Annotated in this window: 115 protein-coding genes and 3 tRNA genes; 18 read left to right on the top strand and 100 right to left on the bottom strand. The window is 40.3% G+C overall.

Annotated elements, in window-relative coordinates; genetic code table 11:
- Positions 1–51: 51 nt before the first annotated feature.
- Positions 52–1,362: a helix-turn-helix domain-containing protein gene (locus FFM68_RS09945; RefSeq protein WP_167483479.1), complete on the top strand. Its 1,311-nt coding sequence runs from the start codon at positions 52–54 to the stop codon at positions 1,360–1,362.
- Positions 1,363–1,625: 263 nt separating this feature from the next.
- On the opposite strand, the gene FFM68_RS09950 is transcribed toward FFM68_RS09945, so the two are convergent.
- Positions 1,626–1,697, bottom strand: a tRNA-Glu gene (locus FFM68_RS09950).
- Between the two features lie 234 nt (positions 1,698–1,931).
- Here FFM68_RS09950 and FFM68_RS09955 point away from each other — a divergent pair.
- From FFM68_RS09955 to FFM68_RS09970, 4 genes are all read left to right on the top strand, one after another.
- Complete coding sequence (locus FFM68_RS09955) at positions 1,932–2,561, top strand: helix-turn-helix transcriptional regulator (protein WP_137608730.1); 630 nt, start codon at positions 1,932–1,934, stop codon at positions 2,559–2,561.
- 12 nt (positions 2,562–2,573) lie between these two features.
- Positions 2,574–3,386: a pyruvate, water dikinase regulatory protein gene (locus FFM68_RS09960; protein ID WP_137619192.1), complete on the top strand. Its 813-nt coding sequence runs from the start codon at positions 2,574–2,576 to the stop codon at positions 3,384–3,386.
- Positions 3,387–3,460: 74 nt separating this feature from the next.
- Positions 3,461–5,413 (top strand): fructose-1,6-bisphosphatase, encoded by a 1,953-nt coding sequence (locus FFM68_RS09965; protein ID WP_137619193.1) that lies wholly within the window; start codon positions 3,461–3,463, stop codon positions 5,411–5,413.
- A gap of 49 nt (positions 5,414–5,462) precedes the next feature.
- The gene (locus FFM68_RS09970; protein ID WP_137619194.1) at positions 5,463–6,404 is read left to right on the top strand and encodes an AEC family transporter; all 942 of its coding nucleotides are present in this window, start codon (positions 5,463–5,465) and stop codon (positions 6,402–6,404) included.
- Positions 6,405–6,552: 148 nt separating this feature from the next.
- Here FFM68_RS09970 and glyS read toward each other — a convergent pair whose 3' ends face one another.
- The 20 genes from glyS to FFM68_RS10070 all read right to left on the bottom strand — a co-directional run bounded on the left by glyS (position 6,553) and on the right by FFM68_RS10070 (position 26,201).
- On the bottom strand, positions 6,553–8,631 hold the full coding sequence (gene glyS / locus FFM68_RS09975) for a glycine--tRNA ligase subunit beta (RefSeq protein ID WP_137619195.1): 2,079 nt from the start codon (positions 8,629–8,631) through the stop codon (positions 6,553–6,555).
- A 1-nt stretch (position 8,632) separates the two neighbouring features.
- Positions 8,633–9,520: a glycine--tRNA ligase subunit alpha gene (glyQ, locus tag FFM68_RS09980; protein ID WP_137619196.1), complete on the bottom strand. Its 888-nt coding sequence runs from the start codon at positions 9,518–9,520 to the stop codon at positions 8,633–8,635.
- A 352-nt stretch (positions 9,521–9,872) separates the two neighbouring features.
- Complete coding sequence (locus FFM68_RS09985; protein ID WP_137619197.1) at positions 9,873–10,700, bottom strand: histidinol-phosphatase; 828 nt, start codon at positions 10,698–10,700, stop codon at positions 9,873–9,875.
- Positions 10,701–10,792: 92 nt separating this feature from the next.
- Positions 10,793–11,425, bottom strand: coding sequence for a bifunctional phosphoribosyl-AMP cyclohydrolase/phosphoribosyl-ATP diphosphatase HisIE (gene hisIE, locus FFM68_RS09990; RefSeq protein WP_137619198.1), 633 nt, complete (start codon positions 11,423–11,425; stop codon positions 10,793–10,795).
- A 109-nt stretch (positions 11,426–11,534) separates the two neighbouring features.
- Complete coding sequence (hisF, locus tag FFM68_RS09995) at positions 11,535–12,293, bottom strand: imidazole glycerol phosphate synthase subunit HisF (protein ID WP_137619199.1); 759 nt, start codon at positions 12,291–12,293, stop codon at positions 11,535–11,537.
- 130 nt (positions 12,294–12,423) lie between these two features.
- Positions 12,424–13,143, bottom strand: coding sequence for a 1-(5-phosphoribosyl)-5-[(5-phosphoribosylamino)methylideneamino]imidazole-4-carboxamide isomerase (hisA, locus tag FFM68_RS10000; RefSeq protein ID WP_137619200.1), 720 nt, complete (start codon positions 13,141–13,143; stop codon positions 12,424–12,426).
- Entirely contained in the window at positions 13,140–13,766 is a 627-nt protein-coding gene (hisH, locus tag FFM68_RS10005) for an imidazole glycerol phosphate synthase subunit HisH (RefSeq protein ID WP_137619201.1), read from the bottom strand. The genes hisA and hisH overlap by 4 nt, the downstream gene beginning before the upstream one ends.
- A 132-nt stretch (positions 13,767–13,898) precedes the next feature.
- On the bottom strand, positions 13,899–14,492 hold the full coding sequence (gene hisB / locus FFM68_RS10010; protein ID WP_137619202.1) for an imidazoleglycerol-phosphate dehydratase HisB: 594 nt from the start codon (positions 14,490–14,492) through the stop codon (positions 13,899–13,901).
- Complete coding sequence (gene hisC, locus FFM68_RS10015; protein ID WP_137619203.1) at positions 14,489–15,547, bottom strand: histidinol-phosphate transaminase; 1,059 nt, start codon at positions 15,545–15,547, stop codon at positions 14,489–14,491. The genes hisB and hisC overlap by 4 nt, the downstream gene beginning before the upstream one ends.
- Positions 15,548–15,605: 58 nt before the next feature.
- Complete coding sequence (gene hisD, locus FFM68_RS10020; protein WP_137619204.1) at positions 15,606–16,928, bottom strand: histidinol dehydrogenase; 1,323 nt, start codon at positions 16,926–16,928, stop codon at positions 15,606–15,608.
- Positions 16,925–18,484 carry an ATP phosphoribosyltransferase gene (gene hisG / locus FFM68_RS10025; RefSeq protein ID WP_137619205.1) on the bottom strand — a complete coding sequence of 520 codons (1,560 nt, stop codon included), beginning with the start codon at positions 18,482–18,484 and terminating at the stop codon, positions 16,925–16,927. The genes hisD and hisG overlap by 4 nt, the downstream gene beginning before the upstream one ends.
- A 270-nt stretch (positions 18,485–18,754) precedes the next feature.
- Entirely contained in the window at positions 18,755–19,534 is a 780-nt protein-coding gene (gene recO / locus FFM68_RS10030; RefSeq protein WP_137619206.1) for a DNA repair protein RecO, read from the bottom strand.
- Between the two features lie 123 nt (positions 19,535–19,657).
- Positions 19,658–20,557, bottom strand: a complete 900-nt coding sequence (gene era, locus FFM68_RS10035; protein ID WP_137608714.1) for a GTPase Era — start codon at positions 20,555–20,557, stop codon at positions 19,658–19,660.
- Positions 20,558–20,611: 54 nt separating this feature from the next.
- A complete protein-coding gene (locus tag FFM68_RS10040; RefSeq protein ID WP_137619207.1) occupies positions 20,612–21,007 on the bottom strand; it encodes a diacylglycerol kinase family protein in 396 nt (131 codons plus the stop codon).
- The gene (ybeY, locus tag FFM68_RS10045; RefSeq protein WP_137619208.1) at positions 20,985–21,458 is read right to left on the bottom strand and encodes an rRNA maturation RNase YbeY; all 474 of its coding nucleotides are present in this window, start codon (positions 21,456–21,458) and stop codon (positions 20,985–20,987) included. Before ybeY ends, FFM68_RS10040 begins: the two co-directional genes overlap by 23 nt.
- On the bottom strand, positions 21,458–23,662 hold the full coding sequence (locus FFM68_RS10050; RefSeq protein WP_137619209.1) for an HD family phosphohydrolase: 2,205 nt from the start codon (positions 23,660–23,662) through the stop codon (positions 21,458–21,460). The genes ybeY and FFM68_RS10050 overlap by 1 nt, the downstream gene beginning before the upstream one ends.
- A gap of 15 nt (positions 23,663–23,677) precedes the next feature.
- Positions 23,678–24,598 (bottom strand): PhoH family protein, encoded by a 921-nt coding sequence (locus FFM68_RS10055; RefSeq protein ID WP_167483482.1) that lies wholly within the window; start codon positions 24,596–24,598, stop codon positions 23,678–23,680.
- A 384-nt stretch (positions 24,599–24,982) separates the two neighbouring features.
- Positions 24,983–25,429, bottom strand: coding sequence for a GatB/YqeY domain-containing protein (locus FFM68_RS10060; RefSeq protein ID WP_137619211.1), 447 nt, complete (start codon positions 25,427–25,429; stop codon positions 24,983–24,985).
- Between the two features lie 20 nt (positions 25,430–25,449).
- Positions 25,450–25,626 (bottom strand): 30S ribosomal protein S21, encoded by a 177-nt coding sequence (gene rpsU, locus FFM68_RS10065; RefSeq protein WP_002356740.1) that lies wholly within the window; start codon positions 25,624–25,626, stop codon positions 25,450–25,452.
- Positions 25,627–25,763: 137 nt separating this feature from the next.
- Positions 25,764–26,201 carry a Fur family transcriptional regulator gene (locus FFM68_RS10070; protein WP_137619212.1) on the bottom strand — a complete coding sequence of 146 codons (438 nt, stop codon included), beginning with the start codon at positions 26,199–26,201 and terminating at the stop codon, positions 25,764–25,766.
- 85 nt (positions 26,202–26,286) lie between these two features.
- Here FFM68_RS10070 and FFM68_RS10075 point away from each other — a divergent pair, with 85 nt between their 5' ends.
- The gene (locus FFM68_RS10075) at positions 26,287–27,141 is read left to right on the top strand and encodes a pyruvate, water dikinase regulatory protein (protein ID WP_137619213.1); all 855 of its coding nucleotides are present in this window, start codon (positions 26,287–26,289) and stop codon (positions 27,139–27,141) included.
- A gap of 2 nt (positions 27,142–27,143) precedes the next feature.
- On the opposite strand, the gene FFM68_RS10080 is transcribed toward FFM68_RS10075, so the two are convergent.
- The 9 genes from FFM68_RS10080 to FFM68_RS10120 form a co-directional block, all read right to left on the bottom strand.
- Complete coding sequence (locus FFM68_RS10080) at positions 27,144–28,073, bottom strand: homoserine O-succinyltransferase (RefSeq protein WP_137619214.1); 930 nt, start codon at positions 28,071–28,073, stop codon at positions 27,144–27,146.
- Positions 28,058–28,321, bottom strand: a complete 264-nt coding sequence (locus FFM68_RS10085) for a hypothetical protein (protein WP_137619215.1) — start codon at positions 28,319–28,321, stop codon at positions 28,058–28,060. The genes FFM68_RS10080 and FFM68_RS10085 overlap by 16 nt, the downstream gene beginning before the upstream one ends.
- 371 nt (positions 28,322–28,692) lie before the next feature.
- On the bottom strand, positions 28,693–29,556 hold the full coding sequence (gene thrB / locus FFM68_RS10090) for a homoserine kinase (RefSeq protein ID WP_137619216.1): 864 nt from the start codon (positions 29,554–29,556) through the stop codon (positions 28,693–28,695).
- On the bottom strand, positions 29,553–30,611 hold the full coding sequence (thrC, locus tag FFM68_RS10095; RefSeq protein WP_137619217.1) for a threonine synthase: 1,059 nt from the start codon (positions 30,609–30,611) through the stop codon (positions 29,553–29,555). Before thrC ends, thrB begins: the two co-directional genes overlap by 4 nt.
- A 2-nt stretch (positions 30,612–30,613) precedes the next feature.
- Positions 30,614–31,903: a homoserine dehydrogenase gene (locus FFM68_RS10100; RefSeq protein ID WP_137619218.1), complete on the bottom strand. Its 1,290-nt coding sequence runs from the start codon at positions 31,901–31,903 to the stop codon at positions 30,614–30,616.
- A 127-nt stretch (positions 31,904–32,030) separates the two neighbouring features.
- Complete coding sequence (locus tag FFM68_RS10105; RefSeq protein ID WP_137619219.1) at positions 32,031–32,318, bottom strand: ArsR/SmtB family transcription factor; 288 nt, start codon at positions 32,316–32,318, stop codon at positions 32,031–32,033.
- 14 nt (positions 32,319–32,332) lie between these two features.
- On the bottom strand, positions 32,333–34,057 hold the full coding sequence (locus tag FFM68_RS10110; RefSeq protein ID WP_137619220.1) for a phospho-sugar mutase: 1,725 nt from the start codon (positions 34,055–34,057) through the stop codon (positions 32,333–32,335).
- 226 nt (positions 34,058–34,283) lie between these two features.
- Positions 34,284–35,198 (bottom strand): thioredoxin-disulfide reductase, encoded by a 915-nt coding sequence (gene trxB / locus FFM68_RS10115; RefSeq protein ID WP_137619221.1) that lies wholly within the window; start codon positions 35,196–35,198, stop codon positions 34,284–34,286.
- Between the two features lie 242 nt (positions 35,199–35,440).
- Entirely contained in the window at positions 35,441–35,659 is a 219-nt protein-coding gene (locus tag FFM68_RS10120; protein ID WP_010740033.1) for a YneF family protein, read from the bottom strand.
- A 293-nt stretch (positions 35,660–35,952) separates the two neighbouring features.
- Here FFM68_RS10120 and proB point away from each other — a divergent pair, with 293 nt between their 5' ends.
- On the top strand, positions 35,953–36,762 hold the full coding sequence (gene proB / locus FFM68_RS10125) for a glutamate 5-kinase (protein WP_137619222.1): 810 nt from the start codon (positions 35,953–35,955) through the stop codon (positions 36,760–36,762).
- Positions 36,755–38,005: a glutamate-5-semialdehyde dehydrogenase gene (locus FFM68_RS10130; RefSeq protein WP_137619223.1), complete on the top strand. Its 1,251-nt coding sequence runs from the start codon at positions 36,755–36,757 to the stop codon at positions 38,003–38,005. The genes proB and FFM68_RS10130 overlap by 8 nt, the downstream gene beginning before the upstream one ends.
- A gap of 182 nt (positions 38,006–38,187) precedes the next feature.
- Here the strand turns inward: FFM68_RS10130 and FFM68_RS10135 are convergent, their stop codons facing one another.
- From FFM68_RS10135 to tyrS, 3 genes are all read right to left on the bottom strand, one after another.
- Entirely contained in the window at positions 38,188–39,078 is an 891-nt protein-coding gene (locus tag FFM68_RS10135; RefSeq protein ID WP_137619224.1) for a deoxyribonuclease IV, read from the bottom strand.
- Positions 39,079–39,095: 17 nt separating this feature from the next.
- Positions 39,096–40,001: an AEC family transporter gene (locus FFM68_RS10140; protein WP_137619225.1), complete on the bottom strand. Its 906-nt coding sequence runs from the start codon at positions 39,999–40,001 to the stop codon at positions 39,096–39,098.
- A gap of 93 nt (positions 40,002–40,094) precedes the next feature.
- The gene (tyrS, locus tag FFM68_RS10145; protein WP_137619226.1) at positions 40,095–41,357 is read right to left on the bottom strand and encodes a tyrosine--tRNA ligase; all 1,263 of its coding nucleotides are present in this window, start codon (positions 41,355–41,357) and stop codon (positions 40,095–40,097) included.
- Between the two features lie 338 nt (positions 41,358–41,695).
- On the opposite strand from tyrS, the gene FFM68_RS10150 reads away from it, so the two are divergent.
- The 4 genes from FFM68_RS10150 to FFM68_RS10165 all read left to right on the top strand — a co-directional run bounded on the left by FFM68_RS10150 (position 41,696) and on the right by FFM68_RS10165 (position 45,961).
- Positions 41,696–44,071, top strand: coding sequence for a transglycosylase domain-containing protein (locus FFM68_RS10150; RefSeq protein ID WP_137619227.1), 2,376 nt, complete (start codon positions 41,696–41,698; stop codon positions 44,069–44,071).
- A 296-nt stretch (positions 44,072–44,367) separates the two neighbouring features.
- Positions 44,368–44,589, top strand: a complete 222-nt coding sequence (locus FFM68_RS10155) for a DUF2829 domain-containing protein (protein WP_137619228.1) — start codon at positions 44,368–44,370, stop codon at positions 44,587–44,589.
- Positions 44,586–45,338, top strand: a complete 753-nt coding sequence (locus FFM68_RS10160; protein ID WP_137619288.1) for a 3-oxoacyl-ACP reductase — start codon at positions 44,586–44,588, stop codon at positions 45,336–45,338. The genes FFM68_RS10155 and FFM68_RS10160 overlap by 4 nt, the downstream gene beginning before the upstream one ends.
- Positions 45,339–45,457: 119 nt before the next feature.
- Positions 45,458–45,961, top strand: coding sequence for a QueT transporter family protein (locus FFM68_RS10165; RefSeq protein WP_137619229.1), 504 nt, complete (start codon positions 45,458–45,460; stop codon positions 45,959–45,961).
- 127 nt (positions 45,962–46,088) lie between these two features.
- Here FFM68_RS10165 and treC read toward each other — a convergent pair whose 3' ends face one another.
- Both treC and treP read right to left on the bottom strand, forming a co-directional pair.
- The gene (gene treC / locus FFM68_RS10170) at positions 46,089–47,711 is read right to left on the bottom strand and encodes an alpha,alpha-phosphotrehalase (RefSeq protein WP_137619230.1); all 1,623 of its coding nucleotides are present in this window, start codon (positions 47,709–47,711) and stop codon (positions 46,089–46,091) included.
- 15 nt (positions 47,712–47,726) lie between these two features.
- A complete protein-coding gene (gene treP, locus FFM68_RS10175; protein WP_137619231.1) occupies positions 47,727–49,667 on the bottom strand; it encodes a PTS system trehalose-specific EIIBC component in 1,941 nt (646 codons plus the stop codon).
- Between the two features lie 324 nt (positions 49,668–49,991).
- Between treP and treR the strand changes: the two genes are divergently transcribed.
- On the top strand, positions 49,992–50,714 hold the full coding sequence (gene treR / locus FFM68_RS10180; RefSeq protein WP_137619232.1) for a trehalose operon repressor: 723 nt from the start codon (positions 49,992–49,994) through the stop codon (positions 50,712–50,714).
- A gap of 140 nt (positions 50,715–50,854) precedes the next feature.
- On the opposite strand, the gene ccpA is transcribed toward treR, so the two are convergent.
- From ccpA to FFM68_RS10315, 27 genes are all read right to left on the bottom strand, one after another.
- Positions 50,855–51,859, bottom strand: coding sequence for a catabolite control protein A (gene ccpA / locus FFM68_RS10185; RefSeq protein WP_137619233.1), 1,005 nt, complete (start codon positions 51,857–51,859; stop codon positions 50,855–50,857).
- 224 nt (positions 51,860–52,083) lie between these two features.
- Complete coding sequence (locus tag FFM68_RS10190) at positions 52,084–52,650, bottom strand: YtxH domain-containing protein (protein ID WP_137619234.1); 567 nt, start codon at positions 52,648–52,650, stop codon at positions 52,084–52,086.
- A 2-nt stretch (positions 52,651–52,652) separates the two neighbouring features.
- Positions 52,653–53,090 (bottom strand): DUF948 domain-containing protein, encoded by a 438-nt coding sequence (locus FFM68_RS10195; RefSeq protein WP_137619235.1) that lies wholly within the window; start codon positions 53,088–53,090, stop codon positions 52,653–52,655.
- A 225-nt stretch (positions 53,091–53,315) separates the two neighbouring features.
- A complete protein-coding gene (gene galU, locus FFM68_RS10200; protein ID WP_137619236.1) occupies positions 53,316–54,209 on the bottom strand; it encodes a UTP--glucose-1-phosphate uridylyltransferase GalU in 894 nt (297 codons plus the stop codon).
- A gap of 19 nt (positions 54,210–54,228) precedes the next feature.
- Positions 54,229–55,248, bottom strand: a complete 1,020-nt coding sequence (locus tag FFM68_RS10205; RefSeq protein WP_137619237.1) for an NAD(P)H-dependent glycerol-3-phosphate dehydrogenase — start codon at positions 55,246–55,248, stop codon at positions 54,229–54,231.
- A 144-nt stretch (positions 55,249–55,392) separates the two neighbouring features.
- Complete coding sequence (gene lgt / locus FFM68_RS10210) at positions 55,393–56,223, bottom strand: prolipoprotein diacylglyceryl transferase (RefSeq protein WP_137619289.1); 831 nt, start codon at positions 56,221–56,223, stop codon at positions 55,393–55,395.
- Position 56,224: 1 nt separating this feature from the next.
- The gene (gene hprK, locus FFM68_RS10215; RefSeq protein ID WP_137619238.1) at positions 56,225–57,160 is read right to left on the bottom strand and encodes an HPr(Ser) kinase/phosphatase; all 936 of its coding nucleotides are present in this window, start codon (positions 57,158–57,160) and stop codon (positions 56,225–56,227) included.
- Between the two features lie 191 nt (positions 57,161–57,351).
- Positions 57,352–57,714, bottom strand: coding sequence for a phage holin family protein (locus FFM68_RS10220; protein ID WP_137619239.1), 363 nt, complete (start codon positions 57,712–57,714; stop codon positions 57,352–57,354).
- Positions 57,714–58,031, bottom strand: a complete 318-nt coding sequence (locus FFM68_RS10225; RefSeq protein ID WP_137619240.1) for a PspC domain-containing protein — start codon at positions 58,029–58,031, stop codon at positions 57,714–57,716. Before FFM68_RS10225 ends, FFM68_RS10220 begins: the two co-directional genes overlap by 1 nt.
- 25 nt (positions 58,032–58,056) lie before the next feature.
- A complete protein-coding gene (gene liaX / locus FFM68_RS10230) occupies positions 58,057–59,607 on the bottom strand; it encodes a daptomycin-sensing surface protein LiaX (protein ID WP_137619241.1) in 1,551 nt (516 codons plus the stop codon).
- Between the two features lie 273 nt (positions 59,608–59,880).
- Positions 59,881–60,558, bottom strand: coding sequence for a phosphate signaling complex protein PhoU (gene phoU / locus FFM68_RS10235; protein WP_137608677.1), 678 nt, complete (start codon positions 60,556–60,558; stop codon positions 59,881–59,883).
- A gap of 99 nt (positions 60,559–60,657) precedes the next feature.
- Positions 60,658–61,413: a phosphate ABC transporter ATP-binding protein PstB gene (pstB, locus tag FFM68_RS10240; protein WP_137619242.1), complete on the bottom strand. Its 756-nt coding sequence runs from the start codon at positions 61,411–61,413 to the stop codon at positions 60,658–60,660.
- Positions 61,414–61,583: 170 nt separating this feature from the next.
- Positions 61,584–62,384, bottom strand: a complete 801-nt coding sequence (pstB, locus tag FFM68_RS10245; protein ID WP_137619243.1) for a phosphate ABC transporter ATP-binding protein PstB — start codon at positions 62,382–62,384, stop codon at positions 61,584–61,586.
- 132 nt (positions 62,385–62,516) lie between these two features.
- Entirely contained in the window at positions 62,517–63,404 is an 888-nt protein-coding gene (gene pstA / locus FFM68_RS10250; protein ID WP_137619244.1) for a phosphate ABC transporter permease PstA, read from the bottom strand.
- On the bottom strand, positions 63,397–64,329 hold the full coding sequence (pstC, locus tag FFM68_RS10255) for a phosphate ABC transporter permease subunit PstC (RefSeq protein WP_137608671.1): 933 nt from the start codon (positions 64,327–64,329) through the stop codon (positions 63,397–63,399). The genes pstA and pstC overlap by 8 nt, the downstream gene beginning before the upstream one ends.
- Positions 64,330–64,665: 336 nt before the next feature.
- Positions 64,666–65,514 carry a phosphate ABC transporter substrate-binding protein PstS gene (locus FFM68_RS10260; protein WP_137619245.1) on the bottom strand — a complete coding sequence of 283 codons (849 nt, stop codon included), beginning with the start codon at positions 65,512–65,514 and terminating at the stop codon, positions 64,666–64,668.
- Between the two features lie 234 nt (positions 65,515–65,748).
- Entirely contained in the window at positions 65,749–67,197 is a 1,449-nt protein-coding gene (gene cls / locus FFM68_RS10265) for a cardiolipin synthase (RefSeq protein ID WP_137619246.1), read from the bottom strand.
- Between the two features lie 60 nt (positions 67,198–67,257).
- Entirely contained in the window at positions 67,258–67,692 is a 435-nt protein-coding gene (locus FFM68_RS10270) for a GNAT family N-acetyltransferase (protein WP_137619247.1), read from the bottom strand.
- A 38-nt stretch (positions 67,693–67,730) separates the two neighbouring features.
- Positions 67,731–68,051 carry a DMT family transporter gene (locus FFM68_RS10275; RefSeq protein WP_137619248.1) on the bottom strand — a complete coding sequence of 107 codons (321 nt, stop codon included), beginning with the start codon at positions 68,049–68,051 and terminating at the stop codon, positions 67,731–67,733.
- Between the two features lie 281 nt (positions 68,052–68,332).
- Entirely contained in the window at positions 68,333–69,217 is an 885-nt protein-coding gene (gene ftsX, locus FFM68_RS10280; RefSeq protein WP_137619290.1) for a permease-like cell division protein FtsX, read from the bottom strand.
- Positions 69,210–69,899 (bottom strand): cell division ATP-binding protein FtsE, encoded by a 690-nt coding sequence (gene ftsE / locus FFM68_RS10285; protein WP_137619249.1) that lies wholly within the window; start codon positions 69,897–69,899, stop codon positions 69,210–69,212. Before ftsE ends, ftsX begins: the two co-directional genes overlap by 8 nt.
- A gap of 98 nt (positions 69,900–69,997) precedes the next feature.
- A protein-coding gene (gene prfB, locus FFM68_RS10290; RefSeq protein ID WP_137619250.1) for a peptide chain release factor 2 occupies positions 69,998–71,108 on the bottom strand; the annotation gives its coding sequence in 2 pieces (ribosomal slippage) (positions 69,998–71,035 and positions 71,037–71,108; 1,110 coding nt in all).
- 186 nt (positions 71,109–71,294) lie between these two features.
- Positions 71,295–73,826: a preprotein translocase subunit SecA gene (secA, locus tag FFM68_RS10295; protein ID WP_137619251.1), complete on the bottom strand. Its 2,532-nt coding sequence runs from the start codon at positions 73,824–73,826 to the stop codon at positions 71,295–71,297.
- Positions 73,827–74,088: 262 nt separating this feature from the next.
- Positions 74,089–74,634: a ribosome hibernation-promoting factor, HPF/YfiA family gene (gene hpf / locus FFM68_RS10300; RefSeq protein ID WP_137608663.1), complete on the bottom strand. Its 546-nt coding sequence runs from the start codon at positions 74,632–74,634 to the stop codon at positions 74,089–74,091.
- A gap of 140 nt (positions 74,635–74,774) precedes the next feature.
- Positions 74,775–75,440: a ComF family protein gene (locus FFM68_RS10305; protein ID WP_137619252.1), complete on the bottom strand. Its 666-nt coding sequence runs from the start codon at positions 75,438–75,440 to the stop codon at positions 74,775–74,777.
- Positions 75,430–76,731, bottom strand: coding sequence for a DEAD/DEAH box helicase family protein (locus tag FFM68_RS10310; RefSeq protein WP_137619253.1), 1,302 nt, complete (start codon positions 76,729–76,731; stop codon positions 75,430–75,432). Before FFM68_RS10310 ends, FFM68_RS10305 begins: the two co-directional genes overlap by 11 nt.
- Before the next feature lie 198 nt (positions 76,732–76,929).
- Complete coding sequence (locus FFM68_RS10315; RefSeq protein ID WP_137619254.1) at positions 76,930–77,217, bottom strand: DUF7662 domain-containing protein; 288 nt, start codon at positions 77,215–77,217, stop codon at positions 76,930–76,932.
- A gap of 99 nt (positions 77,218–77,316) precedes the next feature.
- Here FFM68_RS10315 and FFM68_RS10320 point away from each other — a divergent pair, with 99 nt between their 5' ends.
- Positions 77,317–77,958, top strand: coding sequence for a YigZ family protein (locus tag FFM68_RS10320; RefSeq protein WP_137619255.1), 642 nt, complete (start codon positions 77,317–77,319; stop codon positions 77,956–77,958).
- 9 nt (positions 77,959–77,967) lie between these two features.
- Here FFM68_RS10320 and FFM68_RS10325 read toward each other — a convergent pair whose 3' ends face one another.
- Positions 77,968–78,672 carry a GntR family transcriptional regulator gene (locus FFM68_RS10325; protein ID WP_137619256.1) on the bottom strand — a complete coding sequence of 235 codons (705 nt, stop codon included), beginning with the start codon at positions 78,670–78,672 and terminating at the stop codon, positions 77,968–77,970.
- Between the two features lie 205 nt (positions 78,673–78,877).
- A complete protein-coding gene (locus tag FFM68_RS10330) occupies positions 78,878–83,119 on the bottom strand; it encodes a 2-hydroxyacyl-CoA dehydratase (RefSeq protein ID WP_137619257.1) in 4,242 nt (1,413 codons plus the stop codon).
- Positions 83,120–83,295: 176 nt separating this feature from the next.
- Between FFM68_RS10330 and FFM68_RS10335 the strand changes: the two genes are divergently transcribed.
- Positions 83,296–83,904 (top strand): TetR/AcrR family transcriptional regulator, encoded by a 609-nt coding sequence (locus FFM68_RS10335; protein WP_137608656.1) that lies wholly within the window; start codon positions 83,296–83,298, stop codon positions 83,902–83,904.
- A 95-nt stretch (positions 83,905–83,999) separates the two neighbouring features.
- Here the strand turns inward: FFM68_RS10335 and FFM68_RS13115 are convergent, their stop codons facing one another.
- From FFM68_RS13115 to FFM68_RS10490, 32 genes are all read right to left on the bottom strand, one after another.
- Positions 84,000–84,170: a hypothetical protein gene (locus FFM68_RS13115; RefSeq protein WP_167483480.1), complete on the bottom strand. Its 171-nt coding sequence runs from the start codon at positions 84,168–84,170 to the stop codon at positions 84,000–84,002.
- A gap of 213 nt (positions 84,171–84,383) precedes the next feature.
- Positions 84,384–84,455, bottom strand: a tRNA-Gln gene (locus FFM68_RS10340).
- A 1-nt stretch (position 84,456) separates the two neighbouring features.
- Positions 84,457–84,540: transfer RNA gene (locus FFM68_RS10345), tRNA-Tyr, on the bottom strand.
- An 82-nt stretch (positions 84,541–84,622) separates the two neighbouring features.
- Complete coding sequence (locus FFM68_RS10350) at positions 84,623–84,853, bottom strand: DUF2969 family protein (RefSeq protein WP_137619258.1); 231 nt, start codon at positions 84,851–84,853, stop codon at positions 84,623–84,625.
- Between the two features lie 76 nt (positions 84,854–84,929).
- Positions 84,930–85,574, bottom strand: coding sequence for a CBS and ACT domain-containing protein (locus tag FFM68_RS10355; protein ID WP_137619259.1), 645 nt, complete (start codon positions 85,572–85,574; stop codon positions 84,930–84,932).
- 3 nt (positions 85,575–85,577) lie between these two features.
- Complete coding sequence (locus tag FFM68_RS10360) at positions 85,578–86,279, bottom strand: ABC transporter ATP-binding protein (protein WP_137619260.1); 702 nt, start codon at positions 86,277–86,279, stop codon at positions 85,578–85,580.
- Positions 86,279–87,055, bottom strand: a complete 777-nt coding sequence (locus tag FFM68_RS10365) for an ABC transporter ATP-binding protein (protein ID WP_137619261.1) — start codon at positions 87,053–87,055, stop codon at positions 86,279–86,281. The genes FFM68_RS10360 and FFM68_RS10365 overlap by 1 nt, the downstream gene beginning before the upstream one ends.
- Positions 87,036–88,010 (bottom strand): branched-chain amino acid ABC transporter permease, encoded by a 975-nt coding sequence (locus FFM68_RS10370; RefSeq protein WP_137619262.1) that lies wholly within the window; start codon positions 88,008–88,010, stop codon positions 87,036–87,038. The genes FFM68_RS10365 and FFM68_RS10370 overlap by 20 nt, the downstream gene beginning before the upstream one ends.
- Positions 88,011–88,019: 9 nt before the next feature.
- Positions 88,020–88,898 (bottom strand): branched-chain amino acid ABC transporter permease, encoded by an 879-nt coding sequence (locus FFM68_RS10375; protein ID WP_137619263.1) that lies wholly within the window; start codon positions 88,896–88,898, stop codon positions 88,020–88,022.
- A 111-nt stretch (positions 88,899–89,009) separates the two neighbouring features.
- Entirely contained in the window at positions 89,010–90,173 is a 1,164-nt protein-coding gene (locus FFM68_RS10380; RefSeq protein ID WP_137619264.1) for an ABC transporter substrate-binding protein, read from the bottom strand.
- 282 nt (positions 90,174–90,455) lie between these two features.
- Positions 90,456–90,755, bottom strand: coding sequence for a membrane protein insertion efficiency factor YidD (gene yidD / locus FFM68_RS10385; protein ID WP_137619265.1), 300 nt, complete (start codon positions 90,753–90,755; stop codon positions 90,456–90,458).
- Between the two features lie 126 nt (positions 90,756–90,881).
- Positions 90,882–91,058, bottom strand: coding sequence for a DNA-directed RNA polymerase subunit beta (locus FFM68_RS10390; protein ID WP_137619266.1), 177 nt, complete (start codon positions 91,056–91,058; stop codon positions 90,882–90,884).
- Positions 91,059–91,069: 11 nt separating this feature from the next.
- Entirely contained in the window at positions 91,070–92,371 is a 1,302-nt protein-coding gene (gene murA / locus FFM68_RS10395; protein ID WP_137619267.1) for a UDP-N-acetylglucosamine 1-carboxyvinyltransferase, read from the bottom strand.
- 44 nt (positions 92,372–92,415) lie between these two features.
- A complete protein-coding gene (locus tag FFM68_RS10400) occupies positions 92,416–92,649 on the bottom strand; it encodes a DUF1146 family protein (RefSeq protein ID WP_137619268.1) in 234 nt (77 codons plus the stop codon).
- 323 nt (positions 92,650–92,972) lie between these two features.
- The gene (locus FFM68_RS10405; protein WP_137619269.1) at positions 92,973–93,407 is read right to left on the bottom strand and encodes a F0F1 ATP synthase subunit epsilon; all 435 of its coding nucleotides are present in this window, start codon (positions 93,405–93,407) and stop codon (positions 92,973–92,975) included.
- A gap of 13 nt (positions 93,408–93,420) precedes the next feature.
- Positions 93,421–94,821: a F0F1 ATP synthase subunit beta gene (gene atpD, locus FFM68_RS10410; protein ID WP_137619270.1), complete on the bottom strand. Its 1,401-nt coding sequence runs from the start codon at positions 94,819–94,821 to the stop codon at positions 93,421–93,423.
- A 22-nt stretch (positions 94,822–94,843) separates the two neighbouring features.
- Complete coding sequence (locus FFM68_RS10415) at positions 94,844–95,749, bottom strand: F0F1 ATP synthase subunit gamma (protein WP_137608642.1); 906 nt, start codon at positions 95,747–95,749, stop codon at positions 94,844–94,846.
- Positions 95,750–95,764: 15 nt separating this feature from the next.
- Entirely contained in the window at positions 95,765–97,291 is a 1,527-nt protein-coding gene (atpA, locus tag FFM68_RS10420) for a F0F1 ATP synthase subunit alpha (RefSeq protein ID WP_137619271.1), read from the bottom strand.
- A gap of 19 nt (positions 97,292–97,310) precedes the next feature.
- Positions 97,311–97,856, bottom strand: coding sequence for an ATP synthase F1 subunit delta (atpH, locus tag FFM68_RS10425; protein ID WP_137619272.1), 546 nt, complete (start codon positions 97,854–97,856; stop codon positions 97,311–97,313).
- A complete protein-coding gene (gene atpF, locus FFM68_RS10430; RefSeq protein ID WP_137619273.1) occupies positions 97,846–98,367 on the bottom strand; it encodes a F0F1 ATP synthase subunit B in 522 nt (173 codons plus the stop codon). The genes atpH and atpF overlap by 11 nt, the downstream gene beginning before the upstream one ends.
- Positions 98,368–98,457: 90 nt before the next feature.
- Positions 98,458–98,673 carry an ATP synthase F0 subunit C gene (gene atpE / locus FFM68_RS10435; protein ID WP_010746753.1) on the bottom strand — a complete coding sequence of 72 codons (216 nt, stop codon included), beginning with the start codon at positions 98,671–98,673 and terminating at the stop codon, positions 98,458–98,460.
- A 32-nt stretch (positions 98,674–98,705) separates the two neighbouring features.
- Positions 98,706–99,419 (bottom strand): F0F1 ATP synthase subunit A, encoded by a 714-nt coding sequence (gene atpB, locus FFM68_RS10440; protein ID WP_137619274.1) that lies wholly within the window; start codon positions 99,417–99,419, stop codon positions 98,706–98,708.
- A gap of 288 nt (positions 99,420–99,707) precedes the next feature.
- Positions 99,708–100,172 carry an SsrA-binding protein SmpB gene (gene smpB / locus FFM68_RS10445; protein ID WP_137604035.1) on the bottom strand — a complete coding sequence of 155 codons (465 nt, stop codon included), beginning with the start codon at positions 100,170–100,172 and terminating at the stop codon, positions 99,708–99,710.
- 1 nt (position 100,173) lies between these two features.
- Positions 100,174–102,546: a ribonuclease R gene (gene rnr / locus FFM68_RS10450; RefSeq protein WP_137619275.1), complete on the bottom strand. Its 2,373-nt coding sequence runs from the start codon at positions 102,544–102,546 to the stop codon at positions 100,174–100,176.
- Positions 102,527–103,291 (bottom strand): alpha/beta hydrolase, encoded by a 765-nt coding sequence (locus tag FFM68_RS10455; protein WP_137619276.1) that lies wholly within the window; start codon positions 103,289–103,291, stop codon positions 102,527–102,529. Before FFM68_RS10455 ends, rnr begins: the two co-directional genes overlap by 20 nt.
- A gap of 185 nt (positions 103,292–103,476) precedes the next feature.
- A complete protein-coding gene (secG, locus tag FFM68_RS10460; protein ID WP_137604038.1) occupies positions 103,477–103,713 on the bottom strand; it encodes a preprotein translocase subunit SecG in 237 nt (78 codons plus the stop codon).
- An 80-nt stretch (positions 103,714–103,793) separates the two neighbouring features.
- A complete protein-coding gene (locus tag FFM68_RS10465) occupies positions 103,794–104,069 on the bottom strand; it encodes a GNAT family N-acetyltransferase (protein WP_137608635.1) in 276 nt (91 codons plus the stop codon).
- A 24-nt stretch (positions 104,070–104,093) separates the two neighbouring features.
- Positions 104,094–104,360, bottom strand: coding sequence for a (4Fe-4S)-binding protein (locus FFM68_RS10470; RefSeq protein WP_137619277.1), 267 nt, complete (start codon positions 104,358–104,360; stop codon positions 104,094–104,096).
- A gap of 62 nt (positions 104,361–104,422) precedes the next feature.
- Positions 104,423–104,761 carry a hypothetical protein gene (locus tag FFM68_RS10475; protein ID WP_137619278.1) on the bottom strand — a complete coding sequence of 113 codons (339 nt, stop codon included), beginning with the start codon at positions 104,759–104,761 and terminating at the stop codon, positions 104,423–104,425.
- Positions 104,748–105,251, bottom strand: coding sequence for a gamma carbonic anhydrase family protein (locus FFM68_RS10480; protein ID WP_137619279.1), 504 nt, complete (start codon positions 105,249–105,251; stop codon positions 104,748–104,750). The genes FFM68_RS10475 and FFM68_RS10480 overlap by 14 nt, the downstream gene beginning before the upstream one ends.
- Positions 105,252–105,634: 383 nt before the next feature.
- Entirely contained in the window at positions 105,635–107,395 is a 1,761-nt protein-coding gene (locus tag FFM68_RS10485) for an ABC transporter ATP-binding protein (RefSeq protein ID WP_137619280.1), read from the bottom strand.
- Positions 107,392–109,122 (bottom strand): ABC transporter ATP-binding protein, encoded by a 1,731-nt coding sequence (locus FFM68_RS10490; protein ID WP_137619281.1) that lies wholly within the window; start codon positions 109,120–109,122, stop codon positions 107,392–107,394. The genes FFM68_RS10485 and FFM68_RS10490 overlap by 4 nt, the downstream gene beginning before the upstream one ends.
- A gap of 357 nt (positions 109,123–109,479) precedes the next feature.
- Here FFM68_RS10490 and FFM68_RS10495 point away from each other — a divergent pair, with 357 nt between their 5' ends.
- The 3 genes from FFM68_RS10495 to FFM68_RS10505 all read left to right on the top strand — a co-directional run bounded on the left by FFM68_RS10495 (position 109,480) and on the right by FFM68_RS10505 (position 112,082).
- Positions 109,480–109,692, top strand: coding sequence for a DNA-directed RNA polymerase subunit epsilon (locus FFM68_RS10495; RefSeq protein ID WP_137604045.1), 213 nt, complete (start codon positions 109,480–109,482; stop codon positions 109,690–109,692).
- A 1-nt stretch (position 109,693) separates the two neighbouring features.
- On the top strand, positions 109,694–111,370 hold the full coding sequence (gene rnjA, locus FFM68_RS10500) for a ribonuclease J1 (RefSeq protein ID WP_137619282.1): 1,677 nt from the start codon (positions 109,694–109,696) through the stop codon (positions 111,368–111,370).
- Positions 111,371–111,578: 208 nt separating this feature from the next.
- The gene (locus FFM68_RS10505; protein WP_137619283.1) at positions 111,579–112,082 is read left to right on the top strand and encodes a TetR/AcrR family transcriptional regulator; all 504 of its coding nucleotides are present in this window, start codon (positions 111,579–111,581) and stop codon (positions 112,080–112,082) included.
- Between the two features lie 155 nt (positions 112,083–112,237).
- Here FFM68_RS10505 and FFM68_RS10510 read toward each other — a convergent pair whose 3' ends face one another.
- From FFM68_RS10510 to FFM68_RS10525, 4 genes are all read right to left on the bottom strand, one after another.
- On the bottom strand, positions 112,238–112,438 hold the full coding sequence (locus FFM68_RS10510) for a cold-shock protein (protein WP_137608626.1): 201 nt from the start codon (positions 112,436–112,438) through the stop codon (positions 112,238–112,240).
- A 151-nt stretch (positions 112,439–112,589) separates the two neighbouring features.
- Entirely contained in the window at positions 112,590–113,279 is a 690-nt protein-coding gene (radC, locus tag FFM68_RS10515) for a RadC family protein (RefSeq protein ID WP_137619284.1), read from the bottom strand.
- 50 nt (positions 113,280–113,329) lie between these two features.
- Positions 113,330–113,989: an HAD family hydrolase gene (locus tag FFM68_RS10520; protein WP_137619285.1), complete on the bottom strand. Its 660-nt coding sequence runs from the start codon at positions 113,987–113,989 to the stop codon at positions 113,330–113,332.
- Positions 113,976–115,304, bottom strand: a complete 1,329-nt coding sequence (locus tag FFM68_RS10525; RefSeq protein ID WP_174784515.1) for a bifunctional folylpolyglutamate synthase/dihydrofolate synthase — start codon at positions 115,302–115,304, stop codon at positions 113,976–113,978. Before FFM68_RS10525 ends, FFM68_RS10520 begins: the two co-directional genes overlap by 14 nt.
- Between the last annotated feature and the right edge of the window lie 39 nt (positions 115,305–115,343).

The raw sequence follows: 115,343 nt of genomic DNA on the forward strand, positions 1-115,343 counted from the left end.
TCCTTGTTAAATTCATTTTAACTTGAATTCAACAAGGGGTGCTTTTTTATTTTGTCTCAGGTTATTGGGTCAGTTCCGTTCCCTTATGATCAATATTTTGCTTTTTTAGTCTATCAAGGCGTGCCTCATCAATGCTTGCTTTATCTATTGGAACATCCGCAAAAAGATTTAAAGACATTTTGTCAATCTCATTATGTCAGCATTGCTTCGTGTATGCGGCATCTCCAACCACTCGCAGAGTATGTTCAGCAATTTGGATTGACTTTCAATCGCAGCCAACTCTCCCTAAAAGGTGATGAGCGTTTGATTCGAATCACTTTATTCAATCTTATTTGGGCGATTTCAAAAGGAAGCGAACCGTTGTTCCAACATTTCCAATCAGGAGAATTAACAACTACGTTAGCTGCTTTGAGCCAAGAGATCCCCTTAGGACGGGACTACGTTGGGACAAAAGAAATTTATCTATTTGTTGAGATTACGTATCTACGCACAAAAGCTGGTTTCTATGTTGAAGACGACGAACGCTACGATGCCGTTTTTTCCAAAAAAAGTGCGATGCCGCTGGACGCACTGGAACATTTTTTTCCTGTTTCAAAAGAGCAACTGTATGCAGAATATCGTTTTTTACAATTTATGCATTACTACGCGCCTACCTATACTGGGGTCGATGATCCGCGTTTGCCGATGATCCAAAAATATCTCACTGAAAAAAATTCATTATCAACTATTTTGCTGAGTTTTGAAGCATTTTGGGAAAAAGCAATCATTCGCGGCGATACAGGTCTCTTGAAAAAAAATTCCGATATTCACGGGAATTTGCACAATGTATTAGTCTGTTACTATATTTTTCCCCAACGTATTCCGACATTGTTTAATCTTTTGGTCTATTTTCGTCAAAGTCCTTCTATTCATTACGACTATCTTCAGCAAAAAATCACGCGATTTTTTACACGATTTAGTAAGCGGCACGGATTTGAATGGTTGAAAGGTTGTCAAAATTGTTTGATCGATCTATTCACTTGGCTGACTTTGACCTACTTTGAATCTGCTGGTCAGCAGCAGCCTTTGATTGTCTCTCTAATCGTAGAATCTAACCAGCTGTTTCGCCAAGACATCACACAACGGCTGAAGGATCTTTCATTCATCAAATTAGTCCCATTTTCGATCCACGACATGGCAGACTATGATTTTCTGATTTGTTCTTCGGCATTACTGCTCCCAAAAGATAATTCTTTGCCCTATTTTGTTTTTAACTTATTCAGTAAAAACACTGATCACATTGCGTTGTATCGTACTTTACGAAAACATCACCAACAAAAAAATATTTCTTATCTTCTTCAGGTAGAAGAACTTGCTTTTTAATAAAAACCACTAATCTGATGAGTTTCTTCCTTGAGGTATAAAAATTGATAAAATTTGATCGTGCTTCTATATTGTACTGGCAAAAATCACTAGTGATTTTCTGTCAGTATTTTTTTTAATCTGAAAATAGCTGATTTTTTTATTATTGACTATCCCCCGGAAAATTTCTGCCCACGTTTCTGCCCACGCGGAGAAAAGATGGCAAAAAAATAGAGTTAATCGCCGGTCTAAAAAGACTGGCCTATCAACTCTGAATAACTTTATAACCTGTACGGGATTTGAACCCGTGCCTCCGCGCTGAGAACGCGGCGTCTTGACCCCTTGACTAACAGGTTGTCATTTATCAACAAAATGTATTATACTGCTAAATTCATTTTTTAGAAAGGATTTTCGCTTTATTTTTTTGAAGAATCAAATATGTGTTTATTTAATCATTCATGTTGTTTATATAGTTTTTACGTGTATAATAGAATGTGTATTCAAACGTTCGGCTTTTTTAAGCTATTCGTTTGGACTGTTACCGAAAAATTTAATTCCTTTTTCTAAGGAGTGCATTACTAGGAGGACCTATGAATCTATCACAAAGGCAAGAGAAAATCATTGAGGTCGTCAAACGCGATCAACCACTAAGCGGCGAAAAAATCGCTGATCACTTAGGAATCTCACATGCTACCTTACGAACCGACCTTTCCTTCTTGACTATGGCGGGTATTTTAGAAGCCAGCCCTAAAGTCGGTTACACTTACACCGGTGTGGGCATCGAGCAGTTTTTATTTGATAAAATCTTTTCTGTCAAAGTTGAAGAAATTATGCTGTCACCGTTACTGACACCACAAGATACTTCGATCCATGACGCGATTACTAATATGTTTATGTATGATGTTGGTTCGATTTATGTGACCGATAAAGATCAACATCTTGTTGGCTTATTATCACGTAAAGATTTATTGCGAGCTTCATTGAACAGCAATTTGCAAAGTACACCCGTAGCAGTCGTGATGACGCGCGCGCCGCATCTGCAAACTTGTACAAAAGATTATACGATCTTAGAAGCGGGTGCTGTCTTACTTGATTATCAAGTCGATTCACTACCGGTGGTCAGCGAAGAGGATCCAAAAAAAGTTATCGGAAAAATTACAAAATCTCGAATCTTCAATTACATTATGCAGCAAGCAAAACAAACGGAAACCAATCGATAGGAGTAAAAAATAATGAAAAAAAGTGTACCTCTATATATGATCTCTGATTCAGTCGGCGAAACGTCGCTTAAATTAGTCAATGCCGCAGCAGCACAATTTCCTACGGTGGATTTTGATTTGTCTTACCGCTTCCCTTTTACCAAAGATGAAGACGAATTAACAAGCATTTTAAGCGATGCCTTAAAAGACAGTGCGATCGTAGTGACTACTTTAGTCAGCGACAATCTTACTAAAATCATCGAAGACTTTGGTGAACGGACAGGATTGCAGTATATCAATTTGATGAGTCCATTTATGGAGATCGTCCATCAAAAAACTGGCGTTGCGCCATTGCAACAAGCCGGTGTGGTGCATAAATTAAATCAAGAATATTTTGATCGCGTAGCAGCGATTGAATTTGCCGTAAAATACGATGACGGCAAGGATGCTAAAGGATTTTTAGAAGCTGATCTTGTTTTACTGGGAATCTCACGGACTTCTAAAACACCTTTGAGTATGTATTTAGCAAACAAACGAATCAAAGTAGCGAACCTACCGCTAATCCCAGAAGTACCTCTACCTGAACAGATCAAAGCCGTACCAAAAGAAAAACTTGTCGGTCTGATGATTGAGCCAGAAGTTCAGAAAAAAATCCGCATGAGTCGTTTAAATTCTTTAGGTCTAGCTGAAAATTCTCGCTACTCAGATATCAATCGGATCAAAGAAGAAGCCGATTATGCATTAAGAATTTATGATGAACTAGGCGCGTTTACACTCGATGTTACTGACAAATCAATCGAAGAATCTGCGACACTGATTTGCGAATATTTGGATAACTCGTTATAAAGTGTCTAATTTTCAAAAATGATCAGCCTTTTCAATCTGCACGTGCTAAATCAATCTGAATAAGGAGTGCCTGTATGCTATCGACCCGTGAAAAGTATTATCAAATGTTGGAAAAAGAATTTAGTACCAAAGAAGCAATCATGACTGAGTTAGTCAACTTAGAAGCCATCATGCATCTGCCAAAAGGAACCGAACTTTACATCAGTGATATTCATGGGGAGTTCGCTGCCTTTGATCACATCTTGCGCACTGGCGCCGGCAATATCAAAGAAAAAATCAGCTTGCTTTTTGGTGACCGCTTAACAGAACACGAGAAGGACAAATTGACGATTCTAGTTGCTTATCCACAACAAGCATTGTCAGACGAAGACTTCTATGCTTATCGTGATTGTTCATGGTATCGGAAAAAGATCCGACAATTATTGGAATTGCTGGCTTTTTGTTCAACAAAATATACACGTTCAAAAGTTCGGAAAGCGCTACCGAAACAATACACGTATATTATTGAAGAACTGATGTACACCGATACGAATTACACGGATAAAGCCGCTTACTTTGATCAGATCCTAGCCCACTTACTAGATTTGGAGCAAGGCAAACCATTTATCATCGCTTTGTGTCAAAGTATCCAGCGTTTGGTGCTTGATCATCTTCATGTGGTCGGCGATATTTTTGATCGTGGGCCCGCTGCTGATAAAATCATGGATACTTTGTGCCAGCACCCTTCTGTCGATGTCCAATGGGGCAACCACGATATTTTGTGGATGGGCGCTTATGCCGGATCCCGTGCTTGCTTGATGACCTTGTTGCGAATCGCTGCCCGTTATAATTATCTATATGAGATTGAACAGGCCTATGCATTGAATCTCCGGCCGTTATTCATGTACGCAGAAGAGCATTATCAAAAAAATCCAATTTTTACGCCAAAAGAAAAAAATAGCGGAGAAAGTTATTCAATCGAAAGTTTAGACAGTTTGGAAAAAGTCCACCAAGCGTTGTCAGTTATTCAGTTTAAATTAGAAGGTCAATTAATCAAACGACATCCTGAATTTCAAATGAATGATCGGCTGCTGCTGGAAAAAATCAACTTCGAGCAAGAAACGATTCGGTTAGCTGAAAAAGAGTACCCATTACAAGGCAGCTGCTTCCAAACGATCCAAAAAGATGTCCATGCGCTCACAGAGCAAGAGGAATATGTAGTAGATACATTACTGGCTTCTTTCCAGCAATCAACAAAAATGCAAGAACACATGCAGCTGTTGTTAGACAAAGGTTCAATGTATTTAGTTTATAACCAGCATCTTCTATTTCATGGCTGTCTGCCTTTAAAAGCTGATGGAAGTTTTCTGCCATTGACTGTTGCCGGCAAAGATTACAGCGGAAAAGATCTTTTGAACTTTTTTGAAGAACAGATCCGTTCTGGCTGTCAAAGTCAGAAAAAAGACAGTTCAGCCGCTGATTGGATCTGGTATTGTTGGACTGGAAAAGTTTCGCCTCAGTTTGGTAAAAGTGCTATGACTACTTTCGAACGCTACTTTATCGCTGATAAAAAGACGCATAAAGAAATCAAGAATCCGTACTATCAATTTCGCGATACCCATGAGACTTGTCAGATGATCTTAGAAGAATTTGCTTTATATTCTCCCCATTCTCGAATCATCAACGGCCACACGCCGGTGAAGGTCAAAGGCGGCGAATCGCCGATCAAAGGCGAAGGTATGTTGTTTGTAATCGATGGCGGACTTTCTAAAGCTTATCAAAAGACGACGGGTATTGCCGGTTACTCATTACTAAATAATTCTTACGGCTTCCAATTGGTCACTCATGATCCTTTTGAATCCGTTGAGGATCTATTAGCCAGACAAGTAGACGAAACTTCTTTGAAACGTGTGATCGATAAAGATTTGACCCGCGTCCTCATCAAAGATACGACTGTTGGTGACAGTCTCGAAGAACAAATCGAAAATTTAACAGGCTTACTGAATTATCAAGATAGAAATGAACATACGGGCGTCATCAGTGATTGATGACACCCGTTTTTTTCTGTATAGTAGACAGTAGACTTGGGGTGAAAAAATGATTTCTGCGTATATCAATATCCTTTTTATTTTTGTTTTAATGTTTATTGGCTATGTTTTGACCTATAAACAGTGGTTCACAAATCAAATCGGCGACGCCTTTTCAAAATTAGTTTTACAGATTGCCTTACCTTGCAATATGTTTTTGACGATCACTAAAAATTTTTCCCGCTCTGAATTTCTGCATCTTGTTGGCGGAATGGTGATCCCGCTTCTTTCGATGCTGCTGACTTTTGTGATCAGTTTTGTCTATCGACAGATTTTTCACATCTCACCGGCTCGTAAAGGGATTTTTTCTACAATGTTCACTTGTTCCAATACAATCTTTATCGGTTTGCCCATCAATTTGGCGATCTTTGGTGAACGGGCGGTTCCTTATGTCTTGCTGTATTACATCGTCAATACAACAATTTTTTGGACACTGGGAATTTATTTCATCGCTCGTGATAACCCGCAGATCGAACAAGCAACAGTCAATTTCCATTTGATTCCGATTTTAAAGAAAATTTTTTCGCCGGCACTTTTAGGTTTCTTGCTTGGTTTATGTATGGTTTTGATAAATCTGACCGTGCCAACTTCCATCGAAACTTTTTTAGCCTATCTCGCGAATTTGACAACTCCTTTGTCGATGTTTGTAATTGGAATCATTGTCTACAATGTCGGCATCAAAAATCTGAAACTAAACAAAGATATTCTCGGTGTGCTCATCGGGCGCTATCTGATCTCGCCTTTGATCGTATGGTCATTAGGACAATGGATCAGCGTGCCACCTCTGATGCTTTCTGTTTTTATCATTCAATCAGCTATGCCCGTCCAAAATTCTGTCCCAATCTTGGCTCGTTCTTATGAAGCCGATCAAAAATTCGCCGCGTCATCCTTAGGCTATTCTGTCTTACTTTATCTCGCCTACATCCCGCTATTATTAAAATTGATCCTATAATAAAAAACCTTTGAGTTTGCACTCAAAGGTTTTTTATTATGGCACTATTTTCGTAAGCCATTCCATTCATCGCTTTTTTAAATTTGAATCTGTTTTTTATTTCTTTATGTTGATTCAATAATTGTAAATCAGCGGTGATCGATTTTTCTTATTTCGTAATGATCTTATCGATACTTGCTAAAGCATTAGCCATTCGCGTGATGATTGCTAATTGATTCAAGCGATTGTCGCGAATTTTCTCGTCTTCGACCATGATCATCGTGTCGTTGAAATAACGTTCAATCACAGGACGTAAGTTCGTCAAAGTTTGGTAATTTTCGGCCATACTTTGATTTGCAAATTCATCTTCAGCTTCTTTTACTGCGGCATAAAGCTCTTTTTCGCTGTCATTTTCAAATAACTGAGGATCTACCTTGAAATCAATTGCGGACGGTTCCATCTTCTTCGTCAAATTAATGACCCGCGTCAAAGCTTCCATCGTCTCTTTAAAATGTTCATCCGATAAATGTTGATCAAAGATCTGAGCTGTTTTGAAAATTTGTACTAAATCATCTTGGCGTGACTCTACTACTGCATCGATGATATCGTGACGGACGTTATAGATTTGGAGACGTTGACGGATCCGACCTTTAAAGAACTCGATAAATTCTTTTTGGTCACGATTGAATTGGATGCCATAATCTAAGACATCGTCATTAATGGCATCAACGATCGCCCCTTGCATATCGGTGAACGGGAACGTCCAGCCTTGTGCTTCGACAATCCGAATGATCCCGTAAGTTTGACGACGCAATGCATAAGGGTCATTTGAACCGCTTGGGATCATGCCTGCCGCGAAGAAGCCTAATACACTGTCCAGTTTATCTGCAATCGCTAAAACCGCTCCAATCGCTGTTTTTGGCAATTCACCATCAGATGAAGTAGGTAAATAATGTTCACGGATCGCTGTAGCAACAGCCGGTGTCTCACCTTTTAATAAGGCATATTTTTCTCCCATGATTCCTTGTAATTCAGGAAATTCCCCGATCATATTCGTAACTAGATCAAATTTATAGATTTCTGACGCGCGTTTCGAAGTCGTTAAGTCTTCTTCACTCAAACCAACCCGTTGACCAATTACTTGACTAATCAAACCAACTCGCTGCATTTTTTCATACATACTGCCGATTTTTTCATGGAAAGTCACATTTTTTAATTTTTCGACGCAGTCTTCGATCGATAATTTTTTATCTTCTTCAAAGAAAAATTCGCCGTCTTCTAAACGAGCCGCTAACACTTTCTGGTTTCCTTTAGCGACATTGTCTAATTTCACACTGTTACCGTTGCGGACAGAAATAAAATGCGGCAATAACATTCCTGCTTGGTTGCGGACTTCAAAGTAACGTTGATGTTCTTTCATTGAAGTAACTAAAACTTCTTCTGGTATCGATAAGAAACGTTCTTCAAAATCACCGACAAAAGCGGTTGGGTATTCTACTAAGTTGGTTACTTCTTCTAACAACTCAGCATCAAGATCGATGACCCAGTTATTTTTTCCAGCGATTGCTTCGATTTGTTCCACGATCATTTGTTGGCGTTTATATGCGTCGGCAATTACGAATTGTTCTGCTAACTTGTCTTCATAGTCACTCGGATTTGCAAGCTCGATTTGATTGCCTAAGAAACGATGGCCTTCTGTCGTCCGTCCTGTTTGAACATCCAATAATTCAAAGGGGATGACTTCATCATCTAATAAAGCTATGATCCAATGAATCGGACGGATGTATTCAAACATCGTGTCGCCCCAATGCATCATAGTCGGAAAGGTCATACTTTTGACAACGTCTAATAGTCCAGTCAAGACTTCTTTGCTTTCTTTTCCGTGAATATATTTTGTAACATAGACATATTCGACACCGTTCAACTCACGAAATGTGATGGCATCCGTCGTCAATCCTTGGCCACGAACAAATCCTTCGGCCGCTTTACTCCAGTTGCCTTCAGCATCTAGTGCAATTTTTTTTGCAGGACCTTTGACTTCTTCTTGTACATCTTCTTGTCGATCAGGAATATTAGTTACCCGGATTGCTAACCGGCGCGGCGTTGAAAAGTTTTCGATCGATTCAAAGGTTAAACTGTTTTCTGCTAAAAATTTTGAGATTCTTTCTTCTAATTGTTTGATGCTTGGCCAAACCACGTGGGCTGGCATTTCTTCTAAACCAATTTCTAATAATAGATCTTTCGCCATCTTATTTGCCCTCCTGATTCAATAATGGGAAGCCTAATTTTTCACGTTCGGCCACGAAAATTTTAGCAACAGCACGCGCCATATTACGGATTCGTGCTAAGTAGCCGGCACGCTCTGTTACAGAGACTGCACCGCGAGCATCCAATAAATTGAACGTGTGGCTGCATTTTAAAATATAATCGTATGCAGGATGCACTAGATTTTCATCAATACAACGTTTGGCTTCTTTTTCAAATTTATCAAAGTTTTCTAAAAGCATTTCTTGATTGCTTTCTTCAAATGAATATTTTGAATGTTCATATTCAGGTTGTTTAAAGATTTCACCATATTTCACACCAGTGCTCCATTCCAAATCATACACACTATCGACTGATTGGATGTACGAAGCTAACCGTTCCAAGCCATAAGTCAATTCAGAAGTTACTGGACGGCATTGCAGACCACCAACTTGTTGGAAATAAGTAAACTGGGTGATTTCCATCCCATCCAACCAAACTTCCCAACCAACACCGGCACAACCCATTGAAGGATTTTCCCAGTTGTCTTCTACAAACCGAATGTCGTGTTCCAACGGATCAATTCCTAATAAGCGCAAGCTATCTAAATACAACTCTTGGATATTTTTTGGTGAAGGTTTCATCACCACTTGGAATTGATGGTGTTGATACAATCGGTTAGGATTTTCCCCATAACGTCCATCAGCGGGACGACGTGAAGGTTCCACGTAGGCTGCACGCCATGGCTCTGGACCGATTGCACGTAAAAAAGTATACGGGCTCATTGTCCCCGCTCCTTTTTCTGTATCGTAGGCTTGCATCAACATACAGCCATTGTCTGACCAAAATTTTTGCAACGTCAAAATCATTTCTTGTACCGTTAACTTGCTCATTTTATTTCCTCCTGTTTAATTACTGCTATTTATTTTTCTTTTAACTCGCAGAGCAGCTAGCTCATGACTCCACTGACCACACTAAAATAAGAAGTGGTATTCGCAAAAAAAGTCCCTATGCCGAGATTCGGCATAGGGACGTATCAACGCGGTTCCACCCTACTTCCAAGCAAAAGTGCTTGGCAGCTTTAACAAAATGTGCTCACAAACGCCAACAAAATTTGCTTTCCCGCTTGGCTTCCACTATCCCAAACTCGCTGTGCTCTTCCACAAATTTCTAAAATTGATCCTCGCACGTATTCAACTTGGTTCTATAATAGCGACACCGAACCCCTTTTGTCAAATCTTTCTCTTAATCAAAAGAAATCGGCTGAAAAATTCCATCTTTTAATTGCCTTGTTGCAGTAAAACCAATTGTTTTCAATAATTCGACTGTTTCAGAAAAATGACAAGTCAATGTCACCGTTTCATGACTGTCGCTCGTAATAATGATTGGGCATTCTCGCTGCTTCAATTGCTTCAGCAAAAAAGGATTAGGATATGGCGTCGTTCGCCAGTTGCGCGAAATGGCTCCTGTGTTGATCTCCACCATTCCGTCATACGTTTGGATGATATCGATCACATCATTTAATGCCTTCAAAGCGATTGCTTGATATTTTTCACTGTCTTCATCCAGCCAAGGCTGTTTTTCATTAAACTTCGTAATCAAATCAAAATGACCGACGATTTTCGAATGATTCTGATCGATATGCTTGACCACCGTATCATAATAATCTTGGACTAACTGCATACTATCTCCTTGATACCACTGATCCAAAGTCTGCATAAGACTTGCCGGACTTTCATCGACACTACGAAAAATTCCTTGCCGCGGCGGAAAATAATGAACGGAGCCTACAGTGTAATCATAGCCGTCCATTGGATCCGGGCTGTAATAATCCCATTCTAATCCTGAGACGATGTTCAATTGCCCTGCTAATTGCTGCTTTAATTCACGCAATGCGGCTTGATACGCTGCTTCATTTTGCACCCCCGGACAACTTGGATCAAAAGGCGCCGGCGAGTGACACGTAAATCCCAGATCCGTAAAACCTAAATCAATCGCTGCTTGCGCCATATCTGCTAAAGTGTCTTTTCCGTCACACCACGTGCTGTGGGTATGTGCATTTGAATAAAACATCGCTGATCCTCCTAGTTTAAATGAATCTTTTAATGACGTGCCTGGTATTTTTGGTGGCTAAATTTTCTACCAAACAACAATCACACTCGCGGCTACTGCATCCGTTCTTGTTTCACTTTTTTATCAACAACGTGGCGGTTTGCTAATTCTTGGCGCACTTCTGCCAAATCAATCTCTCTTTCGACCATCAATACAAGAATATGGTACACCAAATCAGAAATTTCAAAAACCGTTTCATCATGATCTTCTTTCATTGCGCCAATCACAACTTCCGTCGACTCTTCACCGACTTTTTTCAAGATTTTCTCAACGCCTTTTTCAAATAAATAACTAGTATAACTGCCTTCTTGCGGTGTTTCTTTCCGGTCTTTGACTAATTGATACAAAGTGTCGATCGTGCTAGCCGAATCTTTGCCAAACAAAACCTCATTGAAACAACTTTCTGCGCCAGTATGACAAGCCGGTCCATCCTTTTTTACTTTCGCCACTAATGCATCTTGATCACAGTCTACTTTCAGCGATACTAGATGTTGATAATTTCCACTAGTTTCGCCTTTGCGCCATAACTCTTTACGGCTGCGAGAATAAAAAGTCATCAATTGATCTTTCAATGTCAATTCATAACTTTCCTGATTCATGTAGGCCAATGTCAGCACTTCATTAGTTTCTGCATCTTGAACGATCACCGGAATCAATCCCTGATCATCAAATTTTAACTTTGCCATGTTTTTCACCCCTAGTTCAAATTAGCATCCGCCTTTTGCGAAAAATAAAAATAAATTTATTTCTAAAATTGACTGGCTTTAAGCTTCCTGTAAAAATCTTCTTAATAATCTAAACGATCCGAACGGGTATCTTTGCGGTTAGCAATTGTTTTTTTAGGTCTGGAATCTTCACTTCACCATAATGAAAAATCGAGGCCGCTAAGCCAGCTTCGATCTTCGGCAATTGAAACAAATCGATGAAATCTTCACCTTTACCAGCACCGCCAGAAGCTACGATGGGTAACGAGGTATTATTGCTGACAGCTTCCAGCAGTTCGAGATCAAACCCTCGTTTCACACCATCTGTATCCATACTGTTGATGACTAATTCACCCGCTCCCAGCTGCTCGCCTTGACGGATCCATTCCAACGCTTCCAGCCCTGTGTCCTCGCGTCCACCTTTTGCAAAAACATGCCATTGGTCACCGACACGACGAACATCTACTGATAAAACGACACACTGGCTACCGTAGCGTTTTGCACCCTCTTCGATTAACTGTGGCCGACGAAGCGCACCAGAGTTGATACTGACTTTATCCGCACCGCAATTCAAAACACGTTCAAAATCAGACAATGTATTGATCCCGCCACCGACGGTCAACGGGATGAACACTTCTGACGCCACACCTTTTAAAATATCCGTAAATAGTCCCCGCTCTTCTGCTGAAGCGGTGATGTCATAAAAGACTAGCTCATCTGCGCCTTGTTCATTGTAAAAACGCGCCAACGTCACCGGATCATTGACATCTTGCAATCCTGCAAAATTGATCCCTTTGACAACCCGGCCATCACGCACATCTAAACATGGAACGATTCGTTTTGCGATCATTGAGTGCCCTCCTCATATTATTTCTGTAAAAATACTTTTGCCTTTTTCGTAGATCTATTTGCTAAACAGTTCTGTTTCATTTCTACATTGCAAATTAGCTAACTCAGACAAATCTGGCATAGCCGAACGATTAATGCTCTTCTCTTCCTGCCGCTAAAACATCTTCTAGTTTTAACTTTTCGTTATACAACGACTTTCCGACAATCGCACCGGAAATCCCCAACTGTTTCAATCCTTCAATATCGTTCAAGGATGCTACCCCGCCAGAGGCCACGATTTCTGCCTCTAGTTGATTGAGTTTTTGATATAGCGGCAAGTTGATCCCTTCACCGGTCCCATCACGGGCAATCTCAGTAAAAATAATCGTTTCAGCTCCCCAAACAACTAATTGCTGACAAAAGTCAAACGCATCTGTCGCCGTTTTTTCCAACCAGCCTTCGACGGCGACTTTCCCATCTTTGGCATCTACGCCGATGGCAATTTTATTTCTATATTTTTTTAGCATTGCTTGTGTGAACGCAGGATTTTTTTGAGCAATCGTTCCGAGAATAACTCGATCTACACCAGCTGATAGACAATGTTTGATCGTTTCCTCATCACGAATCCCGCCACCGACTTCTACAAATAAATTTGTGTTTTCAACAATTTTTTGTGCAGTCTCAAAATAGTGCAGCTTCCCCGCTTTAGCACCATCTAGGTCAACGAGATGCAAATAATTTGCACCGGCTTGTTCAAATGCCTGGGCAAAGGCAACTGGGTCATCGCCAAAAACTTCTTTTTGCTGATAATCCCCTTGGTAGAGCCGAACGACCTTCTGGTCCAAGAGATCAATTGCTGGAAAAATTTTCATACGGGCACCTCCGTGAAAGCTTTTAAGATATTTAAACCGACCGTTCCACTTTTTTCTGGATGAAATTGTGTGCCGAAAACATTTTTGTTTTGAACGATGCCAGGGATTGAGATCCCATACTCACTGTCTGCAACTAAATGTTCTTGGCAATCTGTCGCATAATAGCTGTGGACGTAATAAACAAAATCATTTTCTCCCAATGATTTCACTAGCGGACTTTGGTGATTGTGTACGTTTAGCTTGTTCCAGCCAATCTGCGGAGCTTTTAGATCGATACTCGCTTGTTCAAACGCCCCACGCATGGAAACGATTCGTCCCGGAATCAGTCCCAATCCTGAGTGATCACCGAATTCTTCGCTTTTATCAAACAGTAGCTGCATCCCCAGACAAATTCCTAAAAAAGGTTTGCCTGACGCTGCTAACTCTTGGATGGGCTCAACTAGTGATAATTCATCAAGTTTTTTGCGTGCATCGCCGAACGCGCCGACTCCTGGCAAAATGATCCGCTCGGCGGCGGTTAATTCGGTTAGGGAACGCGTGATTTGGCATTTAACACCTAAAGATTCCAATGAACGCGCTAAACTAAACAAATTGCCAACACCGTAATCTATAATTGCTAGCATGAATTTCCTCCTTTAGAATCATTTCAACTACCTTGTGACAGAAGTACATAAATCAAAGCTGATTCATCAGTACAGTCAAAATTTTTCTACCATCGTGATTACTTATATTTAACCTAAGTTAAGCTTAGGACATCATTTAATCGTTCCTTTGGTGGATGGGATTTCATCAGGAGCTTGCTGATTGACCGCAATCGCCTCGCCTAACGCCCGACCGAACCCTTTAAAACACGCTTCAACGATATGATGACTATTTTTTCCAGCAATTTGATGCAAATGGATCGTCGCTCCTAATTCGCGCGCAAAAGCGATAAAAAATTCTTCGACTAGTTCAGTATCGAACTGCTGGCCGATTTTTTCACTAGGAATATCTAACTCGACGACCGCCATCCCACGGCCGCTGATGTCGACAGAAGTCATCACTAACGCTTCATCCATCGGCAACAACATACTGCCGTAACGTATGATCCCGCGGCGCTCTCCCAGACTTTCAGAAAAAGCCCGTCCAAGTGCGATGGCGATATCTTCTGTTGTATGATGCGCATCTACTTCAACGTCGCCATCACAAGTAAGCGCTAGATCAAAACGACCATGCCGAACGAACAATTCCAACATATGATCTAAAAAACCAATCTTTGTTTTGATCGTTTGCTGTCCAGTGCCGTCTATCGTCAATGCCAGCTGAATCTTTGTTTCAGATGTTTGGCGAATCACTTCCGCTTTTCTCATACTGTCACCTCTTCTATTATTGTTGTCAAAACGTTTATCAAACGTTCCATTTGTTCTTGTGTTCCAACCGTGATTCGTAAATACTCTTTTATACGTGGCTGGTCGAACCAGCGGACTAAAATGTTGTTTTCTCTTAAACTAGTGAACAGCTTTTCACCCGCCACTTTTGGGTGTTTCGCGAATAAAAAATTTCCTTGACTATCGGTCTGTTCAAACCCTAGTCTTGCCAACTCTTTTTTACTCCATTCTCTGACACGGATCGTTTCTTGAATTTTCTGATCTACGTAGGCTTGTTCTTGCAAAACAGCACCACCGGCTGCTTGGGACAAACTATTGACATTGTAAGGATTCAGACTGAAGCGCAAACGATTCAAGTCCGCAATCAACTCTGTATTTCCCACGCCGAAACCTAAGCGTGCACCAGCTAGTTGGCGTGACTTAGAAAACGTCCCGACTACGAACAAATTTTTATATTGATCAATTAAAGACACCATCGATTGACTACCAAAATCAGTATAGGCTTCATCCACCACAACCAAACGATCCGGATGGTGTGTTAAAAATTCGCAAATTTCTTCTTGTGCCAGATAAATTCCAGTCGGTGCGTTAGGGTTGGCAAAAATCACCGTTCCCTTCAATTCATCGTATTCACTTAGTTCCAATGAAAAATCTTTTTTCAACGGAACAATTTGTGTCTCTACTTGATAAAGATTGCTGTAGACTTGGTAAAAACCGTAAGTTACATCAGGAAAAGCAATCCCTTTTTCCGTAAATCCTTGAAAAAGATAGGAAAGCACTTCATCACTGCCATTCCCAAGAAATAGTTGTTCTTGCTTCACACCTAGGTAGTGAGCCAATGGTTTGGCAACAGTTTCGACAGCGATATCTGAATACCGATTCAATTTTTGCGCCGCTTCGCTGACTGCCTGTTGAACGCTTGGCGCGGGCGGATACGGATTCTCGTTGGTATTTAATTTGATATACACTTGTTCATCTACTTGCTCGCCTGGTGTATAGGGAGTTAACTCTTGATATTTCTGATTTAAAAAGGTCATTCTTTTCCTCCTAATTCAGCGGCATTCACAAATTTATTTTAAAAGAATCAAGTGCCTATCAGACAAATCTGTCCGCACTCTTTTTATCCTTTGCCGCAAAAGTGGAATCATTGTCTCTTCGGACTTTCATCGAACGTGCGTGACCGATCAACGCTTCAGTCTCCGAAAATAATTCGACTGCTGAGGCGGCTGCTTCCAGTGCCTCTGAGGTATAATAAAGGTAGCTGCTCTTTTTAACAAAATCGTCTACTGATAATGGTGAATAAAATCTCGCCGTTCCTTCAGTCGGTAAAGTATGATTGGGACCTGCAAAATAATCGCCCAAAACTTCAGGCGTATGGTGGCCTAAAAAAACACTTCCGGCATTTTCTATTTTTCCTAGCAGCGCAAATGGGTCAGCGACTGACAATTCAAGATGTTCCGGTGCAATTAGATTGGCTATATCTGTCGCTTCTGCCAAATCTTGGACCAAAATTATTTTCCCGTTGTTTTCAATTGCAGCGGCTGCGATTTCTTTTCGCGGTAATTCTGCCAATTGCTGTTCTAGTTCTAATTGAATTTTTTCAATCAATGCCTCTTCTGTCATTACGAGAATTGCTTGCGCTAATTTATCGTGTTCTGCTTGAGCCAAAAGATCCGCTGCGACCCAGCGTGGATTGGCGCTGTGATCCGCAATGATCAAAACATCACTCGGTCCGGCGATCATATCGATATCAACGGTTCCATAGACCATCCGTTTGGCCGTGGCTACATAAATATTTCCAGGACCTACGATTTTATCTACTTTCGGAATCGTTTCGGTTCCATAAGCAAGCGCTGCTACGCCTTGCGCACCACCGACTTTATAAATTTCATCTACTCCGGCAATTTGTGCCGCAGCTAAAATCGCAACTGGAACATTGCCTTCACTATCCGTAGGGGTCATCATGACGATTTTTTTGACTCCGGCGATTTTTGCCGGTAATACGTCCATCAACACGGTACTGGGATAGGCGGCCGTTCCGCCGGGAACATAAACCCCAACGCAAGACAACGACAAGATCCGCTGCCCCATTACAACCCCGTTTTGCTCAGTTGAAGCAAACCCTTGACGGACTTGTTTTTGATGAAACGCAAGAATATTGGCTTTTGCTTGTTCCATCACTTCTAGCAATTCGGCCGAGACTGTGAGTAAAGCCGTTTCGATTTCTGCTTTACTCACAGTCAATGAATCCAATGTGACGTTATCAATTTCTTCGATCAATTGATAAAGCGCTCGATCGCCTCCAGTTCGTACACGTTCAATGATTTTTTGGACGATTGCGGAGACATCCGCGGTTTCAGCGTATTTTCGCGCTAAAATATCATTTAATGGATCCCTTTGGGTGGAATAAACTCTCATAATTGCTCCCTCACCTTCTCAATCACTTTCTGGATTCTTTCCTGTTTAAACCGCCAAGTCGCGTTGTTGATGATCAAACGTGCAGAAGACGGTGCGATCTCTTCGATGACTTTCAGGTCATTTTCTTTTAACGTCGTTCCTGTTTCGACGATATCGACAATTACATCCGATAACCCTAACAGCGGGGCTAATTCGATCGAGCCATGCAGTTGGATCAATTCTACCGAACGCCCGCGGCCTTCATAATATGCTCTTGTGATTTGCGGATATTTAGTTGACACACGTAAAGGTCGTGAAAAATCTTCTTCAAAGTCATTGTGCGCCGCAACTGCTAAACGACAGCTGCCCATGTGAAGATCTAAAAATTCGATTACTTCAGCTTTGCTTTCTAACAAAACATCTTTGCCTGCTACACCGATATCAGCAGCACCATGCTCGACATAGATTGCGACATCGCTCGGCTTTACTAAAAAGAAACGCAACTTGTTTGTCTCATCGCAAAAGATCAATTTCCGATTCTCTGCAAAAACTCCTTTAGCCGCGACACCCGCTTGTGTAAACAACTCATAAACCGCATCCCCCATTCGACCTTTAGGTAAAGCGATATTTAGATATTCAGCACTCTTACTTGCCACTGGAATCTTTTGTCCGACATGATTCAACTTCATCCCAAAACCGATTGCTCCTTGATTTTTCCCTTGACGGCTCATTAATCGATCATATCGTCCGCCATATAAAATCGTCACGCGCGCCTCTTTTGTAAAACCTTGGAACAACAATCCACTATAATAATCCGCATCATTCATAATTGAAAAATCCAAACGCAAATGAACTTTTTCTGCTAAATTCTTTTCTTGCAACGCTTGGTATAATTGCTTCAGCTCCTCTAACCCCGCTTGTGCTTCGGGATAACTCGCCAATAATTTTTTTGCCCGTTGATATTTCGTTTCAAAATTTCCTGATAAACGAACTAATTTAGCCAAGTTTTCAGATTCTTCTTTTGCAAGTCCCGCTTTTGCAGTCAATGCGTCCATGCCATGAGAACTCTTATCTCGCAAACAATCTAATACTTTTTGCCGATCTTCTTCCGCAAAACGATCACAGATTCCATTTAAAATCCCCATGTGAGAAAGATCCAATGTCCCTTCGCCAACTTGAGCCAAACTTTCCCAAGCCAGTTCCAATACTTCCAGCTGATTTTCCCACGTGATCTCATCGATGATCTCCAGACCAATTTGATAAATTTTTTGATATTCTCCCGCTTGTCGATCATGACGGTACACATCTTCTACGTAATACACTTTCCGTGCTTTTCCGGCTGGTGTGTTCTTAGCGATTGATAACGTCACATCCGGTTTCAATGCCATTGTTCGCCCATCATTTCCAGTAAACGTAATAATCGATGAGTTTCTTAAAAAATTGTAGCTTTGTTGATAACTCCCATAATCTTCAAAGTTATTTAAGTGATAAGGATGGAAATGATGCTGAGTATACAACTTTCTTAGCTTTAATTCGATTTGTTCTTCAGGCCTCAATACTTCCCATAATTCTTCCATGCTCATCACTCCCAATTCTTATTAACATTCTTATTGTTGCTGATTTACTAGCAGCTTTAACTTACAACATAAAATGCTTTTCTCATTTTCATCGTTAAAAATTTATTTATTTCTAATAATATTAATGGTTTTATCATAAATTAGCAATGGAAATCTGTGAAACAACCCTCTCTTTAACAAATAAAAAATTATCTATGCCGTAGAATTCTTGAAATTTTCAAAGAAAAACAAGCAATAAAAAAATCTGCAGTACCATTCAGGTTCTGCAGATTAGTTTGTATCTTTTGGTTTTAATACATCTTGCCACTCGCTCATCTGATCAATGAATTTCTTGCTTTTTAACTGCAAGCCAATGTATTCCTCGTACAGTTGATCCAATGTTTGGCGGATCGCTTTTTTTGTCTCGGATTTTAAATTGATCGTATTGATATTTTCATATGTCACGCTGTTGAACAAGCGCAGAAAATAAATGGCTCGCGGATCAGCATGATAACGGCGCGGATCTAAGTCCCAATGCTCTTGGCAAAGAATCCCATTATATTTTGAAGAAAAGTCAAAAGCACCGGTCTTCTTGCCACACACGCCACAAGCCTGCCAGTTCAATGAAACACCAAATCGCTGCATGATTTGCACTTCAAAAATATTCATAATCGTCTCGCCGTCAGCCCCCTCGTTCATCCGCTGCAAAGCTTCCCGCGTAAATCCATACAATGCCGGATCGTAGACATGATCTTCAATTGCGGCATCAGTCAAACCTAAAATATATGAACCGTAAGCATTTAAAAAAATATCTTCTTGTAATTTCCGCAAAGGTTGGACCTCTTTGGCACTATTTAAGAAAGACAAGCCCTCGGTTTTCATATTTCCGATGAATATCGCTTCTGTGAAGGGCTGAATCGCTGTTTGCAAAGGATGGTTGGCACGATGGACCCCTTTTGCAAAAAACATCACTTTGCCGGCTGATTCGGTAAAAATTTTGACCAATTTGTCTTTTTCTTTATAATCACGGCTGAATAAAATGATCCCTTTTGTCTCACCAATCTGTGCCATAAACTCACCTCTCGCCATTAATTCTTGCTTTAATTAGTTTGTTCATTCTAAGCCAATTATAAAAAACGGTGCAAAGTAGAACGGGTGCACAAAAGCTTCACGAGAAGTTCGTGAAGCTCTTGTTTAATAATCGTCTTTTCGGTAACCGTAATCTTGCAGATACGTTTGTTTATCTCGCCAGTCTTTTTGGACTTTGACCCATAATTCTAAATAAACTCTGTCTGCTAAAAGCGTCTCGATATCTTTACGAGCTTGTGTCCCGATATTTTTCAACATTTTACCGCCCTTGCCGATAATGATGCCTTTTTGGCTCGTCCGTTCAACAATGATAGTCGCTTGGATATGAACTTTGTCATTTTCGTCACGCTTCATCGACTCAGTCACGACCGCTACAGAATGCGGCACTTCGTCTCTAGTCAAACTCAAAACCTTTTCCCGAATCAATTCAGAAACGATAAAGTATTCTGGATGATCGGTAATTTGATCATCGGGAAAATATTGCGGACCTTCATCCATTTGGTCAACCAATGTTTCAAGCAGATGCTCGACATTGTTTCCTTCAGTTGCCGAAATAGGAATGATCTCTTTGAAATCCATGATCGTACGATAGTCATCAATGATCGCCAAAAGCTCATCTGGATGGATCGTATCAATTTTATTGATCACTAAGTAAACAGGGACTTCTTGTTTGCTCAACCGCTCCAAAATGAAATCGTCACCGCGGCCGCGTTTTTGGTCTGCGCTGACCATGAAGATGATTCCGTCAACTTCTCTAAGTGCACTATAAGCCATCTCAACCATGTAATCGCCTAGACGATGTCTTGGCTTGTGGATACCTGGTGTATCGATAAAGATGATTTGTGCTTCTGGTATCGTATAAACACCTTGAATTTTATTTCTGGTCGTTTGTGCTTTATCGCTCATAATGGCGATTTTTTGCCCAACAATGCGATTCAACAATGTTGATTTACCGACGTTTGGTCGACCAACGATCGCTACAAATCCTGATTTATGTTCTGACATAGTCCATTCCTTCCTGATAGCAACTAACTGCTATTTTGAGTCTGCTGACTTTGACTAAAGAAAGAGCTCAATAATTTTTGGTAAAAAGATAATGACGCCGACAATCACGGCAAACGCCGAAGTGACTAAGACCGCTCCGGCAGCCATATCTTTGATTTTTTTTCCGATTGGATGAAAATGGTGATCCGTCACCATATCCACGACATTTTCAAATACAGTGTTGATGATTTCTACAATCCAAACTAGAAAGACCGCTAAAAAGATCCACAGCCATTCAAGTACAGAAACACCTAACAAGAACGCGACAAGAATCGCCATCAGACCAAAGACCACGTGCGCACGCATATTGCGTTCTTCTTGAAAAACGGTTTTGATTCCTTGGATCGAAAATTCTAAAGACGTGACGAAATGTTTATTTTTCCCCGTTTTATCTTTTAAGTCCATAGGCATCTAATATCTCTTTCTGTAGACCGAACATCTCTTTTTCATCCTCAGCTGTCATATGGTCATACCCATTGATATGCAAAAAACCATGGACAGCTAGAAACCCTAATTCACGATCAAAACTATGCCCATACTCTGCAGCTTGTTCCTGAGCACGCTCTGTAGAGATCATAATATCACCAAGATTGCGCGGCATCGGATCTTCTTCATCCATAATGATCGGAACTTCATCTTCCCCTTCTTCTTCTAAGGCAAAACTGATGACATCTGTTGGTGCATCTTTTCCACGATAATCGCGATTGATAACTTGAATCGCTGCATTATCCATAAATGTCACTGACATCTCCGTATCTTCCGGCAGTTTCAAATAATCCGCCGCAAATTGTAAGACACCATCGATCTCTTGGATCTTTTCATTCGAGACTTGCTCGGTTTCATCAATAAAGGTAATATCCATTACTCTTCCCCTTTTTTCTCTTGCTCTTCTTTCATTTTCTCTGCCTCTGATTGCATTCTTGGATACTTGATCCGAGAATGGAAGGTCGAGCTTAATCCGCTGATTAATGATTTCTCAACGATACGAATCTCTTTTAAGGTCAACCCAGAATCATCTAATTGACCATCATTGATCCGTTCTTCAATCAATTTATGGACAAAATCAGTGATCTTATCAATCGACGGATGATCCATTGCTCGAACTGCGGCTTCACAACTATCAGCGATATTCACAACTCCAGCTTCTCGCGTCTGCGGCTTAGGTCCTGGATAACGGAACTCTGCTTCTGTCGTTTCAGGATTGCGTTCTTTTGCTTTGAAGTAGAAAAATTTCATTAACGTCGTACCGTGATGTTGATAGCAAATATCGATGACCATTTGCGGCATCTTATATTCTTGCAAAATTTTGGCCCCTTCGATGACATGACCAAAAATAATTTGTTTGCTGTCTTCTGGCAGTAAGAAATTATGTGGATTTTCTGCACCTGTTGGCAGATTTTCAACAAAGAAATTCGCGTGACGGATCTTGCCGATATCATGATAATAACAGGCCACTCGGGTCAGCAACGAACGTCCGCCGATCTCTGCTACCGCATTTGCACTCAAATTTGCTACCATCATTGAGTGATGGTACGTTCCAGGAGCTTTTTCTAACAGTTCTTTTAACAGCGGATGATTGGGATTACTCAATTCATTCAATGTAATCACACTGCTGTCGGTCACTAAAATTTCAATGTACGGCTGCAATCCCATCCCCATAATAAAAGATAAGATGCTGGCAGCAAAGGCGCCTAATAGTAATCCCCAAGTTTGCGAATCAGTAAAAGACATGCCTTGATAAATACTCAAAATGATCGACCAAATCAATGGGAACGCCACGATCCAAAGCATCGCTTGTTTCAGCTGATCAGCTAATCGTTTTTGTTTCACCATGACTGCTAATGTACCTGAAAACAGATAGGTCATCAAAATCACTGGCAGCATATTCGTTCCAATCACATTGTAATAAATGAACAACGCGAAAACTGTTTGAAAAACAGCCGATAGCGCACCTGCTCGTCGATTGACAAAGACTGTCAAGATCAACGGCATAAACGCGGCTGGGAAGAACAGCGCCAAATTATTGGAGCTGCTGCCTTGAAAACTTTGAAGGGTCTTCATAATAACAACGCCGATCACCATCGTTGCGCTGTAAAATAAAATAAAACGCACACGCTGAAATTCGACTTCAAATTGTCGACTATAAAACCATAGCAATACTCCTTGCAAAATCGCTGCCAGAATCATTGCGATCAATGGAAAAACAGACGTACTTGAGCTGGTCAAGCCTAGCAGTTTCAACTTGTTGATCGAATTAGCGTCGATTTGACTGCCTTCTCGCACGATGACTTCTCCTTGATAAATCATCACTGGCTGAACTGAGTCGCTAGCTTGTTCTTTTAATTCATCCGTCCGTTTTTGATTCAAGGAGTCATTGATCACGATTCCCTCTTCTAATAAGTAACGAATGACTTGACTAGACGCATCTGACAAACCTAAACTTTGGATCTTATCGATGGCTTGCTGTTTGTATTCAGCAAGATCGCTTTGACGGATCCGTTTGGTCATTTGTTCGTCTAAAAGACTCAAACTTTCTGTTCCAACTTTAGTCAAATCAGCGGAACTCAGCTGGACGACTGCTTGATAAAATTCTTCCGGCAACTGTTGATAAAAAGTAACCGTGTCTTGGTCCAGACCTTCGAAATTCTTTTTGACTGCGGCTACTCGCTCATCTACTGTCGGCTGAGGAATCTTTTCACCTTCTTTAGCTTGCGAGACTTTGCTTTGATAATTTTTATCCAGTTCACTATTGGCCTTTTGGATCAAAGTAATCAATTGACTGATCCGATCATGCTGTGTATTAGCTAACTCCGCCTGATACGTATATTCAGGTGTGACTGCTTCGGCGGCAAGCTGACGTTTTTGATTTGTTTCGTCTTTATTTTCGATCGTCTTATTAGCACGAATGCTTTCTGTGGCAACTTGACCTTCTTGATAGTCTACACTTTTTTGAATCACACTAGTAAGCATCGTCAAAACTAAGATAAGCGAAAAGACGCCTAGAATGATTACTATAAATTTTGAACCTAACTTCTTCAGCAAGTTATTGATGGGTTGATTTAACATTCAATTCCCTCCTGACTACTTCTCTTGGCGTCGTAGGTTCTCTTGCTCGTACGCTTCGATAATTTCTGCAACGACGGGGTGTCTAACTACGTCCCCTGCTTCAAAGTTTACAAAGCGGATTTTTTTGATTCCTTTTAACGTTCGCTCAGCGTGAATCAATCCGCTGACTTGTCCTTTCGGCAAATCCACTTGAGAAGTATCGCCATTGACGATCATCTTAGAATTAAATCCAAGGCGCGTCAAAAACATCTTCATTTGCGAGATTGTCGTATTTTGAGCTTCATCCAAAATGACAAAAGCATCATCCAACGTCCGACCGCGCATATAAGCTAAAGGTGCAATCTCAATAACTCCACGTTCTAATAAACGATTTGTATGTTCCATCCCAAAAATTTGATGCAGTGCATCATACATTGGACGCAAATACGGATCGACTTTTTCCTTGAGATCTCCCGGCAAGAAACCTAAACTTTCGCCGGCTTCAACAGCTGGACGCGTCAAAATGATCCGCTGAACCTCGCCTTTTTTCAACGCGGCGATTGCCATGACGATCGCTAAATACGTTTTCCCAGTACCAGCAGGACCAACTCCGAAAACGACATCCGACTTGCGAATCGCTGCGATGTAGCGGCTCTGTCCGATATTTTTAGGCCGGATTGGTTTTCCATTGCGATCTTTTAGTAATTCTTCTTCATAGATCATGATAAATTCATCTAAGTGATTTTCACGTCCCAAACGCAAGGCCGTCATGATATCGGGCGTTGCGATCTTGATTCCGCGATCGATCAAAACTTGCAGCGTTCGGATAATATTCGCCACTAACTGCGTTTCTTCTTTTGGTCCGATGATTTGGATCATTTCACCACGAGTATTGATCGTAGTTTCAGTATTGTCTTCTAAAAATTTTATATGTTTATCATGGGTACCTAAAAGCATACTGATGTCATCTTTTCCATCAAGCTTTATTTCTAACGACTCAAAATCGTTGCTATTCAACAAGCGTTCATCCCTTCGTAAATCATTCCATCTTATAATACCACACTCTAAATAAAAGCAAAATTGTCTAAACTTTCATAAAAAGTTGGAAGAAACAGCAGGATACTGACGTGTTCTGTCTTTTCTAACGTTCTATCAATTGTAGATTTGTTTTTCTAACATCAAAGCACAGCGATTTTTGCTAGATCGATACGAGCTGCTTTTTGTATTCAGACTTTGCTTTCTAAGTTTTATAAATAAACTAGCCTGTAGCTCCATTTTTTTGCTAAACTATGTATTTCGCAAAAAAAGCCGAGAGAAAATTCTCTCGACTTTCATTACTACTTAATTGTTTAGAAGCTCTTTGACGATTGCATTGACTTGATTGCCATCGGCTTTGCCTTTGACTTTCGGCATCACTGCTCCCATTACTTTACCAAATTCTTTTGGCGAAGCGGCTCCTGTTTTTGTAATTGCTTCTGTAACGATTGCGCGGATCTCTTCTTCGGAAAGTTGAGCCGGCAAATATTTTTCAACAACTACGATTTCCTTTTTGACTTTATCAGCCAAATCGGCGCGATCAGCTTTTTCAAACTCAGTTAAAGAATCTCGACGTTGTTTCATCTCACGAGATAAGACAGTCAATTCTTCTTCCTCATTTAAATCCTGACCTTTTTTTATTTGCTCATTTTGAATCGAAGCTTTCAGCATCCGGATCACTTGCAAAGTCTCTTTGTCTTTTGCTCGCATCGCTTGCTTCATGTCTTCATTCAAGGTAGTAAGTAGTGACATCGAATCACTCCGTTCACAGACTAGAATTTCTTACGTTTTCTAGCTGCTTCTGATTTTTTCTTACGTTTCACACTTGGTTTTTCATAAAATTCACGTTTGCGAGATTCTTGTAGAGTCCCTGCTTTTGAAACGGAACGTTTGAAGCGACGAAGAGCATCGTCAAGAGATTCATTTTTACGAACCACTGTTTTTGACATATAAATTCCCTCCCTCCGGGCTTGAAATGTAACCGTTTTTGTTATTGAAAGATACTCTCAATAAACAAGACCGTCCATAAGTCATTATAGCTAATGGGCTATTTTGAGTCAAGGTCTGAAGAATTTTAATTATTAATTTATTCATTAATTTTTTGACACTTCGCACATCGCCCATATAACTCGAAGCGATGACCTTCAATCTCGCAATCATCCAGCTGTTCTTCAAAGAAATTCATTGGGCACATATGGATCTCCTTTGTCATTCCACAGACTGTACAAATAAAATGATGGTGATGCTCAAAATTTTCACTGCAGCTGAAACGAAATTTCATCTCTCCTTGCAATTCGGTATCTTCAATCAAACCGATTTCGCAAAATTCCCTTAAATTGCGATAGACGGTATCGTAACTTAATCCGGGAAATTGTCCATTCAAATAATCATAAACTTCGCGGGCAGCAACGTAACGATTGCATTTGATTAAATAATCCAACAGTGTCTCACGTTTTTTTGTATACTTAAAGCCGTTTTCTTTTACTTTTGCGATAGCTTTTTCTAATAACGTTGTCTGGGTCATCGTATTCCTCATTTCAAAGTGTAATGATTCCGAATAAACTGTATGGTATAATAAATTATCACTGATTGCAAGGGAGATTTTCTTTATGGATAGCGAAAAACAAAACGAAGTAGTCACTATTTTTATCATCTCCGATTCTGCAGGAGAAACTGCTTCAAAATTAGCTCAAGCTTCGATGGCGCAGTATCCAACTGTGGAATTTTGTCTCTTCCGGCGGACCTTTGTGCACACGGAAGAATTATTAATGAAAGCGTTGAATGACGCCAAAGCCGAAAACGGCATGATCATCTATACATTGATTGATCCTGATCTAGCTAAAATTGCTAAAGATTTTTCGGATAATGAGGATTTGTTTACAATGGATTTGTTAAATCCTGTTGTTAGTGAAATCGGAAAACGAGCCCAGCTTGAACCGACCGGCGAACGCGGAGCATTGCACCACTTGAACGAAAATTATTTCAAACGCATCAAGGCGATGGAATTTGCAGTCAAATATGACGATGGAAAAGATCCACGTGGTTTTTTAGAAGCCGACGTTGTCTTATTGGGTGTTTCCAGAACGTCCAAAACACCTTTGAGTCTGTACTTAGCCAACAAAAATTTAAAAGTTGCCAACTTGCCTTTGATCCCTCAAGCGCATATCCCGAAACAATTGTTTGAGATTGATCCCAAAAAAATCGTCGGTTTAACCAATGACCCTGAAGTTTTAATCGGTATTCGTAAAGAACGGATGCGTGCTTACGGTTTAAATCCCGAAACAGCATATTCAGATCGAGAAAAAATTCAAGCGGAACTAAAATTTGCCCATGAGCTCTATCATAAATTAGGTTGTGAGATCATCAACGTAGCAACTCTTTCTATTGAAGAAACAGCGGCGATGATCATGAGTGCGTTAGACTTAGAAGACCATAGTTATTACTTTATGGAAGAAGAAAGCTGAGATCAGATTGATCTCAGCTTTCTTTCTTTTTGCAACTGGCGAATTTCTTCTAAGCGATAAGGAGTAAACTGATACACATCGTTTAGCCAGTTGTGATAAAACAAATGTGCTTGTGCCCGCCAAGAATTATGGATATTCCCATCCTCATAATAATTTTGAGGCTTAGCAGTCGCTATTCCCCGCTCACGATCACGCAAATATTCTTTTTCTAAAGTATCGGTGCCGTATTCAAAATGCCCCATCAAAAAAATATCATGTTCATCTTCAGAAATCAAAATCGTTGATTGACCAGACTCATCTTTAGCAATTACTCGGATTTTTTTCTGACGGACTTGTTCTTCATCGATCCCCGTATAGCGTGATTGTGGCATCCAGAAACGATCATCGAAGCCTCTGAACAAGCGGAATTGATGTTTTATAGCTTGTTTATATATCCCAAAAAGTTTTTCTTTAAACGCAACTTTATCGACCCCAAAATGGTGATACAATCCGGCTTGCGCCCCCCAGCAAATGTGAACAACAGAAGTCACTGACGACTGGCTCCATTCCATGATCTCTACTAATTCCGGCCAGTAATCAACTTCTTCAAACGCCAGCTGTTCTACTGGCGCGCCAGTGATGATCAAACCGTCATAACACGTCTCTTTTACCTGAGAAAAATCCAAGTAGAATTCATCTAGATGAGTCTTACTCGTGTGTTTGTGTTCGTGGCTGGTAATTTTCAAAAAATTCACATCAATTTGTAAAGGACTTTGACTGATCAACCGCAGCAGATGAATCTCTGTATCAATTTTATTTGGCATCAAATTGAGAATCAATAACTTTAACGGACGAATATCTTGATGTTTTGCCCGAAAATCTGCAATCGCAAAAATATCCTCAGACTCTAAAACAGCTTTTGCCGGAAAATCAGCTGCTAAGCGAATCGGCATAAGGCATCCCCCTTTAGACTAATTGATAATAAAGACCTGAATCCTTCATCTTTAGCAAAACCACCGAACAAGAAAATTTTTGATTTGTTGCAACACTTCAGCTGTTGGCGATTGTTCACACCTTGCCAATTCGACTGACTTTTTGATGGCGTTGCAGATTTATGTTCAACAATTGTATTTGGTAATACGCTGATTTTTTCATTTCTTGGATAATTTCTAGAATCCAAACAGCTCGTTTCAATTTCCATTATTTTCCTCCTCATTTAGCTTATTAAGTCACAAATAAATACCGTTCCAACAATTTTTGAATTTTTTTATGTATCTCGATCAATTTATTAGATCAATCAACTGAATAATTTAACGTTTGCGCTCTAACTCAACAAAAAAACTCCCATCCTTTCAGCTATGAAAGGACGGGAGTTCCGTGGTACCACCTTAGTTTATCAGTCTCTTACAAGGCTGAACTTTCGTCGTATTGCTACGAACTGCTGTAACGGGCGTTCCCGTGTCGGATCGACAACTGCTCCGAGGCCATCTTCTAACAAACCGCTGCTGCTTCTTTTCAGTTTCCGAAGCTCTCTGTCAAGTCCGATTCGTTATACTCTTCTCTTCAATGCAATTAAAATATTTGTACGCCTTCTCTTTCGATTGAAAGAACATCGATCGATGCTTCAGGATCGAAGTCTTGCAAAACGGCTGCTAATTTTTCGGTCTTTTCTGGTGGTGTCAATACTAAAACAGTCGGTCCAGCACCACTTAAAAAGCTGCCGTAGCCGCCATAAGTTTTACAAAATGTCCGAATCTTTTTGAGATGCGGAACAAGGTGTTGGCGATGGCTTTCATGCAAGATATCACGTTCCATCATTTTTCCAGCTAACGGTAAATTACCATTTAAGATGGCCGCAATCATCACATTGCCGATTGAACTGGCTTTTACCGCATCGCGATAAGCCAGTTCTGTAGGTAAAACGGCGCGGCTTTCTGAAGTCAGCAACTCGTGATTTGGGATGAAAGCAATCACATCACAATCGGGAAACGTATGCTCCACAAAATTCACTTCATTGTTGTTGTAGCTTGCTACTACAAAATCGCCACAAATCGCTGGCGCTACATTGTCAGGATGACCTTCGACTTTTGTCGCATAGGCTACTTTTTGTTGCGGCGTCATCCCTAGATTTCCTAAGCGATTGGCTAATTCGATCCCCGCTACGACTACCGATGAACTGCTGCCTAAACCACGTGCAATCGGAATGTCTGAAATCATCGTAAGCTGATGCGGTTTCAAATTTGGCGCAAGATCTAAAGCCGTTTTGATCAACAAATTTCTTTCATCTGAAGGAATCTTGCTGCCTAATTGATGATTGATCTGCCAATTCCGAGTTTCCGGGCCTATCTCGATCGTCAGATATTGTGACAAAGCGATGCCGCACGAGTCAAAGCCAGGACCTAAATTGGCGCTGGTTGCCGGGACGCGGATTTTCATAAAGCTGCCACTCCTTCACGTAAGTGTTGGCGCATATCCTCCACGTCGCTCATCTTATTGATTTTGATATCTGTTTCTTTGATCGCCGTATCAGGATCTTTTAAGCCATTTCCGGTAAAGACCGTTACAACTGTTTCGCCTGGCTTAATCCGACCATTTTTCACATGTTGGATCACTCCTGCTAGTGATGCCGCTGAACCAGGTTCAACAAAAACACCTTCTTGAGCGGCGACTTTACGATACGCATTTAAAATTTCTGCATCTGTCACTGAATCGATATACCCGTTCGATTCATCCCGCGCTGCTTCGGCTAACTTCCAGCTGGCTGGATTCCCGATTCGAATAGCAGTCGCAACTGTTTCAGGTGCCTCGATGACTTGCCCCTTCACAATGGCAGCTGCGCCTTCTGCTTCAAAACCATGCATTCGTGGTAATTCTGTTCCTTTTTTCTCATGCCATTCTTTGAAACCTTTCCAATAAGCAGAAATATTTCCGGCATTTCCAACAGGGATCGCTAACACGTCTGGTGCTTTTCCTAATTGTTCGCAAACTTCAAAAGCAGCTGTCTTTTGACCTTCTAATCGATAAGGATTTACTGAATTGACTAATGCTACTGCTTCAGTCTCAGCAATGTCGCGAACAGCTTTCAATGCTTCATCAAAGTTTCCGGGAATCGAGATGATGTCTGCGCCATAAGCAATTGCTTGAGCCAGTTTACCTAATGCGATTTTCCCGTCAGGAATAACGACATAGGCTTTGATTCCTGCTCGTGTGGCATAGGCTGCCGCAGCCGCACTTGTATTTCCCGTTGAAGCACAGATGATCGCTTTTGCACCCTCTTCTACCGCTTTAGCGACCGCCATCACCATTCCGCGATCTTTGAATGAACCGGTCGGATTCAGTCCTTCATATTTTCCGTATAAAGTAATGCCTAACTCCTTTGATAGATTTTTCAAAGGAATCAGCGGTGTGTTTCCTTCAGCCAAAGCAATTTGAGGTGTCTTATCTGTGATTGGCAAATATTCTTTATATTGTTTTAATAAACCTTCGTACATCGTTATTCCCCCATAACTTTCATTAATGACAATAATTTATAACTCGTTTTTTCTTTGATTCCTTGTTGGATTGTTGCCAACTCCGTTTCAGATGTTTCATGGGTGATTAAAACTACCCGCGCACTTGTTCCATTGCCTTTTTCTTGAACAACTTGTTCAAAACCAGCCTTTGCCTGTGTCATGATCTCAGCTAGTTTTAAAAATTGACCCGGTTCATCCGGCATTTCTAATGATAAAAAGTATCTGCTGGTATTTTCACTTGGCGGCGTGATTTTGGTTGGCTGTGTATAGCCGGTGAACCGATGTCCGACTGTATTTTTTTTCATCTTATTGACAGTCGTCATCAGATCCGCCACGATACTTGTCGCTGTAGGTCGGGCTCCTGCACCTGGACCGTAATACATCGATTCACCGATCCCCGAACTTTTGATAAATACTGCATTCATCTCGTTATGGATCGAAGCAAGTGGATGATTTTTCGCCACAAGTACTGGACCAACTTCAACGGAGATCGTATCGCCTTTTTTGATCGTTGACCCAATCAATTTTACGGTGTATCCAAGCCGGTCAGCTATCGCAACATCTGCTGCCGCTAACCCGCGAATCCCTTTAATCTTGACTTGATCCATCGCTACTGTCATCCCAAAAGCAAATTTACTTAAAATGACCATTTTATACGCGGCATCGATACCATCCACATCATTGGTCGGATCACTTTCTGCAAAACCAAGCTCCTGAGCTTCCTTCAATGTTTCTTCATACGTTCGATGCTCTTGGACCATTTTAGTCAGCATATAGTTAGTCGTGCCGTTGACGATTCCTAAGACTTCTGTAATATCATCTGCTGCTAAACTATTGGCGATCGTCCGCAAAATTGGAATCCCACCTGCAACGCTTGCTTCGTAATATAGATTTCGCTGCTGGTCACGTGCTAGATCAACCAATTCGCTACCATACTGAGCCATCAAATCTTTGTTGGCAGTCACAACGTGTTTACCCGCTAAGAGTGCGTCTTTGATAAAAGTCTTAGCTGGTTCGATTCGTCCCATTACTTCTACGACGATCGAAATTTCTGGATCATCCAAAATCGCCTCTAACTCAGTAACTAATTCCAAATCATATTTTTGGGCTAACTGATTTTTATCTTCACCTGATCGAATCAAGGCTTTTGTTACAACCAAGGAGCCACCAATACTTTTTTGAATTTTTTCTTGGTGATCTGCTAGAATTTCTAAGACACCGGTACCTACCACGCCTAACCCTAATAGACCCACCTTGACTGCTTTTTCCATAATCCGCCTCCATTAAATTGCATTATTATTAAAATTAATTTCATTGTTTTCTAATAGTTAGCTACCAGTATAACAAAATTCTCATAAAAAAAAAGAGCTTTTCCAAAAAATTTGGAAAAGCTCTTTTTTATTGGTGTAAGACATGACGGAAGGTTTGTTCTAAAACATCTAAGACATGCTGATCATCCAAACTGTATAACATCGCCTTGCCATCACGGCGTGCTTTTACTAAGCGATTGTCGCGTAATAGTCGCAATTGATGAGAAACAGCGGATTGTTCCATCGCTAATGTGTCACTGATCGATGAAACATTGCGCTCGCCTTCTTTCAGAAACATTAAAATCTTTAACCGTGTCGGATCACTCAAAATTTTAAAAAATTGACTGACCGCTTGAAACTCTTCGTGTTCCTTCATTTTTTAGCCCTCATTTACTCGGCGATTTTACGGATTGCTTCTTCATAAGTCGCGATTTTTTCTGCGGCAGTATCGTGAGAATCACCTTTCACGCCAATATATAATTTGATTTTTGGTTCTGTCCCAGAAGGTCGGATCGCTAACCAAGTTTCATCAGCCAGTGTATATTTCAAGACATCCGAAGCAGGCATCTCAATCGCTTTTTCAGATCCATCTGCTGCGATCGCTTTAGCTGCTTTGAAATCTTCAGTCAGTGTAACTGCAACATCAGCGAATGCTTTTGGTGCTTCACTACGCAAGTTTTCCATAATCGTTTTGATTCGTTCAGCACCTTCTGCACCGCTTAATGTAACAGAGATCGTTTTTTCTGCATAATAGCCGTATTCCGCAAAAATATCTTGAAGACCGTCATACAACGTTTTGCCTTGTTTTTTATAATACGCCGCAACTTCTGCTAATAAAACTAGGGTTTGGATCGCATCTTTATCACGAACGAAAGATTTGATCAAATAGCCATAGCTTTCTTCAAAACCAAACATAAATGTTTGCGAATGATCGGTTTCATATTGTTGGATTTTTTCAGCAATAAATTTAAAGCCAGTCAATACGTCTACCATTTTCACATTGTAACTAGCTGCAATCGTTGTCGCTAATTCACTTGATACGATTGATTTTAAGACTACTGCATTTGCTGGCAAAGTCCCTGCTTGTTTATGCGCTTCTAAAATATAACGAATCAAAAGAGCACCGATTTGATTTCCTGTTAGAACTTGATAGCGTCCATCCGGCAAACGAACGGCCGCACCAAGACGATCGGCATCTGGATCTGTCGCGATCAATAAGTCTGCGTCTTCTTGTTCCCCAAGCTTAATCGCATATTCAAACGCAGAATGTTCTTCTGGATTTGGTGATTTTACAGTGGAGAAATTGGGATCGGCGATCGCTTGTTCAGGAACAAGCATAAATTTTTCAAAGCCAGCCTGTTTCAAGGCTTTTTCTCCAAGCATTTTGCCTGTTCCATGTAATGGTGTATAAACTAATTTTAATTCTTTGCCCATTTCATTGATCAATGCTTGATTGATTGTTACAGATTTGATTTCTTTCAAATACTCAGCATCGACCTCAGCTCCAATGATAGTAATCAATCCGCTGTGTTCAACTTCTTCATCTGACAACACTTCAACTTCTAACGGATTTTCCACATTGCGGACAAATTTCGTCAATGCATCTGCGTCTTCAGGCGGCATTTGCCCACCATCTTCACCATAAACTTTATAGCCGTTGTATTCCGCAGGGTTGTGCGATGCGGTGATCATGATTCCTGTAAAGGCATTTTCATAACGAACAGCAAAAGATAGTTCAGGCGTTGGCCGTAGACTTTCAAATACAAATGAAGGAATATCGTGTTTTGCCAATGTTTTGGCTGCTTCCATAGCAAATTCTGGCGACATATGACGGGAATCATAAGCAATCGCCACTCCGCGTCGTTTCGTTTCAGGATCTTGCGTATCCATAAAACGTGCTAAGCCTTCAGTTGCTTGGCGAACGGTGAAAATATTCATCCGATTGACGCCAGGTCCTAAGATTCCGCGCATTCCTGCGGTTCCAAATTCTAATGGTTTATAAAATGCATCTTTTTTCAGCTCAGGGTCTTTGCCTAAGTCTTGTAATTTTTTCCGCATGTTTTCATCTAATTTATCTGAATCGATCCATTGTTCATAAACTTGTTCCCAAGACATGAAACACACCTCTTTCAAATTTTTTTACCATCTAAGTATACCATTACTGTTATATCCAGCAAAGGGAACATCTATGTCGAACTAAAAAAACGCCGCAGCTCTGCAAAAAGAGCACACGACAATAGTGGATCGCTTCAAAAAATTTTGACTTATTTCCAAAGAAATGGCTAAAATACCGTTTAATCGAAAAAAAGATGCGACAAACCTCTTGTCGCACCTCTTAAAATCAATTTTGTTCTTCAATATATTTATAGACTTGTTGGCCTGCGATCCCGCCTTCGCCAACAGCTGTCGTGATTTGACGTAAATCTTTCTCACGAGCATCACCAATCGCAAAAACACCTGGAATCTTTGTTTTCATTTCAAAATCAGTTTCGATCCAGCCAGCAGCATTTGTGATCCCGCTATTTTTGAACGGTTCAGTCAATGGTTCCAAACCAACATAGATAAAGGCGCCATTCGCTGGTTCTAAGTGAACTTCTCCTGTTTTGACGTTGCGTATCTGTGCACCAGTCACGACCATTTCATTACCGACGATTTCGTCAACAACACTGTCCCAAATAAATGAAATTTTTTCATTTGCAAAGGCGCGGTCTTGAATGATTTTTTGTGCCCGCAATTCGTCACGACGATGAACGATTACAACTTCAGAAGCAAAACGAGTTAAATAAATCGCTTCTTCTACTGCTGAGTCGCCGCCGCCGACAACGATCAACCGTTTGTTGCGGAAAAAGGCGCCGTCACAAACTGCACAATAAGAAACGCCACGACCTGCAAAAGATTCTTCCCCTGGCACACCTAGTTTACGATGTACACAGCCTGTAGCAACGATGATTGTTTTCGCCTGATATTTTTTATCTTCTGTAATGACTTCTTTGTAATCGCCATGATCTTTAATGTCTTGAACGATTCCATAAGCATTTTCAGTGCCGAATTTTGTGACACCATCATACATCTTCATCGCAAGTTCCGGCCCCATGATGGACTCAAACCCTGGATAATTTTCAATTTCAGCGGTGTTGTTCATTTGTCCGCCTGGTGCCCCACGTTCAATCAAAAGAACTTTTAAATTTGAACGTGAAGCATATAAGGCTGCGGTCATCCCTGCTGGACCCGCACCAATAATTATTACATCATACATTTCAGTAATTCCCCCATTCGGCTTTACTTTACATCCAAGAATTTATTCTGTCGACAAATCTGCTTTGCAAGTTCTGTTTCCTATTTTAGTAAGTAAGATCTTATGCGAAATGACCACTACCATCAGTTTCCATGAACTAAAAAATGATTTCTCGAACCAAAGTTAGCTGCCAGTTGTGCGTTTTTCTCAAAATTTGTCAAAAAAGAAGGGCAACCATCCTGCGACGATTGTCCTTTCAAAAATTATTGTTGATTCTTCATTTGTTGCATCATTTGACGCACTTTTTTTTCTGAAGGTTTTTGCCCCATCGACATCATCATTTGACGTAACATATCCTCGTTAATCGGAGGATTCTTTTTGAAATAGTCTTGCATATATTTACGGGCTAAGAAGAAACCGCCAACAGCACCTAATAGTGCAGCAATTACTGCGATCAATACTACAATTCCAGTTGATACCATTTTCACCGCTCCTTTCCTGACACATTCTCATACATTTTACTAGAAGATCCAGCAAAAGAAAAGCCGTTTTCAAAATCTTAAAATCCAACTATGAAATTTTCATTCAATCTGATCGATTATTCAGCTATTTATTTTCTATTAAGAGAAGAAAAGAACGCTTTTTTACTGATAAAAACCAAATAAACCGCATATTTCTTCAACTTTTTATAAAAATACGGTGAAATAATAATTAAAATATGATAAACTTCGAAACAATACCTTTCTTCCTGGTGGCTAAGTGAAGAGGTGCAACTATGAGAAATTTTTTGAAATCTGTCAATCGGATCGTGGTGAAGATTGGGACAAGTTCCCTGATCCACCCAAACGGCAAGATCAATTTGGATGGTATTGATCAATTGGCCTTCGTTTTAACTGACCTCCGCAATCAAGGAAAAGAAATATTGTTAGTCTCTTCTGGTGCGATTGGTGTCGGAATGGCTAAACTGATGATTTCCCAACGTCCGTGTGAGATCCCGCTACAACAAGCGGTCGCGGCAGTCGGTCAAGCGGAACTGATGCAAATCTACAATCAACGCTTTTTAAGATATAGTCAACAAACAGCTCAAGTTTTATTGACACGAGATGTTGTTGATTTCCCAGAAAGCCGCTCAAACGTCATCAATACATTGGAACAACTGCTCGCAATGGGAATTCTACCGATTATCAATGAAAATGATACTGTAGCGGTCGATGAAATGGATCACACGAGAAAATTTGGTGACAATGATGAATTATCCGCGATTGTTTCACAATTGGTGAAGGCGGATGTTTTGATTATGTTAAGTGACATCGATGGTTTTTATTCGGAAAATCCCACCAAAAATAAACATGCTGTCTTATACTCTACTGTCTCAGTGATTAATCAAACATTGCTGGATCAGGCCAGCGGCGAAGGCAGTCGTTTTGGTACAGGTGGCATGGTCAGCAAGCTGAAAGCCGCTCAAAGAGTCTTAGCTGAAAAAAGTACGATGGTCTTGGCAAACGGCAAACCTCCTAGAATAATTTTTGATATCTTAGCAGGCAAAGAAGTCGGAACATTATTTAAGGGGGAAAAATATGAATAGCTTATTAACTACACTAGGACAGCGAAGCAAATTGGCGGCTCAAAAATTAGGTCAGCTAACAACTGTACAAAAAAATAATTGCTTGCTACAAATGGCAACTGATTTAACAACGAATACGGCAATAATCTTAGCGGAAAATCGCCAGGATTTGAGTCGAGCAAAAGAAAATGGAATTTCTGAGTCGATGATTGATCGGCTTTGCTTAACAGATAAACGGATCCAGGAGATGGCTGAAGGGATTCGACAAGTCGCAGCATTGCCTGATCCAATCGGTGTAGTGGAAAAGATGTGGCGGACAGAAGATCAGCTGCTGATTGGACAACAACGCGTTCCTCTAGGTGTGATCGGGATTATTTTTGAATCGCGGCCAAACGTAACTACGGATGCGGCTAGCCTATGTTTCAAATCCGGCAATGCGGTAATTTTACGCGGCGGCAAGGAAGCCTTTTACTCTAATCAACTATTAGTAAAACTGATGCAGCAGACTTTGCGTAACAATCAGCTAGATCCGGAAATGATCCAATTTGTCAATGACACTTCTCATGCTACAGCCAATGAGCTGATGCAGTTGGATGAGTATTTAGATGTTTTGATTCCTCGCGGCGGTGCCGGTTTGATCCAACGTGTCAAAAATAATGCGACTGTCCCAGTAATTGAAACAGGTACCGGCAACAATCACATCTATGTTGATTCCGCCGCACAGTTGGAGATGGCGTTAAAAATAGTTGTCAATGGGAAAACACAGCGCCCCGCCGTCTGCAACGCTGTCGAAACTTTATTGGTTCACGAAGCAGTTGCCGCTGAATTTTTACCAATGGTTGAACAAACTTTGACACCCCAGCATGTCGCTTTACGAGGGGATGCTCTCGCTTTATCTCATTTAAAGCAAGCAAATTTGGCAACAGAAGCAGATTGGTCAACTGAATTTCTGGATTACATTTTAGCAGTCAAGGTCGTCGCTACTATCGATGAAGCGATCGAGCACATCAATCACTACAACTCTAAACATTCGGAAGCAATCGTGACTGACAGCTACCATAATGGACAAAAATTTCTAAAAGAAGTCGATGCAGCGGCGGTTTATATCAATGCATCCACTCGTTTTACTGACGGTTTTAAATTTGGACTTGGTGCAGAGATTGGGATCTCTACGCAAAAATTACATGCTCGCGGACCGATGGGCTTGGAACAGTTGACTTCTAGTAAATACATCATCTACGGCGATGGTCAAATCCGAGAATAACTACTGATTCTACAGCAAGTTAAACTTAAAAACCTTCAATCTGCTTGTCTAACGATTCGGCTTCACTTTATAACAGAAGTAACCAATAAAAAAGCCGACACTCAAAGCAATCTACTGACCGTAAGGACTTACTTATTTCTTTGTCCTAACAAGTCAGCCGATCAGTTAGAGTGTCGGTTTTTTTATTGTGCTTGGATTTTTGTTAATACATCTGGATCAAATTTTCCAGCTTTTAACATAGCAATTTCAAATCCATAAGGAGCTTGTTGATTCTTTTTGTCTGCTCCTACGTATGGTGTCTCTAAAATTTTAGGCAGCTGTTGCAACTTTTCATGATGTACGATAGCGTTCAGCGCATCAAATCCGATCGTACCAAAACCAATATTGGCATGACGATCCTTGTGAGAACCGATAGGATTTTTTGAATCATTTATGTGGAGTACTTTCAAACGATCCAAGCCAATCACGCGGTCAAATTCTGCCAGTACACCGTCAAAATCTTCTTTGACATTGTAACCTGCGTCATTAGTATGGCACGTATCAAAGGTTACTGAGAGTTTTTCGTTTAAAGTTACTCCGTCGATAATATACGCCAATTCTTCGAATGTTCTGCCCAATTCTGTTCCTTTTCCTGCCATCGTTTCTAAAGCAATTTGCGCACGCTGATCTTTGGTCAATACTTCGTTCAAGCCTTTGATGATCTGATCTAGGCCTGCTTTTTCGCCAGCACCCACATGGGCACCGGGATGCAAAGTGATCTGCATTGCGCCTAACGCTTCTGCTCGCATGATCTCATCACGCAAAAATTGGACGGCAAAAGGAAACATTTCTGGCTTCTTCGTATTGCCTAAATTGATGATATATGGTGCGTGCATCACGATATTGGATAAATTATGTTCTTTCATAAATTCTTCACCAGCTGGAATGTTCATCTCTTCCACTGGTTTGCGGCGGGTATTTTGCGGGGCGCCGCTATAGATCATAAAGGTCGATGCTTCATAGCTGGCAGCTTCTTGCGCTGCACCTAACAACATGCCTTTTCCCTTCATACTTACATGAGAACCGATTAACATAAAAACCTCCAGTTTTTTTATAGAAATAATAATAAACTCGTCATCAGCGGTAGACTGATCAAAAAACTCAGGGATGAGGTAAAACCCACCACCTCCGCTCGCATTCCAGCCGCGACACTATTGATAACACCAAATGTCGGGATTGGCCCGACAGAGACCAGACACAAAACGATTTTGATCATTTCAGGGACTGGCAGCAACAGCACTAAGCATACGGCTAACAGCCCTGCCCCATATTTGATTACTAAGACCCGCGCCACCAATGCCAGATCTTTTCTCGGCAGGCGCAGTTCTAAAAATAATCCGATCATAAACATCGATAAAAAAGTATTCGCGTTAGCGATTGGTTGCACCATTTGAAAGAAGTCTTGCGGCAAATCAATCTTCGCAACACGCAAAAACATCATAATCAAGTAACAAAGAAACGGCACAGATCGACCTAAACGTCCAAGTACTTTTTTAAAACTAGGACGCTCCTCCGTCCCACCACTGATGCCTTCGATCACCACATTGGATCCGCCGGCCAGCATGACACTGTTTCCGATATCAAAAAAAGATAAAATTGGAATGGCCAGCGGCATGAAACTTTGCACAAAAGGAATTGCAAAATTTCCAATATTGTAACCCGAAACGCTGTACATTAAAAATTCGCGTTCGATGTGTTCTTGTTTTTTTGATAAAAAATGACCGACGATAATCATCGCCAAATTCAAACATAGTCCTGCTAAAATCAAGAGCAACAACTGATTTTTGATCACTAATGCTTGCAGATTTACGATGATTGCTGCCGGTAATGTGACATTGACAACTATTTTTGAGATCAGCGAACCGTCTGCTTTGGTTAACAAGTTGAGCCTCTTAGTCAAATAGCCTATCAAGATAATAACAAATAATCCGAATGAATTTAATAAAACTGCTCGCATCCTCGCACCTCTCCAACCTGAAAAACGCTTACCCAGCAATATAAAGAAAGGGGATTGTTCCAAAATATTGGTACAATCCCTTTACAGTCCTAACTAAAATTGTAAAACAAAATATTTTTTCTTACCGCGGCGAATAACGATGTATTTATCTGCTAATTTATCTTGATCACTTAATGTATACGCTACTTCTTGCACACGATCGCCATTGATGTAGATGGCACCGTTAGTGATATCTTCACGAGCTTGCCGTTTTGAATTTTCGATTCCAGCTGTCAGCAAGATTTCGACTAAATTCAGATCATCGTCTGCTTGTACATGGTAGTTTGGTACATTTTTAAATCCTTGTTTGATTTCTTCATCATTCAAGTTTTTTACGTTACCGCTGAATAGTGCTTCAGAAATATGCACTGCTTGTTCATAAGCTTCTGCGCCATGAACTAACACTGTGACTTCTTTTGCCAAAGCTTTTTGTGCCGCGCGCTGTTCAGGTGCTGCTGTAAAATCGGCTTCAATTGCAGCAATTTCTTCTAAACTCAAGAACGTGAAGTATTTCAAGAATTTGATTGCATCACGATCATCTGTATTGATCCAGAATTGATAAAATTCATACGGTGATGTTTTCTCTGGGTCTAACCAGACTGCATTGCCTTCAGTTTTCCCAAATTTTGTTCCATCTGCTTTAGTGATTAGCGGCATCGTCAAGCCAAAAGCCTGTTTCCCCTCTTCACGCCGGATCAATTCGATCCCTGATGTGATATTTCCCCATTGATCGCTTCCGCCTAATTGCAGCAAGCAACCATAGCGTTTATTCAATTCGTAAAAATCATAGGCTTGTAATAACTGGTACGCAAATTCCGTGTACGAAATCCCTGACTCGATTCGACGTTTCACACTTTCTTTGCTCATCATGTAATTGATCGTAAAGTTTTTACCCACATCGCGTAAAAAGTCGATCATTTTTAATTCGCCCAACCATTCATAGTTGTTGGCAACGATTGCTGGATTTTCTTTATTTTCAAAATCGATGATCCCAGAAAGCTGATTTTTGATACTTTGCGACCAGCTTTGAACAGTATCCAATGTATTTAATTGACGTTCTGCATCCTTAAATGAAGGGTCTCCGATCATCCCGGTTCCGCCGCCAACTAAAGCAATCGGCACGTGTCCGTTTTGTTGGAAACGACGCAACGTCAAAATCGGTAATAAATGACCAATGTGCAGACTGTCTGCCGTTGGGTCAAAGCCGATATATAGTTTAACAGACTCTTCATTTAATTGTTTTTCTAGGGCTGCTTCATCGGTTGCTTGAAAAATTAAGCCACGGGCTTTTAATTCTTGGAAAAAGTCTGAATGCATTTTTTATCCTCCTAATTATTTTTGATACCTCATTTTAGAAAAATGAACTATCGATTCATTACGCATCTCATTTCTTAATGATTGCTGCTTATACTTTCCCATATTAACCGAAAAAACGAGGAAATAAAAGGTATTCGCCGGATTTATTCCAAGTTCTGTGCGAATAAAATCTGTTTTAAGAGGATGGAAGTCTGCTGATTAAATCTGATTCATTTTGTTTCCTTAACAATTAGTTGAAGTTTTGATTACAAACATTGGATCTGCTTGTTAATAGAAGTAAAACTTTGCTATAATTCAACAGATAATTAAAATGAATAGAATTTAACGAGGTGGACTTTTTGGCTCACAAGAAAAAAATAAGTAAACAACCGAAAAAGAGTAGCAAGAAGAAAGCAAAATCTACTCTTGGCGGTTTTTTTGCACTCAATGTTTCGTTGCGGGTGATCAAGTCGCTGTTACTCGGCTTCATCGTGGTCCTTTTTTTAGGCGGCCTGCTCGTCGTTGGGATCGGTGCTGGGTATTTTGCTCATCTTGTCGAAGGAACGCCAACACCGACAAAAACAGAAATAAAACAAGAAGTTGGCGATATCGCAGAGCCATCAAAATTGCTTTATGCGGATGACCAAGAGCTGGCAACAATTCAATCGGATCCAATTCGTGAGAAAGTTGATTCTGATGAGATCTCCACATGGGTAAAAAAAGCTCTGGTCGCTACTGAAGATGAGAATTTTTACGAACATCGCGGTGTTGTTCCTAAAGCTGTCGTACGTGCCTTACTCGGAGAACTCGTCGGCTTTGGCGCTGGATCAGGCGGTTCAACATTGACCCAACAGGTCGTCAAACAGCAAGTCTTGACCAATGAAACTTCCTTTAAACGAAAAGCCAATGAGATCGTCTTAGCTTTTGATTTGGAAAAATATCTAAGCAAAGATGAGATCTTGACTGCCTATCTGAACGTCTCACCTTTTGGCCGCAATAACAAAGGACAAAATATCGCCGGCGTTGAAGAAGCCGCGATCGGTATCTTCGGTGTCCATGCAAAAGACTTGAGCTTGCCGCAATCGGCTTTCATTGCTGGCTTGCCGCAAAGTCCGATTGTCTACAGTCCTTATACCAATACGGGGGACTTAAAACAAGATTATTCGATTGGAATGGCTCGTAAAGATGACGTACTTTTCAACATGTACCGCCAACAAATGATTTCTAAAAAGGAATACGATGAGGCGAAAAAATATGATCTTTCAAAAGATTTCCAAGCGCGTGAAGATATTGAAGTCCAACAACACGGCTTCTTATACTATACGGTCTACAACGAAGCAATCAGCATCGTAGCAAAACAGCAAGCTGAAGAAGACGGTGTCAGCGACAGCGAGTATAACAAAGACGATGTGCGCAGTCGCTATGTCGAACAAGCTAAAGTCAAAATGCAAAATCAAGGACTTGTCGTGAAATCGACAATCGATAAAAACATCTATGATGCGATGCAGCTTGGGGTCGCTGAATACGGACAATATTTAGATGATGGTTCCGGCGCAACAATTGAACCTGGAACAGTCATGATGGATAATCAAACAGGTCGAATCTATGGTTTCATCGGTAGCCGCGATTACAATACAAATCAAAACAATCATGCGTTTGATACGGTCCGGCAAGCCGGTTCATCGATTAAACCGGTCTTAGTATACGGTCCGGCAATTGATCAAGGATTGTTGGGCAGTGCCACACGGATCGCTGATTTCCCAATGAAGTATCAACGGGGCGAACACGCGGGCAAAGAGTTGGAAAATGCGGAAAATAAAGGTTCAAAAACTTTCCAAACAGCACGGGAAGCTTTAGTTGAATCAACGAACATCACCGCCTATCACGTTTACCAAGACATGTTGGCAAAGAAAGGTTCTGAACAATTTGCTTACGATAATTATTTGAAGAAGATGAATTATCCGACTTCAAATACTTGGGGCGTTGAATCAGCACCTTTAGGTACGACTGGTATTTCTACGTTAACAGAGATCAATGGATTTCAAACTTTGGCTAACGGCGGTGTTTATCAGCAAGGTTACATGATCGAATCGATCACTGACAGCACAGGAAAAGAAATCTACAAACATAAAAACGCTCCTGTACAAGTTTTCTCAAAAGCTACAGCTTCTATTATGAATGATATGATGCGCAGCGTGATTAACGAACAACATACTACTCCATTCAAATCCATTTTAAGCGGTGTGAATTATTCTTTAAGTACTGCTGATTGGGTCGGTAAAACGGGTACGACTGATAACTATGCCGATAACTGGTTGATCGTCTCCACACCTTCCATTACATTGGGAACTTGGACTGGACGAGATGACAATAAACCAATGAATGATGGTGCGGGAAATCGAACAGCGACTTACATGGCTTATCTTGCTGGTCGAATTTATCAAGTCAATCCATCTGTTTTCGCTGAAAATGAAGAATTTGAGTTATCAGATGACGTGAAACAGATCAAAGTTTCAGATTTCACTGGTTTGAAATCTGGCAAAGTCTCTCATAATGGAACAAATTATCAAGTTCCGAGTGGCGAAACGACTTCTCTTTGGGCAAAAGACGGTCCAGCAGAAAATACCTATGAATTTGGTATTGGCGGAGACGAGGATGATTACAAGACTTATTGGAATACCCGAAATAAAGTCAGCGCCAAAAACAAAAATACTGAAACAGATGAGGATGACTAATCCAACAAGCGGCTGTTTTTCGAACACCGTTTATTTTAGAAAAAGGGATATGACAAAAGTCGTATCCTTTTTTCTATGCTGCAGTTTACTTTCGTTACAATCACTATTTGCGACAACGAGATATCGTTTTTCTTAATTTTCTTGTGACTGCCCTTACTTTTTGGTATTCTACCAACAGAAAATCATTTTTAACCAATGCTCGCACATTTTTTCAATATCCTAAAATAAAAATCCTTTGATAAATCATTGAAACATGCGACTCGAACTAAACTAAAGCTACTAAGGAGAAAAAACTAATGACATTTGAAGCAATTTTACCTGAATTAAAAAAAGGCGCAAAAATTATCCGTGAAGGCTGGGGCGGCTTTGAGTTATATGTCACACTTGTTGAAAACCAGCAATTTGACGGCTCACCTGTCACACCTTATTTCTTGATCAAAACAGCAGATGAAGGTTTCTCCAGTTTTGCACCGACTGTTTGTGATATTTTGGCGGATGATTGGAAAATCGTCAAATGATGACCTTTGATTTCACGAATAAAACAGTTTTTGTCACTGGCGCGGCATCGGGAATCGGTGCGGCCCAGACGCAAGCAATGCTTGATGCCGGCGCACAAGTCTTTGCCTTTGATCAACAAGAATCGTCGCTGCAAAAATTTCAGCAGACATTTCCTGAACGCTTTGGTTTTTATCTTGGTGATGTCCGTGAAAAAACTGATCTACAAACAGCGATCCAACAATGTCATGCCTTGTTCGGTACAGTCGATATTTTACTGAATACTGCTGGCGTGCTAGATGATTATTTACCATTGGCTGAGACAGAGGACGCTTTATGGACGCGTATTTTAGATACAAATGTAAAAAGTATGTTCACACTGACCAAATTACTTTTGCAGGAATTATTGAAAAATCAAGGAACGGTCATCAACATGGCTTCAATTGCTGGCCTTGTCGCAGGCGGCGGCGGGATCGCTTATACTGCTAGCAAACATGCCATCGTTGGTTTCACTAAGCAATTGGCATTAGATTACGCTGCCAAAGGGCTTCATGTCAATGCCCTGGCACCAGGTGCGATCAATACGCCTATGAATCAAGCTGACTTTGCCGGTGATGGTCAGATGGCACAATGGGTCGCTGATGAAACTCCAGTTAAACGTTGGGCGGCTCCAGAAGAAGTTGCTTATGCTACATTATTTTTAGCAAGTGATGAAGCACGTTATATGCAAGGAACTATTTTGCCAATCGATGGCGGTTGGCTTTTAAAATAGCTTGCAATTTTTTTGAAATCCTCTAAGATGAGTAATAGCGAGAAATTCGCACTGCGACACTTCGATCCTTTGGCCGCAGTTATCAACGAGACGTTGTCTTGTAAAGGAGAATGATAAAAATGCATCTTGAAAAAAGTTCAGCTCGCTGGACAACCACTGACACGGCTAAAATGGCCGTTGTGACAGGCCTTTATGTCGCTGTCACGATTGTTTTATCCGTGATAAGTTTCGGGGCGATCCAATTCCGATTAGCCGAAATGTTCAATTACTTACCGCTTTTCAACAAACGATACACTATTGCAGTGACTTTAGGGGTAGCGATCGCCAATCTGGCCTCTCCGCTAGGAATTGTCGATGTTTTATTAGGCAGTGTCTCTACTTTGATCGTTTTATTGATTTGTCGAGCGGTCACTAAAAATATTGTGAGTCTTAAAAAGAAAATGATCATCACCGCTTTAATTTTTGCCTTCTCAATGTTTACAGTCGCAGGACAGTTAAGCTTTTTCTATCAAGCACCGTTTTTCTTTAACTGGCTGATTATCGGCTTAGGCGAATTGCTTTCTATGGGATTAGGCGGCTGCTTGATTTATTTAGTTAATAAACGAATCGATCTGACAAAATAGTCATTATAAAAAAAGAGTTCCGAAGAAATAAAATTATTTCTTCGGAACTCTTTTTGGTATTTATTTTACAACTGCATAAATGAAACAGATTGGAAAGTAGTTTCGCCTATTTTCCGTAGTAACAACTCTAATAATAGATTGCCATTGTTTGATACGGTTTTAACGTGAATTCTCTCGTAATATTTTCAACAGCATAATTACCAATCAAAACATCTCCAGCTAAAAATTCTTCTGGCAGTTCGATCGTCGTCTCTTCTGCAAAAAAGTTATTGATCACAAGGAGCGAATGTTCCGCTAAACGTCTGACATAGCCATAAATCTGCGGATGTTCCGGCAAAAAGGCTTCATAGCTTCCATCAGAGATTACAGGGTATTGTTTCCGCAATTTAATCAGCTGTTGATAATATTTAAAAATGGAACCTTCTTGTAATTCTTTGGCGACATTGATCTCAGCTACTGATCTTCCAATTGTTAGCCACGGAGCAACTTGTGAAAACCCGCTGTATCTTTCGTTGTCCCATTGCATCGGAGTGCGGGAATTATCTCGAGACTTGGCTTTGACGATCTCAAAGGCCGCTTTTTCTGTTTTTCCAGCATCCAACAGCTCTTGATAAGCATTTAAACTTTCTACATCGACGTATTGTTCCATCGAATCATAATCTGGATCGAGCATCCCGATTTCTTCTCCCATATAGATATACGGTGTACCACGATTTAAATGAATCGCACTGGCTAACATTTTAGCTCCGGTAACGCGGTAGTTATCCACATCGATGAAACGATTCAATGCTCGCGGCTGATCATGATTATTCCAGAAAAGAGCATTCCAGCCGCTTTCTTCACTCATCTGCGTTCCCCAAGTATGAAACAATTCTTTTAGTTTCGTAAAATCAAACGGCATCTGCGTCCATTTTTTTCCATCCTTATAGTCTACTTTCAAATGGTGGAAATTGAAGGTCATATTTAATTCTTCACGGTCAGGTTTTGTATACAAAATACATTCTTTTACTGTAGTGAAGCTCATCTCACCGACTGTAATCATTTCAGTATCTTGACCAAACGTTGCTTGATTCATCATTTGAAGAAATTCATGCGTGATGGGACGATCCGTATAGGCCGGCTTGCCGTCATTTTCAGCACAGTCTTTCAATACTTCATCTTTACCAATCAAATTGATTACATCAAAGCGGAATCCTTTGACGCCTTTAGCCATCCAAAAGCGCAATACTTTAAATAATTCTTCTCGAACTTCTGGATTGCGCCAATTCAAGTCGGCTTGTGTTTTATCAAAGAGATGCAAATAATAGCGGCCTGTCTCACCAAAGGGCGCCCAGGCATTGCCGCCAAATTTCGAGACCCAATCCGTCGGCTCATCGCGCAAGATGAAATAATCTTGATATTTTTTTTCGCCAGCTAATGCTTTTTGGAACCATTCATGTTCTGTAGATACGTGATTAAAGACCATATCCAACATGATCTCGATTCCCTGCTCATTTGCCGCTGCCATCAAATTATCAAAATCTTCCATTGTCCCAAATGTAGGATTGATGGCGGTATAATCGGCTACATCATAACCATTGTCTTTTTGCGGACTACTATAGATTGGACTCAGCCAAACCATATCAACACCCAACTGTTTTAAGTAAGGCATCTTTTGTTTGATTCCGGGCAGATCACCTACACCGTCTTGATTTGTATCTAAAAATGATTTTGGATAGATTTGGTAAATTACTTTTTCTTTAAAACTCATGTCATCCTCCAACGTTTATAGTTTTGTCGCTAATAAGACTTTTTCAGTAGTTGTGACCGCCGCATCTTCAATCAGGGGATCCACTTGAAACTCAGTCGAATTCGTTACAATAATTGGGGTTTGTACTTCATAGCCCGCTGCTTGGATCGCTGCTATATCAAATTCCATCAACAGTTGACCTTTTTTCACGCTATCACCTTGTGCCACATGGCTTGTAAAATATTTTCCATCCAATTGAACCGTATCGATTCCAATATGAATCAATACTTCTGTCCCTTCCATGCTGACTAAACCGATCGCATGCTTCGTTGGGAACAATAAACTAATTTGACCATCGAATGGAGCATATAACTTTCCTTCACTAGGATCGATCACAACGCCTTGACCCATCATGCCTTCTGCAAAGACAGGATCTTTGGCACTGCTTAACGGATGCAGTCTACCAGCAATAGGCGCAAATAATTCAACCGATGCTCCAGCTGTTTGAATTGTTTCATTATCTAAACTTGGGACTTCTCCTGAGCGGTCAACTTTATTAAATAAGCCGATCCGGCGGAAAGTCAATGTTAAAATAAACGGTACAGCAATCGCAATAACCATTGCTATCGCAAAAATCAAGTAGTCTTGCGGACGAATCGCCAAGATCCCTGGCAGGCCGCCAACACCGATTGACAATGCACGAACTTTAAATAAAGTAACAAATAGTCCTGCGATCCCGCTGCCGATCATAGCAGCAATAAATGGATACGTATATTTCAGATTGATCCCGAACATCGCTGGTTCAGTAACACCCAACCAAGCAGAAATTACAGATGGTATCGAAACTTGTTCTTCTTTTTTATTGCCGCGATGAGCAAAAACAACTGCTAAAACGGCCGCACCTTGCGCAATATTCGATAAACAGATCATTGGCCATAAATTAGTTGAACCAAAGTCTGCGATCAATTGTGAATCGATTGCTAAAGTTGTATGATGCAACCCCGTGATAACGAGCGGTGAATAAAGCGCTCCAAAGATTCCACCGAACAACCAGCTAAAACTAGAAGTCAAACCAGCATTCACTACAGCTGAGATTGCGGTACCGATTTTCCAACCAATCGGTCCTAAGACAAGGTGAGCTGCTAAAATTGTTGGAATCAATGAAAAGAATGGGACAAAAATCATCGAAATTGCTTCTGGAATGCGTTTACGGAAGAATCGTTCCAAATAAACTAATAGAAAGCCAGCCAGCATTGCTGGAATAACTTGTGCTTGGTAACCGATTTTATCAACGGTGAAGAAACCAAAATCCCAAGTCCAATTTTTAGCAATTTCCGCTGCAGTCGTTCCATTTACTGCATAAGCATTTAGTAATTGCGGAGAGACCAACGTAATCCCAAGGACAATCCCCAAAATTTCTGTAGCACCCATTTTACGAGCGATACTCCATGTGATTCCTACTGGTAAGAAGTGGAAAATCGCTTCACCCGGTAACCATAAAAATCCATTGACCCCGCTCCAAAAAGTTGAAGCCTCAACGATCGTCTGACCATTCAGCCACCCCATCGGAACAGCTTCTAAAATATTACGAAACCCTAAAATCAAACCGCCGACAATAATTGCTGGTAATAATGGTGTAAAAATTTCTGCTAAAACAGTGATGGCGCGTTGGATTGGATTTTGATTTTGCTTTGCAGCTGATTTTGCTGCTTCTTTTGAGACACCTGTTACACCAGAAGTCTTGACGAATTCATTGTAAAACACAGCAACATCATTTCCGATGATTACTTGAAACTGTCCTGCATTGGTAAACATCCCTTTTACGCTAGGAATGTCTTCGATTTTTTCTTCGTTTGCCTTTTTAGGATCATTTAAAACAAAGCGCATTCGTGTAGCACAGTGTGTTACTGCTGAGATATTCTTGGAACCACCAATGGCCTCCAATAAGTCTTTCGTATCCTTTTCGTATTTTTCCATCTTTTCTCCTCCGATCACTTTAACTTGTATGGATAAGTTTAGTTGATACATTGACTATATCTGGTCCGACCCCTTTTGTAAACCGCTTACATGTATGGCAAAAACCGTTATATTAGATATTTTTAATCTAAATGAAAGATAACAATTTTTATCTACATCTTTTTGGTCTATCAACTACCCACAGGTTGGTGATACAACCAACAAGTTCCAGCTGAAATAAGAATTTTCTCATTTTTGTTTTACGAATGCCTAAGAAAGCGTTTTACTTTTAGTTTCTTTATTTGTATAATAATAAAACATATACGGACAAGTTAGGATGATTTGATGAAAAATTATGAAGTGATTTATCAAGCACTTGAACGAGGGATTTTAAAAGATATTTATGAAGCGGGCACTTATCTGCCTAGTGAAAATAAACTTCGACAAACCTACCACGTTTCCCGTGACACTATTCGAAAAGCGCTCGCGCTTTTAATGGCTAATGGGTATATCCAAAAAATCCAAGGAAAAGGCTCGCTTGTTTTAAAACGGGAACAACTGCGTTTCCCTGTTTCTGGTCTGACCAGTTATAAAGAACTGCAAAATTCTTATGGCTATGAAAGCAGCACCGTAGTAGTCAGTCTTAGAAAGATCACGATTGATCAAGAAACAGCCCATCTTACTGGTTTTGAAGTCGGTGCTGTTTGTTGGGAGCTGATCCGCACCCGTGCTATCGATCAAAAAAAAGTGATCCTCGACAAAGATCTGCTGTCGACTGTGATCGTACCGGAATTGGATACGGAAATTGCTAAAGATTCTATCTATCGGTATTTTGAGAATCAATTAGAGATCAATATTTCTTTTGCCGAAAAAGAAATCACGATCGATGCATTGACCGATGAAGATCGTGAGTTGCTTGATCTGAATCAACACGATATCAATATCGTATCAGTGAAAAGTCGTGTTTTTACTAGCGATGCTCGTCAATTTCAATACACGGAGAGTCGGCATCAAGTCGACAAATTTCGCTTTTTTGATTTTGCACGGCGGCATCCATCCACCATGTAATTTCTCTTATTCACTATCATTTCCACAAAAAAAGAGGTCGCGACATCGATTGCCGCAACCTCTTAACTAGGAATGGAGAAGTTATCTTCTGTAACCTACCTCTATTTAAAAAACAGAATCTTTCCACCCTACTCATTTAATTATTGTCTCGTTGAACCTTTTTCGAAAACACCATGTGGTAATTCGATTGTTTTTTGTTCGATTTCTTCTTTATTCATCATTTTTGTCAACAAGCGCATTGCTACAGCACCGATATCATACAATGGCTGAGTCACACTGCTCAAGCGTGGACGAGCTACTTCTGTCAGCAATGAATCATTGCTCGTGATGATCTCAAATTCTTCTGGAACTTTCACGCCTTTGTCGATCAAACCATCCAATAGACCAATTGCTAATGCGTCATCTGTTACATAAGCCGCAGTTGCTCCACTGTTTAAAATACGGTCAGTCAAAGCAATTCCTTCTTTAAAATTGTATGGTGCTTCAAAGATCAACCCTTCGCTGTATTCCAAATCATGTTCAGCTAATGATGCTTTATAGCCATCCATACGGGCATGTCCATTGATAGGATCGATCAATGCACCGCTGATGAAAGCAATTTTCTTATTGCCGTGTTTGGCTAATAAATCGATTGATTCTTTCGTTGCAGCTGTATAATCGATATTGACACTGCCGACTTGTTCATCTGGATCGATTGAACCAGCTAAAACAATCGGTGTTTTGGAACGAGAGAATTCGGCACGGATTTCATCCGTGATACGGTGGCCCATAAAAATCACACCGTCAACTTGTTTTGCTAATAGGTTATTTAACACATTGACTTCTTTTTGTGCTTCACCGTCAGAGTTGGCTAAAATAATATTATATTTGTACATCGTCGCAATATCATCAATTCCGCGAGCCAATGATGCGAAAAACATATTGCTGACATCCGGAATGATGACACCGACAGTCGTTGTTTTCTTACTTGCTAATCCGCGTGCGACAGCATTTGGACGATAATCTAGACGTTCAATAACTTCTAACACCTTTTTACGTGTTGTTGGTTTTACATTGGGATTGCCGTTGACTACACGAGAAACGGTCGCCATTGAAACATTTGCTTCACGGGCAACATCATAAATCGTAATTGTTTGCTTTTCCATGGTATGCTCCTTTTATCATATTTTCAGAAAATGTCATTTACATTTCTAAAAGATAATAGCACGTTGTTTCACTGATTGCAACCGTTTTACACCTTTTTTCTTAATTTCATGTAAGCGTTTTATGTAAATCCATATTATTTTTGCACTTGTTCCCCATAAACGACGAACTTATTCTTAAACTCTCCACAAAAAAACAGCCCTCACTATTGAGAGCCATTTTTTGTTTATTCGGGATTATTTTTTTCGATTTCTTCTTTTAGTTCTTCTTTAACTTCAGCGAAATCTGGTTTTTCTGCATTTAGTTCTTTTGTTTTATCGACTAATGCTTCTGCACCTTCAGAAACGGTTTCTTTTGCGTCTTCATTTGTCTCTTTAACATCAATCACAATATCTTCTGAAGCATCTTCAGCAACGTCTTTTGCATCGCTTGCCGCTTTACGGAAGCGATCAGACAAATCAGAACTTTGACGCTTTAGATCTTCCAATGTATCCGATGTGATATCATCAATGTCATCCATTGAATCGGTGACTTTTCCTTTTACAGTCGAAGCTAAATCATTTGCTTGATCGCTTAAATCAGAAGCCCGCTCCTTCACGATTGATCCCATTTCACTTGTCTTTGTGACAAAATCATCTGTGTAATCTGAAGCTAAATCCAACCAATCATCCGTTTTCTTCGCCAAGTCTTCACGCAACTCTTTACCTGATTTTGGTGCTAATAGTAGCGCTGCTGCCGCTGCTGCTGCGCCGCCGATCAAGGCACCTGCTAAAAATTTTCCGCGTTTTGCCATTCTTATCCCTCCGCTTTCGTTGTTGTCTTGCGATCTTTAAAGAATCTCATCGTTGTTGCGCCAACTTTTCCTGCCACACTGGCTTTCGCCGCATTTTTACCGGCTCCGCTAACTTTTCCCGCTAGATTTCGACTTGTAGTATTTAAGTCAGAAACACTCTGGCTCAAATCAGCCACCGCCGTAAATAATGGATCAATTGTTTCTACTTTTCCGTTGATATCATTCAATAAATGATTGCTTTTGACCAATAATCCTTCTACTTGCTGCATAAGTAAATCCACGTCTTTAGTCAGAACGTCGATCGTTGTATTGGCTTCAGTCACGGTCGTCTCAACTTTCTCAACTGTTTTTGAGACTTGACTTAAGACACGAACTAAAAAGATAACCAAAACAACAAATGCTAGAGCCGCAATCAGGGCTGCAATGCCGCCTAAACTCATTTAATCGCTCCTTTCTACTTTCACTCGTTATACTAATTTAAATTATACCATTCTCACGTAAATTAATGAAAGAGAAAGAGTTAGAATCGCGTCGAATAAAAAACAGCTGATCGAGTTGCTTTTGAAAATTTTGAAGATAGTTTGTTTAATCAATCATTACATCTAAACTTTTCCCAAAAGATGCAAAAAAGACTGTGACAGAAATCTTATCACAGCCTCTTCCTATTATTTTTTGGGTTTATTTTGTTCGCTTAATTCTTTTCCTAAAGCGATGATGTAATCTTGCAATTTATCTTTGATCTCTGGATGTTTTAATCCGTATTCGATACTCGTTGTCATAAAGCCGAATTTATCGCCTACATCATATCGTTTTCCATTAAATTCATGAGCAAAGACGCGTTGTGTTTTATTCAACGTATCGATCGCATCGGTCAATTGAATCTCATTTCCAGCTCCTGGCTTTTGTGTTGCCAAGACGTCAAAAATTTCAGGTGTCAATAAATAGCGGCCAATAATCGCCAAATTACTTGGTGCTTCTTTAGGTTTTGGTTTTTCTACAAAATTTTTCACATTGAATAATCCTTTAGAAACTTCTTCACCCGGATTGATGATTCCATATTTCGAAGTCTCTTCTTCTGGAACACGCATCACAGCGATTGTTGACGCATGAGTTTGTTCATAATCGTTCATCAATTGTTTAGTCAATGGCACACGATCTTCCATCAAATCGTCTCCCAGCATAACAACAAAGGGTTCATTTCCTACAAAGGCACGGGCTTGTAAAACAGCGTGACCTAATCCTTTAGGATGTGATTGACGAATGAAATGCAAGTTCACGTCGGTTGTTTCTTCAACTAATTTTAATAGATCTGTTTTGCCTTTTTCTTTTAGATTCATCTCTAATTCCACATTTGAATCAAAGTGGTCCTCGATTGGACGTTTCGCTTTTCCGGTCACGATCAAAATATCTTCGATACCAGAATTCAATGCTTCTTCTACGATAAATTGAATCGTTGGTTTGTCAACAATTGGCAGCATTTCTTTGGCCATTGCTTTAGTTGCCGGTAAAAATCTCGTTCCTAATCCAGCGGCTGGAATGACTGCTTTTTTAACTCGCATGACTTTTTTCCCACACTTTCTACTCTAAAGTAAATTCATTTTCAAATGTACCTTCGCGCATCATCAAATCACGACACGCTTGACGGACATCTTTACCATTATACAAAACATCATAGATTGTTTCGGTAATCGGCATGCTGACATTCAAACGATCAGCCAACTCTTTTGCTGCTTTCGTTGTGGATACACCTTCAACAATCATTCCCATATTATCTAAAACTTCATCTAATTTATGACCTTTGCCTAAAAGATTGCCCGCCCGCCAGTTTCGCGAATGAACAGATGTACAAGTAACAATTAGATCTCCAACACCGCTCAGTCCGATGAAAGTCAATGGATTGGCACCCATCGCTACACCGAGACGGCTGATCTCTGCTAGACCGCGAGTCATGATGGCAGCCTTCGCATCGTCTCCATAAGAAAGACCATGTAGTGCACCTGCACCTAAGGCAATAATATTTTTTAATGCCGCGCCCGTCTCGACGCCGATAACGTCGGTATTCGTATAAATTCGCAAATATTCATTCATGAATAATTTTTGAACATATGCCGCTAAGGTCTTGTCTTCGCTAGCAGCTGTGATTGTTGTGATATCGTGGACTGCTACTTCTTCTGCATGACTTGGACCTGATAAAACAACGACGCCTTGACGATGTTCTTCAGGAATTTCTTCTGTTAAAATTTCTGAAATACGTTTATGGGTGCCTTGTTCCAATCCTTTACTTGCGTGGATGATCACCGGTTTATTTTCAACTACTTGAGCGAATTCCTGAGCGACGATTCGCACCGCCTTTGTTGGAATAACAAACAAAACAGCATCTGCATCTTTGATTGCATTTTTCAAACTTTTTTCCCCTTTGATACTTTCAGGGATCTTTAAATCAGGCAAGTAGTGACGATTGGTATGATACGTATTGATCTCATCCATTTGCGCTTCGTTGTTTCCCCAAAGTCTGACCTCGTGACCATTTTCAGCTAACACTTTTGCTAAAGCGGTCCCCCAAGAACCGGGGCCTAAAACTGCTACTTTTTGTTTCACCGAGAGTTCCTCCTAGTTTATATTACGTCTCATCTTATATTCCAATCTGCCATTATAAAACAACTTACAGAATTGGTCTTTCATTCATCATACAAGTATCGAACCTTTTTCTTTATCATAACATAGGCTGTTGATACCTCAGGCTTAAATTAAAGCTTGGTTAGCGCCTTTATCACGTTCATATAACTTAATATTCGTGCTTTTTTTCCGACGATAATACAATAAAATAATTCCGCTGATAAACAAAATCACTGATAATAGCTGTGAGATTCGAATGCCGCCGAATAAATAAAGACTATCTGTCCGCATTCCTTCGATAAAGAAACGACCTAAACTATACCAGACCATATAACTTAAAAAGAGCTCGCCACGCTTGATTTTCCCATTTTTTCTAATAAATAAAATCAAGACGAATCCTAAGAAGCTCCACACCGATTCATAAAGAAAAGTTGGTTGTCGAAAAGCACCATCAATGTACATATTGTTGATGATAAATTGTGGTAAATGCAAGTTCTCTAAAAATTGACGCGTTGTTTCTCCGCCATAAGCTTCATGATTCATGAAATTTCCCCAGCGCCCCATCGCTTGCGCCAACATGACTCCCGGAGCGACTACATCTAAAAACAACCAAGGATCAATAAAATGATACCGTGTATAAATGATCAACACGATTACTGCTGCAATCAATCCGCCATAGATTGCTAATCCGCCATTTCGAATATTAAAGATCTGAACTGGATCTGCAAGATACGGTGCCAAATCAAATAAAACGTAATACAAGCGAGCACCGATGATTGCAATCGGCAATGCCCAGAGAATAAAATTTGTCATGTCATCTTCTTTTAATCCAACTCGCACAGCTTCGCGGTTAGCTAGCCATAAAGCAACAGCGATTCCTGAAACGATGATGATCGCGTACCAATAAATTTGAAGACCTACTAATTCAAAGGCCACGCGATTTACTTGTGCCACCATCTTACTGTCCCGAATTTTCTTCAATTAATTGGGTCAAGCGATTCTCAAAGGTCTTCGTCGCATCATAGCCCATCGTCCGTGCTCGGAAATTCATTGCCGCAACTTCAATGATAATAGCGACGTTTCGCCCAGTCTTCACTGGAATTTTCACTTGCGGGATTTTTACTTCCGCAATCTCTACTTCAGTATTGCCGCTGCCTAAGCGATCGTATTTTTTGTCTTTAGACCAGCTCTCCAAGTAAACGACGAGTTGGACAGGCATTGATCCACGTACAGCACTAGCTCCAAAAAGATTCATCACATCGATAATTCCGATTCCGCGAATCTCAATCAAATGCTGTAAGATTTTTGGCGGTTCACCGACTAAAGTCAATTCATCTTGTTGATAAACATCGACACGATCATCTGCAATCAAACGATGTCCACGCTTAACTAATTCCAAAGCTGTTTCACTTTTACCAATCCCACTGTCCCCTTGGATCAGTACCCCTAAACCATATACATCGACCAATACACCATGGACACTCGTCCGCGGCGCCAAGCCACCATTTAGAAAGCTTGAGATTTCACCAAGCAAACGCGAGGTGGAGATTGGTGAGCTCAATACTGGAATATTGTGTTCGCTAGCTGCTGTGATCATCTCTTTTGGCGGTGTCAACCCCCGTGAAACGATAAACGCTGGCGTATCATCGCTACACATCCGACGCAAGACCATCAAACGTTCTTCAGGCATCATTCGTTCTGCAAAGGTAATTTCTTTATTTCCAAAAAGTTGCAACCGATCATGGGAATAGTAATTGAAATAGCCGGTCAATTCCAATCCAGGCCGAGAAATATCACCCGTGGTGACGACTCGTGTAAGACTTTCTTCATCGCCTGTTACTACTTCTAATGAAAGTTTATCAACTAAATCTTTTACTCTCACTGTTTCAGTCATATAATCCCTCTTTTCTACACTACCGCTCTATTTTATCATTTTATCAATAGAGTGACTAGGTAGAGACAACTTTCAAAAGCAAGAATAAGAAAGGCTTTACAAAAAATTCGTGAAGTCATTAAGATCTACCGGTTGATTTGAGCAAAATCACTACTCCATTGATCCATTCAACAAAAAAACGGATAGGTTATTTACCTATCCGCATACTTGTCGATATTATGTTCTGAAACGATCGCATTGATAATCGCCATCACGATCGCTACTAAAATAGAAACAGTAAAACTAGAGAAACCAAAGCGATAGTTTCCTAATAAGTTAGAAGTCAATTGCAACATACCAGCGCTAATCACAAAGCTAAACAGTCCAAATGTCAAAATATTCAACGGCAGTGAAAGCAGAGTCAAAATCGGTTTCACTAATGTATTCAATATTGATAGAACAAAGCTTGCGGCAATAGCCATCACCAGACTTTCCACATAAATATGGTTGGGGAAGAGCACCGATAGTGAAATAAAAATCAATGCGTTAGCTATTAAGCGCTGTAAGTAAGTCATTAAAAGTCGCTCCAGTCATCATCGTCAATTTTGTCCGCTTTCTTACGTTGGCGGGACGCCTTTTTCTCGTAGTTGTTGTAATCATTGTTGCCATAGTATGGATTGTTATGTCCATAAGAATCCCCACCTCTTGGACCTGCAGGAATCACTAATGCTAACAAGATATATAATACAATCGGTGCGCCGATCAAGCCAAAACTCAAGAAAACATAAATCACACGCACGATTGTTGGATCAATGCCGAAATACTCGGCAATTCCAGCTAAGGTACCGGTCAGTACCACATTTGTTCGTGACTTCTGTAATCTTTTTCGCATATGAATCTTCCTTCCTTATTATTTCTTAGTTATCAATATCTTTCAAGAAAATACTACCAGTCGTTGTCGAAACATCAATCTTAGCCATTTTATCCGCTACTCGACGGAATTGCAGCAAACGATTTGTTTTTTCTTTTTTCTCTCTGATCACTTCATAGTCCGATAAGCGATCATTGATGCTGCCTAAACTTGTCTTAGCTAGTCCTTCTAGACCAATCGACTTATTCAATGAAACTTTAACATTCCCATTCACTGAGCTTGCTTTGATTTTTTGTAGATTATCATGGACTGCTGTCAACCGCACATCGCCATTGACTAATGAAATCCCATAATTTTGAATCGCAGCTTTTGTAGTGATACTGCCGTTGACTGTTTCGATGATCGAGTCTAAAATTTTACCTTCGCGAATTTCAATATTGCCATTAACACCTTGGATTTCAAGCATAGTCGCATTGATCTGTTTGAAGTTGATGTTGCCGTTTGTTGATTTCGCGTAAACATCTTTTGCATCCATTTCTTCAACGATCAAATCACCATTTAATAGTTTAACTGCTACATGATCATAGGTACGTCTTGGCAAGTAGAACGTCAATTCTGCTTGGACCCGTTTATTCGGAATTTGGAACGAGATGTGTTCATCATTCACTTCGATTTGGCTGCGTTCTAATAACGATTGTAATGGCGTTGCTTCACTCATTTTACCATAAAGTTTGATTTTCGCATCCACTTTGATTGCTGAATCATCCCAAGCCTTTAAGATAACTTTCCCATTGGCTAGTTTGATATCAATCAATGTCGGTTCAACATCTGTATATAAAAATTGATGTTCAAATTTAGATGTTACTAGTCCAGGAACTTTTACGTTGAAGTCTTTCCAATCAACGTTTTCTTCTACCGTATCAGAGACTGTCTTTAATGTCTTCTTCATTAAGCGGCCTAATTGGATTCCTGCTTCTCCTAATTTCTCGCCAACTTGTGTAAATGTTTCGCTTGCTTGATCTTTCAAATCGTCTGGAATATCAAAACGCGCACGGTTGCGTTCTTTGCGAGTCTCGCTTTGACTAGATTGTACATTTTTCAATTCTTCTTCTTGCTCAGCCACTTGTTCATCCAGCTCTTCGATTTGTTCTTTCAGCTCAGCGATTTCGTCTTCTACAGCCTCACGGATTGCATCATCTTCTTCAGACAAAGTATCCAATTCTTCTTTTGTGTCTAATTCCATCAAAACTTCTTCTTTTTCATGAAGCGCTGCACTTAATTCTTTTTTCTTTTGATTGATTTCATCGATATGTACAGAAATTTGGTTCGCTTCTGTCGCTAAATCATCGAAATAGGCTTCAAGTTCTTCCAAGTTCTGTTTTTCAGAACGAGCCATTTCTTCAGTGTCCGTTTCATTTTCCCATTCATCAACTAAATTCGTCGCTTGGTCACGGTGATAAGAATCTACTTTATCTGCTGCTTGTTTGATCTGCTCTTCATCTTTCGCCTTAGCCATGCTTTCTAATAAATCTAAACCTTCTTCAGTTGATAAAATACCTTTTTTCACTAATTCTAAAATTCGTTGTCTTTCATTCATAGAAATTGCCTCCTTCAAAAAGCAAATACATTACTTTTGTTTACATTCATATTATGCAATGTTTCTGAGCATTTGTCATAGGACTAAAGACCCATCTTTTTATCCGACTTCATAAAGAGTTGCTTCCTATTTTATTTGGAAAGAATCTAGCTTAAATGTCATCATAAGAATAGTTCAAAAATAATCATTGTTTCAACTAAAATGCATCCTATCGAAACCTATTTTTCAAGCTTGATTAAGAAAAGCCAGCTAGAATCTTCCAGCTGGCTCTTCTTAAAAAGTCTCATTACGATTGCTGTTTAACTCAGTGATCTTTCCTGTCGCCAAATAAACGATCCATTCGCAAATGTTGGTCACATAATCACCCACACGTTCTAAATAGCCGGCAACATGCAGATAGTCTGTCCCGCTAATAATCGTATCAGATTCTTTTTCCATTGTATTAGTGGTCATATCATAAATTTTTTGGAAATAATCATTTACCCGCTCATCCATTTTGGCGATCATCCGCGCATCTTTTTCATCCGTCTTTACATAAGCGATCAAGACATTGTCCACCATTTTTTTAACATAGTTAGACATTTCATTGATTTCTTTTTCAACTTCTAAAATACGTGGCAGACCTTTCAGGCGAATGGTCGATTTTGCGACAGATACCGCATGATCTCCCATTCTTTCCAAGTCAGAACTGGCTTTCATAATCGTGATGATCGTACGCAGATCCGTCGTGACCGGCTGTTGCAAAGCGATCATTTCAAAACTTTTTTTCTCTAGGCGGACTTCCATGTCATTGATCTCGATATCGTGATCGATGACCTCTTGCGCTATTTTTTTGTCATGGTCAATGTATGAGCGCACTGATTTATGCACGGCACTTGAGACCATCATACCCATTTCATAAAACTGGTTGTGAAGATTCAACAACTCTTCTTCAAATTGTGTACGTAACATCGTTGCCCTCCTTATTAATAGTCGTCTGTTGCTAGCACTGCTCTTCTTATTTATATTATCTAACTACCTGTTTTAATAGCAAGTTTTTTTTACTATATGCTAACCAAATTTTCCTGAGATATAATCTTCTGTCTCTTGTTTTTCTGGGGCTAAGAAAATCTTCTTCGTCTGATCAAACTCAATCAGTTCACCTTGCAAGAAAAATGCCGTGCGATCAGAAATCCGTGAAGCTTGCGACATATTGTGGGTCACAATGATGATCGTATAATTTTCTTTTAATTCCAGCAACATATTTTCGATTTTACCTGTTGATACCGGATCTAAGGCACTGGTAGGTTCATCCATTAAAATTACTTCAGGATTGACGGCCAACACCCGAGCTATACATACACGTTGCTGCTGCCCACCAGATAGCGACAATGCACTTTCGTGTAATTTGTCTTTGACATCATCCCAAACAGAAGCTGCTTTCAAACTTTCTTCAACGACTTGATCGAGTTTGTTTTTATCCTTCTCACCCTTTAATTTTAACCCATAGATAACATTTTCGTAAATTGAAAAGGGAAACGGATTCGGCTGTTGAAATACCATGCCGATTTCTTTACGCAAATTCACAGTATCTGTCTTAGGGCTATAAATATCTTTGCCTTTATACATGACACTACCAGTGATCGTTACTCCAGGAATCAAATCATTCATCCGATTCAACGACCGTAAATAGGTTGATTTTCCACAACCTGAAGGTCCGATCATCGCAGTGATCTCGCCTTTTTCAATTTCCATATCGATGCCCTTTAAGGCCTCTTTCTTACCATAATATAAATGAAGGTCTTTGGAAGTAATAATCTTCGACATTCAATTTTCTCCTTTTTCATATATAGGAATTGATTTTTCTAAAAAGAAAAATCAGTCTTATTTTCAAGCCGTATACCATTCCACTAGCTTTTTTATCTAAAATATTCCGCTTTTTTTCTAAGTTAGTTCAACTGTGCTTAACTGCAAAAAATGGAACTGGCAGCTGCTGTTTAACCAAAGTGTCCGGATACGTAATCTTCTGTCGCTTGGATCTTCGGACGGGTGAATATTTTTGCCGTTTCATCATACTCAATGACATGCCCTAAGTAGAAAAAGGCGGTGTAATCGCTGATCCGAGCGGCTTGCTGCATATTGTGTGTAACGATGATGATCGTATAATTTTCCTTTAATTGAACAAGTGTTTCTTCTACTGTCCCAGTTGAAATCGGATCTAATGCACTAGCTGGTTCATCCAGTAATAAAATATCCGGTTTCATAGCGATTGCTCGAGCGATACACAAGCGTTGTTGTTGTCCGCCTGAAAGTGCCAGCGCACTTTTATCTAGATTGTCTTTCACTTGATCCCACAAAGCGGCTTGTTTTAAGCTTGTTTCAACGATTTCTTCTAATTGCTGCTTGTCACGTAATCCATGTTGTTTCAATGCGAATGTGATATTGTCACGAATTGATTTGCTGAAAGGGTTAGGGCGTTGAAATACCATGCCGATTCGTTTGCGCATTTCATAAACATCGATATTTGACGCATTGACATCTACGTCTTTGTACATAATCTTTCCAGTTACACTAGCGCTTGCAATCCCATCATTCATTCGGTTTAACGACCGCAGATACGTTGACTTTCCACAACCTGAAGGTCCGATCAAAGCGGTGATTTTATTTTTTTCAAATTCTAGATCTACCCCTTTAATGGCTTCGTTATCTCCATAAAAGACATGCAGATCTTCTGTGTGTAAAGCAACTTCATCTGGCATTCTGATGATATTGCGTTCATCCCAATTGTATTCTTTCATTGAACTGCTCCTAATTCATTTCAAAGTATTCATTTTTATGAAAAATGAATCTGATTTCCATCATGTATCATTTCAAAAATCTATACTGAAACATCAAGTATTGTGATTCGAATTACTGATTCGTACGTTTGCTTATGATGAAGTCATTCTTTTATGCAGTCGATTGCCGAGTGCACGTGCTCCAAAGTTGAACAGTAAGACGGCTAAAATCAAGACAGCTGAAGCGCCGGCAGAAACGGCATTACCATCTGGCATAGTCCCCTCAGTATTGATTTTCCAAATATGAACCGCTAGCGTTTCTGCTTGGCGGAAAATACTTAGTGGACTCGAAACACTTAACGGGTTGAGATTCGTGAAATCCAAAGCCGGTGCACTTTGCCCAGCAGTGTAAATCAACGCAGCAGCCTCACCAAAAATTCGACCAGAACTCAAAATCACTCCTGTCAAAATTCCTGGCAAAGCATCTGGAACAACAATTTTAGTTACTGTTTCCCAACGCGACAAACCTAATGCTAATCCTGCTTCACGTTGTGTGTAATGGATTGCCCGCAATGACTCCTCAATGTTTCGAGTCAACAACGGCAAATTGAACAAGGTCAATGCTAACGCTCCTGAAAGAATCGAAAACCCATACCCAAATTGAATAACAAAGATCAAAAATCCGAATAGACCAACTACAACAGATGGCAATGAGCTTAAAATCTCAATCGAAGTCCGAATCAAATTCGTCACCCAATTTTTCTTCGCGTATTCAGATAAATAAATCCCTGCACCTAAAGAAATCGGTAAGCTGATGATCATTGTGATTAACAACAAGTAAACCGAATTGAATAATTGGATACCGATTCCGCCGCCTTCTTGATACGCTTTTGATGGCGAAGTTAAAAATTCCCAAGAAACATGCGGCAAGCCGCGAATCAAAATATAAAGTAATAGAAAAGCGAGGATCGCAACGATCAAACCAGAAATCGTATAAAGAATGCTCGTTGCAATCTTATCCGCGCGTTTTGCCTTATCCATTCGTTATGTCCCCTTTCTTTCCGATGTAACGAATCAAAATATTAAAGACTAATGACATGAATAATAAGATCAATGCCAATGACCATAAGACATTATTTTCCACAGTTCCCATGATCGTATTTCCGATTCCCATCGTCAGGATCGAAGTCAATGTCGAAGCCGGCGTCGTCAAGCCTGTTGGGATTAATGCTGCATTCCCGATCACCATTTGAATTGCTAAGGCTTCACCAAACGCGCGCGCCATTCCGAAAACAACCGCCGTCAAGATTCCAGGAACGGCTGCTCGCAAGACAACTTTATAAATCGTTTGCCAACGAGTACCGCCTAGCGCTAATGATGCTTCACGATAATGCCGCGGCACAGATTTTAAGGTGTCGACTGTCATGGTTGTAACGGTTGGTAAAATCATGACAAACAATACAAATGTTCCGGATAAAATTCCAAAACCAGTTCCGCCAAAAATTGAGCGAATGAATGGGACGATTACTGATAAACCAATAAATCCATAAACAACTGAAGGAATTCCTACTAATAGTTCAATAACCGGTTGCAGGAATTTTTGACCTTTCGTCGGAGAAATTTCCGTCATAAAGACCGCCGCACCGATCGCAAAAGGCGTCGCTACAATAGCGGATAAAAAAGTCACCATAAATGAGCCTAAAATCATTGGCAATGCTCCAACTAATGGCTTGCCATCTGGTCCTGTTGCACTAGGGTTCCATACTGTTCCGAATAAAAAATCAAATACATTGATTTTATCTACAAAAAAGGTCGATAATCCTTTACTTGCTACAAAATAGAAAATTGCTCCCACAACGAATACGATCAGCGCGATACAAATGAAACTAATCAAACGTCCTCGTTGCTCGATCCTTGCGCGTTTTGATTTCGTCGTAAGTGCTTTTTTTACATCTTCATTCTCCAAGGCCTACTCCTCCTGATTCCTTCTAACTAAATCCACTCGGTTTTTTACAAACCAACAAGCTTATTCTACCCATCGAAAATCAATTTACTTTTAATCTAGTGTAACGCTTCCATGACAATTGTAAAGAAAGTGTAAACCCGCTTCATTTATCAACGATTTTCCCCGCTAAAACTGCCCATGCGCTATTATCAATCAATGAATTTGAGAAGCAATTGCCGCTGTCTTTTCTAAAAGTATAACTAGCTTTTAAACAAAAAGCTGATATCCTGCTCATTCATTGATAGTCAAAATGACAAAAAAGGTTGCGACCTCAGCCGCAACCTTTTTGAACTATAATTAGTTGATTTGATTTCCTTGCCAATCACGTTCTACTTTCATATCTGAGATTGGGATATAACCAAGTTTTGAGACAACTTTTCCTTGAACTTCCTCTGATAACATGTAATCAAGAAAGTCTTTGACTAATTTGGTTGGTTCACCTTTTGTATACATATGTTCATACGCCCAGATTTTCCAATGATTGGTCGTGACATTTTCATCTGTCGGTTCGACATTATCAACATTCAACACCTGAACGTCTTTTGTTACATAAGAAAATGCAGTATAACTGATCGCACCAGGTGTATCCGTGACAATTTGGCGAACCATTCCGCTTGAGTCTTGCTCTTGTGCACGAATCGCTGTTTTTCCATCTAAAACCCATTGTTCAAAAGTTGAACGTGTTCCGCTACCAGTTGCTCGATTCAAGACAACGATTTCTAAATCTTTTCCGCCGAGTTCTTTCCAATTTTTGATTTCACCAAGAAAGATCTTGCGCAAATTATCTAATGAAATATTCGTTACACCGACACCTTTATTAACGATTGGAGTGATTCCCACTACGGCAACTCGATGATCAACTAATTTTTCTGCATCGATCCCACTTTTTTCCTCAGCAAAAACATCCGAATTACCGATGTCAACAGCACCTGATTGGACTTGACTGAGGCCTGTGCCGCTTCCACCGCCTTGGACATTGATGAATCTGCCAGGATTTTTACTTTGATATTCTTCAGCTACCGTTTCAACTAACGGCTGCAAAGCAGATGAGCCAACTGCTGTGATTGATTCACCGCGATCGATCCATTTTGAACAACCAGATAAAAACAAAAGAACTCCTAATAGGGGAATTAACCATTTTTTCATGAAAAATCTCCTTATTCATTTTTAAGTAATCATTTTTCAAAAGAAAAATGATGCTTATTTTCATGCCGTATACCATTCAACTATTCATATACAAATTTGTTTAGTTTAAAAAACTTGGTCCGTTTGATACCTTATTAAACTGCTAAAAGTTGAATGAACACCCTTATTCAATTTGAATTTGTTGAACAAGCTAGTTCATTTTATACTATCAAGCCATAAAAGCGCAAATGATTTTTATAAGAGCGGTGAAACTAAACGCGCGATGCCTTCTTTAAATTTGATGACTGTCCCACGCTGATCGTATTTTTCTTGGGTCAAGAGGTCAGATTTATTCGAATCTTTATAAAATTCTTCCCGCAGTTTTTCGGCAAACTTTGCGTCATAAACTAGTGTGTTGACCTCAAAATCGAGTTTAAAAGAACGAACATCAATATTAGCAGAGCCGACTGAAGCAATGCCTGCATCGATCACCATCGTTTTTGCATGAATAAATCCATTTTCATATGTTTCAATAATCGCGCCATATTCCAATAATTCTGCCGCAAATGAATACGTTGCCCAATACACCAAAAGATGATCGGGCTTATTAGGAATCTGCATGCGAACTTTGACTCCTGAAAGCAATGCTAATTTCAGCGCCTCATGGATCGAAGCATCCGGAATATAATATGGTGTTTGGATCAAAATTTCTTTTTTAGCCAAGTTGATCATTTTTAAGTAAGTTAATTTAATTTGTTCATGTTCACTATCCGGTCCACTGCTGACGATCTGCAAGGCAAGTTTTCCTTCTGAATGAATTTTAGGAAAATAATCCGGCTGATAAACAAGTTCATATCTTTGTTGTGAATTCCAGTCCATCAAAAAGCGGTTTTGTAACGTGTAGACTGCATGTCCACGGATACGTAAATGATTGTCGCGCCAATAACCAAATTTTTCTACTAAACCCAGATATTCATCGCCGACATTGAATCCTCCGGTATAACCGATTTCCCCATCGATCACGACAATTTTTCGGTGATTGCGGTAATTCATTCGAGGATTTAAGTAAGGCAAAAATAATGGAAAGAAAAATTCAACTTCGCCGCCTGCTTCGATCAAAGGGGCTAAAAAACGCCGATTGACTTGGGTAGATCCCCAAGCATCTAATAATAGCCTAACTTTGACTCCTCTAGTTGCGGCCGCCACCAATGCCGCTCTGACTTCCAGTCCTAAAGCATCCGCACGGTAAATATAATATTCCATATGGATATGATAATTCGCTTGATTGATATCTTCGATCAGTGCATCGAATTTTTCACGACCATCTGTATAAAGCAAGACCTCGTTGTTTGTCGTATATAAAGAACTTTCAAACATCGTCAGCATATAGATCAACTGCCGCGGATCCACTTGATTGGTCATCGGTTTTGGAAAAAGTCCTCGTGCCAAAGCACGTTGCTGCTGTTGGACCTCGACATTCATCCCGATTTTTGTCTGCATCTTCAAATCAAAAATACGTTCTTTAGAAATTCCTTTTCCAAAAAAGATATACAAAATAAAGCCGAGAATCGGAATAAAAGTCAATACCAATAACCAAGCCCATGTATTAACTGTATCCTTCCGCTCTCGAAAGACGATAATAACCGATAAAATCGTATTAATACCTAAAAAAAACAATCCTAAGTGCTCTGTCACAAAAGACATGTTTCCACACCCCTCCTACTAAAGGATAGCCGAGACGAAGCCGATTGTAAACAGACTGACTCAACGATTTATTGCCTGCAAAAACATTTCAACGTGCGGGATCCCATCTTCCAAATAAATTTCAGAGTTTTTTTTGAATCCAAACGAACGATAAAAATCAATCAAATACGCTTGTGCCGATATTCTAACCGGACGCTCTGGATAACGTTTCTCAATTTCTTTCAATGTTGTTGCAACGATTTCACGTCCCAGTTTTTGTCCGCGAAATTTTTTTGCTACCAAAACTCGACCAAAATGAATCTCGTCTCCTTCGGCCAAAATACGTGTGTATGCTTTCAATTCACCATTTTCTTCCAGCCAGACATGTAAAGCATGACGATCTGCTTCATCCACTTCTTGATAGGGACATGCTTGTTCTACAACAAAGACTGCGGTGCGCGCTTGTAAAATCGTTAATAATTCTTGTGGTGTTAATTCATCCGTTGACTTAATCATAGGGTCCTCCTAATTTTTTAGTTAGTAAATCAAAGTTATTAATGCCCGCTGGTAACTTTGATCCCAATAATTCCTACGATCAAAAGTACCACAAAAAAACTAGTCAGAAGGGACAAATGATCTTTGAAGAACAACATTCCGATAATGATCGAACCAACTGCACCGATTCCTGTCCAAATCGGATAGGCCAAACTCATTGGCAATGCATGCAAAGATTTCGCTAAAAAATAAAAACTTGCTATCATGCCGATTATTGTTAGGAGCGAATAATTTAATTTACTGAACCCTTCACTCAACTTCATCATCGTTGCCCAAAACATTTCAAATATTCCTGCCGTAACTAAAAATAACCATGCCATAATAACTATTTCTCCTTCACTCATCAAATTTTTCTGCTGTGATTAAATAAATCACCGATTGCTTACAATTGACACTGCACATTTCAATTATCAAAAAAAATAAGGGCACCAATTTCTTCACAGACCTACGAAATTGGCTCCCTTGCTCGGCAGCAGATGATTCAATTAATTGTTATTCTAGAACTTTTTTTCAAAAATGGCAAGCCGCTTTGACTAACCGATTTCTTCTATTTATTTTTGCTATTAAAAAACTTCTCCGAAAATTCCGGAGAAGTTTGCTTTTAGATCTTTAAAAAGCGGCGCATAGAAATAACAGAACCAATGGATCCAATCAAATAGCCGCCGACTGCTATGATGATATCTAAGACCCAAACGATTTGATTTGGACGCAACAGCGCTAGATTTGATTGCAATAAATAAGGTGCCGCCAATCCATAAACTTGTGAATAGCCATAAGTTAAGACTAAAATCGGGACGATCGATCCGATCAGACCAATCCAACCACCTTCAAGGAAGAACGGCCAACGGATATATCCATTTTTTGCACCAACCAAACGCATGATTTGAATTTCTGTTTTGCGTGAGATGATCGTGATCCGAATAGTATTTGAGATCAAGAAGATTGCTACAAAAACTAATAATGCTGCCGCTGCTAAGCCCCAAGTCCGTACAACTTTTGCCATTTGGATGATTCGATCAGCCGAATTCCCACCATAATTTGCTCGGAAGACATTTTGTAACTGGCTTGCTTCTCGTGTTACCGGACGAATGTATTGTGCATCAGTTGCTTGCACGACATAAACATCATACAGCGGATTGCTGTCGCCTTCGAACAGATCCCAAGCATCGCCCATTTGTTTTTGTAATTTTTTTAATTGTTCTTGTTTGCTGGAGAAAGTAACGTCATCTACATGATCGATTTCTTCTAATTCAGCTTTTAATTTCTTAACATCTTTATCTTTTGTACCAATATCGACGAAGACTGTCACCTCGACATTTCCTTCGACATCTTGAGCTAATTTTGTTGCATTCATGATCACAGCAAGGAAAATCCCTACCATCGTCAATGTAATCGTCACCGCGCTGACTGATGCTAAGGTCATCCAGCCATTACGTTTGACACTTTTGACACTTTCCAACCAGTGCCGGAAGAAATTTCTAATCATCAAACTCATATTCTCCTTCCGCTTCGTCCCGAACGATCAAGCCATTTTCAATCGCGATCAAGCGATGGCGCATAGTATCTACAATCGTTTTATTATGAGTGGCCATTACGATCGTAGTTCCTTGGTTATTGATCCGTTCCAATAGATGCATGATCTCCCATGAAGTATCAGGATCTAAATTCCCTGTTGGTTCATCTGCAATCAAAACTTTCGGTGTATTCACGATGGCGCGTGCGATTGAGACCCGCTGTTGTTCCCCACCAGATAATTCACTTGGGAAGACACGGACTTTGTGTTTCAAACCGACTAGATCCAAAACTTCCATCACACGTTTTTTGACTTCTCGCGGTTTGCGTCCGATAACTTGCATCGCATAGGCAACATTTTCATAGACCGTTTTGCGGGGCAATAATTTGAAATCTTGGAAAACGACGCCAATGTCACGGCGCAAATAAGGAACTTCCTTATTTTTGATTTTTAGTAAGTCATGGTTTACAACTTCTAATTTTTTGCCTGACGTCGCTTTTTCTTCACGATACATCAATTTGATGAAAGTTGATTTTCCGCTACCGGAAGGACCAACGACATAGACAAACTCGCCTTGCTTGATATGAACCGAAATTCCACGCACAGCAGTTGTCTTATTAGGATATTTTTTTGTTACATCCTGCATTTCAATCATGCTTTATCTCTCCAAATCCTCTTAAATTCTTTGTTATTATAGCATGCCAACATTGCAACTGGCTTGCATTACTTTACAATTTGATTTCATTTTCAAACTTAAGCATCTTGTGCTAGGCGCCATTTCAAGTACGCATCAATAAAAGGATCCAATTCTCCGTCCATTACTGCCTGGACATTTCCGGTTTCATACTCAGTGCGATGATCTTTTACCATCGTGTACGGATGAAAAACGTAAGACCGAATTTGCGAGCCCCAGCCGATTTCTTTTTGTTCGCCTCTTAAGTCAGCCGCTTCTTGTTCTTTTTTCTCGATTTCTAGTTGATAGAGTTTTGCTTTCAACATTTGCATCGCAGTCTCACGATTATGAAATTGTGAACGTTGTGCTTGGCTGGCAGCAACTGTACCGGTCGGTAAATGAGTGATCCGAACTGCTGACGATGTCTTATTGATATGCTGTCCCCCAGCTCCGCTAGCTCGATAAACATCGACTTTCAAATCATCTGGATTGATCTCGATCTCAATATTTTCATCTAGTTCAGGCATGACCTCAACAGAACAAAAAGAAGTATGCCGGCGATTGGCCGAATCAAACGGTGAGATCCGAACTAGGCGATGGACACCTTTTTCAGATTTTAAGTAACCATAGGCATTGATGCCCTTGATCATAAGCGTCACACTTTTAATCCCAGCTTCGTCTCCTGATTGATAGTCAATCGTCTCGACGGAAAAACCATGTTGTTCTGCCCAACGTGTATACATTCGCAGAAGCATCGAGCCCCAGTCTTGTGATTCAGTACCACCAGCTCCTGGGTGCAATTCCACAATCGCATTGTTTTTATCATAAGGATCATCTAATAGTAACGACAATTCAAAGCTGGAAACTTTTTCTTGTAATTGTAACAAGCGTTCTTCCAACTCTATTTGCAGATCCTCGTCAAAATCTTCTTGCTGGATGTCCCACATCACATTTAATTCATCTGTCTCATCGGCAATCGCTTGAAATTGATCATAAGTTTCTTTTATTGCATTGTTGCGATTAATCAAATTCTGCGCTTTTTCTGAATCATCCCAAAAATCAGGTGCGGTCATTTGATTTTCCGCTTCAGCAATATCTTCTTCTAACTGCTCGAGGTCAAAGAGACCCCCTGAAACTTACGACTTGTTCTTGTATCGTGTCTAACAAATTTCGGATTTCTGCGTTTTCCAAATCTTTTCCTTCTTTCTCATAGACAAAACGGAGTTGTCTACTCCATTAAAAATGACTAGCTTTTACTTTTTAGAGCAAACATCTATTGCAAGCAACTCTTGCTACTTTTTCTTGCAATTAGACTGGCAAAAGACGAGACATAGCAACTATGTCCCGTCCTAAAGGTTCATTTCTTCTTGTAAAGAATTATTGTTCCTTGCCATGGCAGTTTTTATATTTTTTACCGCTGCCGCATGGACATGGATCATTACGTCCAACTTTTTCAACATGAACCGGTTTTTGTTTGGTATGAGTCAAGTTCTCTGGATCGCCGTCCGCTTCAACTGGATGCTCTTGTTGATTTTGAGCGACTTGTTCCCGTTGAACATTTTGACGGATCTCCGCTTTCATGAACAGACGTGTCACTTCAAATTCAATCGCGCCGACCATGTCTTCAAACATTTTGTACCCTTCTGTTTGATATTCAACAAGCGGATTATTTTGTCCATATGCGCGCAGTCCTACAGATTGACGTAATTGATCCATCGCATCGATGTGATCCGTCCATTTTGTATCAACGACTCGCAAAATAACAACTTTTTCAAATTCTAACAGTTGTTCAGGACTTTGTAATTGCGATACTTTTGTATCAAAAACTTCTTTGGCACGATCGTATAGGTACGTTTTGATTTCTTCCGGTGTTTTGTCTGCAAGATCAGCTGTTGAAATAGAATCTTCATGAACCAATGTTGAACCAGCAAAATCGGCCAATGCTTCAAGATTCCAATTTTCTTTGTCTAATTGCGTGTGACTGTCTACCACTCGTGAAATCGTTCGACGTACCATATTCAATAAGTTTGGTGTTAAATCTTTTTCACCCATGATTACATCTTGACGCTGTTTATAGATGACTTCCCGTTGTTCCCGCATCACATCGTCGTATTGTAAAACATTTTTACGAGTATCGTAGTTGTTTCCTTCTACTCGTTTTTGAGCCGATTCAACTTGACGTGTCAGCATTTTGCTTTGGATCACAGCGTCTTCGTCTTCTACTTTCATTCGATCTAAGAAAGCTTTGATTCGTTCAGAACCAAATCGTTTCATCAAATCATCTTCTAATGACAGATAGAATTGAGAAACACCTGGGTCTCCTTGACGACCTGAACGTCCTCGCAGCTGATTATCGATTCGGCGTGATTCATGACGTTCAGTACCGATAACAGCCAATCCGCCTAACTCAACAACGCCTAGTCCCAACTTGATATCGGTTCCTCGACCAGCCATGTTGGTTGCAATCGTAACAGAACCTTTTTGTCCTGCATTCATAATAATCTCTGCTTCTTTAAAGTGATTCTTCGCATTCAAGATCTCATGGGGAACTTTTTCACGATCCAACATGTTTGAAAGTAGCTCTGATGTTTCAACGGCAACTGTACCGACTAAAATCGGTTGCCCTTTGCGATGGCGTTCTTTGATGTCTTGTACTACCGCATGGAACTTGCTTTCTAATGTTGGGTACAATAAATCAGAATGATCTTCGCGAATAACTGGACGGTTCGTTGGAATCTGAATCACTTCGATGTTATAAATTTCACGAAATTCTTCTTCTTCTGTCTTGGCCGTACCGGTCATCCCAGCTAATTTTTTATACATCCGGAAATAGTTTTGGAAAGTGATCGTTGCCATTGTTTTCGTTTCGTCTTCGATCTCAACGCCTTCTTTGGCTTCGATTGCTTGATGCAAGCCGTCAGAATAACGACGACCATCCATGATCCGTCCGGTAAACTGATCAACGATCAAGACTTTTCCATCTTGGACCACATAGTCAATGTCACGAATCATAATAAAAGTTGCGCGCAACGCTTGATCCAAGTGGTGCGTCAACGCCGTATTATCTAAGTCATACAAATTTTCCAAACCGAAGTTTGCTTCTGCCTTTTCGATTCCTTGTTCAGTTAACCCAATCGTTTTTGATTGAATATCGATTTTAAAATCTTCATCTTCTTTCAAACGTTTCACGAAATTATCGGTCCGCGTATAAAGTGCTGTAGATTTTTCAGCCGCACCGGAGATAATCAACGGTGTCCGTGCTTCATCAATCAAAATCGAGTCTACTTCATCGACAATCGCATAGTTCAATGGCCGTTGGACCATTTGATTTTGGTAAACCACCATGTTGTCGCGCAAGTAGTCGAACCCTAATTCATTATTCGTACTATACGTGATGTCGCAAGAATACGCTGCACGTTTTTCATCTGCTGTTTTTGAATTGATATTTAAACCAACGCTCAATCCTAAAAAGTTATACAAGTCGCCCATTTCATTTGAGTCACGTGTTGCCAAATATTCATTGACCGTTACTACATGGACCCCTTCGCCAGTTAAAGCATTCAGATAAACAGGCATCGTTGCTGTCAGCGTTTTTCCTTCACCTGTTTTCATTTCAGGGATATTACCATCGTGTAAAACGATTCCTCCCATTAATTGAACATGGTAAGGGTACAGACCTAAGACCCGTTTTGCTGCTTCACGAACTACTGCAAAAGCTTCTGGCAATAGTTCATCCAGCGTTTCGCCTGCTTGATAGCGACCTTTGAATTCATCAGTCTTGCCCCGCAATTGTTCATCTGACAATTTTTCCATGGCGTCAGAAAATTCTTCAATTTTATCAGCGATCCCGCTCAATCGTTTCAATTCTTTTTTATCATTTTCAATCATTCGTCTCAGAAAGTTTGCCATTCGTTTATCTTACTCCTTTAGTTCTTTTCATTTTCTATTTTTTGATAGAAACCCGCTAGTATATTTTAGCATTAGTCTTTAAGAAAAGAAACTTCTCATAACGAATAAAGCACGACTTATACAATGATTAAGCTTTTTTTTGCTCTTTAAGTAGTAAAAAGATAAAAAATAAACGCGTTAAAAAAATTACTCTGTCATAAAAATTGATTTTCAAGGCAATAAAAAAACCTTCCAACATCAGTTGGAAGGTTTTGATTTATTCTTAGTCGGTTTCGATCAGACCATATTTTCCATCTTTACGACGATAAACAATACTTGTACCATTTGTTTCAGCATCTTCAAAGATAAAGAAATTATGTCCTAGCATGTTCATTTGTAAAACGGCTTCTTCGCTGCCCATTGGTTTCAATGATAAGCGTTTTGTGCGGACGATCTCTAATTCAGATTCTTCTGATTCTTCCGCATTTACTAGCACGTCTACTTCACGTTCAGGTACGCCTGTTTCACGAGCTTTACGATTAATTTTTGTTTTGAATTTGCGGATCTGACGTTCTAATTTATCCACAACCAAATCAATACTTGCATATAAATCTGGTGAAGTTTCTTCCGCCCGAAGAACCAAGTAAGGTAATGGAATCGTTACTTCAACTTTTGCCGTTTTTTCTGTATACACTTTCAAATTGACATAAGCAGTCGCATCCGGAACATCAGTAAAGTAGCGTTCTAACTTTCCTACTTTCTTTTCAACGTAACTGCGGATAGCTTCAGTAACTTCGATGTTTTCTCCACGAACATTATATTTGAACATACGTATTGCCCCTTTCGTCTTGCCAACTGAAGATAGGAGGAAGGACCACTCTTTCCTCTTCTTCTTAACTCTATTATAGCGAAATCTCATTTTTTTGCAAAGTAAATCGCTATCAATTTTGCGAACATAAATAAAGCATTTCACCGAGCAAAAGTCAAGCTTTTCACTGTTTCAGCTCCATTTTTATAAAGCAATTCTGCTCCATGGAACAACGTTCGGCCTGTCGTGTAGACATCATCGATTAATAAAACTCTTTGATTTCTAATCTTTTCACTTTCCACATTCAGTTTGAATGGTTGTGCCATCAACAAACGTTCCTCACGAGTTTTTTCTGATTGCGGGGATAACTCTTTGCGCTGCAACAGCATTTCAAAAGGTACCTTCGTCAACGCTAAACACGCACTAACTTGATTGAACCCTCTTTGCTTGAAGCGTTCTTTAGAAAGGGGCAACGGGCAAATTAAGTAGCCTCGATACATTCGTAATGCCTGTTTAAGTTCTGTTGCAAACGCTCCCCGCAAACGATAATCACCGGTGAATTTATACGCTTCAATCCATTTACGAAAGCCTTCGTCATATTGATACAAACTTTTATTATTTAAAACAAATCCGGATGTCTGCTGCCACTTGCGACAATCCCGGCACAGTTTGACGGAATTTTTACGTCCGCAGCCCACACAAGCCGTAGCGTGATCGATTTTTGTAAATTGTTCCTCACAATGATAACATCTTAGACTTGCAGAACAAAACAACTCGCGCAAGGTGAGATTTCGGATCAATTCTTTTTGGCAACAACTACATCTCATCGATCAATCCTCGCGACAGCGCCTGACGATTGTTTTCTTTGATCTCATTGATCGCCGCTTGGATCGCTGCAGTTTGTTCACTAGTAACAAAAATGACCTCAGCTTGATTATACGTCCCTTTCCGATCTGCCCGACCGGCCATTTGGACGAGTGCCGCCTTTTTAAAGATTCGGTGAGCCGCTTGTAATACAACCACCGATACATGTTCAAAGGTTACTCCCCGTTCGAGAATCGTCGTCGCCAAAAGTAATTGGTATTTTCCCGCCCGCATATTTTCAACTTTGATCAGTCGTTCTTGATCTTGTGAAAAAACTGTCGTTAGCCGCACTGGAAATTCCTGCGAGATGCATGCTGCCATTTTTTGTAGCAATGAGATATTGGGACAAAAAAACAATACATTATTTTTTTCTAATAACGCAGCTAGCTTAGCTAAAATATTTTTAGGCAAACGACCAACCTGCAACTGTTTTTCTAATCGCCAAGAAAAAAAGACTTGCGGGACTGGCAAACGACGCCGATGATAGCGAGCCGGCAAATAATACAGGCGATCAACTGTCTGTTTTAACATTTCGGCTGGAGTTGCACTTAAATAGATGCGCTTGCCTATCGGTTTTTGAGCATGATTTACTGCGCGTTGCAGCAAAGGATCTTCTGTGTAAGGAAACGCATCCACTTCATCAACGATCACCAGATCAAAATACTGGTGATAACGTAAAAGCTGGTGGACAGTACAAACGACAAAGCTATCTCCAGCAGTTTTACGTTCTTGACCATGAAAGAGACTAATTTTTTCTTTAGGGAATGCTTGGCGAAAGCGAAGGAACAACTCGTTACAAACATCTACTCGTGGTGAAGTTACCGCGACTCGTTTTCCTTGTTCAAGCAGCTGTTGCAGTAACGGAAATAACATTTCCGTTTTTCCCGCTCCCGTCACAGCCCAAAGCAGAAAAGTTTGCGCCGTTGCTTGATCTTGGATGAGGCAGTCAGCGATCTCGCGTTGCGGTTCAGAGAGTTTGCCTTTCCAGACAAGAATTGTTTTTTTCGTCGGTAATTTTTTTGCTGGGAAATAATAAAGAAAGGATCGGCTGTCTATTCGTTTCAATCCTAAGCAAAAAGGACAATAGAAAAAGCCGGCGGGTACTTTTTGATAGGAAACTTCACCACAACGATGACACAACCAGCCGGATTCCTGCTCCGTCATCGCCGGAATTTTCTTGGCGTGACTCAAGTCTACTTGCGGATAAAAAGCTTGCCACTCTTTTTTCAATAATCGCTGACCTGTGATTTCCATCAGTACATTTCCCTCCTTTTCAAAAAGATACGCAAATTGTCAATCCTTCTTTTTACTTATTAAAAAAATCGACTCACTGCACCTAAGCAAAACGATCTTAGTTTTTTCTAACTCACGTGCACAACGCAAAAAAAATTGTGACAAGTTTTTGTCACAACTTCTTTGTCTGTCTTATTAACTAAATTAGTACACTGCTAGCTAGAACAACCAACTTGCTTTCACTAATTTGTTGAAGACCACATATTCTTTATCAAGATTGACCTGAACAACTTCATAATTTGCGTTCAACCAGCCATAAGCGCCTTTTTCCGGATGGCGATAATCATTCGCCCACCAGTCAAGATCTTGCCGTGCTGTCTGCGGCAAGCCACTGCGGGGAAACAACAATTCATCAAATTGAGTAAAGGTCAGTGTAACTTGTGAGCCGTTATTGCTTTTCAAATAATGAGTGATCCCATCATATTTTTTTGTGCGTGTCACGCTCATCCCTCGCCTTCAAACAGATTCCTGTTCATAAACATTTAGTTGAAACCTGCCCCGCTTTTCTCCTATACTAAGAAGAGAAAAATAAAGCGAGGCAAAATTATGCTGCAAAATTATCGTACGATCAAAGAAGACCACCAATACGAAATCGAAATCAAAAAATCACACTTCATTTGTTTTTTAAAACGAATTGCTTCTGAAGAAGAAGCAAAAGAGTTCATCCAATACATCAAAAAGGAACATTGGAAAGCCAATCATAACTGCAGCGCCTTTGTTTTAGGCGACCGCAATGAAATCCAGCGCTCTTCAGATGACGGAGAACCTAGCGGAACTGCTGGGGCTCCTATGTTAGAAGTCTTGAAAAAGAATGAGTTGATCAATGTTTGTGCCGTCGTTACGCGTTATTTTGGCGGAACCAAACTTGGGGCCGGCGGATTGATCCGGGCTTATTCTGGCGCAGTCGCTCAAGCAATCGCTGATATTGGTATCGTAGAAGGCCGACTGCAGCAAGAAGTTTTCGTCCAAATAGATTATGCTAACTGGGGCAAGATGGAACACTTCATCACTAATGAAAAAATTGCGGTTAAAGAGACCCAGTTCACCGATCAGGTCATTGCGACTTGTCTAGTCGATGAAAATCAGCTCATAGCTTTTGAAGCTCAAGTCACAGATCTATTAAATGGCCAAGTTAAATTTGAAACTGGCGCCGTCTTATACCATGAACAACCAATCCAAGAAGCCTAGCTTCTTGGATTATTTTTCTAAATAAAATTCAAAACGGCTGCCGACATATTGGGTGCGCACATATTCGAAAGGACGACCGTCAGTAAGATAGGAAATTTGACGCAGCCGCAAAATCGCATCGCCGCGTTTTACCGCCAAATATTCTGCGATTTGTTCTGGCGCTAAAATCGCTGAGACTGTTTGATTGGCATGACCGATTTCGAATCCTTTTTCTTGCAAACTATGATAAAACGATTCCGTAATTTCTTCTTTACTGAACCCTTCGATTAGTTTGGCAGGAATACTTGCGACTTCAAAACAAATCGGAACATCATCTGCATACCGGATCCGTTCCATTCGTAAAACTTGCTCGCCTTTTTCCAAGCTCAATTTTTCTGCTTCACTAGAACTGGCACGTGAATGAAAAAAGGAGATCGTTTTGCTAGACGGAACTTTTCCAAGAGATTCCATAATATCGGTAAAACTTGTTGTTCCAGTCATTTTTTCTTGAACTTTTTTACTTGCTACATAAGTCCCTGAACCGATTTTCCGATCTAAGATTCCTTCATCAGACAATGTTTGGATTGCTTGGCGGAGAGTCATCCGGCTTACGCCGAATCTCAATGATAATTCTCGTTCAGAAGGCAGGCGAGCGCCAACTTTCCATACGCCGTTTTCAATTTCATTTTTTAACTGATCATGTATTTGAATATAAACTGGCACTTGATTCGCCACATTTGTCACCTCGATTAATTTTCTTCTATTATAACTGGTATATACCTAATGTACAACAATAACCCTGTGAATATTTCCTTTATCCTTTTTTCAACTTCCTTAACAGCTCATTCATGCCCAAACATTATTCGTTTTCGTACTGGAAACACTTAGAGAAATAACTAGAAAAAAAGAGCAGACCCATTTAATTGGTCTACTCTTTCAATCAGTTTTTGATTTCTGCTTTTAATTGTTTGTTGGCAGTCGCCATCATCAAGCGGATCCGATTCAATTGATTGACGATCGAAACCCCTGGGTCATAATCGATCGCTGCAATATTTGATTTTGGATACTGGTGGCGCAACTCTTTGATTACCCCTTTACCGACCACGTGATTTGGTAAACATCCAAACGGCTGCATGCAGACGATATTATTGACGCCATTTTTCAATAGATCAATCATCTCACCAGTCAAGAACCAGCCTTCACCTGTATGATTTCCGATCGAAAGAATCTTGCCGGCATCTTCAGCCAATTGATAGATCGAATGAATCCCTGTAAAGCGTTCAGAAGCACGCAACGCTTTATCCATTGGTTTTTCGACCACTTCAATCAATTTGATCGCCATTTCTGCGATCGTTTTATTTTTTTTCGGCATGCCCATATTGTCATATTTCCAAATTTGATTGTACAAAGAATAATTCATGAAACCGATCAAGTCAGGTACGACTGCTTCAGCACCTTCTGCTTCAAGCAAACGAACGATATCATTATTAGCTGTCGGCGAATATTTAACTAAAATTTCACCAACGATACCGACTTTTGGTTTCACTTCATTAGAAATTGGAACAGTATCAAAGTCCTTGATAATTTTTTTCATGTTGCGGTTAAACGTAGTTAGCGAGCCGCTCCGAACATTACTTTCTACTTTTTTCAGCCACTCTTCATGCAAAGCATCGATTTGACCTTTTTCTAGTTCGTAAGGACGTGTCCGATAAACGAGCCGTTCAAATAGATCCCCATAAAGAATCGCAACAACGATTCGTTTTAACATCGGCAATGTGTATTTAAATCCCGGATTGCTTTCTACACCTTTGTTTCCTAGTGAAACAGAGACAACGGGTACTTGTGAGAACCCTGCATCATTCAACGCTTTTCTCAGTAACGGGATATAGTTTGTTGCGCGACAGCCGCCGCCGGTTTGGCTCATCATCACACTCGTATTTTCTAAATCGTATTTTCCGCTTTGCAAGGCTTCAACCAACTGACCAATCGAGATGATTGCTGGATAACAGGAATCATTATTGACAAATTTTAGACCGACATTGATTGCTTCACGATCCATCGCTGGCAGACAAACAACATTGTAACCAGAAGCTTCCAATGCAACATCAAACAAACCGGACTGATGGATTGGACTAAGCATTGGTAAAAGCAAAGTATGTTTTTTGCGCATCTCTTTAGTAAAGACGATTTTTTCTGGTTCTTCAAAACGTTGGACCGGTTCAAAATTCGATTTCTCCCGTTCGTTAACCGCAGCTTTTAAAGAACGCAGACGAATTCTGATTGCACCTAAATTGGACCCTTCGTCGATTTTCAAAACGGTGTAGATCTTACCGTATTGATCCATGATTTCTTCTACTTGGTCCGTCGTTACTGCATCTAGCCCGCAACCAAATGAATTTAGTTGGACTAGTTCAAGATTTTTTGATTTGGCTACGACACGAGCAGCTGCATATAGTCGAGAATGGTAGACCCATTGATTGACTACACGAAGATTGCCGACATCGCCTAAATGAGAAACGCTATCTTCTGTTAATACGTGGAATCCTTCTTGCGTGATCACTTCAGCGATTCCGTGATTGATCTCAGGATCCAAATGATACGGACGACCAGAAAGAACGATTCCGCGTTGCCCTTTTTGATTGAGCATCAATAAGGTTTCTTCCCCTTTTTGCCGGACATCTGCTTTGAATTTTTCTAATTCTTCATAGGCATGATGCAACGCTTGGTCGATCTCTGCTTGTGTAATCCCTAAATCTTGGAAACAACGACCAAGAACTTTAGCAACAGAAGCTTCATTGGCTAAATTCAAATATGGATTACGATAATCCACTTTGCCATCGCGAATATCATCCACATTGTTGCGAATCACATCAGGATAACTTTGAACGATTGGGCAGTTGAAATGATTATCCGCATCTTTTGATTCTTCTCGTTCAAATACGACTCCAGGATAAAAGATCATCGGTACGCCGCTATCGATCAAGGCTTGGATATGTCCATGAGTGATTTTCGCTGGATAACAAGCCGTATCGCTCGGAATTGTTTCCATTCCTTGTTCATACAATGCTTTGTTGGAACGCGGTGACAACTTCACTCGGAAACCCAAATCGCTGAAGAAGGTATGCCACAACGGATAATTTTCATACATGTTCAAGACCCGTGGGATCCCGATCTCGCCGCGGACGGCATCTTTTTTGCGTAATGGCCGATATTTGAATAAGCGGCGGTATTTATAATCCACTAAATTGACTTTTTTATCTTCACGTTTTACTTTGATTTGAGCGCCGCGTTCGCACCGATTTCCGGTAATAAATTGGCGTCCATCTGAGAATAACGTTACCGTCAGCATACAATTATTTTCACATAACCCGCAATGAGTAAATTCTTTTTCAGCCGTAAATGTATCGATTTCTGCTAAAGAAAGTGTTTCGGTCGTTTCGCCGATTTCATAATCTTCCAAAGCAATTAACGCCGCTCCAAAAGCCCCCATTAAACCAGCAATCGATGGCCGAACAACTTCCCGACCGGAAACAACTTCAAATGCCCGTAAAACTGCTTCATTATAAAATGTTCCGCCCTGACAGACGATTTTCTCACCAAGTTCTTCAGGACGCCGAACTTTGATTACTTTATAAATCGCATTCTTGATGACAGAATAAGACAAGCCGGCAGAAATATCGCCAACTGAAGCCCCTTCTTTTTGAACTTGTTTTACTTTAGAATTCATAAAGACAGTACAACGTGAACCTAGATCAACCGGTGCTTTTGATTTCACTGCCGCCTGTGCAAAATCTTCTACATTATAATTCAACGATTTTGCGAATGTTTCAATAAACGAACCGCAACCGGAAGAACATGCTTCGTTTAATTGGATTGAAGACAAGGCGCCGTCTTTGATCGTCATTGCTTTCATATCTTGTCCGCCGATATCTAAAATAAAATCGACCCCAGGTTGAAAATAATTTGCCGCTTTATAATGGGCCATCGTTTCAACTTCACCAATATCGACTTTCAACGCATTTTTAATCAACTGCTCCCCATATCCCGTAACAGCTGCTTTTCCGATAAATACGTTTTCTGGTAGCTTCGTATACAGGTCTTTTAAGACTTTCATGGTCGTCTCTAACGGCTGCCCTTGATTATTACCATAAAATGAATACATCAAGTTGCCATTATCATCGATCAGCGTGACTTTAGTAGTCGTTGAACCAGCATCAATCCCTAAAAAGGCGACCCCTTCATGTTCAGCTAAATCTTTTTCTCTGACTTGCGCCTGACCATGACGCATCCGAAATTCGGCTAACTCCGCTTCATCTTTAAATAATGGTTCAAGTGTGTCTGAAGGTGCTAAATGTCCTTCATCGGCAGTTAGTAAACGATGCAGCAAGCCTTCTAATGAAGTCATTTCTGCTTCTTCTGAATAAAAAGCCGCTCCCATCGCTACAAAAAGTTGCGGATTTTCTGGGAAGATCACATTTTCCGGCGCAATATTTAATGTTTCAATGAATCGCTGGCGCAATTCAGACATGAAAAATAGCGGTCCTCCAAGAAAAGCGATGTTTCCTTTGATTTTTCGTCCAGCGGCTAAACCTGCAATCGTTTGATTAACGACCGCTTGAAAAATACTCGCTGCGATATCTTCTTTCGCTGCTCCTTCATTGATCAACGGTTGTACGTCGGTTTTTGCAAACACACCGCAACGAGAAGCGATTGGATAAATCGTTTTATAGTTTTTAGCTAATTCATTTACGCCATTAGCATCCGTTTTCAATAAGACGGCCATCTGATCGATAAACGCGCCCGTCCCACCAGCACAGCTCCCATTCATTCGCTGCTCTAACGAACCTTCAAAAAAGGTGATTTTTGCATCTTCTCCACCTAATTCAATAACTACATCGGTCTCAGGAATAATTTCTTCGACTGTGCGTGTACACGCGATTACCTCTTGCACAAAAGGAATCGCCAATACATCGGCCAACCCCATTCCGCCAGAACCTGTGATACTCATCGTCATTTCTTGATCACCAATGACTGTTTCTGCTTCTCGCAAGATACGTTCTGTGGCATTTTTCACATCTGAAAAGTGACGTTCATACTTCGCAAAAAGACTTTCGTTTTGTTCATTCAAAATGACCAACTTGACGGTTGTAGAGCCAACATCAATCCCTGCTCGTAATGCCATAATCATTCCTACCTTCCCTTTTTAACAACACATGTTGATTAACTTACAAAGTGTTTGTTATACTACTCACGTATATTCTAAAAACATTTCGAACGTTATGCAATACTCAAAACTATTTCATTCGTGTGATAAGCAACAATCCAGCAAACTCTGTTGAAAAACGAAAGGATTTTATTATGCCTAAAAAAATTGACCTTCGAGTTAAACGAACCAACAAAATGATTATGGAAGCTTTTATTCACTTAGTAGAAGTAAAAGGGTTCGACAATATCACCGTACAAGAAATCGCCGATGAAGCAATGATTAATCGCGCAACGTTTTATGCTCACTACAAAGATAAACAAGATCTCTATGATTTTATTTTTAAACAGGCTATCGACGCTTTTGCCTCGGTCCTTGATCCTGATCAGATCGTTCAAGGCAATCGGTTAAAAGTTCGCAAGATCGAAATGGTCCTAAAAAATATTTATGAACAGATTCAAGCAAATCGGAAATTCTTTTTGACTGTCTTGGATGCTTCAGGAAACGAGATTCTCCGCAAAAAAATTGCAGAAATTTTAAATGAAAAATATTCCCATATCTTTAACCGATTAAAAATCACTGAAAATGACATCGAAGTACCATTGGATTTTATCATTGAATACATGACTTCAATATTTATCGGAACCTTGCATTGGTGGATTACTAGCGACACGACCATGAGTGCCGACAGCCTTGCTAAATTAGTTATCAAATTAGTCGGCAATGGCCATCTGACTATTTTAGGTATCGAGATTGATCATTAAAAAAAGGTGTGACAAAAATCTTGTCACACCTCCTTTTTTCGAGTAAATGGCGAGAAAAAGCTTCTAAAGTTTCTTGCTTCGCCCATACTCTCTTTTTAATGATTTTTTGCTTTCCATTTGATCGTATGGCGGGTTGGACGAATCGTGCGTACACGCGGCGCTTGTCCTTTTTCTTTAGTCACTTCTAATGAATTTTCTTTAATCGTGCTGTAGGCTTTCACTACCATATCGGCCAACCGCTCTTTGACTTCCTCAAATTTGTTCATCGTTCCAAGCTCCTTTCTCCAATTGTTATAGCTTTATCTTAAATGTAGCGTATATTTCAACAGGCAGCAAGCCAGAGAACTTCTTCGATGAAACAGATGCATTGAATGGCCGATTAATCGCCCTAAAAAATTAAATCCATTGCACCGTTATTGCTAAAAGCTTGTTATCTAAACGCAAAAAAAAGTGAGTTGCAAAAGCAACTCACTGAATGACTGGGGTAGCTGGATTCGAACCAACGCATGAGGGAGTCAAAGTCCCTTGCCTTACCGCTTGGCTATACCCCAATGGTGGAGGAGAGTGGATTCGAACCACTGAACCCTAAGGAACGGATTTACAGTCCGTCGCGTTTAGCCACTTCGCTACTCCTCCAGCTAGGTTTTTTTATTATTTAAAAACCCGACTCAGTTATAATACCTAATCTTTAAAAAAAATGCAAGTACTTTTCTAAAAATTATTCATGTAAATTCCAGTTGCGGATCAAAGCCTCAATCCCGTCGTCTAAAGACTTATAATTACCCAGTAATCGTCCGTCCGTATAGGCTTGGAAATTTTTATTATCCGGAATGATTTCACCAATAATTTTTTTACCGATCACTAATTGAGAGACTGTTTGCTCTTTTCCATCGATTTGACGTACTTCTTCTTTGATTTGGACTTGAATATCTTTGTTCTTTTTAGACATATGATTTCCCTCCGTCCTAAATATTTTAGCATATAACAAAAGAAAAGGACAACTGATCACTCAATTGTCCTTTAAGCTATGGCTGTGTAACTGCTGCCCGCAAAACTTCATACCCATTATCAGTTAGAAGCTGTTTGATTTTTTCCGTCTCTTTGCTGGCTAATTGGATCTCTAAAATCGTAGCGTTTGATTGGTGGTCCACAATAACTGTCAAAATACTGAAATCATGATCGGCCAACACCTTAGCAACTCTGGCAAGTACGCCTTTTTTGTCTTCTAAAATTTTTAATTGGACACGTGTACCGCCTTCGTAATAACCAGTCAATTTCAAGAAAGCATCAAAAATATCATTATTAGTGATGATTCCCACTAATTTGTCACCTGCTAGTACGGGTAGAACATTGATCTTATTTTGCCGCATCAAATAGATTCCATCTTCCAATTCTGCATCAGGAGCGATCGTTTTGACTTCTGTGATCATCACATCGGCTACGACCGTTTTATTCAATAAATAATTGACCTCGTAAACACTTAAACTCGTCGCTTTTGAAGGGAGCGCCTCTTGAATCGTTCCTTCAGTAATCAGACCGACCAATCGATTGTCAGCGATCACCGGCAGACGGTGGATGTCATATTTTTTCATTAAATCAACGGCATCAAATATTTTTGTCTCAGGCGTAACAGTTACTAAATTTTCTGTCATAAAATCTTTTACACTCATTTTTTACCCTCCTAGATAAGCTTTCTTGACTTCTTCACTTTCTAGCAATTCTTGACCCGTTCCTGACAGGACGACTTTGCCTGTCTCCAAAACATATCCGCGGTCTGCGATTGATAAAGCCATCTTGGCATTTTGTTCGATCAATAAAACCGTGGTCCCTTGTTTTTGGATCTCTTGAATAATATTAAAAATCTCTTGAATGAAGATCGGTGCTAATCCCATCGACGGCTCGTCTAACAACAGCAAGCGTGGTTTGGACATCAATGCACGACCCATCGCCAACATCTGCTGTTCCCCACCAGAAAGAGTCGAAGCATCTTGATTCAATCGTTCTTTTAAGATCGGAAATTTTTCATAAATATGGTCATAATCTTTTTGCATCCCGCTGTCTTTTCGCAAATACGCTCCCATCTCCAAATTTTCTAAGACAGTCAATCCCGAGAACACATGACGGCCTTCTGGAACTTGGGAGATTCCTTGGGCCACGATTTTTCTAGGAGCCTTCTTTTGAATCTGAGCACCTTCAAAAGTAATCGTACCTTTAGATGGATGATTTAAGCCTGAAATCGTCCGTAAAATCGTCGTTTTCCCTGCACCATTTGCTCCGATCAAAGATACGATCTCACCTTGTTTGACTTCAAAGCTGACATCTCGCACCGCTTGGATCATCCCGTAATGGACCGAAAGATTTTCAATTTTCAGCATTATAGATCACCTCCAAGATAGGCTTTGATAACTTCTGGATTATTTTTGATTTCCTCTGGCACACCTTCAGCCAAAATACGACCATACTCCAGCACATAAATCCGTTCGCAGACATCCATGACCAAACTCATATCGTGTTCAATCAATAAGATCGTGATTTTAAATTCTGCTTGGATCTTTCGAATCAGTAACGTCAACTCCGCAGTTTCTTGCGGATTCATTCCAGCAGCTGGTTCGTCTAAGAAAAGAATCTTCGGTTTTGTTGCCAATGCTCGCACGATTTCTAGCCGGCGTTGTTCCCCATAAGGCAAGTTTCGAGCTAAATGTTCGGCTTTTTCTTGCAAATCAAAAATGGTTAATAATTTCAGTGCTTCAGCTTTCAAATGTTCTTCTTTATTATAAAAAGCCGGCAAACGCAAAACACTAGAGAAAAAGCTCTCTTTGTTTTTGCTGTTCATAGCAATCAAAACATTATCTAAAACCGTTAAATCTTTAAACAAGCGAATATTCTGAAAGGTTCGGCTCAAACCAAGATCCGCAATCGCATAAGGTTTTTGTCCATTTAACCGATGACTTTTTCCATCAACTTTTAATAAGACATCCCCTTCACTTGGTTCGTACACACCGGTGATCAAGTTGAACAACGTCGTTTTCCCCGCACCATTCGGACCAATCAAACCGACTAATTGATTTTCTTCTAATGCGATATTGACATTGGAGACCGCCGCCAAACCGCCAAAGTTTTTGGTTAATTCTTTAATTTCCAACAGAGGCATTCTGGTCATCTCCTTTTTTGAACTTATCGATTATTTTTTTCACGGACAATTCTTTCGTACCTAGTAAACCGCCCGGCTTGAAGATCATTAAGATGATCAATGCCAACGCGTAAATGATCATCCGCAATGTCCCAAAATCTTGCAGATACATATTGATGATCCCTAACAAAATTGCGGCAATAAAAGTCCCTGTGACACTGCCGATCCCGCCTAATACAACTAAGATCAAAATATCCACCGATTTAGTAAACGCAAAGTCTTTTGGTGCAATAGATTGTAAATAGCCCGCATAAAGTGAACCTGCGATACTAGCCGTCATTGCCCCAAAGGTAAAAGCGATCACTTTATATTTGGTCGTATTAACGCCCATCGCTTCTGCTGCGATCTCATCTTCGCGAATCGCCATCGTCGCACGTCCAGCACCGGAACGAATATAGTTGACGATAAATAGCGTAGTGATCGCCATAAACCCATAAACCATTTGCCAATCAACAAACGGCTCGATTCCAAACAAACCAGAAGGACCATTAGTGATATCTTTAAAATTGATCAATAAGATCCGAATAATTTCCGCTACACCTAAAGTTGCGATTGCTAAGTAATCTCCACTCAAGCGTAAAGTCGGGATACCTACTGCTACAGCAACGATCCCCGCCAAGATAACACCTACAGCCATTCCTAAGAAAAATCCACCATAAGTCGGCGTATTCATTGAGATCAAAGCCGCCGCATACGCACCAATTGCCATAAAGCCAGCATGACCCAAAGAAAACTGCCCGGAAAATCCGATGATCAAATTCAAGCCGACTGCTAAAATGACGTTTATCCCGATTTGAACCAAAATATTATCTAAGAACAGGTTGACCAATCCGGCTGAATAAGCCGCATATAATACTGCGTAGCCAATCACGATCAAAGCTAGCCAAATCAAATTGTATTTTAAATTCTTCTTCATTTGACTCACCTACACTTTCTCTTTTACATGTTTGCCTAAAATACCGGCTGGACGAATCAACAAAATCAAAATCAAGACGATATAAACTACCGCGTCTTTGAAATCTGAGAAACCTAAGGCTGTGGTCAACGTTTCGATCAAGCCGATAACAAAACCGCCGATCGCCGCACCAGGAATGATCCCAATTCCGCCTAAAACTGCCGCGATAAATGATTTCAGTCCAGGGATATACCCCATCATCGGATCGATCGAATTGTAATACAGCCCAATCATCATCCCGCCAGCAGCAGCCAGCGCAGAACCTAATGCAAATGTAAATGAAATTGTTCGATTGACATCAATTCCCATCAACTGCGCTGCATCAGTATCGACACTCACCGCGCGCATTGCTTTTCCCATTTTGGTCTTTTGTACGATGATGTTTAATGCGATCATCAAGAATAATGACAGTCCTAAAATCAATAGCTGAATATTTGACACACTCAAAAAACCAAATTTAAAAACTTGCAATTTAATGACTTGTGGAAAAGGTCTTGTTGTGGAACTGAAAAAATAGATCATAATATTTTGTAATAAATACGAAACACCAATTGCTGTGATTAAAGCCGCGATTCGTGTTGAATTTCTTAACGGACGATAGGCCAAAAATTCGATGACGACCCCTAATATCGCACTGCCCACCATTGATAAAACTAGCGCTGGAAAGAATCCCATATTAAATTGGTTAATCAAAAAGTACCCGATGAAAGACCCAATCATATAGATTTCGCCATGAGCAAAATTGATCAATTTGATGATTCCATATACCATGGTATAGCCTAGTGCCATCAGTGCATAAACACTGCCTAGAAAAAGTCCATTAACGATTTGCTGAATAAATACTTCCATTTTTATCACATCACTTTTCTAAAAAATAGAGTGGTCGATTATTTTATGCTTTGGTTCTTAAAAAGGGTGCACCAAATTCCATTAGCACACCCCCTTGCCTGCTTTAAGTAATTATGGATTTACGGTTTCAGCAGAAGATTCTTTTCCGTTCGTTAGACCAAGGACAACCGCTGATTTGACAGGATTGTGATCTTTATCTATCGAGATCTTACCAGTTACACCTTCAAAGTCTTTCAAGTTAGCCAAGCCTTTTTGAATTGCTGCGGGTGTTGCTTCCCCTTCGTCTTCAATTGCTTGTTTGATCATATAGACTGCATCGTAGGCCAATGCATTGAATGAAGATGGTTGTTTGCCATATTTTTCTTCATAAGCTTTAACAAATGGTTCAACTTTGTCTGTCGCCGGTGCTTTCGTTGAAAAGTGACCCGTATAGTAAATATTATTGACATTGCTTGCCCCTGCTGTTGCAACCAATTTTTCATCAGCAAAACCGTCAGCTCCAAGAATTGGTTGTTTAATTCCCATTTCACGAGCTTGCTTGATGATCAAACCGGCTTCTGTATAATAACCAGGAAGATAGATTACGTCGAAATCTTTGTCTTTGATCTTCGTTAGGACTGCTTGGAAATCTTTATCCCCTGCAGTAAAGTTTTCTTCTGCGACAATCTCGCCTTTATAGGTTTTCTTGAAAGCTTTTGTTAATCCAATTGCATAATCACTTGAGTTGTCCCCAAGAATGACGGCTTTATCGGCTTTTAAATTTTCTTCTGCATATTTCGCTAATACGATCCCTTGGAAGCTATCTTGGAAACATGCGCGGAAAATATAATCTTGAACTTTTCCTTTTTGGACGGTGATTGCATCATCTGTCCCAGAAGGTGTTACCGCAGGTACTTTCGCTTTTGTTAAGTTCGGTAATGTTGCTTTTGTTGCACCTGATGTGGCTGGTCCAACAATCGCAACTACTTCGTCTTTTGTCGTCAAATTCGCTGCAACAGATGCGGCTTCATTATTGTCTGATTTATTGTCTTTTGAAATATATTCAATTTTTTTTCCGTCGATTCCACCATCTTTGTTGATTTGTTCGACGGCCAATTTGGCACCATCATTTTCTACTTCACCATAAGCCGCGGTGGCACCTGACAACTCAAAGTTTCCCCCGATTTTGATTGTCTTGGCATCATCCCCACTGCTGCTATCATTCGCTTTAGGTGAACCACATGCACTAAATAAAAATAAACCGGCTGCTAAAACCGCTACTGTTCTCTTCTTCATTTTGTTACCCCCTAATAAATTAATGATAATTCGATAAGATATTAAAGAATATAAAGCAAAAAACTCTCACTGTCAATTAAATTATCTGAATATTTTAATAATTCTGTATTATCAAACAATTTTTAGCGCTTACATTTACGAAATCTATTAGATAACTAAAAAAAATCTCTCTAACCGATGAACAGCCAAAGAGACAAATTTAAAATAACTAGAATTTTTAATACAGATCTTCAATACACTCTGAACACTCCGTAAACGAACATCTTTAGCCAGACACTCAATCTAGCTCTCGCTTGTTCTGCGTTTCAGTTGTGGGTAATCCGGTTCTTCATGATCCACTAAATTTTTTCGCAATGAGAATTTTATCGGTACATAATCTAATCCTGCTTTTGCCAATGGATGGCAGCGCAGAATCCGAGCGATTCCCATCAAGAACCCTTTAAGTGCTCCATGAACTTGGATTGCTTTGATCATATAACTAGAACAGGTAGGATAATACCGACATGAAGGCGGCGTCAACGGCGAGATGAATCGCTGATACCCACGGACTAATAAAATCAGTCCTTTACTTAGAACATTCATTTTCACACCTCAAACTCATTTCTTTGTCACTGGCAATGTTCAGCCAGCTAGTAAATTTGGTAAAAAAGAGACCACACCAAAAATGGGTGATCTCTTTGATTCTCTACTTAAATTCCAACACAATGACTAATGGATAAATTCCAAAATGTGCCGCCATACATCCGGCAATAACACTTTAAAAGGATTTCCGCCACCCATTACACCATAACCGATCATACTGCCGATGATGAACAAAAGGACACCAGCCAGTAAAATCGCTGCGATTCGAATCAAGCTGCGTAAGATATGTTCACCTGAACTCATAAATCTACTCCTTAAGCTAAAACAGTTGCGGTATCCGCTGCTTTCTTGCTATCGCTGTCCATACGCTCCACATCTGCACCTAATTGTTGAAGTTTTACATGGAATTGATAGTATCCACGATCCAAATATTTCAAGTTGCGTACGCGTGTCATTCCTTTTGCTCGCAAACCAGCTAATACTAGTGCAGCTGCAGCACGTAAATCAGTCGCATAAACTTCTGCTCCTTGTAATTCGGAACCACCTTTGATCAAAGCAACATTGTTGTCGATTTTGACTTGCGCATTCATTCTGCGCATTTCTTCTAAGTGTTGGAAACGGTTCTCAAAAACAGTTTCAGTCGTTGTGCTGACGCCTTCTGCAACTAATTGGATAGCTGTCATTTGTGCTTGCATATCTGTTGGAAAACCAGGATGAGGCATTGTTTTGATATCTGTAGCTTTCAGCACTTTCGGACCGATCACTCGCAAGCCATCATTTTCTTCGGTAATTGTAACACCCATTTCGATCAATTTTGAAATCAATGGACGATTGTGTTCAGGAATTGCACCATCAATCAAAACATTTCCTTCATTCATTGCAGCGGCAACCATAAAGGTTCCAGCTTCGATCCGGTCTTGAACGATTGGATGAGAAACAGCATGTAGATGAGTAACACCTTCGATACGCATCGTTTCTGTACCAGCACCATGAATGCTAGCACCCATTTTATTCAAAAAGTTGGCTAAATCAACAATTTCAGGTTCGCGAGCGACATTTTCGATCACTGTCGTCCCTTTCGCTTTTACAGCAGCCATCATAATATTTTGGGTTGCACCAACACTTGGGAAGTCCAAGTAGATCGTATCGCCGACTAATTCATCAGCGATCGCTTCGATGTAGCCATTTTTTTGGATAATCTTTGCGCCCAAAGCTTGAAATCCTTTTAGATGCAAATCAATTGGACGTTTGCCGATTGCACAGCCGCCCGGCATCGCAACTTTTGCGTGACCATTACGAGCCAACAAAGGTCCCATTACAACGATGGATGCCCGCATTTTACTTACGTATTCATAAGGGGCTTCCACGTTCAATTGACGAGTAGCCTCCACTGTGATTTCTTTACTTTCTTCGTTAAATTCAACATCTGTATTCAAATAACGAATCACTTGATTCATGGTAAAAACATCAGATAAGATTGGAACATTGGTTAAAGTTGATGTTCCTTCTTCAGCTAATAACGTTGCAGCCAAAATTGGCAATACAGCATTTTTTGCTCCTTCAATATGTACCGTTCCTTTTAATTGTTTGCCACCACGAACGATGATTTCTTCCATTGTATTCCCTCCAAAAAAGCTAATCGATTTCTCGTCTATGTACCTTAATTAAATGTCAAAAATATATTTTTGCTCAAAAGAATGATTTCTAAGAAAAACGTACTGCAAATAAAGCCTATGACGATCGCCAACATTAGAATCGCAACACGAACTTGCGCTTCTTTAAATGCTTTGAATAGATTTTCGATTCGCAATGCTCTTAACGCCCAAAAAGCTAAATAAATAAAAGAAAAATGCGAAATGATTCTAACGATTGCATCAATTCCAAACACTTGCATAAGTCGTTTCCTTTCAAAAAAAATCAACATTTGGATTATATCACAGATTCATACAAAGAAGAACACATTGTGCACGTAAAGAACTGTACAGAAACTTTTAAAAAACTTAATTTTTGTTTCTCTTTCTAAAAAATTTTTTTGATTGGCTGAATTCTTCGAGCACTTTTCCAATCTTTAAGGATGAACCATGACTAAAAAAAGTGAATTGCTTGTCGCCTCAAGCTGAGAAAAATTTTCTTCCTATCACAAAAAGGTTGTGTCAGACAGACACAACCTTTTTAGTGAACAACAGCAGCTGAGAGAAAATTCTGCTAAAACTGCGTTTAACGATGTTTTGAAACTTTGATACGATTCATCGCACGATGCAAAGCAACTTCGGCACGACTTAGTTGGTCAGTGTCTTGTTTTTCACGCGCTTCTTGAATTCGTGCTTCTGCACGTTGTTTTGCTCTTTCGGCACGAGAGACGTCGATATCACGTTCACGTTCAGCTGTATCAGCAATGATCGTCAATACATTGTCACGAACTTCCATGATCCCGCCATTGACTGCGATCCAGTCGACATGGGTATCTTGATCCGTTCGACGAATACGCACTTCATCGATTACAAGAGGTGCAATGATCGGCGCATGGTCTGGTAAAATACCAATTTCACCAGCAACGGTTTTTGCAACGACGATCGTTGCATTATGATCATAAACATTACCATCTGGAGTAACAACGTTCACTTGCAGAACTTTGTTTTTTTCTTGTTCCATCGGGCACCTCTTTCTAGTAGCCTAAAGTTTTCGCTTTTTCTACTACGTCTTCGATTGTACCTACGCTGCGGAATGCTTCTTCAGGAAGGTCATCGTATTTACCTTCAAGAATTTCTTTAAAGCCTTCAACAGTTTTTTCAACTGGAACATATGAACCAGGTTGCCCAGTAAATTGTTCCGCCACGTTAAAGTTTTGCGACAAGAAGAATTGAATTCGACGAGCACGAGAAACGATCACTTTTTCTTGGTCAGACAATTCGTCCATCCCTAAAATAGCGATGATATCTTGCAATTCGCGGTAGCGTTGCAAGACACGTTGAACTTCTGTTGCTACGCGATAATGTTCTTCACCAACAATTTCAGGTGCTAAAGCACTTGATGACGATGCCAATGGGTCAACGGCTGGGTAGATCCCTTGTTCCGTCAACTTACGTTCCAAGTTAGTTGTTGCATCCAAATGGGCGAAGGCAGTTGCTGGCGCCGGGTCAGTATAGTCATCGGCTGGTACATAAATGGCTTGGATCGAAGTGATCGAACCTTTTTTCGTTGAAGTGATTCTTTCTTGTAATTGACCCATTTCAGTTGCTAAAGTTGGTTGGTAACCCACGGCTGAAGGCATCCGGCCAAGTAAGGCAGAAACTTCAGAACCTGCTTGAGTGAATCGGAAAATGTTGTCGATAAACAGCAACACATCTTGTCCTTCTTCATCACGAAAATGTTCAGCTAATGTCAAACCAGTCAAGGCAACACGCATACGCGCACCAGGCGGCTCATTCATTTGACCAAATACCATGGCTGTTTTTTCGATAACGCCAGAGTCTTTCATTTCATAGTAAAGGTCGTTCCCTTCACGTGTCCGTTCACCAACACCGGTAAAGACAGAAATCCCCCCGTGTTCTTGAGCGATATTATGAATCAATTCTTGAATCAATACGGTTTTACCAACACCGGCACCACCGAATAGTCCGACTTTCCCACCTTTTAAGTAAGGTGCTAATAAGTCGATAACTTTAATTCCTGTTTCTAAAATCTCATTACTTGTGCTAAGTTCTTCAAAAGCTGGTGCTTTTTTATGGATACCACTTTTTTCTGCATCTTCAGGAAAAGGCGCTTCTTTATCGATTGTTTCACCTAATACATTAAACACACGACCTAAAGTTTCTTTACCTACTGGAACAGAGATTGGTTTGCCGGTATCGACAACTTCTGTTCCGCGTTGCAAACCATCTGTTGATTCCATAGCGATTGTGCGGATAACACCATCACCAAGCTCCAAAGCTGCTTCAAGAACGACTTTTGTTTTATCTTTTTTATAAACAATCAACGCATTGTTGATGTCTGGTAAGGATTGATCTAAAGAAAATTCCACGTCGACAACGGGACCAATAACTTGAACAATCTTGCCTGAACTCATGTTTTTTCCTCCAATCTCAAAATTATTCTAATGCGGATGCCCCGCCGACAATTTCAGTAATTTCTTGGGTGATCGCTGCTTGACGAGCCCGGTTGTATGAAATCGTCAAATCAGCAATAATCGCGCTCGCATTATCAGTCGCAGTCTTCATCGCTGTCATTCCTGCTGCGTGTTCTGCCGTCTTGGCATCAACGATCGCACCGTAGATCAAACTTTCTGCATATTGCGGCAGCAGTTGATCAAGAATGGCTTCTTTTGAAGGTTCAAACAAATATTCTTCGCGATATGTTTGTGCTTCGCTTGGATCCAAGTCAGAGATTGGCAGCATTTTTTCTACCCGGAACTGACTAGATAATGAATTTACGTGATGGTTGTAACATACGTATAGTTCATCGAAGACTTGATTTTCATACATGCTGGTTGTCATCGAAACGATTTTTCGTACTTCATCAAAGCTTGGCTGATCCGATAAATTACGCAATTCATAAGCTAATTTAACGCCGCGAGCTTTGAAAAAGTCTGCTCCGGTTCCGCCAATGGCCAACAAAACATATTCATCAGCAGAATCATGATCATCTTCAAGCATCGTCATCGTCTGTTTTAAAATCGAGCTGTTGTAACCGCCGACTAACCCACCGTCAGAAGTGATCACAATATAACCAGTTTTTTTGACTGGCCGATTCAACAACATGCTGTGATAATTGATACCACCTAATTCACGACCCGAGTTGGCCAATTCAGTCAATTCGCTTGCGGTTAAGTGCGTCAATATTTCACGTACTCTTGAAGCATACAATTGAAATTTAGCTGAATAAGCTTCCGACTTCGTTAATTTAGATGCGGATACCATTTGCATAGCGTTGGTGATTTGACTGGTTTTCTTCGTCGATGCAATCCGTGTTTTGATTTCATTTAAGGATGCCATGATTTTTTCTCACCTCGATTATGCTTTTTCTTGGTTAGCTGCAGAAGCGTCAAAAATATCTTTAAATTCTTGAATTGCTTCATCTAATTTATCTGTATCCGGTAAATCCTTCGTATCGCGAATCGTTGCGAATAAATCTGAATGATTTGTTTCTAGATATTCAAATAAGCGGGCTTCAAAATCTAAAATGCTATTGACTGAAACACTGTCAAGAACCCCATGAGTCAAGGCATAAAGAATCACAACTTGTTTTTCAACAGGAAGTGGATCATGTAATTTTTGTTTCAAGACTTCAACTGTCCGGCGTCCACGATTTAATTTCGCTTGTGTCGCTGCATCTAAATCTGAACCAAATTGCGTGAAGGCTTCTAATTCACGATAGCTGGCAAGGTCTAAACGAAGAGTTCCCGCAACTTTTTTCATTGCTTTGATTTGTGCTGAACCACCAACCCGCGATACAGATAAACCGGCGTCAACGGCTGGACGAATCCCAGCATAAAACAAATCGTTTTCCAAGAAAATTTGTCCATCAGTGATTGAGATCACGTTGGTAGGAATATAAGCAGAAATATCTCCCGCTTGTGTTTCAACAAATGGTAAGGCTGTTAAAGAACCGCCGCCTAATTCATCTGAAAGTTTTGCCGCACGTTCCAATAAACGTGAATGCAAATAAAAGACATCCCCTGGGTATGCTTCACGACCTGGCGGACGACGCAATAGTAAGGAAAGTTCACGATACGCTACGGCTTGTTTTGATAAATCATCAAAGACAACCAAAACGTGTTTACCGTTATACATGAATTCTTCACCCATTGCTGTTCCAGCATAAGGCGCGATAAATAATAGCGGTGCAGGTTGAGATGCTCCCGCTGTCACAACGATGGTATAATCCATTGCCCCAAATTTACGCAATGTTTCTACTTGTGAACGGACAGTGGATTCTTTTTGTCCGATTGCAACATAGATACAGATCATGTCTTGACCTTTTTGGTTGATGATTGTATCAATCGCAATCGAAGTTTTACCTGTTTTACGGTCACCGATAACTAATTCCCGTTGACCGCGGCCAATTGGAACGAGCGCATCGATTGCTTTCAAACCAGTTTGCATTGGCTCAGAAACAGATTTACGTTGCATAACGCCAGGAGCCATTGCTTCGACTGGACGGGTTTTGCTTGTTTCAATTGGACCCATGCCGTCAATTGGTTGTCCTAATGGATTGACCACGCGGCCGATCATATTATCGCCAACGGGGACTTCCATGATTTTACCGGTACGTTTTACTTTATCTCCTTCACGAATGGACTCAAATTCGCCTAGAACAATAATACCGACATCATTGCTTTCTAAGTTTTGTGCCATTCCGTAAGAGCCGTTTGAAAACTCTAAAAGTTCTCCGCTCATCGCGTTTTCCAAACCGTGGGCACGGGCGATCCCATCCCCAACGTAGGTGACTGTTCCGATTTCTTCAACCGACAGTTTATTATCATAATTTTGAATTTGTTCTTTGATTAAAGCACTGATTTCTTCTGCCTTGATGGCCATTCATTTCACCTCTTCTTCTCTACTTCTTACTAAGTGCTGCTCGTAGACCATTTAATTGGCTGGCGAGGCTGCCGTCGATCACTCGATGATCTGTTTCAACGATGACACCGCCGAGAATTGATTCGTCAACTAACGGGGTTAATGTGGCCTTCTGATAGCCAAAAACATCAGCGACTTTTGATTCGAGTTCTTGTTTCTTTTCTTCAGAGAGCGGCACAGCCGTTGTGACTGTTCCGTGTGCGAGTTTATTCAATGCATCGTAGCGATGTTCAAATTCTTCGATCATAAAAGGTAGATCATCGCTACGATTGTATTCAAAAACAACTAACAGAAAATTTTTGACGATCCCGTCAAAACCGCCGACAAAAGCATCCATGATCGCTTTTTTTTCAGCGCCTTCTAGACGAACGTCGGTCAAAATATTTCCTAAATCAGGAATTTCTTTACAGATTTCCCGAATCGTCAATAACTCTTGATAAACGGCATCGGCAGCTTTATTTTCGATCGCCAATTCAAACAAAGCTCGGCCATAACGTTTACCAACAGTGTATTTATCAAGCTTCATGTTTCGTGTTACCCAGCTTGTCCATGTAGTCATTGATCAAATCTTGATGAGCACCTTGTGAAAGCTCTTTGCTCAAGATTTTCTCTGCGATTTGCAAGGAAAGTGTTGCTACATCATCTTTAACAGAAATCAACGCGTTTTCGCGTTCGTCTTTGATCTCGGTTTGAGCACGATCTTTTAAACGAGAGACTTCTTCTTTTGTATCTTGGATGATGTTTTGACGACTCAACTCGCCACTTTCCTTTGCGTTTTTGATGATGTCCGCCGCGTCACTGCGAGAACTTGCTAACTGAGTTTCACGTTCTTTTTCCAACTCAGCCGCTTTAATCCGTGACTGTTCGGCAGAATCTAGATCATTGGCGATCTTTTCTTCACGCTTGCTTAGGATATCTTGAATGGCACCCCACGCGAATTTTTTCAATAATGCCATTAGGATTACAAAAGCTCCCGTAACGGCAATTAAATTACCGAGCGTTGTGTTGACAGTCTCAGCAATAACCAGATTCAGCATACTCGGTCTTCCTTTCTGTTCATCTTCCTCATTCGCAGACCATTAGGCGGTCCGCAGACTTTTTAAGTCTCAACAAAAAAGTGTCAATTATTAACCTTGGAAAACCATCAACATGCCTAGTACGACACCTAGAATTGGCACAGCTTCGATCAAACCAACACCGATAAACATTGTTGAACGAATTTGACCTGACATTTCTGGTTGACGTGCCATTGATTCAATTGCTTTTGAGATTACTTGTCCGTTACCATAACCAGCCCCAATTGCGGCTCCCATGATTGCGATTCCTGCACCGATAAAGTTCATAATAAATTTCCTCCTAAAGTATGTTAATTTTTTTATTCTACCTCGATTTTATGACTGATATAAACCATAGATAGAGTAGTGAAAACAAATGCTTGGATACTACCGATAAATAATGAGAATGCGATCCAAATCATCTCAAGCGGGATCGCGAATGGCAAAGTCCACCATCCAGAGCTTGTTACCATGCTGGCGATCAGTGAAAGCAGTACTTCACCAGCAAAAATGTTCCCGTAAAGACGTAAGCCTAACGTGATAACATTTGTAAATTCTTCCATCAATTTAATAGGAAATAATCCTGAAGGTGTGAAGAAAGAATTTTTGATGTAGCCACCTAAGCCTAATTTCTCCGATCCTAGATAATTTGCTAAGACCAATACGAGTAAGGCTAATCCCATCGTTACAAATGGATCAGCTGTCGGACTCTTCCAATAAGTCACTTCATCACCAGTAACAATTTTTGTGACCAATCCAATTTGGTTTGCTACAAAAATAAATAAGAACAACGTAAATGAGAACAAACTAAAATTTCTGACTTCTTTACGAGGCATGTTGTCGCCAACAATGTTCGTAGTAAAATCAATGACCCACTCAATTGCGTTTTGCTTTCCTTTGGGCTTCAATGATAAGTTGCGTGTAAATGCATAGACAATAAAAAAGACGATCACACATGTCACAAGAATCATTGTCGTAACTGTACCATCAAACCATATGGGACCAATATGGAAAACCCAAGTTTTTTCATCCAATCTAGTTCACCTCTCTTCCCAGCGACTCGCGTCAGCTCGTGCCTGCTTAGCGCTGCTCCTCAAAATACTATCGTATGTTACCACCAGAAAAAGAAAATTTCAAAGAATTTTCTTAAAATTTTTCCGCCTAACTCGGATTATTTTTTAGATCGTTATTTTATTCTATCTAAAACGGCTTTAATAGCCCTTTTATCCCTTAAATCAAACGGAACGGATTGTAACTAATCGTATCAAAATTTATAACGAAGTAAAGAGATCTTCTTTAAATATGCGAAAAAGAATATTTTGTTACCGTGCGTAATTTTTTAATGTTCGACTAATCTGACGATCCACGTCTTTGCGCTTCAAACTTTCTCGCTTGTCATATTGATGTTTACCTTTGGCTACCCCGATCAAGACTTTTGCATAACCATCTTTTAAATAGACTTTCAGCGGAACAAGGGTGATGCCGGCATTTTTGACTTCGCCGGCCAAACGGGCAATTTGTTTTTTATGCATCAATAGTTTGCGCGTACGTACAGGATCGTGATTAAAGATATTTCCTTGTTCGTAAGGACTGATATGAACATTGTATAAAAATATCTCGCCATTGCGGATCCGTGCGAACCCATCTTTCAAATTGATCCGGCTGTTGCGAATCGATTTGATTTCCGTACCTTGCAAGACGATTCCCGCTTCGATTGTATCCGTTATCGTATAATCATGACGCGCCTTTTTATTTTGCGCCACTAACTTGCCTTCGCCTTTTGGCATACTATCCCTTCTTTCTACCTGGCTTTTTCTTTTTAGGTACCGTTTTATAAAAAGCCTTCTTCCCTTTTTTCTTTTTCTTGTCGCCAGTTTTTTTCTGACGATCAGAATTTTTGCTGCGATTTTTTTCAGTCGATTGATTGTTTCTTCCATCACCTGCAGGTCTGCGGCGTCGATTGCGATTGTTTCCTGGAATCTCCAGGGCAGGGACTTCTTCCGCTTCAAGAAGCTCAAAATCAATTTCTCGTGTTTCAGGATCTGATTTGGTAACTTTTACTCGTACTTTTTGTCCGATTTTAAAGGTTTGACGTGTGCGTTCGCCGACTAAAGCTAATTGATTTTCGATAAAATGGAAATAATCTTGCTTTAATTCATTTAAATGAATCAAGCCTTCGACTGTGTTCGGCAACTCGATAAAGATTCCAAACTTCGTCACAGAACTGATGATACCATCAAATTCTTCACCAATTTTTTCTGCCATAAATTCTGCTTTTTTCATGCTGTCGACTTCACGTTCAGCTTCAACCGATCGGCGTTCCATTTTCGAACTGTGATCAGCGATTTCAGGCAACGATTCTTCCCATTTGGTCTTGATCGCCTCGCTTTGATCTTGACTATACGATCGAATCAACCGATGAACAATCAAATCAGGATAGCGACGAATCGGTGACGTAAAGTGTGTATAATATTCCGCCGCTAGACCATAATGTCCATAATTGTCTTCTGAATAGCGGGCTTGTTGCATACTGCGTAACAACATCGTGTTGATCACTGCTGCTTCTGGCTTATCTTCCACATCATCAATGACTTGTTGCAAGTCTTTTGGCGTGATCGTATTTTTCGTTCCTTTAACTAAGATACCTAAAGCGGCCGCAAAATCAAAGAAGCGTTGCATTTTTTCTTCTTTCGGCTGTTCATGGATCCGATAAATAAACGGTAATTTTAACTGATTAAAATGTTTAGCGACTGTTTCATTTGCAGCCAACATAAACGATTCAATCAGTCGTTCACCAACTCCGCGTTCCCTCAATTCGATATCTAACGGACGTCCTTCAGGATCGACTAAAATCTTCGCTTCACGGTCTTCAAAATTGATCGCCCCACGTTGATTGCGTCGTCCTTCGAGAATTTGATGGAGTTCCTTCATTAAATGAAACATCGGTACCAAGGTTTGGTACTGCTGGATCGTTTCAGGATCTTCTTCCTCCAAAATCGCATTTACAGCTGAATACGTCATTCGTTCACTCGTTTGAATGACACTTTGAAAGATCTCATGATGCAAAATCGTCCCTGCTGCATCGATCTCCATCTCACAACTCATCGTCAGCCGTGAAACATGCGGATTCAATGAACAAATCCCATTGGATAATCGTTGCGGGATCATTGGAATCACCCGGTCCGTCAAATAAACACTCGTCCCACGTTCAAACGCTTCTTTATCGAGCACACTATTTTCAGTGACATAATGCGACACGTCTGCGATATGAACCCCTAAAAAATAATTGCCATTTTCTAACTTGCGTACAGTAACCGCATCATCTAAGTCTTTTGCATCCGCTCCATCGATCGTAACAATCTGCTGATTGCGTAAATCACGGCGGCCGATTAAATCCGTTTCACTGATTTGATCTGGTACTTGTTCTGAAGCGGTTTGAACTTCTTCAGGAAAAGCGGTTGGGATTCCTTGTGCAATGACGATTGATAAGATATCCATCCCAGGGTCATTTTTATGCCCCACTACTTTAGTCACTACGCCTTCCAAACTTTCAGCATAGCCTTTTTCCGGATAATGAGTGATCTCAACAATAACGATACTGCCATCGACTGGTTGGATCCCTTCAGCCGCAACAAAGACTTTGAACTGCGCACTTTTTTTATCTTTTGGTTTCACATAACCAAACAAATCAGATTCTGCGATCTCTGCAACATCAAAAGCGGTAAATTCACCAACAAGCTGTTGGATTTTTCGTTCTTTGATGGAAACCACTCGGCCTTCTGCACCGCGTTCAGAAAAAAGATCCGCCGTTTTTTGGATATCGATCATGACAATATCCCCGTCCATCGCAAAATTCGTTGCGTCTTTTGGTATGAAAACATCTGGCTCTTCCGGATCAATCGTTACAAAACCAAATCCACGTTCATTGCGCCGAAAGATTCCTTCGACTTTGATCGGTTGAAAAGGCAATTTGATTCGGCCTTTTTTGTTAAATTCCAGCGCTTTTTCTCGTTCCAGCTGCGCTACTGTTTGAACGAGCAGTTTAAAATCAGCACTTTTGCGCATGTTTAGAATTTCTGCTAATTCTTCCATTGAAAGACTTTTTTTATTGGCTGCTTTCAAGCCAGCCAATATTTCTGCTTTAATTGTTTTTTTCTCCATTATTTTCTCTCCAGCCAAGACCTGCTAAAAAATCAGCTACGTCTTGTTCAAATTGTCTTCTTTCAGGTCCAACTGTGATCACATGTCCACTCTTAGGATACCAGTTCAAGGTAAACGTTGTCTGCTGCAACCCTTCTGCCGTTTGAAAAACTCCTTTAGCCTCGATCATTTCATCTTGTCCAGCCTGCGCCATAAAAAAAGGACGATCAATTTTCGCTAAATTTTCAAATGCATGACGTGCTTGCTCTTCGATTGTCGCTAACTGTTGCTCCACTAACGATCGATAACTTTCGATTTTTGCTTCTACCATTTCTCCATTTGTCCGTTCCAAGACTTGGCGAGCATATAATAGGAAGTTTTCTGTCACATTAGTTTTAACCGGTGCGATTGGTGAACAGAAAAAACCGCCGCCAATCAACTCGTCTGACATCGCACTCAATAATCGAGTAGCAAAGATTCCACCCATTGAAAGTCCGAAAACGGCGATTTCTTGATAGCCTTGTGCACGTAAAAATTCTACCGCGTGCTGGCTATCTTGCCACCAACCTTCCGCGGTTTCTTGTAAGATATCCAGCGGATCCGTCGTTCCATGTCCAGTGTACATAGGAACATACACTGTATAATTTAATTTTTCTAAAAAGCGTGCCAACATCCGAACATCATTCGGACTACCTGAATAAGCGTGCAAAAGTAAAACAGCTCGGCTTCCATGTGGTAAAAACAGTGAATCAGGTGTTTGGATCATTTTCCTTCACTCCTTGTGTATCATTTGAATATTGCAAATTCTTGGTAAGAATGCTCGTATTTTTCTTTATTTATCTATTATTTCTGACTAAAATCAGATCATCGTTTAATGATCCCTTATCTTAGAGTGTACTTGATTTGAGACAAATACAAAATAAAAAAGACCTCTCACTTGAGAGGCCGGCTTTATTTGCTAGATAAAAACATTAATACAAAGAGTAAAATCAGCCAAATCGCACCTAAAATCGCGGTAGATCGTTGCATCACAGCTTCAAATCCACGTGCTTTTTGTTTTCCGAACAGCTGATCGGCGCCGCCAGTGAACGCACTTGCCGCACTATTTTGTTTGCTAGGTTGCATCATGATCGTGATAACGATAATCACTGATAAAACTAAGATCACACCCAAAATAAAATTATACAAAAGATGATCCTCCTTATTTCCAAACTACCTCATTTTCAACTTTAGCATAAATGAAGGCTTTTGACTAGAGAAGGGCTAAATTATTTTCTTAAAACATCTCCATACTCTGCTTTTTCCTCAAATTCTTTTTTAGCAAACGGGCATAGCGGAATAATTTTTTTGCCTTCTTTACGTGCTTTTTCGACCCCTGCTGCAACTAATTTTTCAGCCAACCCTTGACCGCGATACGTAGGATCAACAAATGTATGATCGATTATCATAATTTCTGGACCGGCAACTGACCAAGTCATTTCACCAGCTTCTTCATTTGCATCATTCAATAAAACTAGACGTTCTTTTTCTTCTTTGATTTCCATTGTAATTCTCCTCGCTAAATTTATTTACTTTTTGATCACGTATTTCAATGCGCCGCTAGGACAAGTATCCACAACATAACTAGCATTTTCAACACTGCCGTTATCAGGAATGATCCATGGTCTGCGGCCCACCTCAAAAATTTCTGGATTCCCCCGAACACAATTGCCGATGTGCGCGCAAATATCTTTATTATAATAAATATCAATGCCTTCACCCTGATATTTGCGATAACCTTGAGCCAATAATCCTTCTTCATTTACCGGCTCACGATCAAATTTGCTTCCATCCATTTTTATCACTTCCTTTTAGTAAGATTATATATGGAATCAAGAAAAAATTATACTAAATTGTCTTATTTTGTTAAGAGATCTGCTAGCAGCTGCATCGCTTGATACGCATCGGTTTGATCAGGGAAGGCTAAAATAAATTTATGGTTTCTAAGCGTTTCCACAATAAGTTCGAAGACCCCAGCATGTTGCCTAAGCGCAAAGGGTTTCAAGCAATCCGGAGTGAAATAAATATTTCGCGGCTCTTTTGTCAAATCATCTTCTTCTAGCACGTGCAGACCACGACTTGAAAAAATCAAGATCTCTCCAGCCTGATCTTCATAAATTGCCAACTGATGCAATCCTTCATCCGGAAACAAAGCGCGCAATTGTGCTTGCAATAATAAAAAGCTAGTCTCTTTCATCAGAGGATCCTTTAAACACTTGAAATTCCTGATTTAAATACGCTTGACCCAGTTCATAGTAATGCTGAGCGTTTTCCTGATTTTTTTTGATTTCTTCAGGAGTTAGTTGGCGTATCACCCGTGCTGGAGAACCAAAGGCCAAAACACCTGACGGGATTACGGTGCCTTCTGTCACTAACGAACCTGCTCCGATCAAACTATTTTCGCCAATCTCCGCATGATTCAAAATCGTCGAACCCATTCCGATCAACGCTCCTGAATGAATCGTACAACCATGAATGATACACGCATGACCGACCGTCACACGGTCTTCTATCAAAGTTGGTGCCTCGTGATCGACATGGACGATCGTTCCATCTTGAATATTGCTTTTTTCACCAATTGAAATACGGTTACTGTCGCCGCGCAAAACACTTTGAAACCAAATTGTCGAACCTGCTCCGATGGTCACATCCCCATACACATCTGCACTATCTGCAATAAAATCCATTCTGCTCTCTCCTTCATAAAGCTGTCTCAACTTAGTCATTTTGGCTAATAATTTTCAAACTAAGTATAGCATTTATTAAATACGCCTTCCTCAATAAAAAGTGATATGACTAAAGATTTCTCCTTCGATAATTCAACAAAAAAATAAACGTACTATTGACTATTTTTTAACTATAACTGCTTTGCTTTCAGACGACCTTTGCAGCAACTATAAAAAAAGGACCCGACAAAATTGTCGGCCCCATTTTTTCTGAATAAACGGTGTATGACAGGAGTAGCTGCTTCGAAAACAAGCCAATATTTCACAAAATTTGAACCGCAATTTCCGAAAATTCTTCCTTATTCTTAAAACTGCCCGCTTCTGCCACACCATCATACTTATAATTATTCGCTTTCTTCCATAAACTGACTATTGTAAAGTTGTTCATAAAATCCGTCTTGTGCTAATAATTCATTGTGCGTCCCATGTTCAATGATCTGCCCATCTTTCATGACTAAGATAAGATCTGCATCGCGAATCGTCGACAAACGATGGGCGATTACAAAACTGGTTCGTCCTTGCATCACTCGATCCATCGCTTTTTGGATCAACCCTTCTAAACGGGTATCAACGGAGCTGGTCGCTTCATCCAAGATCAAAATTTTTGGATCTGAGATCACTGCCCGCGCAATCGTCAACAATTGTTTTTGACCAAGTGATACATTATCACCTTCTGAATTGATCGCCATTTCATACCCGCCCGGCATTGTACGAATAAAATGATCGACATTGGCAGTCTTAGCCGCATCGACAACTTCATAATCTGTGGCCTCTAAACGGCCGAAACGAATATTGTCACCGATCGTGCCTTCATATAGCCATGCATCTTGCAAAACCATACCGAATAGCGAACGAACATCTGAACGTTTCATTTCTTGCGTATTTACTCCATCGATCAAAATTTTTCCACTGTCGATATCATAAAAACGCATCAATAAATTGATCAACGTCGTTTTTCCCGCTCCGGTCGGCCCAACGATTGCTACCGTTTCACCGGCTTTGACTTCAAAACTCAAATCTTCGATCAACGGTTTCTTCGGATCATAGCTGAATTTCACATGATCAAAGATGACATTTCCTTGAACAGGCTCTGGTAACGGCAGATCTTGTTCATTCAACTCTTCTTCAGGCTCATCCAAAATTTCAAAAACTCGTTTAGCTGAAGCTGAAGCACTTTGGATCATCGATGATAACTGCGTGATTTCTCCCATCGGCTGGCTGACTTGCCAAATGTATTGAATAAAAGCTTGCAGCTGACCGACTAAAATCACTCCATGAATCACATTCCAACTGCCGAGGATCGCCATCGCGATGTAAGTCGCATACGCCGTTACTTGAACAAGCGGCTGCATCAGACTAGAAACAAATGCAGCGCGGAAACCAAAGCGACGCAGTTCATGATTGACTTCACTAAAACCAGTCAATGTTTCTTGCTCGCGACCATACAATTTTAAAATACTGAACCCTGTCATATTTTCTTGGACAAAACCATTCAGCTCGCCAAGTGAGTTTTGCATTCCTTGAAAATCTTTTTGTGAGACTTGGACGATTTTTCGTGAAATCACGATCGACAACGGAATCATGATCATCGAAAAAACAGCCATCAGTGGATTGATATAAATCATCATCGCAACTGCCAGTAAAATTCCTAAAACCGCATTGATTGATTTGATGATTGCCTGTTGCATCGCGTTGCTGACGGCATCTACATCATTTGTTACTCGCGATAAGATATTTCCTTGTTGATTGCGGTCAAAATATGAAACAGGCAGACGATTGATTTTTGCTTCGATATCTTCTCGCAGATCCCGCATGGCGGATTGAACAACATTGGCCATCAACCACCCGGTTCCTAATTGTGTGCCGCAATACACGATCCCGACAATCACGATCACCACTAACCATTTGAAAACATAATCAAAATTGATTGCTTCGCCTTGCGCGATATTTTTGCTGACTTCTGTCGTAGGAAGTCCGGTCAAATAAGGCATCCATGTACCTAAAACCAACGTTCCGACTGCCAATACCAAGACTAAGATGAATGTTTTTTTGTAAGGATTGATATAATGCATCAACCGTTTTAAAGAAGAAGTATATTTTTTCATGCCAATTCCTCCTTCGATAATTGCGATGCGGCAATGTCATAATAAATAGGACATTTTTCTAATAATTCGCGGTGAGTGCCGATTCCGACAACATCTCCTTCATTTAGTACGACAATCTTATCTGCATGCATGATCGTTCCAACTCGTTGAGCAACAATCAAAACAGCCGATTCAGTTGTCTCTTTTTTTAAACGAGCTCGCAACTTTGCATCCGTTTGATAATCCAGTGCGGAAAAACTATCATCAAAGATATAAATTTCTGGCTGACGGATCACGGCACGCGCGATCGCTAAACGTTGTTTTTGCCCGCCAGAAAAATTACTGCCGCCTTCTGCTAATTTTTCTTGATAACCAGCTGGCTTTTGAGAGATAAATTCCGCAGCTTGTGCGATCTCAGCCGCTCGTTCCAGCTCTGCTTGCGTCGCATCTTTTTTCCCATAACGTAAATTATCGGCGATCGTTCCGGTAAATAATTGTGCTTTTTGCGGAATATAGCCGATTTTTTCACGCAAATCCTTTAAGCGATATGCGCGTACGTCTTGACCATCAACTAAAACTTGCCCTTCTGTCACATCATAAAACCGCGGGATCAGTTGGATCAACGTCGATTTTCCTGAACCTGTACTGCCGATAAAAGCTACCGTCTCGCCTGGATTTGCAGTGAAACTGACATTGCGTATCACAGGACTTTCCGAGTGTCCCGGATAAGCAAAGGTCACGTTGCGAAATTCTAATGAACTTTTTTCAGTTGATTTGATTGTTTCTTTCGGATTGTCTTTGATCGATGGTTCCATGTCAAAAACTTCTTGAATCCGTTGCGCCGAAACATTCGCCCGCGGATACATCATAAAGACTGTCGCAAATAACATGAAAGAAAACAACGCATGGAAAATGTATTCAATAAAAGCGATCAATGTCCCGACTGCTAGCGATCCGTGGCTGATCTGAACGGTCCCATTCCAAATGATCAAGACCATCACGATATTAAATAGAAAGAAAAAGCCCGGCTGTGCTACAGCCATCAGATGAAATAAGCTTTTTGAACTATTTGTATACGCGTCATTTACTAATCGAAAACGCATTTCTTCAAATTTTTCATTCACGAAAGCGCGGATCACACGTAAGCCTGAAAGGTTTTCTCGTAAAATTCCATTGATATTATCCAAATTCTTTTGTTGTTTTGTCGATAGTGGCTCGGAAAATTTCGCAATCAAGAGAACTGCCAGCAATAAAATAGGCAGTGCTAACAAGACATAAAAACCTAAGCCCGGGCTCGTGCGCATGATTAAATATAAACTCATTCCAAACATCATAGGCGTCATAAAACCCGTCGTCAAAATATTTTGCATAAACAACATGATTTGATACGCGTCATTTGTCGTTCGAGTGATCAAAGAAGGCACACCGATCTGCTCGTACTCTGAATGTGAAAAAGTTTGAACTTTTTCAAACAAATCATCCCGGATTGCCGCAACCATTTTAGAGGTGATCTGAGAACTGAAGTAACGTAATGAGATGTTCATGACGATACCAACCACGGTGATCACGATCATTAAGATCCCCATTCTTTGTATATAATCAAAATCACTATTTCCAATCCCTCGGTCGATCATCATAGCCAAGATCGTCGGCAATCCCAATTCAATCAAGATAAATCCAAAAACACTGATGAAATCAAACAATAATAACTTTTTGTAGCGTAAAGTATACCGCAACATCAACTTCATTTTCTCGCCTCTTTCTATACCGTAATGATTCCAATATAGCATAAACAGATTGCTTCCGCCTCCATAATAATCAGTTTTTTATTTTAGTTTTTTTGGATTTTCTGAAAAGTTTTAAGGAATCCTCATTTCACTTCCTAGTTTCTATACTTCTTATATATTCTGTGATAAACTACAAGTAATTGTTGTAAGAACAACCCAATGAACGGTGAAATTGTTTTTTCAAGCAAGAAGCAAAGACGAGGCTTCTTCTCAGCGCTTTACCTAAACTAAGACGTTGAGCATAAAAAAATAGGTGGCAGTCGCCCCTCATTTTGTCGTGGAAAAAATTGCTATTATGCAAATAAAGGAGATTGATTTATGATTTACAAAGTTTATTATCAAGAAACCAAAGAACGGAACCCAAAACGCGAACAAACACAATCACTGTATGTAGAAGCAGATGGTGAAGAAATGGTTCACAACTTATTGCGCGATAACACCCCATATAACGTGGAATATATCCAACTTTTAGAAGGCAATCACTTAGAGTACGAAAAAGAAAATGCCGACTTCAAGTTAACGGAGTTCTAATATGAAACTCTCGCTAAAAAACAATGAAACGGGTGTTTTTGCTATTGGCGGATTGGGCGAAATCGGAAAAAATATGTATGGGGTCCAATTTCAAGATGAGATCATCATTATTGATGCCGGAATAAAATTTCCGGAAGATGATCTGCTAGGAATTGATTATGTCATTCCCGATTTTAGTTATGTTGTCCAAAACATCAATAAAGTCAAAGCAGTAGTGATTACGCACGGACACGAAGATCATATCGGCGGTGTGCCTTATCTATTGAAACAAGCCAATATTCCAATCTATGCCGGCGCATTAGCTTTAGCATTGATCAAAAATAAATTGGATGAACATGGCTTGCTGCGTGACGCCGAATTGCATGAGATCGATGAAGATTCTGTCATTCGCTTCCGCAAAACTTCAGTAAGCTTTTTCCGTACGACTCACAGTATCCCTGATCCATTAGGAGTCGTTGTCAAAACGCCTTCTGGCAATATCGTGGAAACAGGTGATTTCAAATTCGACTTCACCCCCGTCGGCCAACCGGCGAATTTGCATCGGATGGCTAAACTTGGAGAAGAAGGCGTCTTGTGTCTACTTTCTGACAGTACGAATGCAGAAGTCCCAACATTTACCAAATCCGAGCAAACGATCGGTCAATCGATCTTGCGGATCATGGAAAAAATCAAAGGACGGATCATCTTTGCAACGTTTGCTTCTAATATTTCACGATTGCAGCAAGCGGCTACCGCTGCTGTGGCGACAGGACGTAAAATTGCCGTATTTGGTCGCAGCATGGAAAATGCGATCGTCAACGGTCAGAAATTAGGTTACATCACTGTTCCTGACGGTACTTTCGTCGCTGCTCATGAGATCAATCATTTACCAGCAAACAAATTAATGATTTTATGTACTGGTTCTCAAGGTGAACCGATGGCCGCTTTATCGCGGATTGCAAATGGGACGCATCGGCAGATCCAGATTCAACCAGATGATACAGTGATTTTTTCAAGCTCGCCGATCCCTGGAAATACTACCAGCGTCAATCATCTGATCAACTTGCTTTCTGAAGCTGGTGCTGAAGTGATCCATGGAAAAGTCAACAACATTCACACTTCTGGTCACGGCAGCCAGCAAGAACAAAAATTAATGCTGCGCTTGATGAAACCAAAATATTTTGTTCCAATTCATGGTGAATTTCGAATGCTCAAGATTCATACGGGTCTAGCACAAGACACCGGTGTTCCTGAAGAAAATTGTTTTATCATGGAAAATGGCGACATGCTTGCACTAACGGCTGACAGCGCGCGTCGGGCTGGTCATTTCAATGCTAGTGATGTTTACGTCGACGGCAGCGGTATCGGTGATATCGGTAATGTGGTCTTGCGCGACCGGCGAATTCTTTCCGAAGAAGGATTGGTTCTCGCTGTTGCAACTGTCGATATTGCGAAAAAAGAAATTCTCGCAGGTCCCGATATTTTATCCCGCGGTTTTGTCTACATGCGTGAATCCGGTGAGATGATCAATGAAGGACAACGAATTTTATTCCATGCGCTGCGTGAAGCTTTAAATGAAGTCGGCTGTACGGAGACTAAATTAAAAAATGCAATGGTCGCCGCTTTGCAACCATTCTTATTTGATCAAACAGAGCGTCATCCAATGATCTTACCGATGATCATGACACCTGATAATTAAGCAAAACATCTATCTAAATTTTTAGATAGATGTTTTTTAGTTAGGAAAACCAATAAAATTCCTTTATAAAAAAATTATTTTTTATTCGATTATAAAAAAATAATTGACAAACAATGATTTTATTTGCACAATAAAGACTATCGGGATAAATATAATTTTTTTCATTGTTTTTCCGACACTTTCAATTAAAGATAAAGGAAGATCACTTATGGTAAGAACACAACGTGTACAACGAAGCCACATAATTGATGGTGCTTATCAATTGATTATTAATGAGGGCTTTAAAAAATTCCACGCTCGCAACATCGCCCAACACATCGCTTGCTCAACACAGCCGATCTATCGCGAATTTGCCAATCTCGCTGAATTAAAGTCCGTTTTAACTAGCCGGATCTTAGTAAAATACAGTGATTTTTTGCAAGATCAAGAGCCAAGATCTTTGCAGAGCCTCTCGACAACTATTACAAACTACGCACTAGATTATCCAGATGAATTTCATCGTTTCTTTTTGCAAGACTCTGACACCATCCAGTTAGTTAAGCAAGTGACTAAAGACACCTTTGTTGCGCTCCAATCAGAAAAAAACAATCCGTTCTTCTTTGATTTTTTCTGGCAATACTGTATCGGCAAAGCCGCATTGGCTGTCAATAACGCGAATCATACGCCCGATTTAGAAGAAGATCGCTTTTTTCAATTTTCTATGGAGCATTAAGTCTCCGCTTTTTTGCTTCGATACAAAGAAAGCGCTTCTCTTTTCGTCATAAATCGTTTTGAAACACCTTACGATTCAATCCATTGTTTGGCAAAATATCCACTAAGTCGAACATAAAAAGAGCCTTAGAGAAAAATCTCTAAGGCTTTGTCATTTTATTGTTTAACAACGTTAACTGCTTGAGGGCCGCGATCGCTTTCTTCAACATCAAAAGTTACTGCTTGTCCTTCTTCAACTGTTTTGAATCCATCACCTTGGATAGCTGAGAAATGTACGAATACATCGCTGCCGTCTTCGCGAGTAATGAAACCAAAGCCTTTTTCTGCGTTAAACCATTTTACTGTTCCGTTTTCCATGAATAAAATCCTCCTCGTGCCTGAGCACTTATTGATTGTAACATTGCTAGCTGACGAAAAGGAAACTATCTGTATACCAACTCGCAACTCAAACAAGATTACATTAATAGTTTAACATTGGTGTTATTCTGTACGCAAGGGTTTTCAATTACTACTTTAAGTACTTTTCTTCCCGCAAACTGAAATATTTGGTTTCGCCAACGATAATATGGTCCAACAACTCGATGCCCATCATCGCACCGCATTCCCGCACACGCTCAGTAAATTCCAAATCGTTTTGCGAAGGCAGTGGATTGCCTGAAGGATGATTGTGTCCAAGAACCACTCGTGCCGCGCTCGTTCGCACCGCTTCACGAAATATCTCCCGCGGATGCGCAATCGACTGGTTCAATGAGCCAATAAAAATTGTCTTTCGAAAAATGATCTCATTTTTAGTATTTAAGAAAAATGCCACCAAATGTTCTTGTCGGTAATCTTTCAATTCTGTTATTAAAAACTGGCCGAATGAGAAACTAGATTGAATTTTCCCAAGCTTAGGCTGTAATGCTCGATAAATCCGATAGCCAAATTCCATCATTGCCTTCAGTTCGATTGCTCGTGTTTCTCCGATTCCTTTAAATTGCTGCAGCTCTTGTAAGGTAGTGTACTTCAACTCATAGAGTGTCGAATATTCTCGCAAAATATTACCGGCAAGTTCCATAACATTTTGCTGGCGTGATCCGTTGCGCAAAATGATTGCTAATAATTCTTGATCAGATAAATGTTTCTCACCTTCTCGTAGCAATCGTTCCCGTGGCCACGAGCTTTCAGGCAGCTCTTGCAACAATGAATTCTTTTCCATAAAAAAACTCCCTTGCTTACTTTTCTTTAAAGTACGCAAGGGACGCTTCTTTATTTCTCCAAAAAGTCGATTACTTCATGCAAAGATACTAAAACAGCTTCAGTTTTTTCTTCTAATTCAGCCGTTGGTGGTAAAATATCTGGAATCATCACGACTGGAACGCCTGCACCTTCTGCCGCTAAAATCCCATTTTTAGAATCCTCTAAGACTAACCCGTCAGTTCCAGTAATCCCTAAACGGTCAGCCGCAATAACGAAAATTTCCGGATCAGGTTTAGCAAATTTCACATCTTCTGCTGAAATGATCGCAGAAAACTTGTCGCGAATCCCCGCATGTTCCAATAAAATCTCAATGATTGGTCGAACGTTACTTGATGCTAAAACCCGCGGAATATTTTTTTCTTCCAAATAAGCCAATAATTCATAAACGCCTGGTTTCAAATCGACCTTACCTGTTTTGAAACGATCATGAGCCATTCCCCAGCTCTCATCGATGAATTGTTGAACGGTCTCTTTTCCATGATCGGCATACATTTTATGCAGCTCGGCCCAAACTTCCTCATCGGAGACGCCGATAAATTGAGTATAGATCTCTTTAGTGAACGGAAGATCGTATTTATCTGCTACTATTTGGTTTGCTTCATAGTAAATCGATTCTGTATCAAACAACAGTCCATCCATATCAAAAATGATTCCTTTAACTTTTTTCATTTGTACCTCCTAAGTTTAATAATAATTGACGCACTTCAGAAACGAAATACAGTGATCCAGTGATCAATAATAAATCGCCTGCTTCCATAGTTTCCAACAACTCACCTAAACCGAATTGCCAAAGGGAAACAACTTCAAATCGACTGTCTAGTTTATCAAAGCGACTGAGATCCAAAGCTTTCGGATATTCAAACGTTGTTAAATAAATTTTTACATTGGGAATAGTTGCTAGTTGTGTCAGCATATGATCCACATCTTTTGTCTCCAATGCAGAAAAAAGAATTTTTACATTATATCCGCGAAATTCACGCTTTACATTTTCGACTAAACGTTCCATCGCATGTCCGTTATGAGCACCGTCCATCACGATCAGCGGTTCATCGCTGATTTTTTCCATCCGAGCAGGCCACTGTGCATGTAATAGTCCCTTTTGGATCGTTTTTTCTTCAAACGGTAGTCCTTTTAGTTCACAATATAAATGGAATAATTCAATTGCGACTCCGGCATTTTCTACTTGATGCCGACCCAGCAATGGAACTTTTAACGCTGGAAACTTGCCTGCCCGATCGGTGAAATTGAACAACTCGCCCCAAGTTGGATCCGGCCGCATATAATCTACCTGATATTCTTCTCCATATCGATAGATTTTAGCTGTTTCAGCCGCCGCTTTTTCAATGATTTCGATTAAAGGCCCCTTAGTGATGTTTCCAGTCACGACGGGAATATTTTGCTTGATGATCCCAGCTTTTTGGTACGCGATCTCATTGAGCGTATCACCTAAAATATCCATATGATCGTAGCCAATGGTCGTGATTGCTGTCAAAATCGGCAAAACGACATTGGTTGAATCTAATAAACCGCCCAGTCCAACTTCAACGATCGCTACATCGACTTTTTTTGCGGCAAAATAATCAAGCATGATTGCTGTTAAGATCTCAAATTCTGTGATGCCACTGATTGCCGGTTCTTGATCCAACTTCGCAACGATCGGTTGGAATTTTTTTACATAATGAATCAGCTCGTCATCAGGAATTGATTTTCCGTCTATTGCGATTCGTTCATTGAATTCTTCAATATATGGCGAAGTAAAACTCCCGACGGTCAAACCGGCTTCGACTAAAATACTGCGTAAATAGGCGACAGTGGAACCTTTGCCATTTGTTCCAGCGATATGGATCACGGAAACTTTCTTTTCAGGATGGTCTAGTTTGGTTAATAAGGCTTGGATACGATCTAAACCTGGACGGGATCCAAATTTTTTTCGACTGTGAATCCAAGCAATCGCTTCTTCTATCGTCAAAATTATTCGCCTCATTTGCATCATTTTTTGTATATTTCTAGTATAGCAAAAATT

It is taken from the genome of Enterococcus xiangfangensis, from assembly GCF_005405365.1.
Lineage (GTDB): Bacteria > Bacillota > Bacilli > Lactobacillales > Enterococcaceae > Enterococcus_A > Enterococcus_A xiangfangensis.

Coding starts and splice junctions, on each gene's coding strand:
- FFM68_RS09955 (WP_137608730.1), top strand. CDS start 1,932: ATGAATCTATCACAAAGGCAAGAGAAAATCATTGAGGTCGTCAAACGC.
- FFM68_RS09960 (WP_137619192.1), top strand. CDS start 2,574: ATGAAAAAAAGTGTACCTCTATATATGATCTCTGATTCAGTCGGCGAA.
- FFM68_RS09965 (WP_137619193.1), top strand. CDS start 3,461: ATGCTATCGACCCGTGAAAAGTATTATCAAATGTTGGAAAAAGAATTT.
- FFM68_RS09970 (WP_137619194.1), top strand. CDS start 5,463: ATGATTTCTGCGTATATCAATATCCTTTTTATTTTTGTTTTAATGTTT.
- glyS (WP_137619195.1), bottom strand. CDS start 8,631: ATGGCGAAAGATCTATTATTAGAAATTGGTTTAGAAGAAATGCCAGCC.
- glyQ (WP_137619196.1), bottom strand. CDS start 9,520: ATGAGCAAGTTAACGGTACAAGAAATGATTTTGACGTTGCAAAAATTT.
- FFM68_RS09985 (WP_137619197.1), bottom strand. CDS start 10,700: ATGTTTTATTCAAATGCACATACCCACAGCACGTGGTGTGACGGAAAA.
- hisIE (WP_137619198.1), bottom strand. CDS start 11,425: ATGGCAAAGTTAAAATTTGATGATCAGGGATTGATTCCGGTGATCGTT.
- hisF (WP_137619199.1), bottom strand. CDS start 12,293: ATGATCGCAAAACGAATCGTTCCATGTTTAGATGTGCGTGATGGCCGG.
- hisA (WP_137619200.1), bottom strand. CDS start 13,143: ATGAAAATTTTTCCAGCAATTGATCTCTTGGACCAGAAGGTCGTTCGG.
- hisH (WP_137619201.1), bottom strand. CDS start 13,766: ATGCTAGCAATTATAGATTACGGTGTTGGCAATTTGTTTAGTTTAGCG.
- hisB (WP_137619202.1), bottom strand. CDS start 14,492: ATGAGAAAAGCGGAAGTGATTCGCCAAACATCTGAAACAAAGATTCAG.
- hisC (WP_137619203.1), bottom strand. CDS start 15,547: ATGACCTTTTTAAATCAGAAATATCAAGAGTTAACTCCCTATACACCA.
- hisD (WP_137619204.1), bottom strand. CDS start 16,928: ATGAGAGTTTATTCCACCCAAAGGGATCCATTAAATGATATTTTAGCG.
- hisG (WP_137619205.1), bottom strand. CDS start 18,484: ATGGAAGAATTATGGGAAGTATTGAGGCCTGAAGAACAAATCGAATTA.
- recO (WP_137619206.1), bottom strand. CDS start 19,534: ATGGCACAGATTGGTGAGACAAAAGGGATCATTTTATTCAGCCGTGAT.
- era (WP_137608714.1), bottom strand. CDS start 20,557: ATGTCAGAACATAAATCAGGATTTGTAGCGATCGTTGGTCGACCAAAC.
- FFM68_RS10040 (WP_137619207.1), bottom strand. CDS start 21,007: ATGCCTATGGACTTAAAAGATAAAACGGGGAAAAATAAACATTTCGTC.
- ybeY (WP_137619208.1), bottom strand. CDS start 21,458: ATGGATATTACCTTTATTGATGAAACCGAGCAAGTCTCGAATGAAAAG.
- FFM68_RS10050 (WP_137619209.1), bottom strand. CDS start 23,662: ATGTTAAATCAACCCATCAATAACTTGCTGAAGAAGTTAGGTTCAAAA.
- FFM68_RS10055 (WP_167483482.1), bottom strand. CDS start 24,598: ATGCTTTTAGGTACCCATGATAAACATATAAAATTTTTAGAAGACAAT.
- FFM68_RS10060 (WP_137619211.1), bottom strand. CDS start 25,429: ATGTCACTACTTACTACCTTGAATGAAGACATGAAGCAAGCGATGCGA.
- rpsU (WP_002356740.1), bottom strand. CDS start 25,626: ATGTCAAAAACAGTGGTTCGTAAAAATGAATCTCTTGACGATGCTCTT.
- FFM68_RS10070 (WP_137619212.1), bottom strand. CDS start 26,201: ATGACCCAGACAACGTTATTAGAAAAAGCTATCGCAAAAGTAAAAGAA.
- FFM68_RS10075 (WP_137619213.1), top strand. CDS start 26,287: ATGGATAGCGAAAAACAAAACGAAGTAGTCACTATTTTTATCATCTCC.
- FFM68_RS10080 (WP_137619214.1), bottom strand. CDS start 28,073: ATGCCGATTCGCTTAGCAGCTGATTTTCCGGCAAAAGCTGTTTTAGAG.
- FFM68_RS10085 (WP_137619215.1), bottom strand. CDS start 28,321: ATGGAAATTGAAACGAGCTGTTTGGATTCTAGAAATTATCCAAGAAAT.
- thrB (WP_137619216.1), bottom strand. CDS start 29,556: ATGAAAATCCGCGTCCCGGCAACCAGCGCCAATTTAGGTCCTGGCTTT.
- thrC (WP_137619217.1), bottom strand. CDS start 30,611: ATGTACGAAGGTTTATTAAAACAATATAAAGAATATTTGCCAATCACA.
- FFM68_RS10100 (WP_137619218.1), bottom strand. CDS start 31,903: ATGGAAAAAGCAGTCAAGGTGGGTCTATTAGGGTTAGGCGTGGTAGGT.
- FFM68_RS10105 (WP_137619219.1), bottom strand. CDS start 32,318: ATGAAGGAACACGAAGAGTTTCAAGCGGTCAGTCAATTTTTTAAAATT.
- FFM68_RS10110 (WP_137619220.1), bottom strand. CDS start 34,057: ATGTCTTGGGAACAAGTTTATGAACAATGGATCGATTCAGATAAATTA.
- trxB (WP_137619221.1), bottom strand. CDS start 35,198: ATGTATGATGTAATAATTATTGGTGCGGGTCCAGCAGGGATGACCGCA.
- FFM68_RS10120 (WP_010740033.1), bottom strand. CDS start 35,659: ATGGTATCAACTGGAATTGTAGTATTGATCGCAGTAATTGCTGCACTA.
- proB (WP_137619222.1), top strand. CDS start 35,953: ATGAGAAATTTTTTGAAATCTGTCAATCGGATCGTGGTGAAGATTGGG.
- FFM68_RS10130 (WP_137619223.1), top strand. CDS start 36,755: ATGAATAGCTTATTAACTACACTAGGACAGCGAAGCAAATTGGCGGCT.
- FFM68_RS10135 (WP_137619224.1), bottom strand. CDS start 39,078: ATGTTAATCGGTTCTCATGTAAGTATGAAGGGAAAAGGCATGTTGTTA.
- FFM68_RS10140 (WP_137619225.1), bottom strand. CDS start 40,001: ATGCGAGCAGTTTTATTAAATTCATTCGGATTATTTGTTATTATCTTG.
- tyrS (WP_137619226.1), bottom strand. CDS start 41,357: ATGCATTCAGACTTTTTCCAAGAATTAAAAGCCCGTGGCTTAATTTTT.
- FFM68_RS10155 (WP_137619228.1), top strand. CDS start 44,368: ATGACATTTGAAGCAATTTTACCTGAATTAAAAAAAGGCGCAAAAATT.
- FFM68_RS10160 (WP_137619288.1), top strand. CDS start 44,586: ATGATGACCTTTGATTTCACGAATAAAACAGTTTTTGTCACTGGCGCG.
- FFM68_RS10165 (WP_137619229.1), top strand. CDS start 45,458: ATGCATCTTGAAAAAAGTTCAGCTCGCTGGACAACCACTGACACGGCT.
- treC (WP_137619230.1), bottom strand. CDS start 47,711: ATGAGTTTTAAAGAAAAAGTAATTTACCAAATCTATCCAAAATCATTT.
- treP (WP_137619231.1), bottom strand. CDS start 49,667: ATGGAAAAATACGAAAAGGATACGAAAGACTTATTGGAGGCCATTGGT.
- treR (WP_137619232.1), top strand. CDS start 49,992: ATGAAAAATTATGAAGTGATTTATCAAGCACTTGAACGAGGGATTTTA.
- ccpA (WP_137619233.1), bottom strand. CDS start 51,859: ATGGAAAAGCAAACAATTACGATTTATGATGTTGCCCGTGAAGCAAAT.
- FFM68_RS10190 (WP_137619234.1), bottom strand. CDS start 52,650: ATGGCAAAACGCGGAAAATTTTTAGCAGGTGCCTTGATCGGCGGCGCA.
- FFM68_RS10195 (WP_137619235.1), bottom strand. CDS start 53,090: ATGAGTTTAGGCGGCATTGCAGCCCTGATTGCGGCTCTAGCATTTGTT.
- galU (WP_137619236.1), bottom strand. CDS start 54,209: ATGCGAGTTAAAAAAGCAGTCATTCCAGCCGCTGGATTAGGAACGAGA.
- lgt (WP_137619289.1), bottom strand. CDS start 56,223: ATGGTGGCACAAGTAAATCGCGTGGCCTTTGAATTAGTAGGTCTTCAA.
- hprK (WP_137619238.1), bottom strand. CDS start 57,160: ATGACTGAAACAGTGAGAGTAAAAGATTTAGTTGATAAACTTTCATTA.
- FFM68_RS10220 (WP_137619239.1), bottom strand. CDS start 57,714: ATGACTTACTTACAGCGCTTAATAGCTAACGCATTGATTTTTATTTCA.
- FFM68_RS10225 (WP_137619240.1), bottom strand. CDS start 58,031: ATGCGAAAAAGATTACAGAAGTCACGAACAAATGTGGTACTGACCGGT.
- liaX (WP_137619241.1), bottom strand. CDS start 59,607: ATGAATGAAAGACAACGAATTTTAGAATTAGTGAAAAAAGGTATTTTA.
- phoU (WP_137608677.1), bottom strand. CDS start 60,558: ATGTTACGTACACAATTTGAAGAAGAGTTGTTGAATCTTCACAACCAG.
- pstB (WP_137619242.1), bottom strand. CDS start 61,413: ATGTCGAAGATTATTACTTCCAAAGACCTTCATTTATATTATGGTAAG.
- pstB (WP_137619243.1), bottom strand. CDS start 62,384: ATGAAAGAATACAATTGGGATGAACGCAATATCATCAGAATGCCAGAT.
- pstA (WP_137619244.1), bottom strand. CDS start 63,404: ATGGATAAGGCAAAACGCGCGGATAAGATTGCAACGAGCATTCTTTAT.
- FFM68_RS10260 (WP_137619245.1), bottom strand. CDS start 65,514: ATGAAAAAATGGTTAATTCCCCTATTAGGAGTTCTTTTGTTTTTATCT.
- cls (WP_137619246.1), bottom strand. CDS start 67,197: ATGTCTTTTGTGACAGAGCACTTAGGATTGTTTTTTTTAGGTATTAAT.
- FFM68_RS10270 (WP_137619247.1), bottom strand. CDS start 67,692: ATGATTAAGTCAACGGATGAATTAACACCACAAGAATTATTAACGATT.
- FFM68_RS10275 (WP_137619248.1), bottom strand. CDS start 68,051: ATGGCATGGTTATTTTTAGTTACGGCAGGAATATTTGAAATGTTTTGG.
- ftsX (WP_137619290.1), bottom strand. CDS start 69,217: ATGATTAGAAATTTCTTCCGGCACTGGTTGGAAAGTGTCAAAAGTGTC.
- ftsE (WP_137619249.1), bottom strand. CDS start 69,899: ATGATTGAAATGCAGGATGTAACAAAAAAATATCCTAATAAGACAACT.
- secA (WP_137619251.1), bottom strand. CDS start 73,826: ATGGCAAACTTTCTGAGACGAATGATTGAAAATGATAAAAAAGAATTG.
- hpf (WP_137608663.1), bottom strand. CDS start 74,634: ATGTTCAAATATAATGTTCGTGGAGAAAACATCGAAGTTACTGAAGCT.
- FFM68_RS10305 (WP_137619252.1), bottom strand. CDS start 75,440: ATGAGATGTAGTTGTTGCCAAAAAGAATTGATCCGAAATCTCACCTTG.
- FFM68_RS10310 (WP_137619253.1), bottom strand. CDS start 76,731: ATGGAAATCACAGGTCAGCGATTATTGAAAAAAGAGTGGCAAGCTTTT.
- FFM68_RS10315 (WP_137619254.1), bottom strand. CDS start 77,217: ATGAGCGTGACACGCACAAAAAAATATGATGGGATCACTCATTATTTG.
- FFM68_RS10320 (WP_137619255.1), top strand. CDS start 77,317: ATGCTGCAAAATTATCGTACGATCAAAGAAGACCACCAATACGAAATC.
- FFM68_RS10330 (WP_137619257.1), bottom strand. CDS start 83,119: ATGGCATTACGAGCAGGGATTGATGTTGGCTCTACAACCGTCAAGTTG.
- FFM68_RS10335 (WP_137608656.1), top strand. CDS start 83,296: ATGCCTAAAAAAATTGACCTTCGAGTTAAACGAACCAACAAAATGATT.
- FFM68_RS13115 (WP_167483480.1), bottom strand. CDS start 84,170: ATGAACAAATTTGAGGAAGTCAAAGAGCGGTTGGCCGATATGGTAGTG.
- FFM68_RS10350 (WP_137619258.1), bottom strand. CDS start 84,853: ATGTCTAAAAAGAACAAAGATATTCAAGTCCAAATCAAAGAAGAAGTA.
- FFM68_RS10355 (WP_137619259.1), bottom strand. CDS start 85,574: ATGAGTGTAAAAGATTTTATGACAGAAAATTTAGTAACTGTTACGCCT.
- FFM68_RS10360 (WP_137619260.1), bottom strand. CDS start 86,279: ATGCTGAAAATTGAAAATCTTTCGGTCCATTACGGGATGATCCAAGCG.
- FFM68_RS10365 (WP_137619261.1), bottom strand. CDS start 87,055: ATGCCTCTGTTGGAAATTAAAGAATTAACCAAAAACTTTGGCGGTTTG.
- FFM68_RS10370 (WP_137619262.1), bottom strand. CDS start 88,010: ATGAAGAAGAATTTAAAATACAATTTGATTTGGCTAGCTTTGATCGTG.
- FFM68_RS10375 (WP_137619263.1), bottom strand. CDS start 88,898: ATGGAAGTATTTATTCAGCAAATCGTTAATGGACTTTTTCTAGGCAGT.
- FFM68_RS10380 (WP_137619264.1), bottom strand. CDS start 90,173: ATGAAGAAGAGAACAGTAGCGGTTTTAGCAGCCGGTTTATTTTTATTT.
- yidD (WP_137619265.1), bottom strand. CDS start 90,755: ATGAATGTTCTAAGTAAAGGACTGATTTTATTAGTCCGTGGGTATCAG.
- FFM68_RS10390 (WP_137619266.1), bottom strand. CDS start 91,058: ATGAGTTCAGGTGAACATATCTTACGCAGCTTGATTCGAATCGCAGCG.
- murA (WP_137619267.1), bottom strand. CDS start 92,371: ATGGAAGAAATCATCGTTCGTGGTGGCAAACAATTAAAAGGAACGGTA.
- FFM68_RS10400 (WP_137619268.1), bottom strand. CDS start 92,649: ATGCAAGTGTTTGGAATTGATGCAATCGTTAGAATCATTTCGCATTTT.
- FFM68_RS10405 (WP_137619269.1), bottom strand. CDS start 93,407: ATGGAACAAGAAAAAAACAAAGTTCTGCAAGTGAACGTTGTTACTCCA.
- atpD (WP_137619270.1), bottom strand. CDS start 94,821: ATGAGTTCAGGCAAGATTGTTCAAGTTATTGGTCCCGTTGTCGACGTG.
- atpA (WP_137619271.1), bottom strand. CDS start 97,291: ATGGCCATCAAGGCAGAAGAAATCAGTGCTTTAATCAAAGAACAAATT.
- atpH (WP_137619272.1), bottom strand. CDS start 97,856: ATGAAGCTTGATAAATACACTGTTGGTAAACGTTATGGCCGAGCTTTG.
- atpF (WP_137619273.1), bottom strand. CDS start 98,367: ATGCTGAATCTGGTTATTGCTGAGACTGTCAACACAACGCTCGGTAAT.
- atpE (WP_010746753.1), bottom strand. CDS start 98,673: ATGAACTTTATCGGTGCAGGAATCGCAATCATGGGAGCCGCAATTGGG.
- smpB (WP_137604035.1), bottom strand. CDS start 100,172: ATGCCAAAAGGCGAAGGCAAGTTAGTGGCGCAAAATAAAAAGGCGCGT.
- rnr (WP_137619275.1), bottom strand. CDS start 102,546: ATGGAGAAAAAAACAATTAAAGCAGAAATATTGGCTGGCTTGAAAGCA.
- FFM68_RS10455 (WP_137619276.1), bottom strand. CDS start 103,291: ATGATCCAAACACCTGATTCACTGTTTTTACCACATGGAAGCCGAGCT.
- FFM68_RS10465 (WP_137608635.1), bottom strand. CDS start 104,069: ATGGAAATCAAAGAAGAAAAAGAACGTCTAGTTTTATTGAATGATGCA.
- FFM68_RS10470 (WP_137619277.1), bottom strand. CDS start 104,360: ATGGATGGAAGCAAATTTGATCGTGAGCCGGTAAATGAAGAAGGATTA.
- FFM68_RS10475 (WP_137619278.1), bottom strand. CDS start 104,761: ATGAAAGAGACTAGCTTTTTATTATTGCAAGCACAATTGCGCGCTTTG.
- FFM68_RS10480 (WP_137619279.1), bottom strand. CDS start 105,251: ATGGATTTTATTGCAGATAGTGCAGATGTGTATGGGGATGTGACCATC.
- FFM68_RS10485 (WP_137619280.1), bottom strand. CDS start 107,395: ATGAAAAAATATACTTCTTCTTTAAAACGGTTGATGCATTATATCAAT.
- FFM68_RS10490 (WP_137619281.1), bottom strand. CDS start 109,122: ATGAAGTTGATGTTGCGGTATACTTTACGCTACAAAAAGTTATTATTG.
- FFM68_RS10495 (WP_137604045.1), top strand. CDS start 109,480: ATGATTTACAAAGTTTATTATCAAGAAACCAAAGAACGGAACCCAAAA.
- rnjA (WP_137619282.1), top strand. CDS start 109,694: ATGAAACTCTCGCTAAAAAACAATGAAACGGGTGTTTTTGCTATTGGC.
- FFM68_RS10505 (WP_137619283.1), top strand. CDS start 111,579: ATGGTAAGAACACAACGTGTACAACGAAGCCACATAATTGATGGTGCT.
- FFM68_RS10510 (WP_137608626.1), bottom strand. CDS start 112,438: ATGGAAAACGGAACAGTAAAATGGTTTAACGCAGAAAAAGGCTTTGGT.
- radC (WP_137619284.1), bottom strand. CDS start 113,279: ATGGAAAAGAATTCATTGTTGCAAGAGCTGCCTGAAAGCTCGTGGCCA.
- FFM68_RS10520 (WP_137619285.1), bottom strand. CDS start 113,989: ATGAAAAAAGTTAAAGGAATCATTTTTGATATGGATGGACTGTTGTTT.
- FFM68_RS10525 (WP_174784515.1), bottom strand. CDS start 115,304: ATGAGGCGAATAATTTTGACGATAGAAGAAGCGATTGCTTGGATTCAC.